The sequence below is a fragment of the Enterococcus sp. BWB1-3 genome (assembly GCF_016745275.1).
GTDB lineage: Bacteria > Bacillota > Bacilli > Lactobacillales > Enterococcaceae > Enterococcus_L.
The window spans coordinates 1-115343 of the sequence record NZ_JADOEP010000005.1; the positions used below are offsets into that span (position 1 = coordinate 1).

At 39.5% G+C, this 115343-nt stretch carries 100 protein-coding genes and 3 pseudogenes (1 of these 103 running past the window's edge); 64 read left to right on the plus strand and 39 right to left on the minus strand.

All coding sequences use genetic code 11. The features are described 5' to 3' along the window. The 4 genes and pseudogenes from IW492_RS05095 to IW492_RS05110 all read right to left on the minus strand — a co-directional run. A partial coding sequence (locus IW492_RS05095) for a transposase family protein (RefSeq protein ID WP_202066207.1) occupies positions 1-457 on the minus strand: 457 nt, incomplete at its 3' end. Positions 458-1221: 764 nt separating this feature from the next. Next, positions 1222-2604 carry a glycoside hydrolase family 32 protein gene (locus IW492_RS05100; RefSeq protein ID WP_202066209.1) on the minus strand — a complete coding sequence of 461 codons (1383 nt, stop codon included), beginning with the start codon at positions 2602-2604 and terminating at the stop codon, positions 1222-1224. A 23-nt stretch (positions 2605-2627) separates the two neighbouring features. Continuing rightward, a pseudogene (locus tag IW492_RS05105) lies at positions 2628-4013 on the minus strand (sucrose-specific PTS transporter subunit IIBC); the annotation flags it as partial. Between the two features lie 163 nt (positions 4014-4176). Next, positions 4177-5166 (minus strand): LacI family DNA-binding transcriptional regulator, encoded by a 990-nt coding sequence (locus tag IW492_RS05110; protein WP_202066213.1) that lies wholly within the window; start codon positions 5164-5166, stop codon positions 4177-4179. 550 nt (positions 5167-5716) lie between these two features. Here IW492_RS05110 and IW492_RS05115 point away from each other — a divergent pair. Beyond that, positions 5717-5902, plus strand: a complete 186-nt coding sequence (locus tag IW492_RS05115; RefSeq protein ID WP_202066215.1) for a hypothetical protein — start codon at positions 5717-5719, stop codon at positions 5900-5902. A gap of 716 nt (positions 5903-6618) precedes the next feature. Here the strand turns inward: IW492_RS05115 and IW492_RS05120 are convergent. Both IW492_RS05120 and IW492_RS05125 read right to left on the minus strand, forming a co-directional pair. Then, positions 6619-7290 carry an MBL fold metallo-hydrolase gene (locus tag IW492_RS05120; RefSeq protein ID WP_202066217.1) on the minus strand — a complete coding sequence of 224 codons (672 nt, stop codon included), beginning with the start codon at positions 7288-7290 and terminating at the stop codon, positions 6619-6621. Next, a complete protein-coding gene (locus IW492_RS05125) occupies positions 7277-7741 on the minus strand; it encodes a MerR family transcriptional regulator (RefSeq protein ID WP_202066219.1) in 465 nt (154 codons plus the stop codon). Before IW492_RS05125 ends, IW492_RS05120 begins: the two co-directional genes overlap by 14 nt. Positions 7742-7915: 174 nt before the next feature. On the opposite strand from IW492_RS05125, the gene IW492_RS05130 reads away from it, so the two are divergent. The 5 genes from IW492_RS05130 to gor all read left to right on the plus strand — a co-directional run bounded on the left by IW492_RS05130 (position 7916) and on the right by gor (position 15552). Continuing rightward, a complete protein-coding gene (locus tag IW492_RS05130) occupies positions 7916-8383 on the plus strand; it encodes a CtsR family transcriptional regulator (RefSeq protein WP_202066221.1) in 468 nt (155 codons plus the stop codon). A 3-nt stretch (positions 8384-8386) separates the two neighbouring features. After that, entirely contained in the window at positions 8387-10876 is a 2490-nt protein-coding gene (locus tag IW492_RS05135) for an ATP-dependent Clp protease ATP-binding subunit (protein WP_202066223.1), read from the plus strand. A 276-nt stretch (positions 10877-11152) separates the two neighbouring features. Further along, positions 11153-12073 carry a peptidase U32 family protein gene (locus IW492_RS05140; RefSeq protein ID WP_202066225.1) on the plus strand — a complete coding sequence of 307 codons (921 nt, stop codon included), beginning with the start codon at positions 11153-11155 and terminating at the stop codon, positions 12071-12073. Between the two features lie 132 nt (positions 12074-12205). Continuing rightward, the gene (locus IW492_RS05145; protein WP_202066227.1) at positions 12206-13447 is read left to right on the plus strand and encodes a peptidase U32 family protein; all 1242 of its coding nucleotides are present in this window, start codon (positions 12206-12208) and stop codon (positions 13445-13447) included. A 752-nt stretch (positions 13448-14199) separates the two neighbouring features. Then, entirely contained in the window at positions 14200-15552 is a 1353-nt protein-coding gene (gene gor, locus IW492_RS05150; protein ID WP_202066230.1) for a glutathione-disulfide reductase, read from the plus strand. 287 nt (positions 15553-15839) lie between these two features. Here the strand turns inward: gor and IW492_RS05155 are convergent, their stop codons facing one another. The 4 genes from IW492_RS05155 to IW492_RS05170 form a co-directional block, all read right to left on the minus strand. Continuing rightward, complete coding sequence (locus tag IW492_RS05155) at positions 15840-16826, minus strand: polyprenyl synthetase family protein (protein WP_202066232.1); 987 nt, start codon at positions 16824-16826, stop codon at positions 15840-15842. 22 nt (positions 16827-16848) lie between these two features. Beyond that, positions 16849-17403, minus strand: a complete 555-nt coding sequence (locus IW492_RS05160) for a Gx transporter family protein (RefSeq protein ID WP_202066234.1) — start codon at positions 17401-17403, stop codon at positions 16849-16851. A gap of 17 nt (positions 17404-17420) precedes the next feature. Further along, the gene (locus IW492_RS05165) at positions 17421-17837 is read right to left on the minus strand and encodes a NusG domain II-containing protein (RefSeq protein WP_202066244.1); all 417 of its coding nucleotides are present in this window, start codon (positions 17835-17837) and stop codon (positions 17421-17423) included. A gap of 717 nt (positions 17838-18554) precedes the next feature. Then, a complete protein-coding gene (locus tag IW492_RS05170; RefSeq protein WP_202066246.1) occupies positions 18555-20483 on the minus strand; it encodes an NAD(P)/FAD-dependent oxidoreductase in 1929 nt (642 codons plus the stop codon). Between the two features lie 293 nt (positions 20484-20776). On the opposite strand from IW492_RS05170, the gene pplA reads away from it, so the two are divergent. The 3 genes from pplA (at position 20777) to menA (ending at position 24334) form a co-directional block, all read left to right on the plus strand. Further along, positions 20777-21712 carry an extracellular electron transfer flavoprotein PplA gene (gene pplA / locus IW492_RS05175; RefSeq protein WP_202066247.1) on the plus strand — a complete coding sequence of 312 codons (936 nt, stop codon included), beginning with the start codon at positions 20777-20779 and terminating at the stop codon, positions 21710-21712. A 573-nt stretch (positions 21713-22285) separates the two neighbouring features. After that, positions 22286-23362 carry an FAD:protein FMN transferase gene (locus IW492_RS05180; protein ID WP_202066249.1) on the plus strand — a complete coding sequence of 359 codons (1077 nt, stop codon included), beginning with the start codon at positions 22286-22288 and terminating at the stop codon, positions 23360-23362. Positions 23363-23374: 12 nt separating this feature from the next. Beyond that, the gene (gene menA / locus IW492_RS05185; RefSeq protein WP_202066251.1) at positions 23375-24334 is read left to right on the plus strand and encodes a 1,4-dihydroxy-2-naphthoate polyprenyltransferase; all 960 of its coding nucleotides are present in this window, start codon (positions 23375-23377) and stop codon (positions 24332-24334) included. 4 nt (positions 24335-24338) lie between these two features. On the opposite strand, the gene IW492_RS05190 is transcribed toward menA, so the two are convergent. Beyond that, positions 24339-25316, minus strand: a complete 978-nt coding sequence (locus IW492_RS05190; protein ID WP_202066253.1) for a biotin--[acetyl-CoA-carboxylase] ligase — start codon at positions 25314-25316, stop codon at positions 24339-24341. Between the two features lie 194 nt (positions 25317-25510). On the opposite strand from IW492_RS05190, the gene IW492_RS05195 reads away from it, so the two are divergent. After that, positions 25511-25723, plus strand: a complete 213-nt coding sequence (locus IW492_RS05195; RefSeq protein WP_202066256.1) for a zinc ribbon domain-containing protein — start codon at positions 25511-25513, stop codon at positions 25721-25723. Positions 25724-25778: 55 nt separating this feature from the next. Here IW492_RS05195 and IW492_RS05200 read toward each other — a convergent pair whose 3' ends face one another. From IW492_RS05200 to IW492_RS05210, 3 genes are all read right to left on the minus strand, one after another. After that, the gene (locus IW492_RS05200; RefSeq protein ID WP_202066263.1) at positions 25779-26582 is read right to left on the minus strand and encodes an ABC transporter ATP-binding protein; all 804 of its coding nucleotides are present in this window, start codon (positions 26580-26582) and stop codon (positions 25779-25781) included. Further along, positions 26582-27529 carry an ABC transporter permease gene (locus IW492_RS05205; RefSeq protein WP_202066701.1) on the minus strand — a complete coding sequence of 316 codons (948 nt, stop codon included), beginning with the start codon at positions 27527-27529 and terminating at the stop codon, positions 26582-26584. Before IW492_RS05205 ends, IW492_RS05200 begins: the two co-directional genes overlap by 1 nt. Before the next feature lie 106 nt (positions 27530-27635). Next, entirely contained in the window at positions 27636-28622 is a 987-nt protein-coding gene (locus IW492_RS05210; RefSeq protein WP_202066265.1) for an ABC transporter substrate-binding protein, read from the minus strand. A 779-nt stretch (positions 28623-29401) separates the two neighbouring features. Between IW492_RS05210 and rpoB the strand changes: the two genes are divergently transcribed. The 3 genes from rpoB (at position 29402) to msrA (ending at position 38355) form a co-directional block, all read left to right on the plus strand. Next, the gene (rpoB, locus tag IW492_RS05215; protein ID WP_202066267.1) at positions 29402-33019 is read left to right on the plus strand and encodes a DNA-directed RNA polymerase subunit beta; all 3618 of its coding nucleotides are present in this window, start codon (positions 29402-29404) and stop codon (positions 33017-33019) included. A 666-nt stretch (positions 33020-33685) separates the two neighbouring features. Continuing rightward, positions 33686-37339, plus strand: a complete 3654-nt coding sequence (gene rpoC / locus IW492_RS05220; RefSeq protein WP_269160914.1) for a DNA-directed RNA polymerase subunit beta' — start codon at positions 33686-33688, stop codon at positions 37337-37339. Between the two features lie 488 nt (positions 37340-37827). Continuing rightward, positions 37828-38355 carry a peptide-methionine (S)-S-oxide reductase MsrA gene (msrA, locus tag IW492_RS05225; RefSeq protein ID WP_202066269.1) on the plus strand — a complete coding sequence of 176 codons (528 nt, stop codon included), beginning with the start codon at positions 37828-37830 and terminating at the stop codon, positions 38353-38355. Positions 38356-38447: 92 nt separating this feature from the next. On the opposite strand, the gene IW492_RS05230 is transcribed toward msrA, so the two are convergent. After that, positions 38448-39158 carry a prepilin peptidase gene (locus IW492_RS05230; RefSeq protein WP_202066271.1) on the minus strand — a complete coding sequence of 237 codons (711 nt, stop codon included), beginning with the start codon at positions 39156-39158 and terminating at the stop codon, positions 38448-38450. A gap of 434 nt (positions 39159-39592) precedes the next feature. Here IW492_RS05230 and IW492_RS05235 point away from each other — a divergent pair, with 434 nt between their 5' ends. Together IW492_RS05235 and IW492_RS05240 are read left to right on the plus strand one after the other, a co-directional pair. Beyond that, the gene (locus IW492_RS05235; protein WP_202066273.1) at positions 39593-40417 is read left to right on the plus strand and encodes a DUF5105 domain-containing protein; all 825 of its coding nucleotides are present in this window, start codon (positions 39593-39595) and stop codon (positions 40415-40417) included. Positions 40418-40531: 114 nt separating this feature from the next. Then, complete coding sequence (locus IW492_RS05240) at positions 40532-41020, plus strand: Dps family protein (protein WP_202066275.1); 489 nt, start codon at positions 40532-40534, stop codon at positions 41018-41020. A 109-nt stretch (positions 41021-41129) separates the two neighbouring features. Here IW492_RS05240 and argH read toward each other — a convergent pair whose 3' ends face one another. Continuing rightward, on the minus strand, positions 41130-42515 hold the full coding sequence (argH, locus tag IW492_RS05245; RefSeq protein ID WP_202066277.1) for an argininosuccinate lyase: 1386 nt from the start codon (positions 42513-42515) through the stop codon (positions 41130-41132). Between the two features lie 322 nt (positions 42516-42837). Further along, positions 42838-44043, minus strand: coding sequence for an argininosuccinate synthase (locus tag IW492_RS05250; RefSeq protein WP_202066279.1), 1206 nt, complete (start codon positions 44041-44043; stop codon positions 42838-42840). A 386-nt stretch (positions 44044-44429) separates the two neighbouring features. Between IW492_RS05250 and IW492_RS05255 the strand changes: the two genes are divergently transcribed. Next, positions 44430-45209 carry a helix-turn-helix domain-containing protein gene (locus tag IW492_RS05255; RefSeq protein WP_202066281.1) on the plus strand — a complete coding sequence of 260 codons (780 nt, stop codon included), beginning with the start codon at positions 44430-44432 and terminating at the stop codon, positions 45207-45209. A gap of 382 nt (positions 45210-45591) precedes the next feature. Continuing rightward, the gene (locus IW492_RS05260; protein WP_202066283.1) at positions 45592-46206 is read left to right on the plus strand and encodes a DUF1054 domain-containing protein; all 615 of its coding nucleotides are present in this window, start codon (positions 45592-45594) and stop codon (positions 46204-46206) included. Between the two features lie 227 nt (positions 46207-46433). On the opposite strand, the gene lepB is transcribed toward IW492_RS05260, so the two are convergent. Continuing rightward, a complete protein-coding gene (gene lepB / locus IW492_RS05265) occupies positions 46434-46976 on the minus strand; it encodes a signal peptidase I (protein WP_202066285.1) in 543 nt (180 codons plus the stop codon). Positions 46977-47021: 45 nt separating this feature from the next. Then, positions 47022-47579: a biotin transporter BioY gene (locus tag IW492_RS05270; RefSeq protein ID WP_202066300.1), complete on the minus strand. Its 558-nt coding sequence runs from the start codon at positions 47577-47579 to the stop codon at positions 47022-47024. Positions 47580-47757: 178 nt separating this feature from the next. On the opposite strand from IW492_RS05270, the gene IW492_RS17970 reads away from it, so the two are divergent. Both IW492_RS17970 and IW492_RS18505 read left to right on the plus strand, forming a co-directional pair. Continuing rightward, positions 47758-47889, plus strand: a complete 132-nt coding sequence (locus IW492_RS17970) for a hypothetical protein (protein ID WP_442896302.1) — start codon at positions 47758-47760, stop codon at positions 47887-47889. 22 nt (positions 47890-47911) lie between these two features. Further along, positions 47912-48043 (plus strand): hypothetical protein, encoded by a 132-nt coding sequence (locus IW492_RS18505; RefSeq protein ID WP_330927519.1) that lies wholly within the window; start codon positions 47912-47914, stop codon positions 48041-48043. A gap of 736 nt (positions 48044-48779) precedes the next feature. On the opposite strand, the gene IW492_RS05280 is transcribed toward IW492_RS18505, so the two are convergent. Then, entirely contained in the window at positions 48780-49106 is a 327-nt protein-coding gene (locus IW492_RS05280) for a hypothetical protein (protein ID WP_202066302.1), read from the minus strand. Between the two features lie 233 nt (positions 49107-49339). On the opposite strand from IW492_RS05280, the gene IW492_RS05285 reads away from it, so the two are divergent. After that, on the plus strand, positions 49340-49525 hold the full coding sequence (locus tag IW492_RS05285) for a hypothetical protein (RefSeq protein WP_202066304.1): 186 nt from the start codon (positions 49340-49342) through the stop codon (positions 49523-49525). Between the two features lie 143 nt (positions 49526-49668). On the opposite strand, the gene rpsD is transcribed toward IW492_RS05285, so the two are convergent. Further along, the gene (rpsD, locus tag IW492_RS05290) at positions 49669-50280 is read right to left on the minus strand and encodes a 30S ribosomal protein S4 (RefSeq protein ID WP_202066311.1); all 612 of its coding nucleotides are present in this window, start codon (positions 50278-50280) and stop codon (positions 49669-49671) included. Between the two features lie 399 nt (positions 50281-50679). Between rpsD and IW492_RS05295 the strand changes: the two genes are divergently transcribed. The 3 genes from IW492_RS05295 (at position 50680) to IW492_RS05305 (ending at position 53366) form a co-directional block, all read left to right on the plus strand. Next, positions 50680-51477, plus strand: a complete 798-nt coding sequence (locus IW492_RS05295) for a formate/nitrite transporter family protein (RefSeq protein ID WP_202066313.1) — start codon at positions 50680-50682, stop codon at positions 51475-51477. Positions 51478-51695: 218 nt separating this feature from the next. Continuing rightward, positions 51696-52472 carry a Cof-type HAD-IIB family hydrolase gene (locus tag IW492_RS05300; protein ID WP_202066315.1) on the plus strand — a complete coding sequence of 259 codons (777 nt, stop codon included), beginning with the start codon at positions 51696-51698 and terminating at the stop codon, positions 52470-52472. A gap of 750 nt (positions 52473-53222) precedes the next feature. Beyond that, positions 53223-53366, plus strand: a complete 144-nt coding sequence (locus IW492_RS05305) for a hypothetical protein (protein WP_202066317.1) — start codon at positions 53223-53225, stop codon at positions 53364-53366. Positions 53367-53519: 153 nt separating this feature from the next. Here IW492_RS05305 and def read toward each other — a convergent pair whose 3' ends face one another. Then, positions 53520-54083 (minus strand): peptide deformylase, encoded by a 564-nt coding sequence (gene def / locus IW492_RS05310; RefSeq protein WP_202066319.1) that lies wholly within the window; start codon positions 54081-54083, stop codon positions 53520-53522. Positions 54084-54521: 438 nt separating this feature from the next. On the opposite strand from def, the gene rpsO reads away from it, so the two are divergent. The 6 genes from rpsO (at position 54522) to IW492_RS05340 (ending at position 62372) form a co-directional block, all read left to right on the plus strand. Continuing rightward, the gene (gene rpsO / locus IW492_RS05315; RefSeq protein WP_202066327.1) at positions 54522-54791 is read left to right on the plus strand and encodes a 30S ribosomal protein S15; all 270 of its coding nucleotides are present in this window, start codon (positions 54522-54524) and stop codon (positions 54789-54791) included. A 694-nt stretch (positions 54792-55485) separates the two neighbouring features. Beyond that, on the plus strand, positions 55486-57600 hold the full coding sequence (pnp, locus tag IW492_RS05320; protein WP_202066329.1) for a polyribonucleotide nucleotidyltransferase: 2115 nt from the start codon (positions 55486-55488) through the stop codon (positions 57598-57600). Between the two features lie 370 nt (positions 57601-57970). Then, positions 57971-58831 (plus strand): rod shape-determining protein MreC, encoded by an 861-nt coding sequence (gene mreC, locus IW492_RS05325; RefSeq protein WP_202066332.1) that lies wholly within the window; start codon positions 57971-57973, stop codon positions 58829-58831. Further along, complete coding sequence (mreD, locus tag IW492_RS05330; protein WP_202066334.1) at positions 58828-59337, plus strand: rod shape-determining protein MreD; 510 nt, start codon at positions 58828-58830, stop codon at positions 59335-59337. The genes mreC and mreD overlap by 4 nt, the downstream gene beginning before the upstream one ends. Positions 59338-59528: 191 nt before the next feature. Then, positions 59529-60812: a coiled-coil domain-containing protein gene (locus IW492_RS05335; protein WP_202066336.1), complete on the plus strand. Its 1284-nt coding sequence runs from the start codon at positions 59529-59531 to the stop codon at positions 60810-60812. A 246-nt stretch (positions 60813-61058) separates the two neighbouring features. After that, positions 61059-62372, plus strand: coding sequence for a C40 family peptidase (locus IW492_RS05340; RefSeq protein WP_202066337.1), 1314 nt, complete (start codon positions 61059-61061; stop codon positions 62370-62372). A 150-nt stretch (positions 62373-62522) separates the two neighbouring features. On the opposite strand, the gene IW492_RS05345 is transcribed toward IW492_RS05340, so the two are convergent. Then, positions 62523-64328: a M3 family oligoendopeptidase gene (locus IW492_RS05345; protein ID WP_202066339.1), complete on the minus strand. Its 1806-nt coding sequence runs from the start codon at positions 64326-64328 to the stop codon at positions 62523-62525. Positions 64329-64432: 104 nt separating this feature from the next. Between IW492_RS05345 and IW492_RS05350 the strand changes: the two genes are divergently transcribed. The 4 genes from IW492_RS05350 to IW492_RS05365 all read left to right on the plus strand — a co-directional run bounded on the left by IW492_RS05350 (position 64433) and on the right by IW492_RS05365 (position 67591). Then, entirely contained in the window at positions 64433-64945 is a 513-nt protein-coding gene (locus tag IW492_RS05350) for a VanZ family protein (RefSeq protein WP_202066341.1), read from the plus strand. Between the two features lie 168 nt (positions 64946-65113). Further along, positions 65114-65839 carry a YebC/PmpR family DNA-binding transcriptional regulator gene (locus IW492_RS05355; protein WP_202066343.1) on the plus strand — a complete coding sequence of 242 codons (726 nt, stop codon included), beginning with the start codon at positions 65114-65116 and terminating at the stop codon, positions 65837-65839. A gap of 199 nt (positions 65840-66038) precedes the next feature. Then, positions 66039-66548 (plus strand): sigma-70 family RNA polymerase sigma factor, encoded by a 510-nt coding sequence (locus IW492_RS05360; RefSeq protein WP_202066345.1) that lies wholly within the window; start codon positions 66039-66041, stop codon positions 66546-66548. Then, positions 66548-67591 (plus strand): DUF4349 domain-containing protein, encoded by a 1044-nt coding sequence (locus tag IW492_RS05365; protein ID WP_202066347.1) that lies wholly within the window; start codon positions 66548-66550, stop codon positions 67589-67591. Before IW492_RS05360 ends, IW492_RS05365 begins: the two co-directional genes overlap by 1 nt. 187 nt (positions 67592-67778) lie before the next feature. Here the strand turns inward: IW492_RS05365 and IW492_RS05370 are convergent, their stop codons facing one another. Beyond that, positions 67779-67931 carry a hypothetical protein gene (locus IW492_RS05370; protein ID WP_202066349.1) on the minus strand — a complete coding sequence of 51 codons (153 nt, stop codon included), beginning with the start codon at positions 67929-67931 and terminating at the stop codon, positions 67779-67781. Between the two features lie 157 nt (positions 67932-68088). Between IW492_RS05370 and lacD (IW492_RS05375) the strand changes: the two genes are divergently transcribed. The 6 genes from lacD (IW492_RS05375) to IW492_RS05400 all read left to right on the plus strand — a co-directional run bounded on the left by lacD (IW492_RS05375) (position 68089) and on the right by IW492_RS05400 (position 72628). After that, positions 68089-69072 carry a tagatose-bisphosphate aldolase gene (lacD, locus tag IW492_RS05375; protein ID WP_202066351.1) on the plus strand — a complete coding sequence of 328 codons (984 nt, stop codon included), beginning with the start codon at positions 68089-68091 and terminating at the stop codon, positions 69070-69072. A gap of 341 nt (positions 69073-69413) precedes the next feature. Beyond that, the gene (agaF, locus tag IW492_RS05380; protein WP_202066353.1) at positions 69414-69854 is read left to right on the plus strand and encodes a PTS galactosamine/N-acetylgalactosamine transporter subunit IIA; all 441 of its coding nucleotides are present in this window, start codon (positions 69414-69416) and stop codon (positions 69852-69854) included. A gap of 2 nt (positions 69855-69856) precedes the next feature. After that, a complete protein-coding gene (locus IW492_RS05385; protein WP_202066355.1) occupies positions 69857-70132 on the plus strand; it encodes a preprotein translocase subunit YajC in 276 nt (91 codons plus the stop codon). Positions 70133-70293: 161 nt separating this feature from the next. After that, positions 70294-70770, plus strand: coding sequence for a PTS N-acetylgalactosamine transporter subunit IIB (gene agaV, locus IW492_RS05390; RefSeq protein ID WP_202066357.1), 477 nt, complete (start codon positions 70294-70296; stop codon positions 70768-70770). Positions 70771-70791: 21 nt separating this feature from the next. Beyond that, entirely contained in the window at positions 70792-71595 is an 804-nt protein-coding gene (locus tag IW492_RS05395; protein WP_202066360.1) for a PTS mannose/fructose/sorbose/N-acetylgalactosamine transporter subunit IIC, read from the plus strand. Then, positions 71585-72628, plus strand: coding sequence for a PTS system mannose/fructose/sorbose family transporter subunit IID (locus IW492_RS05400; RefSeq protein ID WP_202066362.1), 1044 nt, complete (start codon positions 71585-71587; stop codon positions 72626-72628). The genes IW492_RS05395 and IW492_RS05400 overlap by 11 nt, the downstream gene beginning before the upstream one ends. A 218-nt stretch (positions 72629-72846) precedes the next feature. Here the strand turns inward: IW492_RS05400 and IW492_RS05405 are convergent, their stop codons facing one another. Continuing rightward, the gene (locus tag IW492_RS05405; RefSeq protein WP_202066365.1) at positions 72847-73071 is read right to left on the minus strand and encodes a hypothetical protein; all 225 of its coding nucleotides are present in this window, start codon (positions 73069-73071) and stop codon (positions 72847-72849) included. A gap of 59 nt (positions 73072-73130) precedes the next feature. Here IW492_RS05405 and IW492_RS05410 point away from each other — a divergent pair, with 59 nt between their 5' ends. The 6 genes from IW492_RS05410 (at position 73131) to ald (ending at position 79819) form a co-directional block, all read left to right on the plus strand. Continuing rightward, positions 73131-73853 carry a GntR family transcriptional regulator gene (locus IW492_RS05410; protein ID WP_236671791.1) on the plus strand — a complete coding sequence of 241 codons (723 nt, stop codon included), beginning with the start codon at positions 73131-73133 and terminating at the stop codon, positions 73851-73853. A gap of 25 nt (positions 73854-73878) precedes the next feature. Beyond that, positions 73879-75051: an SIS domain-containing protein gene (locus IW492_RS05415; RefSeq protein WP_202066375.1), complete on the plus strand. Its 1173-nt coding sequence runs from the start codon at positions 73879-73881 to the stop codon at positions 75049-75051. Positions 75052-75221: 170 nt separating this feature from the next. Beyond that, entirely contained in the window at positions 75222-76385 is a 1164-nt protein-coding gene (nagA, locus tag IW492_RS05420; protein ID WP_202066385.1) for an N-acetylglucosamine-6-phosphate deacetylase, read from the plus strand. Positions 76386-76468: 83 nt separating this feature from the next. Continuing rightward, a complete protein-coding gene (lacD, locus tag IW492_RS05425; protein WP_202066388.1) occupies positions 76469-77464 on the plus strand; it encodes a tagatose-bisphosphate aldolase in 996 nt (331 codons plus the stop codon). Between the two features lie 169 nt (positions 77465-77633). Continuing rightward, positions 77634-78566: a hexose kinase gene (locus tag IW492_RS05430; protein WP_202066389.1), complete on the plus strand. Its 933-nt coding sequence runs from the start codon at positions 77634-77636 to the stop codon at positions 78564-78566. Between the two features lie 137 nt (positions 78567-78703). Continuing rightward, positions 78704-79819: an alanine dehydrogenase gene (gene ald / locus IW492_RS05435; RefSeq protein ID WP_202066391.1), complete on the plus strand. Its 1116-nt coding sequence runs from the start codon at positions 78704-78706 to the stop codon at positions 79817-79819. A gap of 421 nt (positions 79820-80240) precedes the next feature. On the opposite strand, the gene IW492_RS05440 is transcribed toward ald, so the two are convergent. The 3 genes from IW492_RS05440 to IW492_RS05450 all read right to left on the minus strand — a co-directional run bounded on the left by IW492_RS05440 (position 80241) and on the right by IW492_RS05450 (position 83032). Further along, on the minus strand, positions 80241-80558 hold the full coding sequence (locus IW492_RS05440; RefSeq protein ID WP_202066393.1) for a hypothetical protein: 318 nt from the start codon (positions 80556-80558) through the stop codon (positions 80241-80243). 93 nt (positions 80559-80651) lie between these two features. After that, positions 80652-82175 carry a UDP-N-acetylmuramoyl-L-alanyl-D-glutamate--L-lysine ligase gene (locus tag IW492_RS05445; RefSeq protein WP_202066401.1) on the minus strand — a complete coding sequence of 508 codons (1524 nt, stop codon included), beginning with the start codon at positions 82173-82175 and terminating at the stop codon, positions 80652-80654. Between the two features lie 167 nt (positions 82176-82342). After that, entirely contained in the window at positions 82343-83032 is a 690-nt protein-coding gene (locus tag IW492_RS05450; protein WP_202066403.1) for a DUF3862 domain-containing protein, read from the minus strand. 1754 nt (positions 83033-84786) lie between these two features. On the opposite strand from IW492_RS05450, the gene IW492_RS05455 reads away from it, so the two are divergent. Both IW492_RS05455 and IW492_RS05460 read left to right on the plus strand, forming a co-directional pair. Further along, positions 84787-86436: a putative polysaccharide biosynthesis protein gene (locus IW492_RS05455; protein ID WP_202066405.1), complete on the plus strand. Its 1650-nt coding sequence runs from the start codon at positions 84787-84789 to the stop codon at positions 86434-86436. Positions 86437-86600: 164 nt separating this feature from the next. Beyond that, complete coding sequence (locus IW492_RS05460; RefSeq protein ID WP_202066407.1) at positions 86601-87335, plus strand: pseudouridine synthase; 735 nt, start codon at positions 86601-86603, stop codon at positions 87333-87335. Positions 87336-87547: 212 nt separating this feature from the next. Here IW492_RS05460 and IW492_RS05465 read toward each other — a convergent pair whose 3' ends face one another. From IW492_RS05465 to IW492_RS18320, 3 genes and pseudogenes are all read right to left on the minus strand, one after another. Continuing rightward, positions 87548-88378, minus strand: coding sequence for an NAD(P)H-hydrate dehydratase (locus IW492_RS05465; RefSeq protein ID WP_202066409.1), 831 nt, complete (start codon positions 88376-88378; stop codon positions 87548-87550). Positions 88379-88442: 64 nt separating this feature from the next. After that, positions 88443-89231: pseudogene (locus IW492_RS05470) on the minus strand (IS30 family transposase); the annotation flags it as partial. Positions 89232-89728: 497 nt separating this feature from the next. Next, positions 89729-90196 carry a DUF5626 family protein gene (locus IW492_RS18320; protein ID WP_202066411.1) on the minus strand — a complete coding sequence of 156 codons (468 nt, stop codon included), beginning with the start codon at positions 90194-90196 and terminating at the stop codon, positions 89729-89731. A gap of 775 nt (positions 90197-90971) precedes the next feature. On the opposite strand from IW492_RS18320, the gene IW492_RS05480 reads away from it, so the two are divergent. The 5 genes from IW492_RS05480 (at position 90972) to IW492_RS05495 (ending at position 92930) form a co-directional block, all read left to right on the plus strand. Then, positions 90972-91139, plus strand: a complete 168-nt coding sequence (locus tag IW492_RS05480; protein ID WP_202066413.1) for a hypothetical protein — start codon at positions 90972-90974, stop codon at positions 91137-91139. Positions 91140-91180: 41 nt separating this feature from the next. After that, positions 91181-91291 carry a hypothetical protein gene (locus IW492_RS05485; protein WP_236671792.1) on the plus strand — a complete coding sequence of 37 codons (111 nt, stop codon included), beginning with the start codon at positions 91181-91183 and terminating at the stop codon, positions 91289-91291. Between the two features lie 154 nt (positions 91292-91445). Further along, positions 91446-91517, plus strand: a complete 72-nt coding sequence (locus IW492_RS17975; RefSeq protein ID WP_229442314.1) for a hypothetical protein — start codon at positions 91446-91448, stop codon at positions 91515-91517. Between the two features lie 169 nt (positions 91518-91686). Beyond that, positions 91687-91809 carry a hypothetical protein gene (locus tag IW492_RS18325; RefSeq protein ID WP_269160916.1) on the plus strand — a complete coding sequence of 41 codons (123 nt, stop codon included), beginning with the start codon at positions 91687-91689 and terminating at the stop codon, positions 91807-91809. A 56-nt stretch (positions 91810-91865) separates the two neighbouring features. After that, positions 91866-92930: a trypsin-like serine peptidase gene (locus IW492_RS05495; protein ID WP_202066415.1), complete on the plus strand. Its 1065-nt coding sequence runs from the start codon at positions 91866-91868 to the stop codon at positions 92928-92930. 100 nt (positions 92931-93030) lie between these two features. Here the strand turns inward: IW492_RS05495 and IW492_RS05500 are convergent, their stop codons facing one another. Further along, the gene (locus tag IW492_RS05500; RefSeq protein WP_236671793.1) at positions 93031-93477 is read right to left on the minus strand and encodes a hypothetical protein; all 447 of its coding nucleotides are present in this window, start codon (positions 93475-93477) and stop codon (positions 93031-93033) included. A 270-nt stretch (positions 93478-93747) separates the two neighbouring features. Next, positions 93748-95925, minus strand: coding sequence for an AAA family ATPase (locus IW492_RS05505; RefSeq protein ID WP_202066423.1), 2178 nt, complete (start codon positions 95923-95925; stop codon positions 93748-93750). A 298-nt stretch (positions 95926-96223) separates the two neighbouring features. On the opposite strand from IW492_RS05505, the gene IW492_RS05510 reads away from it, so the two are divergent. Next, a complete protein-coding gene (locus IW492_RS05510) occupies positions 96224-96532 on the plus strand; it encodes a recombinase family protein (protein ID WP_229442296.1) in 309 nt (102 codons plus the stop codon). 138 nt (positions 96533-96670) lie between these two features. Here IW492_RS05510 and IW492_RS05515 read toward each other — a convergent pair. Then, positions 96671-96928, minus strand: a pseudogene (locus IW492_RS05515) (IS6 family transposase); the annotation flags it as partial. A gap of 216 nt (positions 96929-97144) precedes the next feature. On the opposite strand from IW492_RS05515, the gene pepV reads away from it, so the two are divergent. Then, entirely contained in the window at positions 97145-98557 is a 1413-nt protein-coding gene (gene pepV / locus IW492_RS05520) for a dipeptidase PepV (protein ID WP_202066706.1), read from the plus strand. Positions 98558-98711: 154 nt separating this feature from the next. On the opposite strand, the gene IW492_RS18615 is transcribed toward pepV, so the two are convergent. Then, complete coding sequence (locus tag IW492_RS18615; protein WP_202066425.1) at positions 98712-98963, minus strand: tyrosine-type recombinase/integrase; 252 nt, start codon at positions 98961-98963, stop codon at positions 98712-98714. Between IW492_RS18615 and IW492_RS05530 the strand changes: the two genes are divergently transcribed. Next, on the plus strand, positions 98962-99099 hold the full coding sequence (locus IW492_RS05530) for a hypothetical protein (protein WP_202066428.1): 138 nt from the start codon (positions 98962-98964) through the stop codon (positions 99097-99099). The two genes, IW492_RS18615 and IW492_RS05530, sit on opposite strands and share 2 nt — an antisense overlap. 673 nt (positions 99100-99772) lie before the next feature. On the opposite strand, the gene IW492_RS05535 is transcribed toward IW492_RS05530, so the two are convergent. From IW492_RS05535 to IW492_RS05545, 3 genes are read right to left on the minus strand one after another with little or no spacing between them, the layout of a single operon-like run. Further along, complete coding sequence (locus IW492_RS05535) at positions 99773-100147, minus strand: P-II family nitrogen regulator (RefSeq protein WP_202066430.1); 375 nt, start codon at positions 100145-100147, stop codon at positions 99773-99775. Between the two features lies 1 nt (position 100148). Continuing rightward, entirely contained in the window at positions 100149-100934 is a 786-nt protein-coding gene (locus IW492_RS05540) for a DUF1538 domain-containing protein (RefSeq protein ID WP_202066432.1), read from the minus strand. Then, positions 100931-101614: a DUF1538 domain-containing protein gene (locus IW492_RS05545; RefSeq protein ID WP_202066434.1), complete on the minus strand. Its 684-nt coding sequence runs from the start codon at positions 101612-101614 to the stop codon at positions 100931-100933. Before IW492_RS05545 ends, IW492_RS05540 begins: the two co-directional genes overlap by 4 nt. Before the next feature lie 72 nt (positions 101615-101686). Here IW492_RS05545 and IW492_RS18330 point away from each other — a divergent pair, with 72 nt between their 5' ends. From IW492_RS18330 to IW492_RS05565, 5 genes are all read left to right on the plus strand, one after another. Beyond that, positions 101687-101818, plus strand: a complete 132-nt coding sequence (locus IW492_RS18330) for a hypothetical protein (protein ID WP_269160917.1) — start codon at positions 101687-101689, stop codon at positions 101816-101818. Between the two features lie 86 nt (positions 101819-101904). Next, positions 101905-102867 (plus strand): ABC transporter ATP-binding protein, encoded by a 963-nt coding sequence (locus IW492_RS05550; RefSeq protein WP_202066442.1) that lies wholly within the window; start codon positions 101905-101907, stop codon positions 102865-102867. Next, a complete protein-coding gene (locus IW492_RS05555; protein ID WP_202066444.1) occupies positions 102860-104377 on the plus strand; it encodes an ABC transporter permease/substrate-binding protein in 1518 nt (505 codons plus the stop codon). The genes IW492_RS05550 and IW492_RS05555 overlap by 8 nt, the downstream gene beginning before the upstream one ends. A gap of 512 nt (positions 104378-104889) precedes the next feature. After that, positions 104890-105351, plus strand: a complete 462-nt coding sequence (argR, locus tag IW492_RS05560; protein WP_202066445.1) for an arginine repressor — start codon at positions 104890-104892, stop codon at positions 105349-105351. Positions 105352-105386: 35 nt separating this feature from the next. Continuing rightward, positions 105387-106904, plus strand: a complete 1518-nt coding sequence (locus IW492_RS05565) for a phosphomannomutase/phosphoglucomutase (RefSeq protein WP_202066446.1) — start codon at positions 105387-105389, stop codon at positions 106902-106904. 441 nt (positions 106905-107345) lie between these two features. Here the strand turns inward: IW492_RS05565 and IW492_RS05570 are convergent, their stop codons facing one another. Continuing rightward, positions 107346-108209, minus strand: coding sequence for an RluA family pseudouridine synthase (locus IW492_RS05570; protein ID WP_202066447.1), 864 nt, complete (start codon positions 108207-108209; stop codon positions 107346-107348). A gap of 1147 nt (positions 108210-109356) precedes the next feature. Here IW492_RS05570 and IW492_RS05575 point away from each other — a divergent pair. The 4 genes from IW492_RS05575 to IW492_RS05590 form a co-directional block, all read left to right on the plus strand. Further along, positions 109357-111519, plus strand: a complete 2163-nt coding sequence (locus tag IW492_RS05575) for a PBP1A family penicillin-binding protein (protein ID WP_202066448.1) — start codon at positions 109357-109359, stop codon at positions 111517-111519. Between the two features lie 68 nt (positions 111520-111587). Beyond that, on the plus strand, positions 111588-111929 hold the full coding sequence (locus tag IW492_RS05580; protein WP_202066450.1) for a YlbF family regulator: 342 nt from the start codon (positions 111588-111590) through the stop codon (positions 111927-111929). Positions 111930-112151: 222 nt separating this feature from the next. Continuing rightward, on the plus strand, positions 112152-113378 hold the full coding sequence (locus IW492_RS05585) for a metallophosphoesterase family protein (protein ID WP_202066452.1): 1227 nt from the start codon (positions 112152-112154) through the stop codon (positions 113376-113378). Then, positions 113378-115343: the 5' portion of an ATP-binding protein gene (locus IW492_RS05590; RefSeq protein WP_202066454.1), read on the plus strand. Its footprint extends 749 nt past the window's final position; only the first 1966 of its 2715 coding nucleotides appear in the window; its start codon is at positions 113378-113380; its stop codon lies beyond the right edge, outside the window. The genes IW492_RS05585 and IW492_RS05590 overlap by 1 nt, the downstream gene beginning before the upstream one ends.

The following is a 115343-nucleotide window of genomic DNA, read 5'->3' on the forward strand; positions in this document are numbered from 1 at the left end:
TTTTGGTTTCAAGCGTGAGCGCCGACAAGGTGCGCTGCACCGTCGTCACTGACACACGGCAATGATTCGCAATGCTCTTCATTGATTGGTGTTCTGTCAATTCTTCAAGAACACGATAATGTACTTGCTTAGAGATAAAACAATGACGATTCACCAAATAGGTAGAAGCAGTGAAATATTTATGACAGGAACGGCAATGGTATCGTTGTTTTTTCAAGCGCAAATACGTTTGCTTATTGGCACAGCGGTTTAAGAGAATCATAGAGACCTTCTTCCCATTCTTTACAAAAGCATTACTAGGTGCTTTGCATAAAGGGCAACGGTGAAAAGCACGAACAAGCGCTGCTTCTGCGAGGATTACTTTCTTCCCTTTATAATCTGCTTCCTGACAACTTAGAATGTCAATATTTTTATCTTTCACTCCAAGGATTTGTTTGATAGAATCAAGTGTAGACATACATTCATTTTCCTTTCTAGTTGGTTTTGTGGTGATTCTATTCTAGCGGAAATGTTGTGTGTCTTCCTTGTTTTTTAATGAGAAAATAGGACCGATAGATTTTTTTCTATCAGTCCAATAAATTATAGAGCCCCAATTATATAAAAATATTTTTCGCCTCAATCTTACCATTTGAATAATGGGACTGTGGGACTGATGAATCATCTCTGGTATGCGCTACCTCTCTAGGACAATAAATGGTCGTTACCAGCGAAAATTACAAGTGTTGACACCAATAGAATACCATAACCAGTACTACAAAGCAGCTTAAGTTCTTGTATAAGTTTTATCTGATAAATAAGTTCAGTTTATCAGATAAAACTTATACAACAGTCAAATGATAGTGCGACAGTTGTTTCTTCAAAGACGGGTAGTTCACCACTCTGGCTCATCAGTTCCATAAATTATAGAGCCGAAAAAAAGAGTGTTCAGCCATACCTTGGCTTAAACACTTCTTTTCTCTCTTCTCTTTTTCTGGGAAACATTTGTTGTTTTATACGGTACTAGTGATTTAATATAGAGCTAAACCAATGACAGTTATTTTCTTCATCTCAAAACAAGTGTAGATGATTTTTTTCATAAACTGACTGAGATGGATTCTGTACTGGTAGTTGTCGGAAAACCAATCCTTTCCAGTAGCTTAAATTTTTCATCGTTAACCATGAAAAATAATTTAGTAGTACCAGCTTCTATTAAACCATACATATGCTATCACTTTCATATTTTCACATTACTTTTGCCAACTCATAAATCAAGATTTCATTTATCTTTTCACTGGAGAAGGTAATAGTTGCTGCTGATGTTTTTGGAAAAAAGCGGGCACTAGCAACATGCTTTCCTTCATTCAAAAACAATTCACTGGAAGTAGATTCTAAATACCATTGATACTGGTATAGAGGCTCATCCAGAATTAGTTCCCTAACTTCAATCTCTCCATTGAACCAATTTAAACGGTTTAACTGTACCTTTTTTTCGGATGCATCATAGTTAAAATATAGATTGTCATTTATACAATAAGAAAAGTTTGAGAACCCCTGATAATTTTCTGAAAGTAGCTCTAATCGGCAATTTGGAAATGTAAAGATTTCATTTTGAACATTAAATTTTGTTTCTGCAGTTCTTAGCTGCTGCAACTCTGCAACTGGTCGCTGAATCAAGTGATCGTCTTTAACCGTCAGCTCTCTGGGAATTGTCAGCATATGCAGCCACCCCTCTTCTATCGTAGGTACCGTTGTCTCCTGTTCAGGAAACATTGAGCCCATCCAGCCCAAAGAAAGTACTCGCCCATCTGCTTTAAAGCTTTGAGGAGCATAATAATCAAATCCCCAGTCAATCTCGCGCATGTCCATGTCTGTTGAAAATATGCCGTTTTCAAATTTTCCACTACGATAAACAGTCTGATTCAAATTTTTATAGTGTATGTCATCTTCTTCAATTCCTTGAGGTGAATAAATAAAGATATCCTGCTCCTCAAAGTGAAGCAAATCAGGACATTCCCACATATACCCGTTTTGTTCAAGGATACGTTCATCACCGGCTCTCAGAAATAGTCTAGGTCCCTCCCACTCAATTAAGTCTTTGGAAAAGTAGACTAATGCTTCTCCTTGTTTTTCATTGGTTTGAGCACCCAATAACAGGTACCAGCCCTGTTGTTCAGGATCGTACCAAACCTTCGGATCACGAACATGACGTGTGTAGCCTTTAGGGTGAGGGAAAATCGGGCCAATTTTTCTAAATGTAAAACCATCCTCTGATACAGCCATACATTGATAACTGAGATTTATTCCGGCAGCATCAATCACATTTCCTGTATAAAACACATATAATTTTTCCTGATATTCAACTGCACTTCCCGAATAAACACCATCTTTATCAAACCATTTGTCAGGGAACAGAGCGATTTCCGCTTGTTGCCAATGAATTAAATCAACTGAATAAGCATGCCCCCAGCATTTATTTTCATGTGTTGTATTTTGAGGGTTTAGCTGATAAAACACATGGTAGAATCCTTTAAATTTGATTAAACCATTTGGATCATTTAATAATCCTTTCTTTGGGAAAATATGATAGCCTAATGAATAGTCTATTTTTTCAGTTTGTTCATCCAAAAATTCAACACCCCCAACTTTTCTTCTCTTAATTTATCACTATATCCAAACATGTAAGTTAATACAAAGGCAACTCCTATTGAAACCAAATTAGCCAATACATACTGAATTAATTGACCATTTAAATAAAGCAATGTTCCCGGAATTACAGTTATTGACATGCCTGTTCCGGCTAAGCTCATTAAGCTTGCTGTAAAACCACCTGCTGCCCCTCCTATCAGTCCCATGATAAACGGTTTTACATAACGAAGATTCACACCAAAAATAGCTGGCTCAGTAATCCCCAAAAATGCAGATAAAGCGGATGGAAACGCCAAAGCTTTTAATTTAGAAGAGTTGGTTTTAACAGCTACAGCCAGAGTTGCTCCCCCCTGTGCTGCTATTGCACAGGTTATAATCGCATTAAATGGATTAGCACCTGTATTTGCCAACAGCTGTACTTCTAAGAAATTAAAAATATGATGGATTCCTGTTACTACAATTAGCTGGTGGGAGAATCCGATTATTAATCCTGCCAAACCAAATGGCAAATCTAAAATCCACTCAGTAGCATTCAAAACCACTGTTTCCATTGAATGGAAAATCGGTCCTATAATCATTAAAGACAGCAGACTCATTACTAGTAATGTAAGAACTGGTGTTACTAAAAGATCCAATGTATCAGGAATTACTTTTCTTAACGATTTTTCAAATTTAGCGCCCAGAACACCGGCAATAAATGCAGGTAAAACAGTCCCCTGATAACCCACAATTGGAATAAAGCCTGCTATTATGAGAGGGGCAGCTGATCCGTCGGCGATTGCATATGCGTTAGGCAGAACCGGATTTACCAGCATCAGACCCAAAACAATCCCAATAACAGGACTTCCTCCAAATACCTTAAATGTTGACCAGGCAATTAATGCTGGTAAAAAGGCAAAAGCTGTATCTGTCAAAATTTGTGTATATAATAAAAAATTTGGATTAATTGCTTCAGGTGTTGTACCCAAAACAGCCAGTACCTGGGGTTGTGTCAATAACCCTCTCAAGCCCATAAACAAACCGGTTGCAACTAAAACAGGAATAATCGGTACAAAAACATCCCCAAAAGTTCTTAACATTTGCTGGAACCAATTTCTGGATTCAACAGCTTCATCTTTTATTTCAATCTTTGATGATTCATTGCCCCCTAATTTAGTTATTTCATCATAAATTTTATTTACCGTTCCTGTTCCAAAAATAATTTGATACTGTCCCGAATTAAAAAATGCTCCCTTTACCTTGTCAATTGACTCCACCTTTTCTTTATTAATCAACGATTCATCATTCACCATAAGCCTTAAACGTGTCGCACAATGAGCGGTGCTCCTGATATTTCCAGCCCCTCCTATTGCTTCAATAACTGCTTTTGCAATCTCACGATTTTCCATCTTTCTTCCTCCTCGATACGGAACCGTTCCCACATTTAGTTCAAACGTGTGGAACCGTTCCCTTTTTCATCAGAATAACTGCTTTTCATTAATATGTCAATCAAAATTTTTAAGCGATAAGCAACGCAGTTTCTCCTGCAGTTGCTTATCGCTTCTGATCCATCTATTTATTTTTAAAATAACCGACACTATCCCGATACAACAAGTCTATAGGAATTTCAGGAATAGAGTCTATTGTTTCTCGATAAATCAGCTTTTCCATACAATCTGAAGCAAGTGCCCCCAACCTCTCATGATGTAAGTCAATGGTAGTTAAAGATGGATAAACATAGTCTCCAATAGAATATCCCCCAAAGCCGGCAACTGAAACGGTTTCTCCTATAGTTATTCCCAGCCTGTGTGCCGCTTTCATCAAACCAATGGCTATATTATCTGTAGCCGCAATATAAAGACTTCCCTGTGGAGCTTGAAGCTCTTCATATCCCAGATGAAATGCATCTTCCACTTCAAAACCTGTCTCCAGAAAAGTGAGCTGTGTTCCCTTTAGTTGAGAGAACCCGGCAATTACTCCTGCTTTTCTTTTCACACCAACCTCGATATCCTGTTCAGTAACTCCCACGTAAACAATCTTCTGATGTCCAAATTGAAGTAAGCCTTCAGCTAAATATATACCCGCCTGATAATTATTATGAGTTAAAGAAGTAATTCGTTCATCTTCTTGCCCTAAAACCAAAACTGGTACTTTTAAAGTCTTAATTGTTTCTATATGCCTTTCAGTAATAGCTGTTGCCATTAAGATAATACCGGCAACTTTATTCTGCTCCAGATTATGTAAACTCTCAATTTCCCGATTTATATTTAACTCTGTATTAACCATCAACAGCTGGCGGCCATACTCACGCTCTTTCCGCTCAAGACCAACTAAAGTGCTGATAGCTGATGGGGAATTAATTCGTGGTAAGATGACACCTGTAAAATTACTTTTCTGTGATTTTAGATTACGGGCGAATTCGTTTGGACTATAATTATGTTTTTGTATAATTTTTTCAATTTTTTCAGCAGTTTCTTTACTTACATAGCCGTTATTGAGATAGCGGGAAACTGTACTTTTTGAAACTCCGGCTTCTTTTGCAATTCCTTTAATAGTAATCATAAATTACCTCCATAAAAGTACCTTATCTCTACAATAATTCAAAAGTCTGGGTAAATCAATAAGAATACAATTTTGAATTTACCTATTTTTCACTAAAACCTTTATTATATCAATAGTTATAGAAGCTGTCTTCTAAACAAATGAAATACACTTCTAAACACTGTTAGTTCAATGATTTTCTGTATTAGTTTCAAAAATCAGTGAACGTTTTGTTTTACAGATCGAGGAGGAGATCAGTGGTTACTGTTACGTATTTACGTTTGAGGACAATGAAATGGGTGAGCCTGAACTGGCAAAGGTTTTTGAAGTGAATATGGGAAGAATGATTAATATGATTCCAATTCCATTGGAAAATGGTTAAATGAATGCATTTATGACTAATCTTCCAGCAACAATCATGAGAGAATAAATTCTTGAACTCTATAATAAGTACTGGGAAATCGAGAAACTCTGGCAGATAATAAAAAACAAATTAAAAATGGAACAGGTTTCGGGCAGAGGCTTAACTTGTGTCTATCAAAATTTTTTAGCCTGAGGGTTTGTTTACAACATGGTTCAGGATATGATGAGTCATTTAAATCAGAGTCAGAAAGAGACAAAAAAGAAAATCAATGAAAATATAATGATTGGGTTGTGGAAAGATCAGTTGATTGACATTATCTTTGAAAATGACAGCAAGGAAAAAAGGTTTCGGTTCAAAAAGTTGGCAGAAGACATTCTGCTATGCTTCGAGTAACTGGAGAAGCCCTTGTACTATGACTTGAATTGAAATGAGTGTTCCACGATAAAGCACCTATTTTTTATAAAATAGTAATTATCAAAAATTTCATCTTATTGTCAAAGAAATTTCTTTGACGGTTATTTGAGACATACAAACATTGCTCCTGAGATTACTCGTTGCACTGGAAGGTTCTAAAATGTACCCAATACCCGCAGGTAACAAAAAGCTTGTTGCTTCTATGTCTATATTTTTCACTGCACTATACTTCGTTTCGATCTCATCACTTTCTAAATGGCAAAGCCATTAAGAATTGAAGGACTTCGTTCCGATCCTCGAAGCATGTCTGGGGGGCATGTATGAACTTGCTCCTACGCTTCTTCGAATGCTCGAATCATACAAAGACTGGAACACCGTTTATTCGGTTTTAAGGATCTCAGACATACTTTTGTCACAGTCCCTTGAAGGATTCCGTTCTGATCCTCGAAGCAGTTATTGTTCGCCTCAAGTTGTCAGTTCCACTTTTGTCAGATTTTTTAGTAGAAGGATATACGTATGATAGTCAAATGAATTAGCGAGTATTCATTCCAGAAAGAGAAGCCATTAATATAAAGACTGGAAGACTGTTTATTCGCTCTTAAGGGTTCAGGACATATGAATGCCACAATCTCTCCTTATATTTTTCTTGTTCAGAGGCTAAATCCTTTCATATTGTTAGTTTAAAAAAAGCCAAATTACAGGTTGTTTTCTGCCCGCTGAATAATCGATTCGAATATCGCTTCATTATAAGTAACCGCTGCTCCGTGTCCGCAAAAAATTTGTTTCAGCTGAGTCTGTTGGGTTAATTTTTTTACAGATTGAATTGCTTCCTTTCTATTGTTCGTTGCCAACGCAGGGAATGGAAAGAGCCAGCGTGTATCACCTGAAATTGCCAGTCCTCCCCTTGTCTGAAGAAGGTCCCCAACATAGGCAGAATCATTTCGTCTATCAATTAAAGAGATAGAACCGTTAGTATGACCGGGTGTTTCATATATTGACAAAGAGCCGATGCTGCTGCATTCATCCAGCAGAAGATCTGGCTGAACCGGCATATTTATATTTTTTACATGATTAGAACTATCCTCAAATTCTTTTCTGCCAATACATATTTTTGCTTGGGGGAAATGATCTTTTATTTTGGTGAGGTCCCCCGTATGATCCGAGTGAGCATGGGTAATGACGATGTATTTTAATGGCAAATTGGTTTCTTCAATGGCTTTAATGATGGACTTCGCTTGTCCGTTTTTGCTGCAGTCAATCAGTGTGCAGAAATCGTTTTCCAGGATAATATAACAGTTTATTGGAAATATCCTGGGCATAGTAATCAGTTGAAGTGAGTATGTCTGCGGGTACCTAATAATTTTCATCAGCTTCCTCCTTAATCTCTTCAAAAACAACCTCAATAAAATGATCTAAAAAATGAACAGCATTGTTCTTTTGCCAATACTTGAGTAGCTCCTGAAAATTTTCCGGATAAGGAATCTGTTTTAAAAGATCCAGAATTGACTGATAATGTACAATGGTTTTTTCCAGATCAGTGATTTTCTTTTTTAGAAGCTTCTGACCTTCCAAGTTGCATGCTTCTGATAGCTCCTGATCAAAAAGAATTAGAAAGGCTTTGATTTCTTTTAGTGAGAAATGAGCGTATTTCATAACAACAATGTATTTTAATTTTAACAAATCATTTTGGGAGTAGAATCTGTAATTATTATCTTTTCTTTCAGGAAAAATCAGTTTTTCTTTTTCGTAGTAACGGATTGTGTCCTTTGATAAATGAGTCATTTTAGCCGCTTCATTAATTGTCCACATAGTCTTCATAGTAAATCCTCCTTGCATTTATCATAACATTGAAGTAAACTCCACAGTCAACAGAGAAAATAATTTGTCAGGAAAAGCTTTATTTTCAGTAAAGTATAAGCTTTCTTCTTTATTTACTGTTTCAAATTCGATATAATTATGGTCAGTAATAGTCAAGGGAGAAGGATGGATATGATGAATAATCAGAACACTTCTGATTTGATTGAGGCGTATTTGAAAAAGATTTTAGAGGAAAGCAATAAAATTGAAATTCGTCGTGCAGAAATGGCTAACTTGTTTAACTGTGTTCCCTCCCAGATAAATTATGTAATAAACACTCGTTTTACGATTCAGCGTGGTTATGCGGTTGAAAGTAAGCGGGGCGGAGGCGGATATATTCGGATTGCTAAGGTTCATTTGTCAGACAGTACACAACTGTTGGATCAGATTGAAAAATTTATCGGTGATCAGCTGTCAGAGAAAGATGCACTGACTTTTGTGCAGAAATTATATGAGGAAGAAGTTATTACAAAACGGGAAGGAAATATTATGCTTGCCGCTTTAGGAAAAAATGTGCTGGGAAAATTTGGTGCAAATGAAGAATTTTTACGGGCTCAGTTAATGTGTTCTTTTTTAGAACGTCTGAGCTATGAGGAGGAATAAACTATGGATGAGTTATTTACAGAAAGTGCCAAGGCTGTTTTAGCTATTGCACAGGAAGAAGCAAAATATTTTCGGCATCAGTCGGTAGGTTCAGAGCATTTGCTGTTGGCGTTGATCATTGAATCGAATGGAATTGCAGGAAAAACACTGCGCCAGTTAAATGTTGATAAAAATGAAGTGAGAGAAGAAATTGAACATCTGGTAGGTTATGGGGTTGTAAAATCTTATCCCAAAGGTATCTATTTACCTTATTCTCCTCGTTCAAAACAAATTTTTGCTTACTCAGGTGAAGAAGCAAAGCGGTTGGGTGCTCCCAATATTGGTACGGAGCATTTACTACTGGGTTTGTTAAGAGATGAAGATATTCTAGCTTCACGAATTCTGGTAAATCTAGGCTTAAGTCTGGTTAAAATTCGCCAGCTGCTGATGAAAAAAATCGGAATCAATGATCCGCAGATGGCCATGTCCGGCAACAAGCGAAAAAATCAAAAAGGCGGATCGGTTCAAAAAGGCGGAACTCCGACTCTTGATTCATTGGCGAGAGATTTAACGAAGCTGGCGAGAGAAAACACTCTTGATCCAGTTGTTGGGCGATCAAGTGAAGTGAGAAGGCTTATTCAGATTTTGAGTCGACGTACAAAAAACAATCCAGTGCTGGTCGGTGAGCCCGGAGTTGGTAAAACGGCAATTGCAGAAGGATTAGCTCAAAAAATTGTGAACGGGGAAGTTCCTCAGACGATGCAGGATAAACGGCTGATGATGCTTGATATGGGCGCACTGGTAGCTGGAACAAAATATCGCGGTGAATTTGAAGATCGACTGAAAAAAGTAATTGATGAAATCTATCAGGATGGTCAGGTTATTCTATTTATTGATGAGCTGCATACCTTGATTGGTGCCGGAGGAGCAGAAGGAGCAATTGATGCATCTAACATCTTAAAACCTGCTTTAGCTCGTGGAGAATTACAGACAATTGGGGCAACAACATTAGATGAGTATCAGAAGTATATTGAAAAAGACTCTGCTTTGGAAAGACGGTTTGCCCGTGTTCTTGTTGATGAACCCACACCGGAAGAAGCAGTTGAAATCTTAAAGGGACTGCGTTCCAGATATGAAGCACATCATGGCGTGGAAATTACAGATGGTGCACTGCATGCAGCAGTTCAATTATCTGTTCGTTATATTAATTCGCGTCAATTACCGGATAAGGCAATTGATTTGATGGATGAATCTGCTGCCAAAGTCCGTTTGGATTTGACAGATGAACCATCCGCAGTCAATGCACTTCGCAGTGAGATTCAGGAGCTGGCAGATGAAAAGGAAGAAGCCATTCAGGAGCAATCCTTTGAAAGTGCAGCCCGTCTGCGCCAAAAAGAGAAAAAACTGATGCAAAAACTGGAAAACCTGCTGCTTCTTGAACAAAAAGAAGCATCCGGCTATACGAATAAGGTGACGGAAGAAGATGTTGCTTCGGTAGTTTCTCAATGGACAGGGGTACCTTTACAGCAGCTGGAGAAAAAGGAAAGCGAGCGGCTAATGGAGTTGGAAGCTATTCTTCATAATCGGGTTGTGGGACAGGATGATGCAGTGCGTGCTGTTTCAAGGGCAATTAGAAGAGCAAGAAGCGGGTTAAAAGATCCAAACCGTCCAATTGGTTCATTCATGTTTTTAGGCCCAACTGGAGTTGGTAAGACTGAGCTGGCAAAAGCTCTGGCTGAGACAATGTTCGGCAGTGAGGATGCCCTAATTCGAGTAGATATGTCCGAGTTCATGGAAAAATACAGTACCAGTCGTTTAATCGGTTCGCCTCCAGGCTATGTAGGTTATGAAGAGGGCGGCCAGCTGACAGAAAAAATTCGCCAGAAACCTTACTCAGTAATTCTTCTGGATGAAGTGGAAAAGGCCCATCCTGATGTTTTCAACATTTTGCTTCAGGTCCTGGATGATGGGCACTTGACTGATTCAAAAGGCAGAAAAGTTGATTTTAGAAATACCATTTTGATTATGACATCAAATATTGGTGCAACAGCTATCCGTGAAGAAAAAAATGTAGGTTTTAATGTAGCTGATTTGACAAAAGACCACAATGCTATGCAGAAACGAATTTTGGAAGAGCTTAAGAAAGCATTCCGTCCGGAATTCCTGAATCGGATTGACGAAACAATTGTTTTCCGTTCGCTGGATCAGGAGGAGATTCACAAAATCGTTAAAATTATGAGTAAGGCGATTATTACCCGAATGGCTGAGCAGGATGTTTATCTGAAGATTACTGCTGCTGCAATCGATGCCATCGGAAAAGTCGGCTTTGATCCTGAATATGGTGCAAGACCTATCCGTCGGGCACTGCAGAAAGAAGTGGAAGATCGCTTAAGTGAAGCGTTGCTGTCTGGTCAGGTGCACTTGGGTGATAAAGTAACGATTGGTGCAAGCAAAGGAAAAATTACGTTAAGTGTGAAAGCCCCGAAAGAAAAGAAAGAATTACAAACAATTTAAGAATAAAAACAGATGGAGCAGAAGTTAACTGTTCTATCTGGAGAAATAAGCTGGATTAAGGGGCACAATCTCTTATTTCGGCTTTTTTCTGAGCGGATAGAATCAATACCAGTATTTAAAGGCTGGAAAGTTTTCAGGGAAATATAGAGGATTTATGTATATACGTTTTTCCGGCAATTTAAAATTCTTTGTGAAAAGAGGAAGAAAACGCCGAGCTCTATTGGAAAGTTTGTGAACCTGTGATACTATGAAACAGTCGTTGAAGGAGGCAGCAAAATGATTGAAATTATAGCAACAGCAGAGTCTGTTGAACAGGCGGAGTTACTGTTGAAAGCAGGCGTGGATACATTATATATTGGTGAGGAGACATTCGGGTTGAGACTGCCGGCTTCGTTTTCACGGGAGGAACAAAAAGAAATTACAGAATTGGCACATACCGCTGGAAAGCGCCTGATAGCAGCAGTTAATGGAATTATGCATCCGGATAAGATGAAGCATGTTCCTGAGTATTTGCACTTTCTGGCAGAAATAGGGGTTGACCAGCTGACTGCCGGTGATCCGGGTGTGATTTACACGCTGCAGAAAGAAAAAATCGATATTCCATTTATTTATGATGGAGAAACAATGGTTACCAGCTCGAGACAGATTAATTTCTGGGCAAAAAGAGGAGCTGCAGGTGCAGTTCTGGCTCGTGAAGTTCCTTTTGAAGAGATGATGAATATGTCGGAACAGTTATTGGTTCCTGCGGAGGTTTTGGTATATGGTGCAACTTGTATCCACCAATCTAAACGGCCTCTTTTGCAGAACTATTACAATTATATTCAGGCTTCAGAAGAAAAAGGGAAAGAGCGGGGCTTGTTTTTATCCGAACCTAAAAAAGAAGAAACCCACTATTCGATTTATGAAGATAGTCATGGTACGCATATTTTTGCAGATAATGACATCAGTATGATATTAGAGCTGGATAAATTATATGACTATGGATACAAAACATGGAAGCTGGATGGAATTTATGCCCCGGGAGAAAATTTTGTTAAGGTTGCAAAGCTGTTTGTAGAGGCGAAAGAAGGTTTAGAAAGCGGAAACTGGACAATAGAGAAGGCTGAACAGATACAGGAACAAATTCAGCAACTTCATCCTGAAAACAGGGGACTTGATGAAGGCTTTTTCCACTTAGATCCGGATGCTATCAGATAAAACAATTGCAGTCAGCGTAATTAAAGGATTCACAATAAAGCACATAGCTAACTGACCATTCACAGAGCGATCAGCAGAAACACAGCGGTCAAATTAATTATTAAGATTAAGAGAAATGAGGAACAGAGGAAGATGGAAAAAGAACGAACATTGAAGCGTCCCGAGGTGCTGGCACCAGCCGGGACGCTGGAAAAATTAAAAGTTGCAATCCGTTATGGAGCGGATGCTGTATATATCGGTGGAAATGCGTATGGGCTCAGAAGCCGTGCCGGTAATTTCACCTATGAAGAGATGCAGGAGGGTGTGGCTTTTGCCGGAGAATACAATGCCAAAGTGTATGTGGCAGCAAACATGGTCACCCACGAAGGAAATGAAGAAGGAGCTGGAGAGTTTTTCCGTGAGCTTAGAGACTTGGGAATCTCTGCGGTAATTGTTTCCGATCCGGCATTAATTGAGATATGTGCAGAAGAGGCTCCCGGATTGCCGATCCATCTTTCAACACAGGCTTCCGCTACAAATTATGAGACACTAGAATTTTGGAAAAATGAAGGGCTGGAGCGTGTAGTTCTGGCTCGGGAAGTATCCATGGCAGAAGTTGCTGAAATTCGTAAAAATACAGATGTGGAAATTGAAGCATTTATTCATGGAGCGATGTGCATTTCTTATTCAGGACGCTGCACTCTGTCGAATCATATGTCAATGAGAGACGCAAACAGAGGCGGCTGTTCACAGTCTTGCCGCTGGAAATATGATTTGTATGATATGCCCTTTGGCACAGAACGTCGAAGTCTGACCAAGAGCGGTGCAGTTGAAGAAGAATTTTCAATGAGTGCGGTGGATATGACCATGATTGAGCATATTCCAGAGCTGATTGAGAATGGTGTAGACAGTTTTAAAATCGAAGGACGCATGAAGTCTATTCATTATGTGTCTACTGTTGCGAATGTATATAAAAAGGCGGTGGATTCCTATATGGAAGACCCCGAAAATTATGAATGCAAACAGGAATGGGTGGATGAGCTATGGAAAGTTGCACAAAGGGAGCTTTCCACAGGATTTTATTATCATACCCCCAGTGAAGAAGAGCAGTTGTTTGGCCCGCGCCGAAAAATTCCTGAATATAAGTTTATTGGTGAAGTAATGGGCTATGATTCCGAAACAAAAACAGCGACAATTCGACAACGTAATCACTTCAGTGTAGGAGATGAGATCGAATTTTATGGCCCGGGGTTCAATCATTTCTATCAAACGGTGGAAGTAATGTACAATGAAGATGGTGAGTCAATTGACAGGGCACCGAATCCAATGATGCTTGTTACGATGCCTGTTGCTCAGCCGGTTTCAGTTGGAGATATGATTCGGAAAAAGAAATAAGAGAATATGCTGGGATCAGCGGACATAATTATTGTATTTTAGGTGAATTATGAGGAGATTGTCCCAAAGCTTCTCCATGTGACGAGTAATCGCAGAAGCAGTTATGGTAAGAATTTTTGTAAATTCTTACCCACAAGAGCTTGCTTCTACACTTTTTCGAATGCTCGTCATATATCCTATGGTCATTGTAAGATATACTGACGCTTTTCCAAATAGACGCGTTTATATTGAAAATCAAACATGGTCCTTCGATTCTTAGTGGCTTTGCCATTTAGAAATTGATGAGATCGAAACGAAGTGTAGTGAGACTTGTAGATACAAGAATTTTTCCGTAATAGAAAGTCGGTTATCAGAATGGTATGCAGTGCTCCGATGGGAAATTTTGTCAGAATTTATTCCATATACAAAGAGATAGATAACCGCAGAGGCATATAAAGACTGGAAGACCGATTATTCGGTATCAAGAGGTTGTGACAGAAGTGTTCTGTCTCAAGAACCAGGTAGGTAACATGCATCATCTACTCTGACGAGTCAATCGTAGTGATTTATGACAATAAGTCGGACTATACGAAAATTGTCAAGGAACACTAGTCATAATATGACTAGCTGTGAATTGATACCTCCCTGGAGCTACTCATATTTTCAGTATAGTCCGACTTATTTCCGAAGAGACAACTTCTGGAACACCGTTTATTCGGTTTTAGGGATCTCAGACATACAGACCCTTTTTCTTAAGCAGAGGAGGATAAAAAATGGTTAAAGAATATGATTATATTGTGATTGGCGGCGGAAGCGGCGGTATTGCTTCTGCAAATCGCGCCGGTATGCACGGAGCAAAGGTACTGCTGCTGGAAGGCGGAGCGATTGGCGGAACTTGTGTAAATGTCGGCTGCGTACCGAAAAAAGTGATGTGGCAGGCCAGCAGCATGATGGAAATGATGACTCGGGATGCAGCGGGCTACGGTTTTGATGTAGCCTTGCGTTCATTTGATTTTTATCAGCTGGTTCAGCATCGTGAAAAATATATTGAATTTCTGCACACCGCTTATCAACGTGGATTGGACAGTAATCATGTAGAGCGTATAAAAGAATATGGCATCTTTGTTGATAAGCAAATAATTAAAGCAGGTGGTGAAAGATATACAGCACCCAATATTTTGATCGCAACAGGCGGACGTCCGAGTAAATTAGGAATTCCCGGAGAAGAATATGCCATTGATTCCAATGGATTTTTCGCTTTGGAAGAATTACCTAGACATATAGTGGTGGTGGGTGCAGGATATATTGCCGCTGAACTTGCTGGAACAGTACTTGGCTTGGGCAGCGAGGTTCACTGGGCATTCAGAAAAGATCACCCTTTACGCAGTTTTGATGAAATGCTTTCTTCAAAAGTGGTTGAGCACTATGAAGCAGATGGGATGAAGCTGTATCCTAATTCTGTACCTAAATTTATTGAAAAGAAAGATTCAGGAGAGCTGGAAATAGCTTTTGAAAATGGGCAGACGATTATAACTGACTGTGTTCTTTTTGGAACAGGCAGAGAGCCCAATACGGATCAATTGGGATTAGAAAATACTTCTATTGAACTGGACGAAAAAGGGTACGTTAAAGTAGATAAATATCAGAATACAACTCAGAAGGGGATCTATGCTGTTGGAGATGTGATTGGCAAAATTGATCTGACTCCGGTTGCAATCGCTGCGGGCAGACGGTTGTCAGAGCGTATTTTTAACGGTAAGACAGATGAACACCTGGACTATGAGACCATTCCTACTGTGGTATTTACACATCCAACTATTGGAACAGTAGGACTTACTGAGCGAGAAGCAGTAGAAAAATATGGTCAGGACCAAATAAAACTTTATACATCCAGCTTTACTCCAATGTATTTTGCTTTGGGTGAATACCGTCAAAAATCTGATATAAAAATGATCTGTGTCGGCAACGACGAAAAGATTGTCGGTCTGCATGCAATTGGCCTGGGTGTTGATGAGATGCTGCAGGGCTTTGCGGTTGCAATAAAAATGGGGGCAACAAAGAAGGATTTTGACAATACAGTTGCTATTCATCCAACAGGAGCAGAAGAATTTGTTACGATGAGATAATTGTTGTCTCAATAAAAAACAAAGTAATGCAGTATCCAAGATAATTCTGGATGGTGACATTTACTATGGTACGAGTATTAGAATTGTCAATCCTGAAACCTTTCATATTCAAATATTCGTACCAATACTGGAATATGAAAGTTGTACTGACATAGAACCAATGAATGTTAACTAAAAAAGGCTCAATCGAAAGTTATATGAAGTGACCCCAAAAAGTCTAACTTTTTGGGGTCACTTCAATATCTAAACTTCCAATTGGGTCTCTTTCAGTTATAAAAGTATTTTTCTTATGATGTCCGCACCAAGATTTTCTCCGTAATTTCCAGTAGTATTCTTTTTGTCTGTTTTTCTGTATCAGGTAGTTTCTGAATGCTTTTCAGTGCTTTTTTTGTATAGGCGTCAGCAAGCTGTTGTGCTTTCTTTACACCGCCAGACGTATGTACAAGCTGATACACGGCTTGTGTATCTTCTGCGGATAATTGATCTTTTTTCTTCAAGTATGGCAGCAGTTCTTTTTTGTTTTTCTTCAGTGCATAGAGCAGCGGTAGTGAATAAACACCTTGTTTCATGTCTTCCAGAACAGGTTTTCCTATATGTGAAGAAGACTGTGTGTAGTCAAGGATGTCATCAATAATTTGAAATGCCAACCCAATATTTTTGCCAATCTCTTTGCATTTATTGGCAAACTGAAGTGAACAGCCGCTTTCATAGGCACCAATAAAGCAGCTTAGGGCAAAAAGTTCGGCAGTTTTTCCAGAGATATTTTCAATGTATTGATCAACAGTCATTTCTGTGTCATATCGAGTATCCATCTGTCCCAATTCTCCTGACAGAATTTTATCGATACTTAAGGAGTTCAACTGAATACTTTTCAGTGAAGAGGAGTAGTCAGCTAAAAGCTTAAAACAGCAAATCAGAAGATAGTCTCCAGCATAAACAGCAGTTTGATTACCGAATTGTGAGCGTATTGTCGGCAGGTTTCTGCGGATATCCGCTTCGTCAACAATATCATCGTGAATCAGTGTCGCAGTATGCAGCATTTCAAGGGACGCAGCCAAGGCGACTGCCCGTTCTTGATTTTCTTCTTTTCCGAATTGAGAAAACAGCAGCTGATATGCCGGTCTTAGCAGCTTTCCCCCCGAACGAATCATAGATAAGATCGCCTGCTCGATCTCTTCATTTTTTATTTGAATATTCCTCTCCATTAAAGACAGCGTAGTTTCCAGTTCTTTAGCTAAAGAGGGATAGGGTTCCCACATTTGATGGATCTTCATAGAATAGCTCCTTCAGTTCGTTTTAAAAAATCTCCCATTTTTGTTTCGTGCTCTGTTCGTAATCCAATTGAAATTTGCGAAGAGTCTGCACATGTTTTAATAAGTAATTTGCTGCGATGCCAATGGCGATCCCTGACAGTAATCCAAAAAATGACAGAAATGGCAGATAGAGCATTGGAGCCCATGACTGAGCAAAAAATGACGTTGTAAAAAGTTGTCCGACATTATGCAGGAAACCGCCAACAGCACTGATTCCGATGATGCTGACGCGTTTAGGACCAAGCTGCTTGACCAGAATCATTCCCAAGTAGCTGAGTAAAGCTCCGCTTGCACTGTAAAAGAACGTGGAAAGCGTTCCACCTAGAAGCGTGGATAAAACAAGGCGCATACAAATTAAAAACAATACCTGATTTCTCTTCATCGTAAAAATCGCAATAATTGTGATTAGGTTCGCCAGCCCCAGCTTTGCTCCGGGAGCAAAAGAAAAAGGGTAGGGGATCATGTTTTCCAATAGAGAAATAATCACACCTTGCGCAACCAGCATGGAAATATAAATTTCTTTTTGTAATTTCGTCATATATTTTTCCGGCAATCTTAGTAAATCAGACTGCCGTCCTCATTTCCGTCTGAAGCTTCGACTGTAATAAATAAATTATGCGGCAGGCAGGCGATTGGTGTTTCTCCAGGTTTTGAAATCCAGCCACGGCGGACACAAGCCAAATCACCGCAGTTTGCTTCTTTTATTCGTATCCTGCTGCCGTCCACTTCTATCAGGTTATAATCCCCGTCAGGATCTTCGTATTTATATGTATAAGAAGGAGTTCCTTCCTTCAAATCAAATGTTTTGACTATTTTGCCATCAACTTTTAAAACAGCCTGCAAGGTAACGTCTTCATTGCTTTGTATACCGAATACAACCAGAGGGAGAAAAGAACTGACTGCTAAAATAATAATAATAATAACATCCCAGGGACGTAAGTAGCTTTTTTTGATGAAGTCTTTTACGTTCATAATTCTCCTCCTTAGATATACAGTCTCTGTCTCTTTTATTAATGATAATCTAAATCTTATTTTTTCAATAGGAATAAACTTAAAGTTAGTGTGCTAATTCTTCAATTAGCCAGTTAAAAGGTTGATAAAAATCAGTCCTCATTATTCGAGGTTGTGACAGAAGTGTTCTGTCTCAAGAAATAAGTCGGAATATACGAAAATAGCTACTCATATTTTCAGTATAGTTCTACTTATTTCCGAAGAGGCAGCTTCTGCGTCTACGGTTCTCACTTCGTTCCGATCCTCGAAGCATGGAGGGGCTTTGGAACACCGTTTATTCGGTTTTAGGGATCTCAGACATACTTTTGTCACAGTCCCAATTTTCTGCAGTTAAATCATCGTAAGCTGACTTTTTTGCTTCAACTGTCATCCGATCAGTAAAATAAGCTTAGATATCCCAGCCTGTTTTAGCTTCTTCGGCTTTTTCAGCTACATAATAAAAATACTTATTCATTCGTTTCAGGCAGCGGATAAAGAGATTAAAGACTGCTCGCTGCGGTGAATGACGGGTTTGTAAACAGAATCCAGTTTTAGGTGCGAGAATCCGAGGTTCTTAGCACCTAGGTATTGTATGCGGCTTTCTTTATTTTTATTGAAAGAAGAATGTATGCAGTAAATTGTATAAGTGAAAAGAAAGTTCTAGGCTGATCCCCTAGAACTTTCAATCGTTACCATCCTCTATTTGGTGCCGTATCTTGATTTCGGTGTACCGTACCACCATTTACCTAGTTTACGCTGCAGCCAAGGAATTACCCAGCGGTCCAGCCCAATTGCCCGACCGGAACCGTTCATCAAAGCAAGAGCAACGAAAATAAACCAGATGTTTACCCAGTAAAACATTCCTGATAGACAGAAAGCTCCAACTAAACCAATTGTAACTGCACTTGATAACCAAGTGAATAAACCTGCAATTAGTGCCAAAGCAATTAATACTTCAACAATTGTCATGAATTTTTGGAAGAACAATGCCACTTCCTGATTCGGCATCATGAATTTCATTACGCTTTCGAACCATTTTGGCATGTGCTCAAAGACCATCATTGGTTCTTCACCATATGCATAGCTCAGACCAAAATGAGCGGTTTGAGTCACTGCTTCCGCAGCTGTATCAGCTGCTCCGCTGGCTGCCGTTGTTGCTTCAGCTACTTCTGAAGCTCCGGATGTTACTTGTTCCTGAAGCCAAGGGAATGGGAAGACAACTTTGTCAGTGAACCATGATCCTTCACCAAACCAAGTACTTGGGTTAAGATAATCGCCGGTACCGACAATTTTTTTCATTGATTCCACCAGCCACATCATTCCGTAGAAAATACGCAGGGGAACACTCCATAAGACATTTCCATAACGTGAAGAATGTCCTCTGGTAACATTTCGATCATCTTTAATGTGGAAGAATTCATGCATCATATACTGGAACATGTAGTATCCTGAACGAATATCAAAGAAATACTTCAAGTTGACAATATGTTTCATGATGATAGCAAGGAAGCCGCTTAGATGAATCTTGTCAAAAAGATTCGCCACACCCCATTTTGCACCAATTGAAACCATGAAGCCTTGATAATTCCCTTTAAATTTATGTTTTTCTCCGCCTTTAATGCTTGCTACAATGTTTGCAGCAGCAGTATGACCAGTTTGTTCAGCAGCCTGAACGATTTGCGGTGTCGGAGTATCAGGGAATTCTTCGTAATACACCAAATCCCCAATGATATAAATATTTTTATCTTCGTATCCTTTTGCCTGCATGTATTCGTTAGCGATCAAACGATTTCCGCGGGCAGCTTCCAAACCGAAATCAGCAGCATCAGAAGTTGCTTTTACACCTGCTGTCCAAATCAGTGTGTGTGTTGGTACTTCTGAGCCGTCTTCTAATTTAATGTGATCTGCTGCAACTTCAACGATAGGAGAGCTTTTCAGTAGTTTTACCTGTTTTTTCTCCATGTAGCGTTCTGCCTTGGCTGCATCATTACGAGTCAGCATATTAAGGATAGTCGGCATTGCTTCAACTACCATTAAAGTAAATTCACTTGGATCAAGTTTTGAATCTTTTGCCAGACGATCTTTCCAGTCAATCAGCTCGCCAATCATTTCAATTCCTGTAAATCCTGAACCGCAGACAACAAAGGTCAGCATTGCTTTACGAACTTCAGAATCTGGTTCGATGGCAGCTTTTTCTACTGTTGCTTCAATATGTTCACGAATTTTCAAAGAGTCCTCAAATGACCACAGAGTAAAGCCGTTTTCTTTAACACCGGGAGTGCCAAAATCGTTTGGTTCTCCTCCCATACCGATAATCAGTTGATCGAACTCGTAAGATCCTAATTTTGTTTTGACAATTTTGTTGTCTTTATCAATTCCAGTGACTGTATCTGTAACTAGATGAACATTCTTTTTACGTGAGAATAACCGCTGCAAGTCGTATTGAATAGCTGTTGGTTCTACACGTCCTCCTGCTACTTCGTGCAATTCTGTCATCATAGTGTGGTAAGAATGACGATCGATCAATGTGATCTCAACATCGTCCTTTTTCAATTTTTTTGCTAAAAATTTAGTTGCTGAAACTCCAGCATAACCCGCACCTACAACGACAATTTTTTGCTTTGTCATTGATAATCCGCTCCTTAACCATAATAAAAGTATAATATTGATCATAATTTCGCAATCGTGTTTAATTATATAGCGACTTTAGTCATTTGTCTAATAACAATTCACAGATTTTGAGAAATAAGCGAATTTACATTAGAAACTTGTGAAAAACTGATAAATATTTGCTTTTATTTCGTCCGGATATTGACATAGATGGGGAATTAGTTAGAATGTTAATTAAATCACAATCTTTTGTTGTGACTAGTTTTTACAACTAGGAAAGTAGTATAAAAAATGAAAAGGTGGACCAAAAAATGAGAACAGCAAAATTTGTAAAAGGCTTTACAGCTATTGCATTGTCAACATTAGTATTGGCAGCTTGCGGATCAGACAATAAAGATACTGGAGCTTCATCATCAAGTACTGCAACATCAGAAACTTCGGCTGCAACTGAAGAATCCTCAACTGAAGCAGTGAAAGAGGCAGGAGCTGATTTACAGGATGGCACGTATAAATTAGAAGAAAAGAATTACTCTAATGGTTACCGTGTGTCTTTTGAAATTACTGTAAAAGATGGAAAAATTACAGAGTCTAACTATGACAACGTGAATGAAGACGGCAAATCAAAAGTTGATGATGCTGACTACAACAAAAATATGAAAGATAAAGCAGGTACAAACCCTGAAGAGTTTATTCCTAAATTTAATGAAGAGCTGGTTGCCAAACAATCTCCATCAAGTATTGATGTAGTATCAGGTGCAACGCATTCATTTGATTCATTCCAAAACTATGCACAACAATTGATTCAAGCAGCTCAGGCTGGAAATACAGATACAATTGAAATCGATAATGGTGCTGACCTTAAAGACGGCACATATACGTTGAAAGAAAAAAATAACTCTAATGGATACCATACAGAATTCTCTATGGTTGTAAAAGATGGGAAAATTACAGAGTCAAATTATGACAACGTAAATGACGATGGCGAATCTAAAAAAGATAATGCTGACTACAATGAAAGCATGAAAGAAAAAGCTGGTACTAATCCAGAAGCATTCATTCCTGCATTCAATGAGGCGTTTGTTAAAGCTATGGGTGAAGAAGATGGAACTCCTGCTGATATGGATGTAGTATCAGGCGCAACTCACAGCTATCACAGCTTTGTAATTTATGCTGAACAATTAATCAATGCTGCTGAAAAAGGCGACACTGCTGAAATCATCGTTGACAACATTGTAATGAAAAAATAATTTCTAAATGAGCAGCATACGATTCTGGCAGCCAGAGAGAATCTATCTCTTTGGCTGCCTTTCTTAACGGGAAAAGTCTGTTATAAAAAATGAACATAAAGTTTTATCGGATTCTTGATTACAAGATTCACATATAAATAGGAAGACTTTGGAAAAATGAAGACGGTGTGTTGTGATACAAGCTGTCTGCATGTGTTTGGTATACATATAAATAAAATAGAAAACTTTAGGTGGCTTCAATTTTGCTTTATGATTATATACTGCTGAACAGAAAATAGCAGTATTTTGTTGTTTTTGAAAAACGTGCAAAAATTAATATGATCAGCAGAGATAAATCAAACTGATTTTAGTAAGTATTACAAAGAAGATGAAACTGGAGCTGACAAAATAGGTAGTTGGGGGATATAGTTCAGAAACGGCTTCAGCTTGGAGGGGATCTCTCATATCAGTGCAAGGTGAAAAAACATTTTTGTCAAAAAAATTATTTTACTAGTTAAATCAGAAACACTGCATTATACTTGAAGATGGTTTTAGTGTTAACTTATAGACAGTGTTATACAGGAGGCAGAGTGTATGAGAAACAAAAGATTATGGGCTGGTGTTGCTCTTGTTTTTTTATTAGTGATCGTTACAGGCTGTGGTACCGGTAAAAAAGAAGAAGCCAAGGTGAATAAAGAGCCTTATTCACAGAAGGAATTACTATTGGGCACCTATGTAGAGTTGAGAATTTATGATGATGGAAAAGAAGCTGTACTTGATGAGGCTTTTGATCGAATTAAGGAGCTTGGTGATAAAATTACAGTAAATGAGGAAGGTTCAGAGATTGATGAAGTCAATAAGAATGCAGGCGTTAAGCCGGTAAAAGTCTCTGATGATGTTTACAGTTTGTTAAAACGTGCGTATGAATACAGTGAAGATTCACAAGGCGGCTTTGACATGGCAATCGGTCCGATTACAGAACTGTGGCATATTGGCTTTGATGATGCCCGTAAACCCTCCCAGGATGAGATTGATGAGGCACTGAAATTTGTCGACTACCATAAAGTAATTTTGGATGATGAAGAAAAAACTGTTTATTTGGAAGAAAAAGGGATGGCACTTGATCTGGGTGCGATTGCTAAAGGATATATTACAGACGAAGTGGTTAAAGTCATGGAAGATAATGGTGTGACTACAGCTATTGTTGATTTAGGCGGAAATGTTTATGTTCTTGGGCACAGCCCAAGAGGTGAAGACGAGGATTGGACGGTTGGGATACAAGACCCGAATAAAGCTAGAAACACGGTAATTGGCACTGTAAAAGAGCGGAATATGACGTTAGTTACTTCCGGTATTTATGAAAGATATTTAAAAGTCAACGGAGAAACCTATCATCATTTATTTGATTCTGAAACAGGCTACCCCTTTGATAATGATATTGCAGGAGTCACTATTATCACTAAAAAATCAATTGATGGTGACGGTCTTTCTACAGCGGTCTTTTCAATGGGTGTGAAAAAGGGCTTGGAATACGTTGAAAGTTTGGAAGATGTAGATGCTGTTTTTGTTACGAAGGATGATAAGGTTTATATCAGCGAAGATATTGAAGGAAACTTTGAACTGGGAGAAGACTCAGGTTATACTATGGGGAACAATTCAGAACTAGAATAAGGAGCAGAAAAAATGTCGCTAAAAGTGTTTTTAGAAGTTGTGGAGATTCGCACAAAATTGGCCAGCTTATTTCCATTTGTAGTAGGTGTGTTGTTCTCAATTACTTATTTTCACCAGTTTTCGCTTATGCATACACTACTGTTTTTTGTAGGTATGATTGTTTTTGATATGGCTACAACAGCAATCAATAACTATATGGATTATCAGAAGGCAAAATCTGAGACTTATAAATACAAGCAAAATATTATCGGCAGATCAGGTATTTCTCCAACGCTGGTACGGAACATGATTTTCGGTATGATAGGCTTTGCAGCAGTTATTGGAGTGACACTGGCTGTTCAGACCGGCTGGATGCTTCTGATTATGGGCGGAATCTGCTGCTTAATAGGAATTTTCTATACTTTTGGACCTGTTCCATTATCTCGAATGCCGTTGGGGGAAATTTTCAGCGGCATAACAATGGGGTTAGGTATTTTTGCAATAGTAGTCTATTTAAACACAACGGAACATCCGCCTTTTTATCTGGCTGTGGATTTCGATAAAGGAACGTTTTCTCTGGACGGAAATTTCTGGCAGGTTCTGGCAATTGTTTGGGCCTCTTTGCCGTTAGTATTGACAATTGCGAATATTATGCTGGCAAATAATTTGAGGGATCTTGATACAGATATTGAAAATCATCGCTATACGCTGGTTTATTATATTGGCAGAAAGCAGGGAGCTTTATTGTTTCAGCTGCTGATGCTGTCCTGCTACGCAGTGATCTTGCTGGGGTTTGTTTTCGGAATTTTCCGTTGGCCGATTTTAATTGTTCTTGCCGCATTTCCAAAAATCCGCAAGAATCTGCTGCAGTTTCGAAAAGAACTGCCGGAGCCAAAAAGCTTCCGGCATTCCATCAATAATTTAATTATTTTTAACGGCAGCTATATCTTAGGATTGTTGTTGACAATTATACTTGAAAAAATCCAGAGCTGATTAATCAGCTCTGGATTTTTTTTAAACTTATTTCACCGGAAGAAAGAATTTTTTCAGAGCCGTCATGCAGCTGCACAATTAGTTCTCCTCGATTATTAATGGTTGCTGCATATCCCTGATATTCCTGATTGTTCTGAACAAACGTGACTTCCTTGCCAAGGACAAATGATTTTTTTCGGTAACGTTCCATATACTCAAGATTATCTTCGTTGAGTATGGTATAGAAATGGTTCCAGATTGCTGAAATTAGTTCATTTCTGGTAATTGTTGGCAGAGAACTGCTGAAGAGAGAGGTTGCTTTCTGTTGAATCTCTTCAGGGAATTCCTCCTGTCTGATGGAGAAATTAATACCCATTCCAATGATTATAGTAGTGATTTGACCAGATTCAACGTCACTAATTGCTTCGGAAAGAATGCCGCAGACTTTTTTTCCATTAATATATAGATCATTCACCCACTTTATTTCAGTGATCTGATCGGTCAGTTCCTCAATTGCTTCGGCAATGGCAACCGCCATAATTGTCGTATATTGAGCCATCTCTTCGAACACTTGATTTGGACGGAGAAGAATACTCATATAGATACCGCCGCCTTTTTTAGCGAAAAACGGTCGTCCGAACCGTCCTTTTGGTGCTTCCTGAGTGTCTGCGACGACCAAAGTATTGGCAGGTTCTCCCAGTATCGCTGATAGCTTGGCATCATCCATGGTGGAGGCTGATCCCTCCAGAATTTTGATGGAAAGCTTTGGCAGATCTGGTGCTAGATGAAGTTGAATTCCTTCAGCTGATAGAATATCAGAAGGCTGATACTGATAGCCTTTATTGGTACCGCTGTTGATGAGATGTCCTTCCTTTTTTAATTCATTTACGGCTTTCCATATAGCAGTTCTTGAAACAGACAGCTGCTGTGCCATCTCTTCTCCGGAGATGAAGTTAGGGGCTTTTTCCATCAGTAGTGTTAAAACATTGCTTCTTGTTGACATGGGTTTACCTCTCTATTCGATAAATGTATAGTTTATGCTTACAGATTATTTGAAATGTTCTTCCTGTTAATAATAGCATAGAAAACAATTGGAGATGGAGAAAAAAGAAGTAAAAATTCATTCCTTAGATGTATGTATCAGCTGTGCGGATTTGATATAATTTGGGCATGGATAAAAGAAATGAGGAAGAAGAAATGGAAAAAAAGCAATACATCTGTGAGAAATGCGGACACACACATTATGTTTCAGATCAGTTTCAGGCAACGGGAGGAAATTTTGCCAAGATTTTTGATGTTCAGAACAAGAAGTTTATCACAATCAGTTGTGCACAGTGCGGCTATACAGAACTATACAGAGGAGCAGCATCCAGCGGTTGGGATATTTTGGATTTCCTGACGAATGGATGATAAAAGAAGAAGCAAAACCTGAAAAAAAGGCTTTGCTTCTTTTTTAATATGTTTATCAAACCAACAGCAGCTGATCATCCTTTAATTCTGTTCCGCTGTTTTTATGGAACATGTCCATCAGCTCATTGACGGTCAAATCTTTTTTCTTTTCTTCGTCAATATCGACAACAATAGAACCCTGATGAAGCATAATTAGACGGTTACCGTAACGAATAGCATCTTCCATGTTATGGGTAACCATGAAAGCAGTCAGCTGCTGTTCTTTAATCAATTTGTCAGTCAGCTCCATAACAGTAATCGAGGTTTTTGGATCTAGAGCTGCTGTGTGTTCATCCAGTAAAATCAATTCAGGACGAATAAGTGTAGCCATCAGCAAGGTAATTGCCTGACGCTGTCCGCCTGAAAGCAGTCCAATTTCAGCAGTCAGTCGATTTTCCAAATTAAGATTTAATTTAGCCAGCTGCTCCTTAAAGAAATCTCTGTTGCTTTTACGAACGCCGCTGCCAAGTCCGCGCTTTTGTCCACGTTTCATTGCCAAAGCCATATTTTCTTCTACAGTTAACCGCACCGCTGTTCCCATCTTGGGATCTTGGAAGACTCGGCTGATTTCTCTGGAACGTACTACAACTTTTTGTTTGGTAATATTTTTTCCGTTCATTTCCATTCTTCCTTCTTCAATGGGAAGTGTTCCTGCAATGCTGTTAAGCAAGGTGGATTTTCCGGCGCCGTTTCCGCCAATAATCGTAATGAATTCGCCTTTGTTAATGGTTAAGTTAATCCCTTTCAGTACATGATTTTCATTGACAGTTCCCCGTTCAAAATACTGATGAAGGTTCTCGATGGTCAATACAGCTGACATTAGCGGACCCCTCTTTTCTTAGGTAATTTCAGTTTTTTCTGAATAAGCGGTGAAGATAGACAGATGACCAGAATAATAGCCGAAAACAGTTTAAGATCTGCTGCATCTACATTCAGTTCCAGCACGCAGGCTAGGATAAATCGGTACACAACTGCACCAATTACAATCGTAATCATGCGGAACATCAGCGGTTTGTTTTTGAATAACACTTCAGCAATAATAATTGAAGCCAGACCAATAACAATTGTACCGATTCCTGAGTTTAAGTCAGCAAAGTTGTTATTTTGCACTAGAAGAGCACCTGACATGGCAATACAGCCATTGGAAAGCATATAGCCGATAGTTTTCATCCGGTCCGTATTGATGCCGTTCGCCTGACTCATTTCAATATTGTCGCCAGTTGACCGTGTCGCCAATCCAATTTCAGTTTTAAAGAATAATGTCAGTAATGCTATAACCAGAATAACCACGATCAGTCCAACAAAAATGACACTGTAAACTTTATTCATGCCCATTGCCTGAGCCTGAGTGAAAATGGTCTGTGTACCCAGCAGTGAAATATTAGGCGCACCCATGATGCGGGAGTTAATACTGTAAAGTCCTGTCATCGTAATAATTCCGGCAAGCAATGCAGGAATTTTTAGTTTTGTATGGAGAATGCCTGAAACCAAACCGGCTAATGCTCCTGAAATAAAAGCAAAGATAAGAGCTGTAACAGGGAGTACCAGCGGATGGCTCTCAAATACAGGCTGCAGGAAAGCAGGCCAAGAGTCCATGTCTTTTGTTAAGGTGACAGCGGCTGCTGCACCACCTAAAGGAAAGCTTCCTTCCGTTGTTAAATCAGCGATGTCTAAAATACGGTAAGTAAGAAAAACACCGATTGCCAACAAAGACCACAAGAGTCCCTGAGCTGAGGAAGAAAGGAAAATAGTTATCAGATTGGATATCAAAAAAAATCAGCTTCTTTCAAGTAAATTGTGTAGGTGTATCGTCTGGGACCTGCAGAGGCTGCTTCATGTATATTACAGACGCTGCAGGCTTCCGATTTTGTTATTATTTAGGTGCCTTAATACTGTCAGGGTCAATTCCCAGAGCTTTTGCCATCTCTTCGTTAATGACTAATTCCAGCTCAGATGCGCTTTCCACAGGCATGCTTGCAGGTTCAGCTTCGCCCTTTAGGATTTTAGCAGCCATTTCCCCTGTTTGTTTCCCGAGAGAACGGTAATCAATACCGATTGTTGCCAATCCGCCTTCAGTTACCTGGTCAGTAGATGCAGGAACGATCGGCACTTTTAATTCTTTTGCCACATCTCCGATTACTGCAGAAGCAGAGGCAAAGGTGTTATCTGTCGGGATATAAATGCCGTCAACATCTTTTGCCAGACTTGTTGTTACCTGCTGCACATCATTTGTAGAATTGGCAGTCAGAACTTTTGTTTTTACGCCGGCTTTAGTTAATGCTTCTTCGGCTAAATCTGCCTGAATTTTAGAGTTTGGTTCTCCCGCGTTATACATAATACCGATTGTTTCAGCATCAGGTACGATACTTAATAATAATTCGATCTGCTTATCGATAGAAACCATATCAGTTGTTCCAGTAACGTTGCCGCCGGGTTCTTCAAGTGAAGCGACTAATTTTGCATCCACTGGATCAGTAACAGCGGTGATGACCATTGGAATCTCTGTTGTTTCGTTTAATAATGATTGAGCTGCCGGAGTACCGATTCCCAATAATAAATCTGGGTTTCCTTTTACCAGTTTTTCACTCATGCTTTTCAGCTGAGCCTGATCATTTTGAGCATTGCTGTACTCAAATGTGATGTTTTCTCCTTCTGTATAACCGTTTTCCGCCAGCCCCTCCTTGAAGCCTTCATAAGCAGCATCTAAAGAGCCATGTTCTACGGGCTGCAAAACACCAACAGTAACAGTATCTTTATTTTCGCTGCTGCCTGATCCGGAATCTGTCGCACCGCTTCCGCAGGCTCCCAAGGTAAATGCCGCAGCTGTTAGTATACTTAAACCAATTAATTTCTTTTTCATTATTGTTCTCCTCCATTTTCTTTTATCTATCTGATAGAACAAAAAAATCCATTCAGACAACATTGCCTAAATGGATATAGATGATAAGAGTAAAAAGATACTTTTATAGTCTAGCCACTTAGAAATATCGTCTACGCGGCTGTTTGTTCAATACAAAGCGCTCTAGCCATCATAGATACAAAAACGAGTTTGCCGTTTGTATCCATGAAAGTATGAATACAAACCTATCTAAAATAGCTAAAGTAGTAACTATTCAATTGTGCGTGAACGGATAATTTATTCATAAAAAAGCTCCTTCGCAAGATTGAATTGTTTTTAGTATAAATAGAGATAAGGAAAAAGTCAACCGGTATTTAGAATTTTCTGACGATTGAGACAATTTTTTCCAAGACTTTTTAGCAAAGAAAAGAATAGTTTTGGATAAATGAGAAGTGACCGTTACAGACGAATGATTTCGTCTTATTATTCAAGGAACTATTCTAAGAAAATTACCATCCAGCTCTTGACTTTTACTATAGAAAGAAGTAGAATATGTAGATGCAAAAACTATCTATAAAAATGATAAGGCAGAAACGAAATATTGTCCGTTTCGGTTTTAAATAGGGAAACAAAAGTAGAAACACTTGATTTTTTTAATTATGTGTATGTTCTATTTTTGGTTTTTTTTTGCCTAAAAACCGCAAAAAATGCTTTTTGTTACGTAAAAACAATATTTGTAACGTAAATGAAATCATTTTGGGTAGAGTTTTGACAGACTTATATCTAGAGGGGTGAAGAGCTTGGCTGGACACGTAGTAAAATACGGAAAGCATCGCGAACGTAGAAGTTTCGCGCGTATCAGTGAAGTGTTGGAGTTACCAAATTTAATCGAGATCCAAACAGACTCTTATCAGTGGTTTTTAGATGAAGGGTTACGTGAAATGTTTGAGGATATTCTGCCAATTGAAGATTTTCAAGGAAATCTGTCTCTGGAATTTGTAGACTATGAATTGAAAGAACCTAAGTATACGGTAGAAGAAGCCCGTGCACATGATGCGAATTATTCTGCTCCGATACATGTTACACTGCGTTTGACAAATCGTGAGACTGGAGAAATTAAATCTCAGGAAGTTTTCTTTGGTGATTTTCCACTGATGACTGAGATGGGAACATTTATTATCAATGGTGCGGAACGAGTTATCGTTTCTCAGCTTGTGCGTTCTCCTGGTGTTTATTTCCATGGGAAAGTAGATAAGAACGGAAAAGAAGGCTTCGGTTCAACCGTTATTCCGAACCGCGGTGCATGGCTGGAAATGGAAACTGATGCGAAAGATATTTCGTATGTCCGAATCGACCGTACCCGTAAAATTCCTTTGACTGTTCTAGTTCGTGCGCTGGGCTTTGGTTCAGATGATACAATTTTTGAAATTTTTGGCGAAAGCGAAGGACTTAGAAATACAATTGAAAAAGATCTGCATAAAAATGCAAGTGATTCTCGTACAGAAGAAGGATTGAAAGATATCTACGAGCGTCTGCGTCCGGGCGAGCCTAAAACGGCTGACAGCTCACGTAATTTACTGACAGCTCGTTTCTTTGATCCAAAACGTTATGATCTTGCAAACGTGGGTCGTTACAAAGTAAATAAAAAACTGGATTTGAAAACACGTCTGCTGAATTTAACACTGGCAGAAACGCTGATTGATGCAGAAACTGGTGAAATCCTTGTTGAAAAAGGAACAGTTTTAACGCATCAGGTGATGGATACATTGGGTGAGCATATCGACAATGGGTTAAACAGTGTTACGTATTATCCAAGTGAAGATGGTGTTGTGACTGAGCCAATGACTGTTCAGGTAGTTAAGGTGCAGTCACCAAAAGATCCTGAGCGCATTGTAAATGTTATTGGCAACGGCTATCCGGGCGATAAAGTGAAAACCGTGCGTCCTGCTGATATCGTAGCATCTATGAGCTATTTCTTTAATTTGATGGAAGACATCGGTAATGTGGATGATATTGACCATTTGGGAAATCGTCGTATCCGTTCAGTCGGTGAGCTGTTACAGAATCAGTTCCGTATTGGTTTGGCTCGTATGGAGCGTGTGGTTCGAGAAAGAATGTCCATTCAGGATACAGAAACTCTGACACCGCAGCAGTTGATTAATATTCGTCCGGTAGTGGCAAGCATTAAAGAATTTTTCGGTTCTTCTCAGTTGTCGCAGTTTATGGATCAAACGAATCCATTAGGTGAGCTGACACATAAACGTCGTCTTTCTGCGTTGGGACCTGGCGGACTGACCCGGGATCGTGCCGGTTATGAAGTTCGGGACGTTCACTATTCCCACTATGGTCGTATGTGTCCGATTGAAACGCCGGAAGGTCCGAACATTGGCTTGATCAACAGTTTGTCAAGTTATGCCAAAGTGAACAAATTTGGTTTTATTGAAACACCCTATCGTCGTGTGGACCGGGCAACCAGTAAAGTAACCAGCGAAGTAGATTACTTAACTGCCGACACGGAAGACCATTACATTGTTGCTCAGGCAAACTCAAAACTGAATGATGACGGTACTTTTGCTGAAGAGCTGGTTATGGCTCGTCTGCAAAGTGAAAACCTGGAAGTTTCAGTTGACAAGGTCGATTACATGGATGTATCACCGAAACAGGTGGTTGCAGTAGCGACCGCATGTATTCCCTTCTTGGAAAATGATGACTCCAACCGTGCATTGATGGGTGCGAACATGCAGCGTCAGGCTGTTCCGCTGATTCAGCCTCGTTCTCCTTTTGTGGGAACCGGGATGGAATATAAAGCGGCTCATGACTCAGGTGCTGCGCTTCTGTGCAAACATGATGGCGTCGTTGAATATGTTGATGCTTCTGAAGTCCGTGTCCGTCGCGACAATGGTGCTTTGGATAAATATATGGTAACAAAATTCCGTCGTTCAAACTCTGGAACAAGCTACAACCAACGTCCAATTGTTACATTAGGTGAAAAGGTTGAGCAGGGGGATGTACTGGCAGATGGACCTTCAATGGAAGAAGGAGAAATGGCTCTAGGACAAAATGTACTGGTCGGCTTCATGACTTGGGAAGGATACAACTATGAAGATGCGATCATTATGAGTCGTCGTCTAGTGAAAGATGATGTCTATACCTCCATCCATATTGAAGAGTATGAATCAGAAGCCCGTGACACAAAACTAGGACCTGAAGAAATTACACGTGAGATTCCAAACGTCGGCGAGGATGCTTTAAAAGATCTTGATGAGATGGGAATTATCCGTATTGGTGCAGAAGTAAAAGATGGTGATCTGCTGGTTGGTAAAGTAACTCCTAAGGGTGTGACAGAGCTTTCTGCCGAAGAACGCCTGCTGCATGCCATCTTTGGAGAAAAAGCTCGTGAAGTTCGTGATACTTCATTACGTGTACCTCACGGCGGAGGCGGTATCGTTCATGATGTGAAAATCTTTACCCGCGAAGGCGGTGATGAGCTGTCTCCAGGTGTAAATATGCTGGTTCGTGTATATATCGTTCAAAAGCGTAAAATTCACGAAGGGGATAAAATGGCCGGACGTCACGGAAATAAAGGGGTTGTTTCCCGAATTATGCCGGAAGAAGATATGCCGTTCTTACCAGATGGGACCCCAATTGATATCATGCTGAATCCATTAGGAGTTCCGTCACGGATGAATATCGGACAGGTTCTTGAACTTCACTTAGGTATGGCAGCCCGTCAATTAGGTATTCATGTTGCGACACCGGTATTTGATGGCGCAGATGATGATGATGTTTGGGACACTGTTCGTGAAGCCGGTATGGCGAGTGATGCAAAAACAATTCTTTACGATGGACGTACAGGTGAACCGTTTGATAACCGTATTTCTGTTGGGGTTATGTACATGATTAAATTGGCCCACATGGTTGATGACAAACTGCATGCTCGTTCAATTGGACCTTATTCACTGGTTACACAGCAGCCTCTTGGAGGAAAAGCTCAGTTTGGCGGACAGCGTTTCGGGGAAATGGAAGTATGGGCACTGGAAGCTTACGGTGCTGCTTATACACTTCAGGAAATACTGACATACAAATCAGATGATGTTGTAGGTCGTGTGAAAACATACGAAGCAATTGTTAAGGGTGAACCAATTCCAAAACCAGGCGTGCCGGAATCATTCCGTGTGCTTGTAAAAGAATTGCAGTCCCTTGGTCTGGATATGCGTGTTCTGGATATTGAAGAGCAGGAAATTGAATTGCGTGATATGGATGATGATGATGACGATTTGATCACTGTTGATGCACTGACCAAATTTGCTGAACAGCAGTCTGCAAAGCAATTGGAAAAAGAAGCAGCGGAAGCCAAAGCAGCCGCAGAAGCTGATGTTGTTCAGAGTATTGAAACAGCAGAAGACAGACAAGACTAAGAAGTCGGCAGAATTGCCGTGTGCTATCGGTAATGTCTGTTAGAGCTGTTTGATAAAAATAGTAGTAATAACCATTTGTTTGAGTAGTTTTTCAACTCAGACAATTAGCAGATAAATTTGGCATCCAGCTTTATAAACTGATTTTATGACAGTAATGATTCTGTCTAGTCTGGCTTTGTGAACAGGTTTCGTGATGACAGCCAACGGTTTCTACTGATAAAGATATCAGAGGAAGCGGTTGGACTGTCTCGGGAACTGAATGTGTCCGCTAAGCTTTTCATTGTCTAGCTTCACGAGTCAACTCAATCGACGATAATTCAAACAAACCTCATGATAAAGAGCATCATGTGTTTCATTTGTTCTTATCGCTCATGAGTTAGACGACTCGTTCAGCTTTTCGTTGTCTAGCTTCACGAGTCAACTCAATCGACGATAATTCAAACAAACCTCATGATAAAGAGCATCATGTGTTCCGTTTGTCCTTATCGCTCATGAGTTAGGCGACTCGTTCAGCTTTTCGTTGTCTAGCTTCACGAGTCAACTCAATCGACGATAATTCAAATAAACCTCATGATAAAGAGCATCATGTGTTCCGTTTGTTCTTATCGCTCATGAGTTAGACGACTCGTTCAGCTTTTCTTAATTAAGAAATGGAGGGAACCCCTTTTGATCGATGTAAATAAATTCGAGAGTATGCAGATCGGTTTAGCTTCACCTGAGAAGATCAGAAGCTGGTCGTATGGGGAAGTAAAGAAACCGGAAACGATTAACTATCGTACCCTGAAGCCTGAACGTGAAGGCTTGTTCTGTGAGCGTATTTTTGGTCCTACAAAAGACTGGGAATGTGCATGTGGTAAATATAAACGTATTCGTTACAAAGGAATTGTATGTGACCGATGCGGAGTAGAAGTAACCCGTTCTAAAGTTCGTCGTGAACGTATGGGACATATTGAATTAGCTGCACCTGTATCTCATATCTGGTATTTCAAAGGCATTCCTTCTCGTATGGGACTGGTTTTGGATATGAGTCCCCGGGCGTTGGAAGAAATTATTTATTTTGCTTCCTATGTTGTGATTGATGCCGGCGATACAGGTCTGGAAAAGAAACAGCTGCTGACTGAACGTGAATATCGTGAAAAACGCGATCAGTACGGACAGGGCTTTTCAGCTGCAATGGGTGCTGAAGCAATTAAACAACTACTTGACAGCGTGGATCCTGATGGCGAAGTAGCTAGTTTGAAAGAAGATTTGAAAACTGCACAGGGTCAAAAGAGAACTCGTGCTATTCGTCGCCTGGATATTTTGGAAGCTTTCCGTTCTTCAGGCAATCAGCCGAGTTGGATGGTAATGGATGTTATTCCAGTTATTCCTCCGGATCTGCGCCCGATGGTTCAATTAGAAGGCGGACGTTTTGCGACAAGTGACTTAAATGATTTATACCGTCGTGTAATTAACCGTAACAACCGTCTGAAACGTTTGCTTGATTTAAATGCACCAAGTATTATTGTTCAAAATGAAAAACGTATGCTGCAGGAAGCTGTGGATGCGTTGATTGATAACGGTCGTCGCGGGCGTCCGGTAACCGGTCCTGGTAACCGTCCGTTGAAGTCTCTTTCTCACATGCTGAAAGGGAAACAAGGTCGTTTCCGTCAGAACCTGCTGGGTAAACGTGTGGATTACTCTGGTCGTTCCGTTATCGTAGTAGGACCAAACTTGAAAATGTATCAGTGCGGTCTTCCGAAGGAAATGGCTATTGAGCTGTTCAAACCATTTGTGATGCGTGTTCTGGTACAGCGTGAGATCGCAACAAACATCAAGAATGCTAAACGTAAAATTGAACGCGGTGAGGATGAAGTATGGGATATCTTGGAAGAGGTTATTCAGGAGCATCCAGTATTACTGAACCGGGCACCTACATTGCACAGACTGGGAATTCAGGCGTTTGAGCCTGTTCTTGTTGAAGGACGTGCAATCCGTCTGCATCCATTGGTGTGTGAAGCATACAATGCCGATTTCGATGGAGACCAAATGGCGGTCCATGTACCTTTGAATGAAGAAGCACAGGCGGAAGCACGTATGCTGATGCTGGCGGCTCAAAATATCCTGAATCCGAAAGATGGTAAACCAGTTGTTACGCCTTCTCAGGACATGGTCTTGGGTAACTACTATCTGACGATGGAAGAAGAAGACCGTGAAGGTGAAGGAATGATCTTCCGTGATATGAATGAGGCTGTATTGGCTTGGCGAAATGGCTATGTCCATTTACATTCACGTATCGGAGTTCAGACAACACTATTGGGTGACAAGCCATTTACAGGCTGGCAAAAAGAACGTATTTTAATTACAACAGTCGGCAAAATTATCTTTAATGAAATTATGCCTGTTGAGTTCCCTTATTTGAATGAACCAACAGACTATAACCTAACTGTTCAAACACCTGATAAATATTTTGTTGAAGCAGGAACAGATATTCCGGCTTATATTAAAGAGCAGGAATTGGTTTTGCCGTTCAAAAAGAAAAATCTTGGAAATATCATTGCAGAAGTCTTTAAGAGATTCCATATTACAGAAACTTCTAAAATGCTTGACCGTATGAAAGATCTTGGATATAAGCACTCGACTCATGCTGGTATTACCGTAGGGATCGCAGATATCATGGTTCTTCATGAGAAACAAGCGATTATTGATGCAGCCCACAAACAAGTAGACACGATTACAAAACAATTCCGTCGTGGTCTGATTACAGATGATGAACGTTATGAACGTGTTATCAGTGTTTGGAATGGTGCTAAGGATGAAATTCAATTGAAATTGATTGAAAGTATGGATGCAAAGAATCCGATCTTCATGATGTCTGATTCAGGAGCCCGTGGTAATATTTCCAACTTTACCCAGCTTGCCGGAATGCGTGGATTGATGGCTGCGCCAAATGGACGAATCATGGAATTGCCAATCATTTCCAACTTCCGTGAAGGACTTTCTGTTTTGGAAATGTTTATCTCTACCCATGGGGCTCGTAAAGGAATGACCGATACAGCCTTGAAAACAGCCGATTCAGGCTACCTGACTCGTCGTCTGGTTGATGTGGCACAGGACGTAATCATTCGTGAAGATGACTGTGGAACCGACCGTGGACTTGAAATCGCAGCGATTAAAGAGGGCAATGAAATTATTGAGTCTTTGGAAGAGCGTCTGATTGGGCGTTATACTCGTAAAGCAGTTCACCATCCTGAAACAGGTCAGGTTGTGATTGGTGCAGACGAGTTGATTTCAGAAGATACTGCAAAGGAAATTGTCGATGCAGGAATTGAGAAAGTAACTATTCGTTCCGTATTTACATGTAATACGAAACATGGTGTATGTAAACACTGCTATGGTCGTAACCTTGCGACTGGTTCAGATGTTGAGGTTGGGGAAGCAGTTGGTACAATTGCGGCTCAGTCTATCGGAGAACCAGGTACGCAGTTGACTATGCGTACGTTCCATACCGGCGGGGTTGCCGGAGACGATATCACTCAGGGTCTTCCTCGGGTTCAGGAAATCTTTGAAGCGCGTAATCCGAAAGGTCAGGCAGTGATCACAGAAGTAACCGGTGAAGTCATCGATATTTCAGAAGATCCTGCAACTCGCCAAAAAGAAGTGACAATTAAAGGGAAAACAGATACACGTACGTATACAGTTCCTTATACTGCCAGAATGAAAGTGGCAGAAGGAGATACGATTCATCGTGGCGGACCTTTAACAGAAGGATCGATTGATCCGAAACAATTGCTGCAGGTACGTGATGTTCTGTCAGTGGAAAATTATCTGCTGCGTGAAGTCCAACGTGTCTACCGTATGCAGGGGGTTGAAATTGGCGACAAGCATATTGAAGTAATGGTACGTCAAATGCTGCGTAAAATCCGTGTAATGGATCCGGGTGATACAGAAATTCTTCCGGGAACATTGCTGGATATTGCTGAGTTTAAAGACCGCAACTATGATACTTTGGTAGCCGGCGGGGTTCCTGCAACAAGTCGTCCAGTATTACTGGGTATCACAAAAGCTTCTCTGGAAACAAACAGCTTCTTGTCAGCTGCTTCCTTCCAGGAAACAACACGTGTGTTAACAGATGCTGCCATTCGTGGTAAGAAAGATCCGCTTCTTGGGTTAAAAGAAAATGTTATCATTGGTAAAATCATTCCTGCTGGTACAGGTATGGCTCGTTACCGTAACATGGAACCGAAAGAAGTCAAAGTAGCTAGTGAAAATGTGTACAGTATCTCTGATATTGAGGCACAGATGGCTGCGGAAGATGCATTAAATGAACTTAACAAATAAGCCGGCATTATTAATTAGTGCTGACAGCTAAAATAAACACTGGAAGCCAGACAACAATAATCCGTTGTCTGGCTTCTTGCAATCAAATCCTAAATTAATCCTGATTGTAATATGTTTAAAAGTCTGGGACAGAAATAATCCTCAGACTCTTAACTTTTGGAAAGTCCAAATAAACTTTGGGATAGAAGCAAGAGGCTCCTTTGTACCTGCGGTTACTCGGTGCATACAAAGACTGCACAAGTAATCGCAAGAGTAGTGTCTGTGTGCCTTAAGCAACCGCAGAGACAGCTTCTTCGACAATTTGAATGCTGCAATGAAATACTAGGGGAATTATACTTGATGAAAGATGAAACAGTTATCATATTAAGAGAAAGTACAAGCTCTTTGTTAGTGAAATTTTTCAAAACGGTATTTTATACTTAGAGAGCAAAACAGTGTCTTTCCTGATAAAAGACGATTATTATTAGGGGAAAAGGGGGAATAAAACAATGGAAGAGAAGTATGAAAAAGCGATTTTTGCCGGCGGCTGTTTCTGGTGTATGGTTCATCCGTTTGATGAGCAGCCGGGAGTCATTTCAGTTATCTCCGGTTATACTGGCGGGAATGTGGAGAATCCTACATACAGCCAGGTGACTACAGGAACTACAGGACATACAGAAGCTGTGGAAATTACATTTAATCCTTCTATTTTATCCTATAAAGAGCTGGTGGAAATTTATTGGAAGCAAACAGATCCGACTGATGCGCTGGGACAGTTTGCTGACCGTGGAGATTCTTACCGTCCGGTGATTTTCTATATGGATGATACACAGAAAGAGATTGCTGAAGCATCTAGAGCTGCTTTACAGGCAAGCGGTCGTTTTTCAAAGCCTATTGTAACGGAAATTGAACCTGCACAGCCCTTCTATCCGGCTGAAGACTATCATCAGGATTATTACAGAAAAAACCGTATGCACTATAATTTATATCGAAGAGGCTCTGGACGTTCAAAATTTATAGCAGATAACTGGAAATAAATATTAGGTAAATATGAGTGTTTGTCCTGCTGTTTATTCGGGGTTAGGCACGAAGAGAGTTTGGAATTTTATTTCTGTCTCACTCTCTATCTTTATGAGAGTTTCAGATTTGTAAGAATGATATGTAAAAGGAGACCCCAAAAAAGAAAGGGAACAAATGGGATTTGTTTTATTTTTTTGTGATAAAAAAGAGGATAGACGAGCGCATAAATCAGAGCAGAGCTGCTGGCGATAAAAACAATAAATAAAATGACATTCATCCCCAGAAGAAGCCCCCAGCAAGATAGAAGCAGAATATCTCCGCCTCCGATAGCTTGATTGAATAATCTTTTAAGGATAGTCAAAAGGATAAAAATTATCAAACCAGTAAAATAGTAAAGAGGAAGTGAAAAGCAGAGATGCCATATAAACAGAATGAATGTCAGGAAGAGCAGCAGTTTAGGTTCTACAATCAGATAAAAAATATCTGTCAAAGAAAGTAAGCCTCCCATACTCAGGAGTAAAAATGAATGAAAGGGAGCGGCATACACTCCCTCAAAAAAGCAGAGAACACAAATCATACCGCCTGCGAGTTCACTGAGTAAATAAATAAAAGGGATTTTTTTAGAGCAGTATCTGCACTGAAACCGTTGAAAAGTAATCGAAAGCAGCGGAACCATCTCAAAGAAACGCAGCTTTTGAAAACAATGAGAACAGTGAGACGTGGGAAAAAGAATGGACTCGCCTCTGGGAATACGTTCTGCGGCCAAACAATAGAATGATCCCAGACAAGTTCCAAGAATAAACAGCAGGATGGTTGACATGTTGTTCTCTCCTTTCAAAATAATATACGCAAAAATAAAGAAAGTTTTTATTTCAGCTAGACTTTTTTTGTTCTTTTAGGAATAATAGAACTAGGGCCTGTCTGAAAACTATGGAGGAAACGAGTTGCCAATGTTTTTCTAAGTAGATACAAGGATTTTCTGCTAATATAGGAACTTTTAGTAGGCTGGCATGTGAAAATTTGATGGAAAGAACAATATGCACAGTTTCAATAAGGATTTCTTAAAAAAATAATTCTGTTTACTTTGATGGAGATGTAGAAAGAAACGCTGTTATAGGCTGCCTAAGCGAAGCTTTATGACGTCAAACATCATAAAAATAACGAAAGTACTCGCCACTGGAGTTTTCAGACAGGCTCTAGAGTATAAAACATAAAAGTAAAGACGCATTCAATGCGATGATGGGGGAAGTACATATGAGAAAAGCAATGGTGATATTGCTGGTAGTAGTCGGTATTTTTCTAACTGGCTGTAATAAAGCGATTCCGGCCGAAGAAGCAGGAGAATTACTGATCGATCGATTAATTTATCAGGAGCGTGTTGATGAATTTGCTTCAGCTTTCAGAGATGGTGAGCAGTCAGGCAGGAAACTGGATGCAGTTAGTGATGATTTTGAAGACAATTTTATTTCAGGATTATCTGCAACAGGAGCAAGTGTACCTGAAGCCGAAGCAGGCGAGTTGACGCAGGAATTGCTGAATCAGATGAGGAATAAAACCAGTTATAAAATTGTAGGTATTGATGAAACAAAAAATGGTGCAACAATCAGTTACTTCATAACAGGTCTGGATTTAGTTAATGCAATGAAAGAAATGACCAGAACATTGGTTAAGGATTCTATAGAAAATGCAGAGAAGGAATTAACGGATCAGGAGATACTTGAGTCTACCATTACAATTTTAACTGAGCGGATTAAGGTTATAAAAATTGAAAATGAGACAATTGAACTGTCTATTAAACTGGAAAAAGAAAACGGGAAGTGGTTTATCCCAACGGATCAGGAAGAGGCTGTCTCTAATTTGTTTATGGCCTTTATTTCCGGAACACAGGATGATGAAGAACTAGATGAAGCGCTAAATGAAGTGGTCGATGAAGTGATGAATGAAATGCTGGATTCTTTATACAGTCAGCCTGCACTGGATGAAAATCTTACAGATGATGAGCTTCAGCAGGCAGTTGATGATCTGCTGAATGATATAGAAGGCAGCTCCACAGAACAAAATACTAGTGATTCTGAATAAAATATAATTATTATTAAAAAAGAAATATTCTAAAATTGAGAGATTTTATTGTACTTTTCTTTCATTTCATAATACAATCATAGTGTAGACTAAATTTTAGGAGGATGTATAATAATGAAATTTGAACAGACAAAAGAAGTTTTGAATCAGTTGGTAGCAGACTTGAGCCAGTTTTCAGTGGTTATCCATCAGGCACACTGGTATATGCGCGGACCTGAGTTCCTGACACTGCATCCATTAATGGACGATTACATGGATGAAATCAATGATCAGCTGGATGTTATCTCAGAGCGTTTAATCACATTGGATGGTTCTCCGTATTCAACATTAAGAGAATTTGCTGACCATACCGGTATTGAAGATGAAATCGGAAGTTATGATCGTACTATTCCGGAACGTATGGAAAAACTGGTGGAGGGCTACCGTTATTTAGCTGACCTGTACCAAAAAGGGATTGATGTTTCCGGTGATGAAGGTGATGACTCTACTCAGGATATCTTTATTGCCAATAAAACAGATATCGAAAAGAAAATCTGGATGCTGCAGGCTAAATTAGGCAAAGCACCTGGAATTGATGCCGATACACGTACAAAAACAAGATAATCAGCAGAATAATTAATCGTCCCGGAACGAACTGAGCAGCAGTTTTCGTTCCGGGACGATTTTTTAGAGATTCAGATTATTTAGCTAAGCAAAGCGAGATACTTTTATCCTACGTATTGCTGTCTGAGAGTTCTTTCAGAGCGTGATTTACAGCTTTCCGTACTTGTTCAAAGCCAGTTCCACCCAAAGAATTTCTACGTTTTACTGCTGTTCGGGAAGCTAAAGCATCATAAATGTCTGCCTCAATTAATGGGGTAACGTTCTGATACTCTTCTAGTGGTATGTCTTGTAAGTAGATGCCTTGTTTTGTGCATTGGAGAACCAGTTTGCCGACTATTTCATGTGCCTGACGGAAAGGCATTCCTTTGCCGGCAAGATAGTCAGCCAGCTCAGTGGCATTGGAAAAGTCTTTTTCAGTTGATTTCTCCATAATATCTGTATTGATTTTCATGTTTTGAATCATTCCGGCCATTATTTCCAGACTGGTTAAAATGGTATGAGCGGTATCAAACATTCCTTCTTTATCTTCCTGCAGATCTTTATTGTAAGCCAGAGGCAACCCCTTCAGGACGGTTAGCAGACCGAATAGATTTCCAAATACCCGCCCAGATTTTCCGCGGATTAATTCCGCCATATCCGGATTTTTCTTTTGAGGCATGATGGAACTTCCTGTAGAGAAAGTATCTGTCAGTTCGATAAATTGAAATTCATGACTGCACCATAAAATCAGCTCCTCGCAAAAACGTGAAAGATGCATCATCATAATCGAGCTGTTGCTTAAAAACTCCAAAATAAAATCCCGATCACTTACACCATCCAAGCTATTTTCATAGATGGCAGAAAAGCCTAGTTCTTTAGCTGAATACTCCCGATCAATCGGAAATGTTGTTCCAGCCAAAGCGGCACATCCTAATGGAGAAATGTCGATTCTTTTAAGGCTTTCTTCAAACCGTTCCTGATCCCGTTTTAACATGCCATAATAAGCCATTAGATGATGGGCAAAAGAAATAGGCTGTGCGTGTTGTAAGTGAGTATAACCAGGCATAATTGTCTCGATGTGCGCCTCTGCTGTTTTTGCCAGCACCTTTCGGAAAGTTCGGATTTTTTTGATGGTTTCCTGAACAATATCTTTTAAGTACAAATGCATATCTGTAGCAACTTGATCATTTCGACTTCTGCCTGTATGTAGTTTACCGGCAACTGCACCAATCTCCTCATGAAGAAAGGTTTCGATATTTAAATGAATGTCCTCGTTTTCAATACTGAATTGCAAGTCACCCTCTGTCAGTTTTTTTTGAACAGCAAGCAGCCCTGTTTGTATATCAGTTGTTTCCTGCTCGGTGAGAATTCCTGTATGGCCCAGCATCTTTACATGTGCCAGACTACCTAGGATATCCTGTTTTGCCAAAGCCTGATCAAAGGAGATGGATGCGCCGAATTCATCGATCCAATTTTCACTTTGACCTTCGAATCTTCCGCCCCATAATTTTGTCATAATGGTCACCTCTGTAGTTAATCAATTTTTTTCAATAAATGAAAGAAGCGGTTTATCTTCGGATTGTAGATAAACCGTCTGCTTATCCTGAAAGCAAAACTGGAGCATCATGCTTTAGTTTAAAGTATATAATCATGCTGCTGTTTGACACTAATGTAATCAGTCAAAAAAGCTGAACATGATTATGAATAAAACTTCTTGCAGGACTCATTATTTTTATTCCACAGAATGAAAAGGAGCCTCTCTGAATGCAAGTATCGAAAAGATATGTTGGATAACATTATTTACAGCGCACTGCAAAGGTTACCTCGCCGAATAAATCTTATTCTTCTTTTTGCAGTTTTGCCTGTACCTCTGCATTTACTTTTGTTGGCAGACCCCATAGCTTGATAAATCCTACAGCAGCATCCTGATCAAAAGTATCTGCGGAAGTATAGGTTGCCAATTCTTCGTTGTATAAGCTGTTTGCAGATTTTCTTCCCTCGACGATTGCATGTCCCTTGAAAAGCCTAATGCGGACAACACCATTAACATACGTTTGTGTCTCTTTTAGGAAAGCAATCAATGCATCTGTTAATGGATTGAACCAAAGACCATCATAAATAACTTGTGATAGTTGATTCTCGATGATTGGTTTAAAATGAGCAACCTCACGAACAAATGTCAGATCTTCCAATTCTTTATGAGCAGTCATTAAAGTAATTGCTGCAGGACATTCATATACTTCTCGGGATTTGATTCCTACCAGACGATTTTCCACGTGATCAATACGACCGATTCCATGTTTTCCGGCTAACTCATTCAAATGTAAAATCAGCTCTGATAAAAGCATATTTTCACCATTAATTGCTGTAGGTACACCTTTAGCGAAAGTAATTTCAATAATATCAGCCTGATCGGGTGCATTTTCCAGACTGGCAGTCAGCTCGTAGGCTCCTTCAGGCGGTGTTGCCCAGGGATCTTCCAGTATGCCGCATTCATTTGCCCGTCCCCAAAGATTTTGATCGACAGAATAGGGGTTGTCTAAATCAGCTGGAATAGGAACCCCTTTTTCTTTTGCATAATTAATTTCTTCTTCTCTTGACCATTTCCATTCCCGAACAGGAGCAATTACTTTTAGTTTGGGGTCCAGCGCATTGATTGCAACTTCAAAACGAACCTGATCATTTCCTTTTCCTGTACAACCGTGAGCAATAGTCGTTGCCCCTGTTTCATGAGCCAGCTCAACCAGTTTTTTTGCAATGAGCGGTCTGGACAGAGCGGATACCAATGGATAAGATTGTTCATAAAAAGTGTGTCCTTGTAACGCAACTAAAACAAACTCTTGAGAAAACTCTTCTTTTGCATCAATGGTATAGGAAGCAGAAGCCCCCAATTTTACTGCTTTATCTTTAATAAAGTCCAAATCCTTTTTTTCGCCTACATCCAGGCAGCAGGCAATGACATCATATCCTTCGTCCACCAACCATTTCACTGCAACGGAAGTATCCAATCCTCCAGAATATGCTAATATTACCTTTTCTTTCATCTAAAACGACTCCTTTATTAATATCAAAATGAATTGTTTTTATCATATCAGATTAAAATTCAAAAATCAACAATTTTATATAATAAATATGCAATAAAATGCTCGAAAACAATAAAATATGCATTTTATATCAGTGGTTGAAAAAATAAAGGATTTTTTCTCCGTAATGTTTAGAAATACCAAGACTTAAGTGGAGACAGATTTTATTTACATAGAATGAAGTGCATTTTTCTTGAAAATCAGCTGGATTACTCTTTTTCTATCCGCTGAAAATGTTGATATGTCAACATGCTTAGAAAGTTTGCGTGATGATCATCCATTTGCTTATTTTCTTTTCTTGTGAAAATGGTATGCTTTTTCTATAGTGAAAACAGAAGGAGAAAAGAATGGATTTAGGAAACCGATTAAAGGAAAAGAGAGCAGCATACAATTTTACACAGCAGGAACTGGCAGACAAAATGCATGTCTCCAGACAGACGATTTCTAACTGGGAAGTAGGTCGGAGTTATCCGGATATTGAAAGCCTGATTCAGCTGAGTGAATTGTTTTCTATCTCTTTGGATGCATTATTGAAGGGAGATAAAAAAATGGTTACTAGTTTAAAGAGAAAAAACATATGGGAAGTCCTGTATATGGTTGTAATCAGTTCATTGGCAATCAGCAGCATTATTTGTGCGGGGCTTGATTTTATTTATACTCAGGAACTGACATGGTCTCTCATTGTTTTCAGCGGATGCTTAATTGTCGGAGGAGTTGCAACGGTGCTAAGATATGCAGGAGAAAACCGACTGATTAAATGCGGCGGCATCGTAACTGTTTTGATTGTACCGCTGCTGCTGGCAATCGCAGGAATTAACCCTCATATAGATCTGACTCAATTATTTAGAGTCACAGCTGTTTGGGTAGTTTATGTATGGATACTGATTGCTTTGTGGAAATACACGTCCATAGGCTTTTGGTGGTTAATTAGTGCTGTACGGTTGTTAAGCTTTGCCGGAGAATACGGAATGCTTTTATTAATTAAGGACAGTTTGACACTTGTTGAATTTCTGATGAGTAATATCGTTGAAATTGCTTTATTTGGTCTTTGTGCTGTTTGCGGGCTGATAAAAGTTGATGGTGGAAGAATGGATAAAGCTTTGAGAGAATATAGATACCGGCATTAAATATACCAGCGGAAAATACGAGTTTTGTCTATCCAATTGCTTGAAAAGAAATCAACAGCTAGCTGAAAAATAGCATGTTGGTTTCTTTTTGTGCTGGATATACGCTTTGGTGAAAAGTTAACCTTCTTTGTATAGAAGAAACTTCAAGTGAAAAATACAAATGCCGAATAATAGTTTCTCTGCACTTTTTTTGCCTTCTAAGAATATGTTATACTTTTATACGAATGTGGTAAGAAATGATTGAATCCAAGATAAAAGCAACGGAATACTGTAAAAATGAGAATAAGTTTTGCTGCAGCATACATTTATTTGTTGATTAATCGCTGGTAAGGCTAGCTGTATTGAAGAATTGATTGCAGAAAAGAAATGGAGTGCAAGTTAAATGTTTATAAAAAAAGATTTTACTGTTTTTGAAGTTGAAGGTCTGGGTGAAAGAATGGTTGAGATTCGCAGTCGGATACAACCGAAATTCCAGAAGCTGGATGACTACTTTGCTGCTGAGCTGGGAAAAGATCTGGATACAACATTTTATGTTCATATTGCACAGCATCGTCGTCGGACGGCATATGCACCTGAAAATACATGGTCTGCGCTCAGCCGGAAAAAAAGAGGCTATAAAATGGAGCCGCATTTTCAGCTGGGTATATGGCCGGATTATTTATTTATGTGGTTGTCTCTGATTGACAATCCGAAAAATGAGCAACAGATTGCTCAGGCATTTTTAGATAGTTCGAAGTTGTTTGATCTGCTGCCGGATGATTTTTATATTTCATTGGACCATACACAGCCGAATGTCGAAAAGCTAGGAGAAGCTGATCTGGAAAAAGGGCTGGTTCGGTTTAGGGACGTAAAAAAGGGTGAATTTCAAATTGGGCGAATTATCAGGAAGGATGACCCTCTGTTGAAATCTCCAAAGGAAGCACAGAGGTACATGCTTGAGACCTATAAAAAGCTGCTGCCGTTGTACCAGCTTGCTATGGAACAACATTGCAAATGAAAAAGTACTTAAAGATGAGACAAGGTAACGAGTCTGTGAAAACCCAGGTTTAGATAGTTATAACGCAGACAAGTTATTGTTGATTCTAGTTAAACTGTTTTGTTGGAAAAACCAGTTTTTAGCTGAGCTGTCTTGTATCTTTACAAGGGGTTGACATGACATAAAAGAAGAAGCACAAAGAAATCTACTGTTTGATTTCTTTGTGCTTCTTCTGGATTAGTCACTGGTTATTGCAGCCCAATTTTATTTAATGGAAAGAAACGGAAGAAAATTACACCTTTAATATCACCCTGATTAACAAAGCCGAAATAACGGCTGTCGTCAGCGATCTGACGGTTGTCACCTAGAACAAAATATTTTCCTTCAGTAACAGTGCTTGTTTGGGTTGCTGTCAGAGTTTCCAAAGAAAAATCTGGAGTTAATGGTTCTCCGTCAGGCATATCTACCTTAAATTCGTCTAAATAATCTTCATCATAAGCTTTATCATTGATATATAACTGATCATTTTCATAACGAATTGTATCACCGGGAAGACCGATCACTCTTTTTACCAGCATTTTTCCATTTCTGGGACTGATGAATGTCACATTATCAAAACGGCTGGGCTCGACAAATGTCATCTGCCAAAGACGATCTGATTCATGATAAGTGGGCTCCATTGAATTTCCCAGCACTTCGACTGGATTAAAAATAAATATTCTTAAAAGGAAAACGAGACCGAATAGGACTACGAGTTCTATTATAGTACGCAATATTTTATGCTTCTTCACTACTATCCCTCCATGCTTTTCCTCTTAAGTATACCCTCTTTTTTACTATCTGTGAACCGATTTTTCAGAATTCAGCATGGCAGCCGGTAATCTGTTTCGTATTAAAATACCAAGATAGGCTGCAAGTACAGCTTTTATTATCCCTGGAATAATAAAAGGGATAAAGCCGCCTTGAAAGGCTGGAAGCCAGTCTGTTCCTCCATATATTTTCAGCCATAATGTACCGAAAATAAGTGTGACCATAGCCCCGATAATATTTCCTAAAACTGCCCACGTATAATTGAAGGACTTGCGTTCCATCACTGTTCCTGTAATAAGACCATTGAAAATAAAACCAATTAAATAGCCTCCTGTAGGACCAAGTAATGCTGCAACACCGGATTTCATTCCAGCAAAAACAGGCAAACCGATTAAGCCTAGGAGCAAATAGATTAAAATAGCGTAGGTGCCAACACGTCGACCTAAAACGGTTACTGCCAAACCTACTGCTAATGTTTGCCCTGTAAGAGGAATAAGACCTGTTGGAATAGTTAGTTGTGAAAATATAGCGATAATAGCAGCAAACTCTGCAGCCAGAATCATGGAACGTAAAGAAGAATTCATAATACACCTCATCGTCAACTTATTTTTTATATTGGTTAACGAGAATTATATAGGAAAGTTAGAATAATGTAAAGCCCAATCTTGTAAAAGAAATAAACTGGTTTTTTAAGGTGAATAATTATCTCATTATATTGAATAGACGATTTTAACGGAAGAGAAGGGGGAAAGAGGGAGCGACATGCGTTTAGCATGGAATGAAATTGTTCATTATAAACTAAGATGCAGCTTGATTGTTAAAGTGATATTTTTAATAGACTATCTGGTGTCCTTTTTAACCGGATCGGCTTATGGACTTACTCAGGACTATTGAATGGTACTTGATAAAAGGGTGAGTGAAGGCAATAGCGTTTAAACAAGCCGGAAAAAGCTTTTTAGATGGAGATGCTGCAGTTACAGCATTGAAAAAGACAGAGTTTTTTCTGGAAAAAAGGAAATTTACTGCAGTGATTGGTCCAAGCGGCTGAAGCCGGTTGATAAAGTAAAAAGGAAAGAGGCGGCAACAAGGAGATTCAGGAATTGCTGGATCAGCTGGGAGTAGGTAATTTGGGAAATGAATATCCTGACGAAATGAAATAGCTGGCGAAGGGCATCTACGGAGGACAATTGCAATAGCCCTTTATAACGTCCCTTTGATTGTTTTGGCGGATAAACCAACCGTCAATCTTGATTCTGAAAAGGTGCTTGAAATTATCAAAATTCTTGCAAAGGAAAAAATAAAGCAACAATTATAGTTACCCATGACGATCTGCTTGAACAGCGTGATCAATTCGTTGTAATAAAGGCTGGTGTCCTGTCAGCGTGCAATGAATAAACACTGAAAAAGAGATATAAAAAATAGACGTGTGCAGGGACAGCGGTAAATGGTTGTGGTCTTCTCTGCATGTGTCTATAAATTTTTTACTAAAAAATTATTCTCAGTACTTGCTTCCAACCGTCCATTTAAAAGAGCAGTATTGATGGCAGCTACGCTGAGTAAATGGATTGCTGAAAAAAGAATTTGGGTATCTGTCAGGCTGTTTACCTGAAGCAGTTGGGTCGCCTGACTCGTATCTTTCAGAGATCTTCAGAGAATTAAAATGACTGTATCTTCTAAATGTTTTAAATGCTGAACGTTTGCTTGAAGCAACTCATCTGTCAGTAGACCTGTTTGCTTTTTTGAAGCAATGCACAAATTTTTTTCATTCTGCAGCTCTTTATATATTAGGCGAAAATAAGCGATTTCAGCTTGGAAAACGGTAGCCAGCCGATTGTCCCGTGTTGATCTTTTACCAGCGCCCATTCATAAACAACTTCGATTAATTCGACGATACTGTTTTCTGTTGCTATCAGCTCTGTCGGGTTATATTCTCTGGTTAAAGTATCACCATCAATATAGTCCACAGGGAAATATGTATCATAGCCTTCAATTGTTCCACCTGTCCAATTATGATAATGCTCGCAGAGTGTAAGGTTTGTCACTATGGTTCCTTCCGAAAATGTCGGGAATACCCCTTCTCCCAAGTGCCTTTCAGTGACCACCAGTTTCATATAATCCTCTCCTGTCTGTTTTTACATTCATTACCATTATAGGAACATACGTTCTTTCTGTAAAGGTCTTTAGAATAAAAAATTCAAAAAATGAATAGAAAGTTATCTTAAATGGAAGAAGCTATCCTTTATTTTGGGATGTCTAAGGCTTTATGGAATATTTCTACTCGATATTTTAATATGTGTCCTTTCGGTGTGTAATGAATAAAAAAACAGAAATAGAGGATTTTGTAATGAAAATAAGTGTAACCATGCTGGCTGCTGGATTTGGTTTGATGGTATATGGCGGATCAGCGGAAGTGCAGGGACGGAATGTTCAGCTACCTAATTTAACTTTAAATAATTACCTGAATCATAAGCTGTTGGAAGCATTTGTACGGAAAATCCGGAAGAAGACGGACGATATGGCAAGGTTCTAAACGATCTTTTCAATCAAGAGCTTACATTATTTGAGGTGAATACAAGCATTTATGATTTTGCCGGTCTGGAAGGTATACAGTATCTTCAGACTAACAAGAAAAACCTTGCCAAAACGGCAAGGTTTTTTGAATATCGTAAGATATTATAGAACTTGGTTGTAGAATTCAACGACAAGTGCTTCGTCGATTTCAGGATAAAGCTCTTCACGTTCTGGTAAACGAGTTAGGCTTCCTTCTAATTTTTCAGTATCGAAGCTCACAAATGCCGGACGGCCAAGAGTTGCTTCTACTGCTTCTTTAATTGCTGTATTGTTTTGAGATTTTTCACGGATAGAAATCACTTGCCCCACTTCAACGTGGTAAGAAGGGATGTCTACACGTTTGCCATCCACTAAAACGTGACCATGATTTACTAACTGACGTGCTTGACGACGAGTAGTTGCAAGACCAAGACGGTAAACAACATTGTCTAAACGTTGTTCTAACAGGATCATGAAGTTAACCCCGTGCTTACCTTCTTTAATTTTGCTTGCTTTAACGAAAAGTGTACGGAATTGACGTTCGTTCATACCATACATATGACGCAGTTTTTGTTTTTCAGTTAATTGCATACCATATTCAGATACTTTTCCACGGCTGTTTGGTCCGTGTTGACCTGGTTTGTAAGGGCGGCGTGCCAATTCTTTACCAGTTCCTGATAGAGAAATACCTAAACGGCGAGAGATTTTCCAAGATGGTCCAGTATAACGTGACATTAAAAATTCCTCCAATAAATAATTTTTTTGGAGTAAAATAATCTTCTGAAAAATTCATATTCGTTCAGTTCATTCTTCAACCTTCACCTTTGCAGCCGCGGTTACGCAGTTGAACCCAGATCTACTGATCAAAATCATTAATGATGATTTGAGGCAACGAACTGTTGACGAACTATTATCCTTCTGCTGCATTATTTTACACGAATGATATTATACCTCAATAAAACCTGCTGCGTCAATGATTATCAACAGATTAGAAAGAAACTAGACAGAAAGAATGGCTAATTTATGAAATAAATCCACAAAAATCACTGGACAAATGGTTTCTATGTAATTAAAATGGGAGAGGATATTCTGAAAAGAATGATTGAAAATTATTTGAAAAGGAGCAGTAAATTGATGAAACCTGTATCTCCATTATTTGAACAGATCGATAAATCCATCAGTAAAAAAATGAACTTATTTGAAAACAGTTTCGTTCGTTATGCGTTTCGGGCAGTCCTTGCGTGTATGTTTTTATCTCTTGGAACAGCTGTAGCATTTGCTATCGCGATGAAAGGCGAGGATATTGCACACGGCTTGGGGAAAATTTTGTATGCATTTATGTTTAGCTGGTCTTTAGTAATGATACTTTATATGAATGCTGAACTTGGGACATCAAATATGCTGTATATGACTGTTGGTGTTTATCGTAAAAAAATCAATGTTTCATTTGCTGCAAAAATTTTATTTACTTGTATTTTCTTTAATTTAGTTGGAGGGGTAATTTTTGGTTTCTTAGTCTCTCAAACAGTTCCTTTTCAAGAGTTAGCGCCAGATAATTATATGCTGACTTCGATTTCCGGAAAATTAACTAAGGGTACAATGCAAATTTTAGTAGAAGGTATGTTTGCGAATATTGTGGTCAACACGGCAGTCTTGGTTAGCATGCGTATGAAAGATGATGCAGGTAAAATCGGCGCAATTATCTTCCTGATATTTATTTTTGCTTTCTTGGGATATGAACACGTTATCGCCAATTTCCCTGCGTTCACATTAGCGTACTTTGCTTCTCATGGAACGATGGCGGCGATGACTGTCGGAAATGTTGCGCATAATCTGTTTTTTGCCTTGATTGGGAATTTTATCGGCGGCGGTCTGGTTATGGGACTTGGCTATGCATGGCTGAACGATGTAGATACAAAATATTTAGATTAAAATAGAATGAAAGCTGGAGCTGAGATGAATTTTTGCTTCGGCTTTTTGTGTATTTTCTTGATATTTTGGGAATTTTAATGGTTAAAGGACAATCTGAATGAAATCCGTATAATTGATAAACAGTCTTTAATATGCTAAAAATGATGAGAGGCACCAGGCGAAATTGTTGGAGCTTTTAAGGATTAAAAATGAAAGAAAGCAGGCGGGACTAAAACTCCATGAAGAGAAAACTTTTTGCATTTGATATTGACGGGACGTTGTTGGGAACAGACAAGCAGGTGCTGGACAGTACAAGGGAGGCTTTGCACCAGCTTAGAAAACAGGGGCATTTAGTGACAATAGCCACTGGAAGAAGCCGATACATGGCACAGAAGGTTATTCTTGATTTAGAATTTCCTAACTATATTCTTTGTAATGGAGCAGCTGCTTTTTTAGATCATGAACAATACTATCAAAATCTGTTGGATGAAGAAGAACTGGTTCGTTTTTCGAAGGAACTGGAAGAGCAGGAATTAGGTTTAGCATATGTTGGGCTGGATGCAGTGAAAAAGACCAACAGTCATCGGCCGCAACAAGTTGTTGAAGCGATGCGCTCCATTGATTTTCATGATCTGGATTTTGATGAGCATTTTAATCAATCGGCAGATATTTATCAGGCGCTTGCATTTTATGATCAATCATTGGAAGGCTCGTTTGAAGAGCTGTTTCCAAAGTTTCGTTTTGTCCGCTGGCATCCTGAGAGTGTAGATATTCTTCCACAAAATGGCTCTAAAGCAGCAACAATTCTAAACCTTGCTGAACGGGTAGGGATCGAACGAGAAGATGTTATCGCATTTGGAGATGGCGATAATGATCGGGAAATGCTGCGGGAAGCGGGAATTGGTGTAGCAATGGGGAATGCTGAAGCGCATATACAGCAGGAAGCAAAAATGGTCACAGATACCAATGATCAGGACGGCATCTGGAAAGCCTTGAAAGAATTGAAATTTGTCTAGTGTATGTCTGAAAACTCAAGCAGCGAATATTTTGATGATTTTTATAGAACTCCTCGGTATAAATACTCGCTTATGAACCACATCACATAAGCTGTATTTTCTTTCTTGATTTCAACAAAAATCACTGGAAAATTCGAAGCCCACTAACTTTTCAGACACGCCCTAATAATTATTGAAATATAAAAGAATATTATGAATACAGATACTTTATCAGTTCCAGCTGATAAGGGATCTGTTTTTTTCAGCAGGCTGCAGCTGATTTAGATAAAGTGTTGTTTGATGATTTTATGAAAAATAAGGTGCTAATCCCTATTTTTATTATCAGTTTTGCAGATAGAAAGCATTAGTTTTGGAAAAACTTGCTGCAAAGTGAGGAATTTTCCTTTTTCGATTGTATTATAAGTAGCACATAAAAAAAAGAAGTGAGGGAATGAATGAGAAATGAAACTGGGCGTTCTGGTGTATGAAGAATATCTTTTTGGTATAAAAAATCTGAGTTGAAAGACTATAATATTAAACTTGAAGACAGCAGCTATGAAGTCTATGAGTGTGGGGAACGGGTAATTAAATTTACAGATACTTCTGAAATATCTGTCAGGGAATTAAAAAATCAAAAGGTAAGGCTTCAGGAAGTCTAAACTGAGATAAAAAATAGTAAACTATCTCCGTTGAGCTTTAGCTTTTCGTATGAAAGCAACAGTGGAAAAGACAGCCAGACTGATTCTCTGAAACTTGAGATAAAAATGAAAGATGGAAGTACGAAAATCTACATTTGAAGATATTTTTGCTTTCAGCTCGGTACAGGAAGATGGCTTGAATGATATTCGTGTTGAGGGCGAGTATTTAGAACTGAACGATGTAGACAATGACAGTAAATTATCTATACTTTGTTGAAGCTGGTAAAGAGATGAGGTGTCGGTATGTTTTCTTAGCAGTCTTTTTACAGGAGACAGGAGTAATGATTATTTTTGATAAAAAAATCTGATTGACAGACTGTGAGAAGCGTGTCAATCAGATTATAAGTAAACGTGTGAATTCGAATCGGAATTATTCGATAATCAATACGCCGTCTTTCAAATTGAAGGGACTGTTTTCATTGATATGATCATAGAACATAATCCCGTTTAAATGATCAATTTCATGTTGTACCACAATGGCTTCATAATTTTTTAGCCGTATTTTCTGTTTTTCACCATTTGCATCAAAATAAGTCAGCGTAATTTTGCTGTGGCGCACAACGTAACCGGGGACTTCCCGATCTACTGATAGACAGCCTTCGCCTTCCGCCAGACAAGCATCCTGAACAGAGTGGCTGATAATTTTTGGATTGTACATGACAGCACTAAGGACCGGCTCTGGATTTTCCATATCTGAACTGGGAACATGGACAGCAATAATTCTTTTAGAAATATCCAATTGGGGAGCTGCGAGACCGACGCCGCCTCTTAATTCCAGTTCTTCCGCTTTTTCAGGGTCCTGACTGTTTTGCAGAAAGGTCATCATTTCCTGTCCCAGCTTAATATCTTCTTCAGATAGAGGCAATGCTGTTTCTTCTGCGACTTTGCGCAGGGTAGGATGCCCCTCCCGAATAATGTCATTCATCAAAATCATTCAGATGATTCCTCCTTTTATCATTAAAACAGTAAAAAGATTTTACTGGCAGTTTGAACATTTTGCGTAATTAAGTGTATCACAAAACAGAAAAAAATGGGGACTTTTCTACAGAAAACAAGGGTTTTTGTTCAGGGGGCAGACAGCAGAGCAAAAGAATCAGAAGCGACCTGAAAGGTCAGACATTGAACAGAAGTATCTGAATAGCACAGGTTAGGAACAGCAGGTCGGGACAATTTTTCCGAGATTTGCTGTCTGTCGAAAAAAGAGAGAGCTTTTCACGTGTTTACGGTGTTTTTCCTTCGTTTTGTCTTGCATTTTGACATGCTATCCTGTAAAGTATAATCTGTGTGGAAACATACCGTCTTTTACTTGGTTGTACGAGTCACCAACGTACTACTCAGTATTTAGATGATTTTTTAGAAAGAGGTGGAAAATATGGTAATGTCAAAAGAACAGAAAAACCAAATCATTAGCGAATATGCTTTGCATGAAGGAGATACTGGTTCACCGGAAGTACAGATCGCTGTATTAACAGCTGATATCAATCACCTGAATGAGCATGCACGCGTTCACAAAAAAGATCACCATTCTTACCGTGGACTAATGAAAAAAATCGGTCACCGTCGTAACTTGTTAGCTTACCTGCGTAAGACTGACATCCAACGCTACCGTGAACTGATCCAACGTTTAGGCTTACGTCGTTAATCCAAAATATGAAAGTGGGATTCACCAGAATCTCACTTTTTTAGTCTGAGGTTGTGACAAAAGCGGCTAGTTCCGAGAACCAGATAGGCATGCCCAGCATCGAAGCGAAGCAATAAGAAGGGGTATCCGAAAATTGTCAAGGAGCACTATTTATGAAATGAATGGTTGTGGATTGATACGTAGTATTTCCGAGAGGTTGCCTGCGATTACTCATCGCACAAAAAGATTTGCTTCTGCGGTTCTCACTACGCTACACTACACTTCGTTTCGATCTCATCAATTTCTAAACGGCAAAGCCATTAAGAATTGAAGGACTTCGTTTCGATCTCATCAATTTCTAAACGGCAAAGCCATTAAGAATTGAAGGACTTCGTTTCAATCTCATCAATTTCTAAATGGCAAAGCTACTAAGAATTGAAGGGCTTTGTTCCGATCCTCGAAATATCCAAAGAATGGAACATCGTTTATAAATAGTTGGGACTTATCTCAGTTAATAAGCATAAGGGGCCTGCGATCAATTCTATCGCTGTATTCCCAACTGTTCAGAAATAAAGTATCAGGTGTACTTTAAATAAAACTGTACCTTGAAGAGCCGGTCAGAACTCTACTAACCAAATGAAAGGATCTAATCCATTGGGTTTTTCCATTTGTTTAGTAGTGTCCCGCTTTTCAAAGGACAAGAAGGAGATTCAACATGTCAGAGAAACAAATATTTAAAACAACATGGGGGGGACGTCCCCTGCAAATCGAGGTTGGTCAGTTGGCAAAACAGGCAAACGGTGCAGTATTGGTTCGCTATGGAGATACCGTTGTATTGAGCGCTGCTGTTGCTTCGAAAGAAGCAAAAGATGTAGACTTCTTTCCGTTGACAGTGAATTATGAAGAAAAAATGTATGCAGTCGGAAAAGTTCCCGGAGGCTTTATTAAACGGGAAGGTCGTCCAAGTGAACGCGCTACATTGACTGCACGCTTGATTGACCGTCCAATCCGTCCAATGTTTGCAGATGGATTCCGTAATGAAGTGCAAATTACGAATACTGTGATGAGTGTGGAACAGGACTGCACACCGGAAATGGCAGCTATGCTGGGTTCCTCTCTGGCATTGGCTATTTCAGATATTCCATTTGACGGACCGATTGCTGGTGTGAATGTTGGTCGTGTAGATGGAGAATATGTATTGAATCCAACGATTGAACAATCAGAAAAAACAGATATTGAATTAAGCGTTGCCGGAACAAAAAAAGCGATTAACATGGTTGAAAGCGGAGCAAAAGAAGTATCAGAAGAAGATATGCTGGGTGCACTGTTGTTTGGTTTTGATGCAATTAAAGAATTGGTGGCTTTTCAGGAAGAAGTTGTGGCAGCAGTCGGAAAACCTAAGATGGAAGTATCCCTTCTTCAGGTGGAAGCAGAACTTAAAAAAGAGATTTTTGACGGCTATTACCAAACAATGAAAGATGCTGTTATGACTGAAGAAAAACTTGCTCGTGAAGATAACATTGATGCAGTGAAGGATCAGGTGAAAGAAGCCTATGCAGAAAAATATGCAGATTCTGAAGAGCTCGGCCGTATTAACAAAGAAGTAAAGCAGATTGCTGAAGATTTGGAAAAGGATGTAGTGCGTGAACTAATTACGATTGATAAAATCCGCCCAGATGGCCGTAAGCTGGATGAAATCCGTCCGCTTGCCTCTGAAGTGGGAATTCTGCCTCGAGTACACGGCTCCGGTTTATTTACCAGAGGTCAGACTCAGGCATTGTCAGTTTGTACTCTTGCCCCATTAGGTGAGCATCAAATTATTGATGGATTGGGTGTGGAAGACAGCAAACGATTCATTCATCATTACAACTTCCCTCAGTTCTCTGTAGGGTCAACAGGTCGTGCTGGTTCTCCAGGACGTCGTGAAATCGGACATGGTGCTTTGGGTGAGCGTGCAATGGCACAGATTATCCCAAGTGAAGCAGATTTCCCTTACACAATCCGTATCGTTTCTGAAGTACTGGAATCAAATGGTTCTTCTTCTCAGGCAAGTATCTGTGCTGGGATTTTAGCTTTGATGGATGCTGGTGTGCCGATTAAAGCACCTGTTGCCGGAATCGCAATGGGCTTGGTCAGTGACGGAGAAAATTATACGATTCTAACAGACATTCAAGGATTGGAAGATCATCTTGGAGATATGGACTTTAAAGTTGCGGGAACAAAAGAAGGAATTACTGCATTGCAGATGGATATAAAGATTCAGGGGATTACGGAACAAATTCTGAAGGAAGCTTTGGAACAGGCGAAGAAAGCCCGTATGGAAATCTTGGCAGAACTGACATCAACCTTGAGCGGTCCTCGTGAAGAGCTTAGTCAATATGCTCCGAAGATTGAAATGATTCAAATCAAACCAGCTAAAATCAAAGATGTCATTGGTAAAGGCGGAGAAACAATCAATGGAATTATTGATGAGACCGGTGTTAAAATTGATATTGATCAAGAGGGTAATGTAAGTATTGCCTCGGCAGATGCTGATATGATTAAGAAAGCAATTAAGATTATTGAAGAACTGACAAAAGAAGTGGAAGTAGGTCAGGTTTATCTGGGGAAAGTAGTGAGGATTGAAAAATTCGGTGCGTTCATTAACTTAATCAAAGGAAAAGATGGACTGGTTCACATTTCTCAGCTGGCCAATGAACGTGTGGAAAAAGTTGAAGATGTTGTAAAGCTTGGGGATGAAATCCTTGTTAAAGTAACGGAAATTGACAAAATGGGACGCGTGAACGTTTCAAGAAAAGCGTTGCTGAATGAAGAGAAAAAAGACAAATAGTATGGTTGAATAGATGAGGGGTGACAAAGCCCTTCGTTCCGATCCTCGAAGAATGGAGGGGCTTTGCTTCTACGCTTCTTATGGGTGCTTGAATCATACAAAGCCTGGAACACCGTTTATTCGGCTTTAGGGAACTCAGACATACTAATGTCACGATCCCTTCTGCAGCTGGCTGATTGTTTGTCTTATACGAAGAATACATCAGCTTCAATCTTTTTTTGGAAAGCGAATGGGTCGGTTTAATCAACCTGTTCGTTTTTCATCTATTAATTGATAAAAAAAGTTAAAGAGCATCTTTGCGGCTCTTTTGTTCGCAGCTAAAAAGTGGTAAAATTAGTGCCACAGTTTGAAGACTATCTGAGGTGTCGGTGTGAAGAAATTTAATCCAAATAAAAATATAATTATTACTTTGATTTTAGTAATCATTGTGGTCACTGTAATCAGCTTGACTGCGGCGCAAAGAGCAAACAATGGAAAGGCAAATATTGTTCAATCTGCAGTAAACGATGGTGTCGGTATTGTTGACAAGATGTTTTCAGCACCTGCAAAAGCGGTAGCCAGCAGTTTGGCTTCATTAACAAATCTATTTAATACATATGATGAAAACCAGCAGTTGAAAGAAAAAATAGACAGTTATAATGAACTGGCAATTCAAAATGAGAATTATCAAAAAGAAATTGATTCGCTGAAAGAAGAAATCGGCTTAAATGAAACCTTGACGACTTATGAAAAAGTCACAGCTAATGTAATCAGCCGTTCGCCGGATACTTGGCAGGATATCATGATTGTGGATAAAGGCAGCAACGCCGGTATTGAAGTGAATATGGCTGTCCTTTCTCAAAAGGGGTTGATTGGGCGGGTAATTGAGGTGAACGGTTTTTCTTCCAAAGTGGAACTGTTGACTACCAAAAATCAAAATTCCAATCATTTTCCAATACGTGTCAGTACTGACAGCGGGGATTCTTATGGGCTGCTGAAGGAATACGATGATAAAGAAAAAGCTTTGGTTGCAACACAATTGACAGGTGATTCAGAGATAAAGGTTGGCGCAGTTGTCCAGACTTCCGGGTTAGGAGGAAACTCTCCAGCTGATCTTCCGGTGGGAATTGTGGAGAAGGTAGAACCGGATAAATACGGACTTGACAGAGAAGTGTATGTTAAACCCTATGCAGATATGTATGATATTAAATTTGTGACGATCATTCAAAGAGCGGCAGGTGGAAATGAATGATTCCAAAAGATAAGGTAAAGTACTATGCGCCTTTCATTCTTTTTTTCCTGATGCTGACGGATGGTCAGTTGACAATGTGGGCAGAGAATCTGGTGGATAATGTTTATTTTCCGAGTGCTCATTTTCTGTTGTTAGCTTACGTAACGATGATTCCAAATTTAACGAAACGATATGTCATTATCAGTTCAGTCATTCTTGGTTTGATTTGTGACAGCTACTATATCGGTGTTTTGGGAATTTATACGGTAGCCTTAACGGTTACTGTTGTGCTGATGTATACTTTTCAAAAAGTTTTGGACACAAATATTCCGACTGCCTTTTTTGGAATGGTAATTTTTGTTACCTGCTATGAATTGATTTCGGTTGTACTGCAAATGATTTTCCGATTGTCAAATGTTGGACCCATCATTTTCATTACCAGAACGCTCGGGCCGACCTTGTTATTTAATATGCTGTTATTTGTACTATTTTATTATCCGTTGAAGAAGCTATTCTCTACAGCATAGTTTCTTTTTTTGTTTTCGGAAGAATCTTATGATGGATAACGCGTTATTTAATGTACCCTTGGAAACATTTTTGTAATATTCATTTTATATATATGACATATATTTGTGTTACAATTATATTGATACTAAAAAAAAGTAAGCGAAATAATTGATTTTAATTAATAGATAGACATATTCGGAGGAGTACATTCGTGAAAAATAATCTGATATCAACTTTATTGGTCTGTTCGTTGGCTCTGACCGCAGTCTCTTTGCCTGCAGTTGCTACAGCAACGGATGTTCAAATTACAGAACAGAATCAAAAAATTGATGCATTAAAAACAAAAGAAGCAGAAGCAGAACAGGCGTTGGCTGAGATTGAGACTGAAATGCTGGCAACAGCAGAAAAAGTGGATAAGCTCAGCGAAACCAAAGAACTGCTTACAGAAGAAATCAAAAACCTTTACAATGAAATTTCTGATTTAAATGTGCGTATTCAAAAAAGAGATGTTCAAATGCAGAAGCAAGCCAGAGATGTGCAAGTCAGCGGAAATGGTACAAGCTATCTTGAAGTTATTCTGAATTCAGAATCTCTTTCTGATGCCTTGACTCGCGTTCAAAGCCTGACTGCATTAGTTAACGCCAATAATGACTTACTGGATCAGCAAACAGAAGATAAGGCTGAAGTAGATGATAAGACAAAAACAGTTGAAAGTCAGATTTCTGTTTTGGAAACAGCTGTTAAAGAGTTGGATAAAAAGACAGCATCACTGGAAACTTTGAAAATTCAGCAGGAGATTGCCAAAAATGAGTTGGAAGCAGAACGGACAACGGAAGAAAGTAAAAAGGCTGAATATACTGCCCAAAAAACAGCTGCCGAGCAAAAACTGGCAGAGCAGGAGGCTGAGCAGAAGCGGATAGAAGAAGAGAAGGAAAAGCTGGCCCAGGAAATTCTTGCTCAAACTGAAAGTATGAATGTTATCGAAGAAGATGGTACAACTTCTGCTATACAGAAGCCTGCCCAATCAACATCAAAGTATGATGACACAGACACAGCAATGCCTGGAAGTGCCAAAAATGTTTCCGCTGCAAAACAGGCGGTAGTAAGTGCTGCACTGGCAGATTGCGGCAACAGCTATCCAACTGGCTGGGGTGCCCAGGGCGAGTGCCTTGTTTCAGTTCGACGCTGGTTATCTGCAGGGAATATTGGTTTTGCTGTCGGTGGTCCTCACAGCGGATATGTGGCTTCAGGGGCGGTTCAGATCTCGTGGGCCGATGTACAGCCCGGAGATGTTGTTCAATATGAAAATATCTATAGTCCGGAAGGCTGGATTGGCGGAGTTCATACTGTATTGATTGTAGGTGTGGAAAATGGAATCGTCCAAATTGTAGAAGCTAATAATCCTGGCGGTTCTGGCTATGTTTCGACAAATAAAAACTGGAGACCTGCGCCTCCAGCTAATTTTAGAGCAGTTGTATGGCGTTTTCCGGGATAACGGGATAAGGAATAAAATTAAATAGGATAAAGCAAAGGGTATTGTGATAAACACTGTATGAGGGCTTTTGACCTCATACAGTGTTTATCACAACCTCTTTCTTATTTCGATATTTGAAACAATTTTGTAATGTTTCTATTATCTGTATGACATAGGAGTATGTTAAACTGATAAAGTCAATAATTGAGAAAAGAAAATTATAACTTTAGAGTTTAACTTTAAATAATTTGCCCGGAGGAATGAATAGTGAAGAAACGCGTAATCCCAATGTTAGTATTAAGTTCATTAGTACTTTCAACAGTAGGACCTTCTGCAACTGCATTCGCAGATGATGTTGATTCAAAAATTCAACAACAGGAACAAAAAATCAGTGGACTTAAAGCCCAGGAAGCATCAGTACAAACACAAATCGCTTCTTTACAAAATGAAATTGCTGAAATCGTAACACAAGCAGATCAACTGCAATTAGAACAAACTGAATTAAGAGAACAGACAGCAGCATTGGCAGCTGAAATTGCTGAATTAACTAAACGGATTGAAAAACGTGAAGTTGCTATTCAGGAACAAGCGCGTGACGTTCAAGTGAACGGAAGTGCAACTAGTTATATGGATACTGTTTTAGCAGCGGAATCATTTTCTGATGCTATTACTCGTGTTCAGGCCCTGACAACAATTGTCAGAGCAAACAATGATTTAGTACAGCAGCAAAAAGATGATCAGCAAGCAGTAGAAGCTAAAAAAGCTGAAACTCAAGAAAAAAGTGCTAAAATAGAAGAAAACCAAGTAGCATTAGAAGCTCAAAAAGGTGAAATTATTAAGTCACAGCTTGATTTGGAAGTATTACAAGCAGGCTTGTCTGCTGAACGTGCAACTGCAGAAGATCAAAAAGCTGCGTTTGTTCAACAAAAGGCAGAAGCAGAAGCACAACGTGCACTGGTAGCCCAACAGGAGGCAGCAGCTAGAGAAGCAGCTGAAGCTGCCGCGGCGACTGCTGCAGCAGAACAGTCAACTGTTGAAGAAAATAATAGTACAACGGCTGCAACTGAAGATGTTGGGAATACAACATCAGGTAATTCAGGAAGCAATAATAATACTAATAGCGGTGGGAACAATACGAATTCAGGTAATGGAGGTGTTACACCGACACCAACGCCAACACCAGATCCTGTACCGACACCAACGCCCGATCCTACACCTGCTCCTGCACCGTCAGGCGGTTCAGCAGTTTCTGTAGCGATGGCACAAAAAGGAAAATCTTACGTATGGGGTTCTAAAGGACCAAACAGCTTTGACTGTTCAGGGCTTGTCTATTACGCATTTATGACTGCTCAAGGTCGTAATGTGGGTGGCTATACAGTGGCTCAAGAGGGTGCCGGAACACGTATCGCAGTTTCAGAAGCTCAAGCAGGAGACTTGTACTTCTGGGGAGCACCGGGCGCTTCTTATCACGTAGCAATTGCATTAGGCGGAGGTTCATTCGTTCATGCAGCTAACCCTTCTCAAGGGGTATGTGTAAATTCAGTAAGCGAATGGGCGCCAAGCTTTGCAGTACGTATGTAATTCAAATTAATTAGTCAAAAAGATCTGGAATTTTTCCAGATCTTTTTTTGTCCAATAATTTGTATTTTGTTGTTATTTACCTACAAATATATGATTCAAAAAAGATGGAGAATAATTTTGGCTTCTCCATCTTAAGTTGATCCTTTGTGATTAAACATACGGTTCAGTCAATTCGAGGAATTCTTTGATGTCTGCGTTGACTAGATCGACACCCGCCTTCCAGAATTCAGGTTTTGTCAGATCAACATTTAGATGCTTTTCAGCCAAGTCTTCTGATGTCATTGAAGCAGTATCTCTAAGAAGATCAATATAGCTGTCTTCAAAGTCAGTACCGCTTTTTTGCGCAGTTGCATAAATTCCTTGACTGAACAGATACCCAAATGTATATGGGAAGTTGTAAAAAGGAATATCATCAATAAAGAAATGAAGCTTGCTTGCCCAGAAATGAGGATGGTAGTTATCCAGACAATTTTGATAACTTTCTTTTTGTGCTTCAAGCATCATTTCTGTTATCTGTTCTTCTGACAGTAAACCTGATTTTCTAGCTTCATAGAAGTTTGTTTCAAATAGAAAACGTGCATGAATGTTCATAAACATTGCATTGGCATTTTGAAGTTTTGCATCCAGCAGATTGATTCGTTCTTCATTAGTTTCAGCTGTTTTTAACGACGCATCAGCGACAATCAGCTCAGCAAATGTACTGGCAGTTTCTGCAACGTTCATCGCATAGTCCCGATTCAATGTGGGCAGCTCCCAGAGAACACTGCTGTGAAATGCATGTCCCAACTCGTGGGCTAAGGTGGCTACTTCATTGATGGAACCGCCATAGGTCATAAATATTCGTGATTCTTTTGTTTCAGGCAGCTCCGTACAATAGCCTCCCGGACGTTTGCCAGGTCGGTCCTCTGCTTCAATCCAGCTTTTTTCAAATACAGACTGAGCGAATTCAGCCATTTTGGGACTGAATTTTTTGAAGTTCGTTAAAATGAATGCAGCAGCTTCGTCAAAACTGAATACTTTTTCCTTCAGATTTCCTAAAATAACAGGAGCGTCCTGGTCCTGCCAATCCATCTTTTCTTTGCCGAACAGCTGGGCTTTTCGTGTAAGATAATCAACCATGTGTTGTTTGTTTTCACTGATTACCTGCCACATTGCGTTTAGTGTGTCTTCCTTCATACGATTATAGGTTAACGGCTTTTCGAGAAAGTTTTTAATTCCGTGAAGCTGATAGTCGCTGAGTCTGAATCCGTCTAAATGATTCAGAGTATCGGCAAGCAGGGGGGATTTTTCTGTCCAGACGGCTTCCCACAAATCGAATAATGTCTGTCTGATTTCGGCATCGGGATCACTCGTCATTCGGTTAAACGCCTGTCCGGCAGATAACTGACTGACTGATCCATCTTTTTCAGTAAATGGAAGGGTTAGTGTTGAGACAATTGTATCATAATGAGCACTCCATGCAGCTAGACCATCCAGTGAAAGTGTATTGATAATATTTTCTTCATTTTCTGATAGTTGAGCGCGTCCTTCTGTCCGCAGTTCCGTTAATCGGAATGCCAGCTCCTTCCAGTCATTATGCTCAATAAATTTGGACCACTGTTCATCAGATATTTTCGTCAGCTTTGTTTTCAGCAATGTGTCGCCAAGCTGGGCAGCCGGCATCAGCTTGCTAAGGTTGCCTAATAATATTTTTGCTTTGCTGTCATTGGTATTTGCTGCTAAAAGCGCATTAATAAAACTGCTGCATTGCATAAAACCATCGCTGAGACTGCTTTGCAGCTTTAGGATTTCTTTGAATAGTTGATTTGTTTTTGGATTGCTGATGTCCCATTCCCGAACCAGTGTTTGGTAGGTTTTGCTGTCCGTTTTCAGCTTATTCATTCTGGTGATCAATTCCTCTGATGAACTTCCTCCTGGGAAAATACTGTCTAAATCCCAATTGAGAGAATATGTCATAACACAACCTGCTTTCTTTTATAAACTTTTCTTTATTATTATAGCTTAAAATGCATTGTTTCTTGTAGTGAAAAAAGCTAATATTAGTAAGAAGAGGTGATAAAGTGAAAAACTTTTTTAGAAACAGTAACGTATATCTGATTTGCGCATTTATCATTATGGGTATATTATTTTATAGTTCTTCTCAAACCTATGAACAGCAGTCTCAAATTGGGTTTTTGCAGAAATATTTTTCAAATGAACCATTTAAAGAACAGCTGAGCAGGATCTCTTTTGTGTATGCATCTGATGAAGTCAGTATTCAGGCAAATGGATATTTTAAATTTGTTGAATTTTTTATTCGTAAAGGGGCCCATATTCTGACTTACTTTTTGCTGGGAGGAAGCTGGTTCCTTGGCTTACGTCCGAGAATCAATCAATCAGTACTTACAGCTGTAGTTGCCTGGCTTACGGCTACCGGTTACGCTGCATTGGATGAAATTCATCAAATGATCACCGGAGGTCGAACCCCCTTGTTTCAGGATATTGCGCTGGATTCGGCCGGAGCGCTGCTGGCTGTGCTGTTCTGCCTGTTGTTTGCAGGATTAAAAGGCAGGAAAAGCCGCGTACAGCTGTGAAATGATTGTTATTTTTATGAGGTTTGATTTGAGGAAGGGAGGACGAGCTTGAGAGAGTTTTCCTTCCTCTTTTTTTATTTTCAGTCATCACGTATATTGGGGCAGTTGCAACAGAAGAAAAGAATAGTACAATGATAGATAGGATAATACAAGTCAGGGGGAAGAAAAATGGCAGGTCACAGTAAATGGAAAAATATTCAAGGCAGAAAAAATGCACAGGACGCAAAACGAGGAAAAATCTTTCAAAAGCTTTCCCGGGAAATTTATATGGCTGCGAAATCCGGTGGAGGAGATCCGGCAATGAATCCTGCGCTGCGGCTGGTTATAGACAAAGCAAAAGCAGCCAATATGCCAAATGACAATATTGATCGGGCGATCAAAAAGGCAGATAGTTCAGGAAGTGGCGAACATTATGATGAAGTGATTTATGAAGGATATGGTCCCGGCGGTTCGGCAGTACTGGTTTATGCTTTGACTGACAACCGGAATAGAACCGGAACGAATGTCCGGACTGCTTTTAATCGTAATGGCGGTTCTTTGGGGGAAACTGGCTCAGTCAGCTACATGTTTGATCGTAAAGGGTATATAGCAATTGAACGGGCAGCTTTGTCTGTTGATGAGGATACCATGCTGGAGCAGGTTTTGGATGTTGGCGGAGAAGATTTGGAGGTATCTGAAGAAGTCTTTGAGATCTATACGGTTCCTGAAGCTTTTCCTGCTGTTCGAGAGGGTCTGCAGAAGCTGGACTATTCATTAGCTCAAGCTGAGTTGACCATGGTCCCTCAAACGCTGATAGAGCTTACTGAAGCTCAAAATGAACAGCTGCAGAAGCTGATTGATAAGCTGGAAGACGATGATGATGTGTCGGAAGTATTTACTTCAGCAGATCTGTGATTATTGAAGAATATAATATGAGAACTCAAAAGAGCTTTTTGTACTGCCGCCTTTAATGGAAGCAGTACAGTTTTTTTATTTTCGTTCAGTCTGTATTTTACCGGAAAACTCCTGTATGATCGATATGACAGAAAAAAAATAAAAAAAGTTCCAACCTTTTATAATTTACAGACGTCTAATAAGAAAAGAAGGTGAAAAAATGAAGAAAGTATCGGTTGAAGAAGCTGTCAATGGCAGTCAGGAAGCTTTAGAGCTGTTGTTGAAGGAGCATTATCAGCAACTATACAAAACAGCATTTCTTTATGTTAAAAATGAGCCTGATGCGTTGGATATTGTTCAGGATGCAGTGATTAAAATTATTAATAAAATCAGCTGTCTTCAGTTTCCCGAATATTTTACCACCTGGGCTGTCCGCATTGTCATCTATACTGCACTGGATCATTTGAAAAAGAATAAGGCTTATACAGATGAAGTAGACGAACAGATTGCAGACCCAGAAAAAAATTTATCGAAAGAAGAACAGCTGGATATTTATGATGGAATCAGGAGGCTGCCCCAACATCTTCAGGAAGTAACTATTCTTCATTATTTTTATGGCAGAAAGCTCAAAGAAATCAGTCTCGTATTGAATGAACCTCTTGGAACAACAAAGTACAAGCTTCATGAGGCCAGAATGCAACTAAAAAAATATCTTGAGGAGGGTGAATGATGAAACTGAATCAAGAATGGAAACAGCAGTGGGAAAATATCGAAGTCCCTCAGGAAAAAATCGATCGAATGATTGAATACAATGTTAGAGAGCAAACAAAACCTCAATCATTTTTTGTGAGTACAAAATCAGTTGGTAGAAAAATTTTCAGCAGATTCAGTCGTAAGACCTGGCTGATCACTACAATTGGTTTAGCTGTACTGTTCATTATCGTAGTTGCTGTAAATCAGGCTCAAACCAGTAAAACTAATTATATGAGCAGTGGTACAGCAAGTGATGCGGGCTATACACAGGAGGCCGCCTTGGAGAAAGAGGAGGCGACGGCACAAAAATCAGAATCTCAGACAGCTGAGCCTTCTGAAAAAACTGCGCAATTTTATGTTTACTCCAAACAGTCCACAGGTTTTGATAAGGATATTGAAGCACTGGAATCACTGGTGAAGGAAAGCAACAGCTATATTGAGAGCTCAAACAAAGGTCAATGGGTTGGAGGACTGCAGCAGGCCTACTACGTTATCCGCATACCAAAATCGGGAAGTCAGGATGTTCTGGATAAGCTGAGCAAGATTGGTGAAACAATAGATGAAAGTGTTCGGACAGAAAACTATGCTGCAACCTACTTAGACAATGAGAGCAGGATCGAGGCGCTGGAAGCAGAAGAAACAGCATTGCTGGAGCTGCTTAAAAAAAGTGAAAAAATGGATGATATGCTGAAAATTCAGGAACGTCTGTCCGTTGTTCGTTCAGAAAGAGAATCGCTGGTTCGTTCCAATAAAGGAATCGACAATAAGGTGGACTATTTAACGGTTGAAGTAACTATTGATGAAGTAGATAAAACAAAAAAGAAACAGGAAAGTCCTTCATTGACACAGCGAATTCAAGGAAACTTTGAGAAGCAAAAGCAGTACTGGCAGGAGCTTGGCGGGAATATTCTTGTCTTTATTGCCAGCAATATCCTCTACATTGTTCTGGTAATAGTTGTTATTCTGTTTTTGGGATATAAATATAAAAAGAGAAAACAAAAGAAAACAGCAGTTGAATAAAGTCAGCTGCTGTTTTCTTTAATCAATTATTGTTACAGCGGGGGGCGTTTAAAAGGTTATTTCCAAATGATTGGAATCACTGCCCTTATATCAGCATTAATCCATATAAATTCTAAATAGGATATTTTTTTACAAAATCTAATGAGCCAAACGGAGGATTTCTAAATTGTTTTTCTCATAGACCAAGTCAAATAATCGAGTTAAGGCTTATTGTCTGTTCAAAGGGTTTACAAAGGCTGTTTAAGCAGATCAGTGTTAATTGAAAATCAGTGATGGAAATATCAGCAAAATAATCATTTTTTCCAAGCAGATCACCCAATGCTACAATTGCATGAATCATGATTGCTCCTCTTTTTTTCTTTACTATACAAGATGAAACGAATAACAGGTCAAGAGGAAAAAGGGAAAGAGCCGTCTCTTTTGTAAATTCTGTTTGAACGACCTATACTCAAGACAGTTAAGGATCAAGCAGGTTGAAAGGAAGGAGAGAATCATGAATGTTGAAATTGAGTGAAGGGAAGAAGGAAGCGCTGGAACGACTATCTACTGAAGAAGGAATTATTGAAGTACTGGCGATTGACCAAAGAGGGTCTCTGAAAAAAATGATGGCTGCTTTTGGAGAATCAAATGTAGAAAAAGAGATTATTAATTTTAAGATAGTTGCTTCAGAAGAACTGACAAAATATGCTTCTGCTATTTTGCTGGATCCCGAATACGGACTGCCTGCAGCAAAAAGACGTTCAGCCGGCTCAGGTCTGCTTCTGGCTTATGAAAAAACTGGGTATGATGTCTCGACTCCTGGAAGAATGCCGGATATTTTGGAAGATTGGTCAGTTCGCCGTTTGAAGGAGGAGGGGGCAGATGCGATTAAGTTCCTTTTGTATTATAACCCGGATGATGATAAGCGAATCAATCATTTAAAACATGTGTTTGTTGAACGGCTGGGCAGCGAGTGTCTGGGCGAGGATATTCCGTTTTTCCTTGAGCTTGTTACGTATGATACGGAAATTGACAGTACACATCCAGCAGACTATGCCCGAATCAAACCGAGAAAAGTGATTGAATCAACGAAAGAATTTGCAAAACCCCAGTATCATGCAGATGTTCTAAAACTGGAAGTTCCGGTAGATATGAACTATGTAGAAGGATTTTCAGATGAGGAAATGATTTATTCAAGAAAAGAAGCTCTGAGCTATTTTGAAGATCAGAGTGATGCAGCCAATCAACCGTTTATCTTCCTGAGTGCAGGAGTGACAATGCAGTTGTTCCAGGAAACGATTAAGTTTGCCAAGGAAGCCGGTTCAACCTTCAGCGGTGTTCTCTGTGGTCGTGCAACATGGCGTGACGGTGTCAAACCGTATATAACACAAGGAAAAACAGCAGGTTTGGACTGGTTTGCGACCCAAGGCAGAAACAATATAGAAACGCTGAATGAGGTAGTGGAGCAAAGTGCTGTTTCTTGGCGTGATAGAGTAGAGTAAGTAAAGAGGTGAAATTTTCGAGATCCAGATAGTAAAAGAAGAAACCTGAGAGGTAAACTGATTTTTGGTTTAACTCTCAGGTTTTTCATACTATTTTCGTTAAATATAATAAATTTTGGTTGTTTTATGCGTTAGATTGAGCCTTAAAAAACGGCTGCTTTAAAAGATAACAACTGGTATTAATAAGATAACCTGTTTTACGTATTTTTCTCAAAGTAAAACAGAAATTTCATTTTTTTCACATATTTTAGGAAATCAGTTGACTTTGTAAGCGGTTGTACTTTATACTGATATCGTGGTTACTACCAGTTGGTATTTTTTAAGTGGAAGGATGTGAGTGGATGATTGGCTGTATTTTAACGGGTCACGGCAGTTTCGCCCCTGGGATGATGGGAGCAGTGGAGATGATTGCAGGACCTCAGGAATTATTTGAAGTGGTATCTTTTCAGGAAGAGGAAGCACTGGAAGTTTTTGAGGAGAAGATGGAAAAGGCAATAAAAAAATTATTGGACTCATCAGACGGGGTGGTGATTTTTTCAGATCTTTTGGGAGGAACTCCTTTTCGAACGGCTATGCTGGCGGCCTCTGAAAGAGAGAATGCAGAGGTTCTTGCAGGCACGAATCTGCCGTTATTAATTGAAGGAAGCGGATTGCGCTGTGGAGCCGATTCTGCAAAAGAATTTGTTAGCATGATTCTTGAGGTTGGGCGTTCAGGACTGGTACATGCACAGTTGGAGTTATCGGAGGAAACTGACAATGAATTTGAGGAAGAAGGGATCTGACTATGTGGCATAGTATACTGGCAGTCTCAATTATAATGATCGCCTTTTTAGTGGGAATGGCACTTGTTTGTTATGTCTTCAACTTTAAAAATGTAAAACGACAGAAGGATTATTATCGAAAACTGCACCAGGAGCTGGCAGTAGGGCAACAGGTGATTTTTTTAAACGGCGTTCACGGTACCTTAACCAGAATCGGACATGAAACAGTGGATGTAAAGACTAAGTCTGATGCAGTGATGGAAATATCAAGGTTTGCTATTACGGAGATCGTTGGCTGAGACTTGACGGACTCTATTAATAAATAAGATGAGAAAGGAGAACCGCAGTCCTTGTCGCAGATGCGGCTTAGGAATGGGGCTATCGGATCAAAGAAGAGAGAGCAATTGATTCTTGTTAAGCACGAGGAAATCAATTGGTACCAAAGAAAGGAGAATGACAGATGCCGAATATTTTATTAACACGTATTGACAATCGACTGATTCATGGACAAGTAGCAACGCAGTGGAATGGTTCACTTGGCTCTAATTTGATTTTAGTGGCAAATGACAAAGTAGCAGGGGACAAGGTCAGACAGGGATTAATGGATATGGCAGCACCGAATGGAGTAGCAACGCGCTATTTTACTTTACAGAAAACGATTGAAATTATTCACAAGGCTTCTCCGAATCAAAAAATCTTTATTATTGCGGAAAACCCAAAAGACGTGCTGACATTAGTTGAAGGCGGTGTACCGATTAAGAAAGTAAACATCGGGAATATGCATATGGCTGAAGGAAAACGTCAGGTTGCTACAACTGTTGCTGTTAATGACCAGGATGTCGCAGCTTTCCGAAAGCTGCAGGAACTGGGTGTTGAACTGGAAATTCGCCGTGTGCCGACAACACCGATAGAAGACAGTAAGAAGCTTTTTAGCTGAAACTAGGAAGGAGATAAAAAAATGGATTACAGTATTTTACAGATAGTATTAGTGTTTTTAGTAACGTTTATTGCTGCCATTGATCAATTCAGTTTTCTGGAATCTCTTTATCAGCCTATTGTAACAGGTATGGTTATTGGCTTGATATTGGGGGATCTGCAGACCGGGCTGATTGTTGGAGGAACATACCAGCTGATGACCATTGGAAACATGCCGGTTGGCGGAGCACAGCCGCCGAATGCAGTAATTGGAGGAATTATGGCTGCCATTTTGGCGATTACACTGAAATTAGAGCCGACAGTGGCTGTTGCCACAGCAATTCCATTCTCCTTGCTGGGTCAATATGGTGTGACTTTGCTGTTCTCTTTGATGTCACCGGCAATGACTGTAGCAGATAACTATGCTCATGAAGGAAACACCAAAGGAATTGATTGGATTAATTATTTGGCAATGCTGGGGTTGGGAAGTATTTTCGGTATTATCGTTGTTTTATTCTTTATCGGCGGTCAGGCATTTGGACAAACTGTAGTGGATGCCATTCCTGGATGGCTGATGGGCGGCTTAAGCGCAGCCGGCGGAATGATGCGTTATGTCGGTTTTGCGATTTTGCTTAAGGTAATGGTCTCTCGGGATATGTGGGGCTTTTACTTCTTTGGATTTGCTTTGGCTGTTATCGTAATGGCAGCACCAAGCTTGGGCGGTCCTGCTTTAATTATTTTGGCATTTATCGGATTTGCGCTGGCATTCTGGGATTATCAGGTTCAGACAAAATTCAAACAGACTGCATCAGTGAATAACTTCGGAGGTGACGAAGATGGCATATAATATTCCAGACACGTATAAAAATACCAATCCGGCTCCTCAGCTGGATAAAAAGACATTAAATAAAATGGTATGGCGCTCTCTGTTTTTGCAGGCATCCTTTAACTATGAACGGATGCAGGCTGGCGGCTGGCTGTATTCCATTCTTCCGGGGTTGAAAAAAATTCACGGAGATGAAAAAGATGATTTATCTGCATCCATGAGTCATAATCTGGAATTTTTTAATACTCATCCGTTTTTGGTAACGTTTGTTATGGGGATTGTCCTTTCTCTTGAACAAAACAAAGCAGATATTCCAACGATTCGTGCAGTACGTGTGGCAGCTATGGGACCTTTGGGCGGAATCGGCGATGCATTGTTCTGGTTTACACTGGTTCCAATTACTGCCGGTATTACCTCCAATATGGCGATTGACGGCAATATTGCTGCTCCGTTTGTTTTTTTACTGGTATTTAACGTTGCACAGTTTGCACTGCGTTACTTCCTGATGAACTGGTCCTACAAGCTGGGGACAGATGCAATTGGGGTGCTGACAGAAAATGCAAAAGAATTCACTAGAGCAGCAAGTATCTTGGGTATATTCGTTGTTGGCGCATTGACATGTGTTTATGGAGCGACAAAGCTGGATGTTCAAATTCCTAATGGTACAACAAATGTTGTTCATTCTGTTACAACAGTTGTTTCTGCAGCTGATCAGCACAAATACGATGAGTTTATTTATAAAACAGATGAAGATGGAAATCTGACAGAAGACGTTCAGGATGCAGCAGACGGAGAAAAGGCACTGGGTGTTAGAAAACTGGATTCAGGGGAATACGAAGTTACGTTTAACCAAAATGAAACACAGGATGTGACGATTGACATTCAGGGAATTCTTGATGGTATTTTACCGCAGATGATTCCGTTGGCACTAACGCTGATTCTGTACTTCTTCCTGGCAAAACGAAGCTGGACACCGCTGAAATGTATTGGTCTGGTACTGGTGATTGGTCTGGTTGGTTCAGGGTTCGGCTTATGGCCGTCTATCTGGCCATAGAAGCTTGACTGACAGCTCTCAGATACGTACTCTGTCAAACAATGAAGACCGCAGTGAATGGGAAGTGTCTGGGTTAGTAATTAGAATAAACAATTAACTGCCGGACTTTCCCATTATAAAGAGTAGTCAAAATTCAAAGATTAAAGACTGGTCTTTCAAAACGTTCTCTTTACCGGACGAACCTCAGCTGAAAAACTATGATGAAAAATCATTGAAATTCAATGGAAGAATGATAGACTTAACATGTGGTAGTTACCACTTGTCCAGAGCTGTTTCGGGACACTGGCTGTTCCGGGGTGACAAGCTGCAGCATTGCTCAATAGTAGTTGTCTCGGCAATTTATTCAGCTCTGCAGTCAAAGTGGTCAGCTTAGAAACAGTAAACAAGCCAAGCTGTTTTTCAGGAAGGGATGCAATAATTCCTGTTGGCAGTTTGCTAAACATGAAATAGCTTGATTAATCATTCAAGACATTGCACCACTAAATTTCAGGAGGGGAATATATTGGAAAGAAAGAGAAGACAGCCGTTGTATGATCAGCTGGTTGATTTGCTGAAAGAACAGATTGAAACAGAGCTGGAGCCGCATGCGATGCTGCCATCCGAGCGTGAGTTGTCGGATAAGTACGGATTGAGTCGTACAACAGTACGTTTGGCGCTGCAGGAACTGGAGAAGATGGGGTACATTTATCGTCAGCATGGAAAAGGAACCTTTGTTTCTTCCATCAGTCAGGAAGTAACGAATCTGACTGGCGGCTACAGTTTTACTGAACAAATGAGATCGCTTGGAAAAACACCTAAAACAACGATTCTGGATTATCGTATTGTAGAAGCCAATAAGTTTTTTGCAGAGCATTTGAACCTCTCTTTAGGCGAAAAAATTATTAAAATTAAACGTTTGAGAAGTGCCGATGAACTGCCGATGATGGTTGAGCGGTCCTATTTACCCTATAAAAAGTTTATGAAAATGAAAAAGGAAGATATGGAGAAAAAACCGCTGTATGATCTGTTTTCCGAGGATTACGGTGAAACTATTAAGCTGGCTGAAGAAGAGTTTTATGCAAGTATTGTAAGTGATAATGATGCGAAACAGCTGGAAGTACCTTATAGCGCACCTAGCCTTAACTTGGTTCGAACAACGTATAATTTAAAGAATGAAGTAATTGAGTTTACGTTAAGCGTTGCACGTGCAGATAAGTTTCGTTATAAGGTACGCCATGTTCGCTGATTAAAAGCAAGGAGGCGTAGGCTAGATGTTTGAAAAAAAAGCAGATATTTTAGAAAAAATGGGTGCGGAGATCACAACACGTGAGATCAAACAGCAACCTGACTTATGGAAGGAAGCTCTACAAATATATAAAGAGAATAAGGAAGCAATTGCTGCTTTTTTTGAACGGGCAGAAAAGGAAACAAAGAAAAAAATTCGGGTAATCTTTACTGGAGCCGGCACTTCACAATATGTGGGAGACACACTGGTTCCTTATCTAACTAAAAAGGGTAATACAAAGGTGTTTACATTTGAAAGTATTGGGACGACAGATATTGTAGCTGCTCCATATGATTATCTGCTTTCAGACGAAGTGACGATTCTAGTGTCGTTTGCGCGAAGCGGGAATTCTCCTGAAAGTTTGGCAGCAGTAGAGATTGCTAATGCAATTGTGGAAAATATATTTCATATAACGATTACTTGTGCACCTGATGGACAGCTGGCACAGTTTGCCGAAGGCGATGACCGAGTTCTGTTGCTGCTGATGCCTGAAAAATCAAACGATAAGGGTTTTGCGATGACCGGAAGCTTTACCTGCATGACGTTATCTGCATTATTGATTTTTGATCAGACAGAATTAAAAAAGAAAGAAGTCTACGTAACTGCGATGAGTGAAATGGGTCGGGAGGTTATATGCCGCGAAGAAGAGATTCAGTCTTTGCTGAAAGATGAGTATCACCGGATTGTCTATTTAGGTTCAGGTTCATTGTCCGGGTTGACACGGGAAGCACAGTTGAAGGTACTGGAGCTGACTGCTGGAAAAATTGCGACGGTTTTTGACTCTTCTCTGGGATTCAGGCACGGTCCTAAATCATTTGTTGATTCTAAAACGCTGCTCTTTGTGTTTATTAATAACGATGTGTACACTAGAAAGTACGATCTGGATATTTTGACAGAAGTACACAGAGATCAGATCGCTGCACAGGTTGTGGGAATCGGTCAAAAAGATTCGGCAGAGGTTGCCGGGACACCATTCCTGTTTTCTGAGGAAGAAGTGATTCTTCCGGAAGCTTATCAGGTATTTCCAGATATCCTGTTTGCTCAGACTGTTGCTTTAAACAGTTCCATTAAAGTCAGCAATACACCTGATACTCCTTCTCCGACAGGTACTGTGAATCGGGTAGTTGAAGGAGTAACAATTTACGAACTGAAAAAATGATATTGATTATAGAAGCTTTGGCTGAAATGGGGGTCGGAACAGAACAAACTGTCATCTGACCCTTTATTTTGAGATGTCTTCAGCTTTAATTGCTTGCTATTTTAGCCATGACAAAAGGAAGATTTCAGCAGTTTCTGAAAAGAATGCTTTGGCAGGAAAGGAAGAGAAGCATGAATAATTATTATTTGAAGGCAGATCGTTTCTTTTTAAAAAGCGGGAGGGCATCTGCCGGATATCTGGAAGTTTCGAATGGGAAGTTTGGAAATTTTACCAAAGAAAAGCCGGAAGGCGAGATTCTGGATTACAGCGGAAAATGGATTGCTCCCGGACTGGTCGACACACATATTCATGGCTTTATGGGATATGACGTAATGGATAATAATTTTGAAGGAATCAAAAAAATGTCCAAAGGATTGCTTAGCTGTGGTGTTACTTCATTTTTACCGACAACTCTGACTGCAGATATTGATACGTTGAATGAAGTTGCTGCATCCATTGGTTCACGTTATCAAGAGGTGGAAGGAGCAAAAATTCAGGGGATTTTCTTTGAAGGACCATTTTTTACAGAAGAACATAAAGGGGCGCAAAATCCTGACTATTTTTCCGATCCGAATATTGACGTATTCAATCATTGGCAAAAATTAAGTAATGGTTTGATTCGAAAAATTGCTCTTGCACCGGAACGAAGGGGGGCTGCGGACTTTATCCGTGAAGTGACAAAACAAGGCGTAACTGTAGCTTTGGCGCATAGTGCGGCAACCTATAATCAAGCGAAAGAAGCTGTCTATGCGGGTGCTTCAATGTTTGTACACACATACAATGGAATGAGCGGCTTGAGCCATCGCGATCCGGGAATGGTAGGTGCGGCAATGACATCAGAAGCGGTGATCGCCGAATTGATTTGTGATGGGCATCATGTTCATCCAGGAGCGGCTGACGTACTGATGAAGGTGAAAACGTCGGGGAAAATTGCACTGATTACTGACTGTATGCGTGCTGGTGGAATGCCTGCTGGAGAATATACGCTTGGGGAATTCCCAGTAATTGTCAAAGATGGGGCAGCACGATTGCAGTCAAATGACAGTTTGGCTGGCAGTGTGCTGCAGCTGTTTGATGGGGTGAAGAATGTTGTTGACTGGGATCTTGCTACTGTGGAGGAAGCAATCAAAATGGCTTCACTGGTACCAGCACAAAGTGTCCATATTGATGACCAGTGTGGAAGTATTGAAGCAGGTCTGCCGGCAGATTTTCTAATTATCGGTCCGGATATGAGTCTGCTTGAAACATACTTGGAAGGTCAGTCTGTTTATATGTGTTCGAAAGAACAAGAATAAACTGCTGCATAAAAGAACGACAAGAGACGATACAAGGTTGAACAGGTAATAAAAATAGAGTGGAAAGAAACAGGAGGAGAATGATGTTAAAGATAAGCAAAGCAAAGAAAGAGTCAATGGATCGATTATCAACGAAAGATGGCTTGATTGAAGCGTTAGCCATTGATCAGCGGGGAGCACTTAAGAAAATGATCAGTGCACTGGGCTTAGAGGCGGCAGAAGAAAGCATCAGCGACTTTAAAAAGCTGGTTTCTGAGCAGTTAACACCGTTTGCTTCATCTATTTTGCTGGATCCTGAATATGGTCTGTCGGCAGCGGAAGCCCGAGACAGTGAAGCCGGACTGCTGCTGGCCTATGAAAAAACAGGCTATGATGCATCAACACCCGGGCGGCTTCCGGATTTGCTGGAAGACTGGTCTGTTAAAAGACTGAAAGAAAAAGGGGCGGACGCCATTAAATTTCTGCTTTACTATGATGTGGATGAAGCGGCAGAAATCAATCATTTAAAGCATGTCTTTATTGAACGTCTGGGCAGCGAGTGTCTGGGTGAGGACATCCCGTTTTATCTGGAGCTGGTTTCTTATGATGCTCAAATTGCAGATGCAGGATCAACAGAATATGCGAAAAGAAAACCGCATAAGGTGATCGAAATGATGAAAGAATTCTCCAAGACGCAATATAAGGTAGATGTACTGAAAGTAGAAGTTCCTGTGAACATGAATTATGTTGAAGGATTTGCTGAAGACGAAGCTGAGGCAGTCTATTCTCAAGAAGAAGCTCTTGCCTGTTTTAAAGAACAAAGTGATGCAACGCATCTGCCGTTTATTTTTCTAAGTGCGGGAGTATCCGCAGAGCTGTTTCAAAAAACACTGGAATTCGCCAAACAGGCAGGCTCTACCTTTAATGGTGTTCTTTGCGGTAGGGCAACATGGAAAAATGGTGTGGCGCCATTTGTAAAAGCCGGTGATGCTGCAGCAATAGACTGGTTGACAGGTGAAGGTAAAAAGAATATTGAATCACTGAATGAAGTTGTAAATCGAACAGCTTCTTCCTGGCATGACAAGATCATGGTGGAATAGTCCGCAGTAAGGGGCAGTTGTTCTCCTAATAAAGTTAGAAAAATTGAAAAAGTGAAATAATTTGTAAAAACGGATGATCTTAGATGTCCAGTCGGGAAGTGTTGAAAATAATGGGAGATTCTAATTGTTCAGACATTTCCCGGAAGTAAAAAAGAATGGAGGCTTACCTATGATTTTAACTGTAACGATGAATCCTTCTGTTGATATGTCGTACTCATTGGAACATTTCAAACTGGATGATGTTAATCGTGTCAGCGAGGTATCGAAAACTGCCGGTGGGAAGGGCTTGAACGTTTCCAGAGTCCTTCATCAATTGGATAGGGAGCTGCTGGCAACTGGTGTATTAGGCGGATTTTTAGGTGCATATATTGAATTGGAGCTTGAAAAAGAAGGTATCCTTCACGACTTCACTAAAATAAAGGAAGAATCAAGGAACTCGATTGCTGTTTTGCATGATCAGGGACAGCAGACAGAGATTTTAGAAAAAGGACCCACTGTAACAAAGCAGGAGGAGCAGACATTTATTGAACATTTCAAAGTTCTGGTAAAGAAAAGCAGATTGGTAACCATCTCAGGAAGCTTAGCTGCTGGTTTATCTCAGAATCTTTATGATACGCTGATTGGTTTAGCTAAGGAAGCGAAGGTTTCTGTATTATTGGATACCTCAGGTAACGCACTGAAGCAGGCAGTGATTTCAGAGAATAAGCCTTTTTTAATTAAGCCGAACGAAACAGAAATTGCAGAGCTGCTGTCTGTTGAAAAAGCTGAGGGTGAAGAGCTTTTAGAGCAACTAAAGCATCCAATGTTTGACGGCATTGACTGGATTGTTGTTTCGCTGGGAGCAGCAGGGGCGATAGCGAAGCATAAAGAAAAATTCTACAAGGTCAGGATTCCTGCTCTTGAAGCAGTAAATCCAGTAGGTTCAGGGGATGCGACCTTAGCAGGGTTAGCATACGCTGTTGCTGCAGAAAATACAGACGAAGATGTTCTGAAATGGGGTATGACAACGGGAATGCTGAATGCACTGGAAATAAAGACAGGCTGGATTGACCCGAATAAAATCGATGATTATTTCGGTCAGATTGTTGTTACTCAGCTGTAAAGAATGGACAACAGTTGTTCGTTAAATAACTCACAAATATGCCGAACACCCTTGCGAATCGTTTTTTCTTACTTTATACTTTTTATATGACATAGATAAGATGGATAAGAATTTAAACGAAAGAGAAGGTAATGTATATGAAAATTGGTATTCCCAAGGAAATCAAAATTGGTGAAAACAGGGTAGCCTTACCGGCAGCCGGTGTTCTTGATTTAATCAAGGCAGGACATGAAGTTTTTGTTGAAACCGGTGCGGGATCAGGTGCTTCAATCAAAGATGAAGAGTATATTGCTGTAGGAGCTGCTATTACGGCGACAGCTGAAGAAGCGTGGAATCAGGAAATGGTATTAAAGGTGAAAGAGCCTCTGGCAGAGGAATATCAGTTTTTAAGAGAAGATCTGGTTCTGTTTACGTATCTCCATCTAGCAGCTAATAAACCGCTGGCAGAAGAGTTGATGAAGAGTAAAATTAATACGATCGCATATGAAAGTGTTCAGCTGGAAAATGGCAGCTTGCCTTTATTGTCGCCTATGAGCGAAGTCGCGGGCCGATTGGCAACGCAGATTGGTGCGCACTGTCTGGAAAAAATTCCTGAAGGAAAAGGGATATTACTTGGCGGAGTTCCCGGTGTTCGTAAAGCAAATGTTACTATTATCGGCGGTGGAATTTCAGGAACGAATGCTGCACAAATCGCTCTGGGTCTTGGCGCAGATGTGACAATTCTGGATGTGAATACAAAACGTCTGCAGGAACTGGATAACCAGTTTAACGGAACGATCAAAACACTGATGTCCAACCAGTTTAATATTCAGGAATCCTTAAAGACAGCAGATTTAGTGATCGGTGCTGTACTGCTTCCAGGACACAAAGCACCTGTATTGGTAACAGAGGAGATGGTCAAATCTATGCCTGAACATTCAGTGATTGTCGATATTGCGATTGATCAGGGCGGGATTTTTGAAACGATTGATCATGTTACAACACATGAGCAGCCAACATATGTCAAACACGGCGTAATCCATTATGCTGTGGCAAATATGCCGGGAGCTGTTCCTCAGACATCTGCCTATGCTTTGGCAAATGCAACATTGCCTTATGTACTGGAGCTTGCCAATAAAGGCTTTGAAGAAGCCGTGAAGCAGAATGAAGCATTAGCCAGAGGTGTTAATACGTTGAATGGTGCCATGACAAATCCGGCAGTTGCAGCGGACCTGGAACTGCCTTATACAGATATCGCTGAATTCTTAAAATAGAATCTGACAGTTCGGAATTGAATGAGGGACGGCAATAGATTGGACTTGTCGACTGAATCTTCTATAGGGAATCTGTCGGACCTCGACCGTTATTTTCTGCAGTTTACAGTTTTGAAAACTGATTAAAGTCTCTGTATAACGGATGAACAGAATGAAAAGAACCTGAACTTTTCCTTAAAAGCCTAAGTATCATCGGCTTTGTAAAGGGAAAGATTCAGGTTTTTGTTATTGTTCCTGCTACTCTCTTCTAAGTATGGAGCAATAGAGGCACTCAACATACTCTTTATACATGTAGAAAAATTTTCTGAGCACTTCCTCGATAGTTTTCAGATAGATCCTGCGTCATTCTAAAGAAGAATGGACTAGAGAAATGGTTCTTACACCTATTGCGAAGTATTCGGCACTAGAAAATACTTGGTTATCAGAATAAAAAGTTCTCCAACTCTGATTGCTCATGTTTTGTCGGAAGTTGATTCTTTTCAAGAAGCTGTTCCAGCCGTTCTTGAGAGAGTCCTGTTTTTTCGGACAGCCGTTCCTTGTTCAGTCCCAGTTGATCTGCTTTATTCTGTACCTGAATAGCAAGAAGGATCGCTTCAATTTCTTCGTCAGTCAGTTTGCTGTTTTCGTTTTGTTCAAGGTTGATAATTTCCTTTACTGAGTTCAGCGTGAGCATCATACCTAAACCCTCAGCCAGTTTTTTTATCTGCCGCATAAAATAGTCTTTTTCTTCGTAGCTCATCATTTTTCCTCCTGATTTTATTAATAAATTAAAAACTGCACAGTAAAAGCGATTGACGTTTACTGCACAGCTATTTGTGAATGAATTCAGCATTTACTTTTTATTATGAATGATCCGCTCAGCAATAGCGAAATCTCCTTCATAAGGCAGATCTCTCCCGCCGATTTTCTGATATAAATCAGCCCCTTTGCCAGCTAAAACCACAGCATCTTCCGGTCTGCTTAAGCACAAGGCAGCATTAATTGCCTGCTCCCGATCAATAATAATTTGGGATTCAACCGATGAAGCAAGATGAGCAGCAATTTCTTCTGCAATTTTCTGAGGATCCTCAGAAGCCGGATCATCGGTTGTCAGGATGGCATAATCAGCAAGTTCAGACAAAACTGTTCCGAAATCTTGTCTTCTGGAAATTGCCTTGTCTCCTGTACTGCCAATGACAACAATTAAACGGCCGTCTGGATGTTCTTCTTTTATGTAACTTAGAAGGTTTTTCAGACTATCGTAATTGTGTGCGTAGTCAACATAAACAGCTGAGCCATTTGTATTAGACAGCTGCTCCATTCGACCAGGCACAGTTGTTTCCTGAATACCTGAATGGCAGTCCTGTTTTGATGCGCCAACCAGTGTGCAGGCGATAGCAGCACTCAACGCATTGCCCATATTAAAGTCTCCGCCCAGCCGTAAAGAATATTCTCCTGACAGGGAAAGAGTATCAGGAGCAGCTGAAACGTTAAAGACCAGCGAATTTTTCGGATCTTTTGTATAGAGGTAATCTACATCTTCTGATTTTTGGCTGCCATAAACAACGACAGGTGTATGATACAAATCAGCAGTTTCTTTCAGCAGATTGAAGTAATCAGAGTCATGATTCAGAATGATTTTTTTGGAATTTACAATTAATTGCCGTTTGCAATAGAAATAATCATCAAATGTAGGATGTTCAATCGGACTGATATGGTCAGGAGTAATGTTTAAAAAGATTCCGACATCAAATGTCAGACCGTATACCCGATTTGTCTTATAGGCCTGGGATGAGACTTCCATCACAAAATGTGTCATCTGATTTGCTGCTGCTTCTGCCATCATTCGATAGAGATCCGCAGATTCGGGCGTTGTCAGCTGAGATTTAAAAAAGGTTTTTCCATCCAGCGTTGAATTCATCGTTGAAAGCATGGCCGTCTTTTTATTTGTTGAGCGATCCAAAATAAATTTCGTGAAATAAGCAGCAGTTGTTTTTCCTTTCGTCCCAGTAAACGCAACCAACGTCAGTTTATTTTGAGGATAATCATAAAACAGCATGCTGAGAACCGACATCGCTTTTTTTATATCTGTTACAATGAAGCCCAGTTCGGCAGCTGTGTCATAAGGGGTTTCAGAAACATAAAATTTTAATCCTGCGGCTGCAGCATTCACCAAATATTCTTCTTTAAAATTCAGTCCTTTACAGAAAAACAAGGTATCCTCAGAGACAGTTCTTGAATCATAGGATACAGCGGTAATCAGCCGATCGGACAGATGCTGCGGAATAATGAGAGTCCAGTCAGAACCGGCAACCATTTCTTTTAAAAGCTGTTCTTTTATTAAACACTCTTTAATTTCTGTCAATGAGATACTCATATAATAAGCCTCCAAATATAAATGAGCTGGAAAGGAGTTCCCGCTCTGATTGTTGTCATCTTTAACATTTATCATACAATTTCAAAACAAAAACATCAAGGCAGCGTATTTCAGAGAAAAAGCAGCTTCCGGTTCTTATCCGAAAACTGCCTGTCTTTGTTCTATTATTAAGAAACTTGTTCTTTTGTAACTGCCTGATCATTATCAAAATGAATAGTGAAGCCCTGTTCCACATTTGTCGTCCAAAATGCAGTGGTTGCGTGTACATTATCAATAAGTGAATCACTGAGTGAATCTGGAGCACCAAATTCTTCAATCGCCTGTTCATAGGTGTAAGAACCATCTGTAGGAACGGCTTCAAACTGAGCTGTAGTAGTTTTATCATCTGCTTCACTGACTAGCTTTGCGACACTTTTTCCAATGGCAAAATCATCGCTGAAGTTCACACTGATCGTTGTTTTTCCATTGAAGGTATTCCAGATAGCCATCTTGGTTTTTGTTTCGCCAATTTCGGAATCAACATTGGAGCTTGGTTCTCCCAACAGTGCTACGACGTCATCATAGCTGGAGCCCTTAACATCTTCCGCTATTGAATCGCTTAGATTGATTGAACGATACAGTTCCAGTATTTCCACAATATCTTCTTCAGTATTTGTATTCTCAGTTGTTGTTTTGGATTCTTCGGTTGTCGAATCTTTAGATGCAGAATTGCCAAACGGCAGGTCAAAATCAAAAGGGATAAACTGTGAAGCAGCAAAGCCTCCGCCACCCAATATCAAGAAAACCAATAACCAAAACCATCCTCTTTTTGCGATCGGTTTTTTGGCTGTTGCCATTCTGTCTTCTTTTCTTCCCATAGTTCATCCTCTTTTCCATTAGTTTGATTCAGCATTTCAATCATACAAATGTTTATTTGGAAATACAAGCTTAATTTAGTTGATTTTGCAAAAAAATAAAAAGAATAGTATTAAGTAAAGGAATTCGCAGATGTATTGCCAAAAACATATATAAGTATTGGAATGAAAAAGCAAGGCACAAAAAAGCAGAATACAGGGCGGCTGTATGAGAAGAAGTAGAGAATCGGTTTGAAAGCAGTTGTGCTAACCGGTCTTTTAAGAAATTAGAATAGCAGTCATTGAAAAAGGCTCATGTTGAAAATGAGATTTTATCGGCAGTCAATATAATAGAGTATATTTGTAGAAAAATAATTGCTCGTCGTTGGGTCTTCGAATATAGAAAGGATGTCAATTTTTTGTTAAATGAATGTTAATTTTAAGAGCTGAAACATTTTTAGCCTTATAAATTAAATCCTATCAAATGATGAAAAGTAATAGAAATAAGATAATTTAGCTTGATTTAAAAAAATACATCATTACTATACTATTCTCAAAATTTATGCTTACAGATATTTTTTTGGAGTTTGTGCTATCATTTAATAAAAAATAGGCAAAAAAACTATGAATACTGTAGGAATGTTAAATTTTATCAGAAAAACAAAGCAACTTATTCAAAAGGAATAAAATCTACAGTACGGTTGATGAATTCTATTATGAGTTCCCGAGATATCGTTGAGCAACTGGCTGGAAGAAGTTGAACTTGATAAGGATTTGGTTTGCATTCAGACAATTCCCTGATCTTTAAGAAATTCATTCAGAAATATAAAAACTAAAATGAATCGGAAAAGCAATGCTTTTATCCTGCGTTTTGATAGGGAAGTGTTGTACAAACGTGCCCTTAATATGGAGCTTGAAGCAGACAGCGAAAATATTATTGACTATTTAAGGAAGATAGAGGATTGGTGAGGTTATGAATTCTTTTTAGGAACCTATCTTATTCAGCTTTTTAAGCAGATGAGCTGTTTGTGATTGCGGAACAGACACAGAGCTTTAGCAGAAAGCTTTATAACCAGGTTGTTGATCATCAGGTGGCCGAGTTCTTATTGCATATATGTTATCGATTCATTCAGCTGAGGCTATGCAGGAAAACTGTAACGACAAGGCAAAAATCGGAGAACCTAGCTTGAAATAGTTGTCTATGATACCTATGCTGTTTTTTAGGAGCTGATACTCATTGACAGGAATAATCTAAAAGGAACGGAGCTGTGCCGGCTGACTATTTTTTATCTAAATTAGGTGGTCCATCACAGATACTATACCAATCGGATGAATATTCTTTATGAAATGTTTTTAAGCAAGCCGGAATTGACAGTTCAGCTTTTAAAATGAAATCCGGTACTAATGAAAAGTTGCTTATGCATGCAGTTGAAGGATACTGTTTATCGAACGGAGACAGAAAAAGCTGCTAAAAGTCAGGAAGAATAACTATTGTCTTTGGTTAAAATCCTCCTTTCAAAGGCTTTTTTCTTTCTGTCGAATGCAAAGTGTTTGAATTTTACAGGCAGCAGAAAAATAAATCGTGCATTATGGGAGCATATTCGGGTATAATAAAGGAGTTTGACAGGAAAATGCAGTAGTTTCCGCAAATAAATAGAGGACTTCATTAAGAGTAGAAGGAATTCTGAAGCATTGCATAATTATTTTATAAATGGATTGCATATCAAGGATTTTACAATTAAAATAGAAGAAGTATGTTTAAGAAAGTTGGGGAGTAAATGATCAATCAACCCGGGACTGCTGAACAGCCGATATTGACTAATCAGGAAAAGATGGTCAAAGGTTCAGCGTGGATGACAGCCAGTAATATCATTTCCCGCTTATTAGGAGCGGTTTATATTATTCCATGGTACGCCTGGATGGGGGAACATGCTGACGAGGCGAATAGTCTGTTTTCTATGGGGTATACAGTCTATTCACTGTTTTTGTTAATCTCTACAGCCGGTATTCCTGCTGCAATAGCGAAACAAACGGCACATTACAATTCTATGAATGAATACAAGATCAGCAGACAGCTGTTTTACAAAGCGCTGCAGATGATGGCCGTTCTGGGAGCAGTTTTTGCTTTGGTTATGTATATTTCAGCACCTGCACTGGCCAGTTGGTCAGGAGGCGGAGAAGAGCTGGTTCCAACGATGAAATCGTTAAGTCTGGCCGTGCTGGTTTTTCCGTGTATGAGTGTTATCAGAGGGTATTTCCAAGGAAATCAGGATATGATGCCCTTTGCCCTGTCACAGATTGTTGAACAAGTTGCACGTGTTTTCTATATGCTGCTGACTGCTTTCATTATTATGAAAGTCTTTAATGGCGATTATGTAGATGCCGTGACTCAGTCAACTTTTGCGGCATTTATCGGAATGATTGTCAGCTTTGTTGTGCTGTACTTTTATCTGCATAAACAAAAACCAATGTTTGATTACCTTGAAGCGCACAGCGCAAACAAGCACCAGGTTTCTCCTCAGGGCCTTTTAATAGAAACGTTTAAAGAAGCAATTCCGTTTATTATTGTTGGTTCTGGTGTAACAGTATTTAAATTAGTCGATCAATTTACGTTTTCTAATTTCATGCGGACATTTACGAGTTATTCGGATAGTCAACTCCGTGAACTTTTTGGGGTTTTTAATGCCAATCCGGATAAATTGACGATGGTCGTTATTGCACTGGCCACATCTATTGCCATGGCTGGATTGCCGCTTATTACAGAAGCTGTGACTCAAAAAAAATATCGTGATCTGTCTAAATTGATCAGCAACAATCTGCAGCTTTTTGCGTTTGTTATGCTGCCGTCAACATTTGGTATGATTGTATTGGCCAGACCGCTTTATACGTTGTTTTATCGTCCGGATGGATTAGGGACAAGTCTGCTTATTCAAGCGTGTTATGCAGGGTTGTTTATGGGATTGTATATGCTTATTTCCAACATGCTGATGGGGATGTACGGAAACCGGGCAGCAATCCGCTATTTTGCGATTGGATTAGCTGTAAAACTGATTGTTCAATACCCAAGTATTCGATTTTTGGAAGCATATGGTCCTCTAGTGGCAACCATGATTGGATTCAGTGTTTCATGCTTCCTGCTGATGCGTAAAATCAAAGAAATTTCCAAATTCAATTTGAGCCTGACGCTGCGCCGCAGTTTACTGATTTTTGTTATTACACTGATTATGATTGTTTTTGCCTTCCTGACAAAACAGTTTCTATATCTGTTTTTGAACCCGGATCGTAAAGGGCAGGCGTTTCTGATTGTTCTGATAGTAGCTGCAGTTGGAATTGCTGTTTATGGCTACATGACATTGAAGATTCGACTGGCAGACCGTTTGCTTGGGAAAGACGTGGATGGACTGCGTGCAAAGGTTAAGATTAAGTAGATAGAATACTTTGAGGCGTGGGGAAAGTCCTGCGCCTTTGTTTTATATAATGAATGTTAAAGCATGACGATAAGAAAATGGAAATCTTTTATGTGAAGTCAATCTATTTAACGGTGGCATTTTAAAATAGTGACTGAAGAATTAGAAGTAAGGAGCGGAAGACAATGCGACTGGATAAGTTTTTGGCAGATACCGGATGCGGAAGCCGTAAAGAAGTAAAAAAACTGTTGAAACAGGGAGTCATCACCGTGAATGACTTAGTAAAAAAGGATGGTAAAACGCAAGTTGACGAGAATAGCGATCGAGTTGCGTACGCTGGGGAAATACTTCATTATCAGAAATATTTTTATTATATGCTTCATAAGCCTCAGGGTGTGATTTCTGCAACAGAAGATAAGTATGATGAAACAGTGCTTGATTTACTGTCAGATGAGGATTTTCGTGAAGATCTTTTCCCGGTTGGCAGGCTGGACAAAGACACAGAAGGGTTGTTGGTTCTGACAAATGACGGGCAGCTGGCTCATCGTCTGCTTTCTCCAAAGAAGCATGTAGACAAGGAATACTTTGCACGAATTTCGGGGGTTGTAACAGAAGAGGATATTCAGCTGTTCAAAGAGGGCTTTGCGTTGAAGAACGGTGAAACAGTAAAAAGCAGCCAGCTGTTCATTGATTCTATAGATGATTCTGAAAAGCTTTCAGAGATTCGTTTGGTCATTCAGGAAGGAAAATTTCATCAGGTAAAAAGAATGTTTGAAGCAGTGGATAAAAAGGTTGTTTATCTCAAGAGGCTGCGCATGGGTGCACTATATTTAGATGAAGCATTGGCATTGGGCGAATATCGTCCACTGACAGAGAATGAATTGATCCTGTTGGAAACTAGGGTGTGTCTGAAAAGGTAGCGGCATTCGAATTTTTCAGTGATTTTTATTGAAATCAAGGAAGAAAACACAGGTTATATGGTTCATAAGCGAGTATTTATGACGAGGCGTTCGATAAAAATCATCAAACTATTCGCCGCTTGAGTTTTTAGACATGTCCTAGAGTTAAATAGTAGAAAAGAAGCGGCTGAAAGGACACTGAATGGGTTCTGCAGCCGCTTTTTCTATTCAATTTATTTTTCTTCAAATTGTTTCATGTAAATTGGCAGATGCTCGGATATGCTGGTTGGCAGTACGACATACTGGGTTTTACTGAGGTCTTCTCCAATTAGGCTGTGAAGGTAGACTGCTGCGCAAAGGGCTTCTTCTTTCGCTGGGAATTGAGCAATGAAGCCAGTGATTATTCCTGCCAGTGTATCTCCCATGCCGCCGGTTGCCATTGCTGCTGTACCGATGGGGGTCTTATAAATAGTTTTGGAAGTGTAAATTTTGGTACGGTGACTTTTCAGCACGACCGAAGCCTTCAGCATTTCTCTGGCAGTTTGATTTGCTTTGTCCGTTTGCTGTTCAAGAGGTAAACCGCTTAATGTCTCCCATTCTCTCTGATGCGGAGTAAATATGGTTTGTTCTGGATTGTTTAACGGATAATCTTTCTCTGCGAACAAAGTGATTGCTGAGCCGTCAATAATCAGCCATTGCTTGTCTGTCTGACTTTCCAGTACATGGATCAGAAGATGCTGACTGATAAGACCTAACCCCAGTCCCGGTCCAATCAAAATGACATCCGCTGATTTTAAAACACTGTCAATCAATTCTGTATCCAGCCAGTCAACAGCCATTGCTTCGGGGAGTCTGGCATGAAGCGGTGCGTGGTTCTTCCTGTCAGTTATGACTGTGACCAGCCCTGTCCCGGCGTAAATGGCTGCCAGCGCACTCAGGATAATGGCGCCGCCGTACTGTTCGTTGCCGCCGATCAGAACCGCTCGTCCAAAGGTTCCTTTATGACTGTTTTCTGGACGTTTTGCAATCACTTTCTTTAAATTGTTTACAGATAATGCTTTCATGATTGTTCCTCCTCTCAATTCCTCAATCAGCTTTGAGATTCCGCATTTTTATTTATTTGATTTGTCAAATTAAGCTAGACAATTGTTCATCATTTAGGTAACTCAAAAATACTTCTAATGGTGTCTGATAGTTTAATGATTTTCTTGGTATGTGATTTCTTTTGGAGGCAACGGCTGAAATAAAGGCTAAGTCAACTTGATTAAAATCCATCGTTTTAGGAAGCCCATCTTTGCGCAATAAGCCGTTAGAATGCTTATTCAATCCACGTTGTGACGGTGTTCCAGAATCTGCAAAATAGATCGAACTATCCTTGTTATTACTCATATCTTTCCAATTTGAGAACTCTTTTCCACAATCAAAGGTAATGGATTTAAATAAGTTCTTGGGAATATTTTGTAACTATTTAGTGGTTGCTTTTTCGATATCTACTACTTTGCGATCGTCTGGTTTCAGCGTAATAATCACTTTTGACAGGCACTCAACCAGCGTGATGACGGTACTTTTATAATGAACGCCAACAATTGTGTCGCCGTCCAAATGACCAAATTCCCGGTTAAATTCAGGATAGTCAGTAATTCTTTCTGAAATAGTACGTTTAAACGCTTGCTTTCCACGACGCTCGTTGTACCCTTTGGGTTTTCTTTTTCCCTTCATTGGTAATTTTGCACAATCAAATTGATTGGCTTTGAACTTACGATAGAGTGTCCTGACAGAGCATGAAATAGGAAACGCTGCTCGACCGATAATCACATCTGGGATCCAACCAGCAACCATGGTTTGAATGTACTTCTGTTGATCTGCGGCTAAAATAATTGGACGTCTCCCACAACGTGCTTTATTTTCTTTATATTGAATGTTTACAGCGTTATTTACTCAGTATTATTATTTTTAGAAAATAATAATACTAGTAGAGCACCTAAAATCGTCGCTGTTACAGCTATTATAAATGATTTTATAAAATCTCCATTTTCAACAAATATATAAACTCCTGCTAATATGATAATAAAATATAATAAATAACGTATTCCTTTTTTCCGCATAATAATTAAGCAACTCCCGACGATAAAAATTTAAAGTATAGTTAATTTTACTATATTTGCTTTAAAATGCATAGACTTGGGTTGTTTTCATAGTATAAGTCTTTGAACCTAACTTAGATTTACTCTTTCCTTTAACTCTGTAAGTAGTTACAACTTTCTTATTTTCATAATTTCCAAGTCGCAATCCTGTATTTTTATCTACGCGACTGGGCCCTAATTCTCTAAAAGAGTATTTTACTTCAATTTTATTATGATTGGTGACTATCTTTTGTGGGATCAAAAAATTGAAGTAAATTATATGCCGGATTCCTAAGTGAGAACCGAAACATTCAAGTTAGAGCTATTGATTGTTGCACGAAATTTGATATTTGTTGTAGATGTTCCTACCTTTCTTTTTAAATAGTAGGTTGCTTGTTTTGAATGATCAATTCGCAAAGATTTACGAGTAAATGAACCGGAGATAGCAGTAGCGCTTGCGTTTTTTGTTGAAGTAATTGAGTTATTTTTTACAATCACCTGATAACTGGCTTTCCAGGAGCCCTTCCTTGCTGTTGAAACGGTATACGTACCATTTCCCAACGCTCGAAAAAGGGAGGGTTCTTTTTCTATAGTAATAATTAGCATTTCTCCTTTTTCCGTGACAATGCTGGAAATCTGCTTTTGTGTGTTGTATAGCGAATAGGTAACTGATTCTTGCTCTTTTCCAGCATGGGAAGCTGAGCTGTTACCAACAATGCAAAAAAATACTGAAACGCCTAAAATTAACACTTTTTTCACTATTATCACTCCTCGTTCTTTATAATTTAACAGTACAAAAGAAGGGATATAAAGGAAAGCACCGTTCTGTTTACAGTGTGTCAACGCATAGTTGCTTATCAGTATTGGCAAGAATATTAGGGGAGATGTAGATTCTTAAAAACGAGTGTTTTTAAGATGAATGATTCTACTTTATTAGCATACATGCACACTAGTTGTTTACTAAAGTATAGGAAAAATTTTCAGCCAGATGCTTTTTATCTGAAGGAGATCTGGATGTTAAATTAAAGGGTAAAAAATGAGGCTTTGGGTTAGAGAAAATTCAAGAACTATCTCTATATAAGGTTTTTGTTTTTATGCATTATAGAAAATGTAACCTGATTAACAGGAAAATAGATGTTCTTAAAATTAATTAAAGATTGACTTATGTAATTTTTTTGGTACTTAAAGATAAAAGAAATCGTTTTCTTGCTTTGGAGTATTCTTGAGAAATGACTTTTTTATGAAAACGTGTATTTTGTTAAAAATATTGGATGTTGTTGCGACTGGGAAAATTGATCAGTATTTGATGAAAGTATCTGTTTAACGTGAGGAGGAAAGTAAAGAAAGTCCGTTTATTTTAGAGGTTTGCAACAGAATCAAAATTTGTTCCTTTGAGAGAGAGATACAGAAATATTCTAGAAGGGGGGCGCCAATTGATTTTATAAAAGATAGATCGATCCTGAATTTTGTGTGAACATCTAAGTTCATATGAATTTCAAATGATGGAAATTATGATGTAGGGGAGAGGAATGATTTGAAAAAGTTCAACCGAATTTTAATTAGCCTAGTTGCTGCTATTTTATTGAGTGCAGCAGGTGAAGTTACGTCCATAAATGTACTATTTAGGGAACCTGGAAAGAAGGTTCTTTACTTGGCCGGCTTCTTCAAAAATATGATGATGGGGATCGTAGCATTATTTTAACGACAGCTGCTAACTCTTCAGTTGACCAGATACACAATAGAATGCCGGTGATCCTAGAAAAAAATCAGATTGATTCCTGGTTAAGTGATGAAGGGTTTGCTGAAGATTATCTAAAAGAACAAATGCCGGACTTGGTTAGTACAGCCGGTTGATCCTGTGATATAATAATAGGGCAGAAAAGTTTATGACGGTGGTGGCTTCTTCCTGAAAGGTGGTGGTGCTTATGTATGTAAGTACTGAAATCTATGAAAGGAGAAAGCTATTTTGTCAGCATTAGAGACAATTCAGTTATTATTAAGCTTTAGCATGTTTGTTATTGCTTTAGTAAAACTGATTGTTGACTTGCATAAAAACGACAAAAAAAACAACCGTCGATAAACTTGGCAGTTTATGGTTGTCTTAACAACTAAGAATTCTAGCGATTGCTGTCTTAAACAGTGATCTGCTGTTAAAGGGGATATGTTAGCGCATATCTCCTTTTTCATTGACATTATAGCATAATTTATTAACTGAAACTACTTTTTTATTATCGAAAGAAGTGAAAGTATTGAGAGCGACAGATCTGTTAACTATTTTACAAGTTGACTTCAGCTATTTGGATATCTCAGAAGTATTTCTGGAGTTTGATAATCAATTTTTCCATGCAGCAATCATTCTAAAAGTAAAATAAGCATTTTGCTGTGAAGTAATATGTGTTATTATTAATGCCTAAGAAATATTTACAGAATGGAAGGGATTTATACGAAAAAGTCTGGTTTGTTTTTTGGAGTAGTGGTTAGTTTTATATGTTTTATGCCGGATTCAGCTTTAGCTGAGGCAACTGATGATACTTTACAAGAGGAAATTATTGAAAGAGAGATAGAAGTTATTGATCCGTCAACTTATACTCATGAAATTCCTTCATTGACTAATATCGGAGAGACACAAGTTGTAATTGATATTGATAAATGGGAAGAAGAGATAAAGAAGGAGTATTCTGCTGATAGTGATGTTCCGGAAGAGGATATTAGTATCTTATCCCTAGAAGAGTACAATAACGGAACACTACCAGAACAAGTTGAAAATCGAAGTTTAGAAGATCTTATAAGTGTCAACGAACAAAACAAAAAGCTGACTCGCGGTTCAGCGTATACTGGACCAAACTTAGTAAATAATTCCATTGCAAAAATATATGTGTTCTTTGATGATGGGAGTGGTAATCTGATTATGGGGGAAGCCAGTGGATTTAAAGCTTCCAATGCGAAAGTTGGGACAGCTGGACACGTAGTTTATGATAAAGAAAGCGGCCTTGGTTGGGCAAAAATGGCGACAGTAAATTTTGGCTTTTATAATGATCCTAGGATTGGTTGGATTGCTTCTTCGATCTATACAGTCAGTAAAATGAATACAAATCAAGATTGGCTTAACGCAAGTAGCCATTCTCAAGGAATCAGATCTGATTTCGGTTCTTTATATGTTACAAAAACATCCGGTACAATACCGTCTAATTTAAACATGTTAGCAACGCCACCAAGTAGTTTGAGTGGTGCTGTATCATGGGGATTCAGTTATCAATCAAGATATTTAACTCGTTCTGTTGTCGATGTTAAGACAAGTGTTATTAGGAGTGATTGGTTTGACTGGGTATATGGAGATCCTAATGGTATTATGCATGAGTCAATGAGTGGTGGTCCATTATTGAATTCTGCCGGACAAGTAATAGGAATTAATTCTTCTTCTATGAACGATGTTAATCAAACTGTTGTATATCCCAAAATTAATTCTAGTTCGTACAACTTGATAATGAAGTAACTAAAAACAATAGACAAGCTTTCGTGAAGATAGTTTGTCTATTGTTTCCTATTCTTAGAAACTTGAAAAATGCGGCACTCAGATTCAAATTTACCTTTTTTTAGATTGTACAGTATATGTTTATTGGATCAGTTTTAGGAATTCGTTCTTTATAAAATTTATAGTGTAATCTATAATTTTCATTTTTGTCTAGATAACTAATGTCAATTTTTGTCTTAGAAGAATAAGAAGTATTTGCCGGAATATCAATGGTTAATCCTAGAGACGATTTACCTGTATAGTTATTATGTGCTGTTACCCATTTTTTATTTTCCAGTATTTCAACAGTATAATTATTAGGATCGAATTGAATCGTGTAGTCCGAATTGTTGGTAATTACAGGCAAAATTGTATTTTCGTCCTGAATTTCATAAGCTAGTTTAATTTCGTTTGTATCGTTTTCATTTACTAATTTCTTTTTTAAAGATTGGTCTTGTTGTTTTGTACAACCGGAAATTATACAAGTTAGGAAGATGAGTAAGATAAAGGATTTTTTTTTCATATCCACCTGGCCTCTCAGTAGTATGGTGTTCTTCAAGTGAAGTATACCATAATAATTGTTTTCTGTATGTTTAAATTTAGTAAGGTTCATTGATACTATTCTGATGACCAGATACACAATAGAATTTTGATTAGTACTGCAGTTTGAGACTATGCTATAATAAACAACTTCCATAAAACAAGTTTTAATAATAAAATTTGAACTCAGTGAATATGATCTTTTACAAATACAAAAGAAGACTTGTAAAATCCATAAGTCTTTTTTTTGCCGAGTAGTCTATGTTTTGCTTGTATTTTTCCAATGCTTAGTAAAATGATTTTCTGCACCATTATCCTTAAAGCATTTTTTCATCATAGTCTTTATATCTTCTGGACTTTTCCCATTCAAATCAGCTTCTAAATCTGGGAAATAATGGGAATTTGTATTAAATAGGTTCTTAGCATCTTTATTGTCTTTATAGAAGTCTTCTTTTCCATTAAAAATAATGAAAGTCTCTATAATTCTTCTAATAGGGTTTAGCATCATTTCCGGTTTGTCTTCTGTATATAAAAAGACAAGTTCATGCCACAATGCCTCATAGTTGGTTTTAAAATCTTGCTGCTTATTTTCAATTTTACTAATTTTTGTTTGAGTATTACATCGTTGGAGTTTATAAAAATTATTCTCTTCAAAAGCGTTCTTTCCATCTCTTCTATTTTTTATGTCAAACGAACAATTAAGATAGAAAAAAATATTGTGTGTTAGTAGAATAAATTTATCAGAATTCGATTTTTTATCGCATTTTTTAATTATTTTCTGAAGTTCATCAATTATCAAATACTGCATAGTATCATCATTTGACGTCATAGGGTCATCAAAAATAATAACTCTATCAGCATCTCTAGGAGTGTCTGGAACTTCTTCAAGTTTCTCGATGAAATACAAAAAAGCGATAATATTCTTTTCTCCTGTCGACAATTCTGTGATAGGTCTAGTCTCTCCGTAAGGGTCCTGAATTTCGTAGAACTCTTGATTTTCAACTTTTTTTCTAACTAGTTCAAATGAAACTAAATATCTCAGCCTATCATTTATATTATTTGCTAACTTCTCTGTATTTTTGGTTTTTTTCTTTAGTCGTGTAATATCATCATTTATTGAGTCAATTTTCTTTTTCTCGATCTTGATTTTTGATACCTCATCGTCAAAATCATTTTGTGCTTCTTCTTGTTTTTTAATTAATTCTTCAAGTCTAACTAACTCAGAATCTAATTTGTATTCATCAACTATTCTATTTACTTCATGTAGTCTTAAGGCTTGCATCGCTTCTTTTTGTTTTAACTCTAGATTATCGGCGAACTCATTATTTAACTTAATCAAACTATTGTACTCAGAAGCAATATCATCAAATGTTTTAGGGATAGCTAAACTTAATGCCTCATCTTCTTTAAATAAATTTTTATCTTTCTCATTGAGTGCTATTACGAGGTCATCTAGAAAAGAAACTTGAGATTCAACCAAACTCTTAGCATCTTCTCTTATACTTTCTGCTTTTTCAAAAAAATCAGGGTAAAAATCTTCACTTTTTATTGTCATGGATAAAAGAGATTTTTTTAGAACATCAATTTTATCTCTTCCGTTTGAAATTCTTTTTTTTAAAAGTTCTACTTCGTCAGCAGAAAAGTACCTTTTTAATAAATCCATTCTCTCTGAGGTGATTAAATTACCACAAAAGGAACATTCTTCTCCTGGTTTATGGATATGCATACCACTTTGAGCAAAATTAGTTTTCTTAGAATTATTATCTAATTCTCTCAAAACAATTTTGCTTTCTACTTTTGCTAAAAGTATTTCATTTACCGACTCTTGGTATTTTGAAAAATTAATCGCAGGGAAACTAATAGCTTTTGCTGTCTTTTTATTAGACCCTAAAATCTTTCTGTTCTTTTCTAGTTCATCCTTTTCGAGAAACTTAGAAATTCCTATCTCTTTTTTGAAAGAGTTCTTTCTATACGTGCGAGCGTTTTCAACTAGTTGGCTATTTTTAGATATCATGGTCGCAGAGTTAGTGTAGAATGTTTCAATCGTTCTCTCTTTATCTACTTTTTCTTTTTTACTTTTTTCAAGTTTTGAATATGTGTTTTCTTTACTTTTGTCTTCAGGCTCATTAATTTCTTTCGACATTTTTTCTATCTCAAGTGAAATAGTCTCTTTTTCATATTCTTTAGCAGTAATTTGTTGATTTATGGAAGTGTTCTCCTCACCTAATATCACAGCATTCAACCTATTATCTTCGCCGATTATAGAATCAAACCCTTGAAACGTATGAATATCCAGATTATTTTCAAATTGTTCTTTTACAAGATAAGTAATTGTTGATTTTCCGGTCCCATTTTTTCCAAAAACAAAATTAACTTTCTTGTCAAAAACAATTTCATTACTGGAAAATACATTAGTTTTATTAAAGTTTAACTTCATAGATAATCCCCATTTCTGTTTCTCCAAAAAGCCTTAGTCTGTCTTTCTGACAATTTTCATTTCTCCAATTACTATTTCTTTCTTAATTAATTATATCAAATAGTAAACAATATCACTAGCTAGACTATTGATTTAAAAAGTAATGTAGATATTTTAAAATCACTTCAATAAGGCATCTATATAAGTCTGTAGTTTTGAGGACTACAGGATTTTTATCTATATCTTCTTTTACCCATTCCCGCCATTCCGTTTTACCATATATATGTAATACAAAATAATATATATGGAGGTTTCCAATATGGAAAAACAGCAGAAAAAGAAAGTAAAGGAACTGGAGAAATTAGAAAAGGTAAAAATCGGCTACGCTCGTGTTTCATCTCAGGACGATCGGCAAAAATTAGGTTTGGAAGTTCAGACGGAAGCACTAAAGAATTGCGATATTATTTTCAGTGAGAAACAGTCTGGAGATAACGACAACCGCCCCGAACTGACAAATGCTATATCCCTTGTTAAACAACTAGCTAAGCAGAACAAACTTGTTACGCTACAGATTTACAAGCTAGACCGCCTCACTCGTAAAATGCTGGGTTCTGTTGCAAAGTTCTAAAATGAATATATTTTCCTTACGTTGATCCGGATCTTAAACTGGCATTTCCAATAAACCATTGATTTCTATGCAGACTGAAAAGCCGAAGAGAGTTCCCTCTTTTCGGCTTTTCTTGTAGATTCCGCGAATGGCTTCCATGCCCTTAATCTTGATGTAAGTTTCATCCATTTTCTGCGAATAAAAGGACTGTTTCTTTTTCCTTTTCCAGAGCTGGTATAATAGCTTACCATATTCCTGTACCCACCGATAAATCGTTGTGTGACTAACATGAATCCCACGATCATAAAGGATTTCTTGGACTTCTCGATAACTGAGGTTGTAACGAAGGTAGTAGCCAACGGCTACAATAATCACGTCTCTTTGAAATTGTTTTCCTTTAAAATGATTCCTGACTATTCCTCCGGCTATCTTTTGTACCTAGTGTAACCTAAAATCAGCTTATGGAAAACTTTACAACAGAACCGTTTAGCTGTCTAGCTTAATTTTACTATCGGCGTTATCATAACAGAATAGTCGAGATTCTTTGAATAGAAAAGTATTTCTCTTTTTTATTTTTCCTATAGTTAGTGGTATGATGGGAAAGAAGAATAATTTATGGGAGTGAAGAAACGGATGACAATCAACTGGCAAAAAGAAGTGGAAGATCGCAAAGAAGATCTCCTTGAAGATTTAAAAAACCTGTTGCGTATCAACAGTGAACGGGAAGATGATAAAGCAACAAAAGAAGCCCCGTTTGGACCAGGACCGAAAGCTGCATTGGAACACATGCTGTCCTATGGTGAACGTGATGGATTTACTGTTAAAAATGTTGATAACTATGCCGGTCATATTGAATATGGCGAAGGAACTGAAACATTAGGTGTCTTTGGACATATGGATGTAGTTCCTGCCGGTGATGGCTGGGATACGGACCCTTATGAGCCGGTAATTAAAGATGGAAAAATCTTTGCACGCGGTTCAAGCGATGATAAAGGACCAAGCATAGCTGCGTATTACGGCTTAAAAATCATTAAAGAGCTGGGCTTGCCGTTATCTAAGAAAATCCGTTTTGTTGTGGGTAGTGATGAAGAAAGCGGCTGGGCAGATATGGATTATTACTTCCAGCACGAAGAAGCGCCTGATTTCGGTTTTTCACCAGATGCTGAGTTTCCGATCATTAATGGAGAAAAAGGAAATGTGACAATTTTCGCTCAGTTTAAAGGAACAAACGGCGGGACATTTGAACTGCAGAGATTCCATTCCGGACTGAGAGTCAATATGGTTCCGGGAACAGCAGAAGCGATCTTTACAATTCCATCAGACTTGTCAACAGAAGCGTTCATTCTTTCCTTTAATGCTTTTCTTGCTGATTTACCGGTAGAAGGAGAAATCAGCATTGAGGATAATATTGTGACATTGAAAATTACTGGTAAAGGTGCACATGGTGCCAGCCCTCAGTCAGGAATTAATGCAGCCACATTCTTAGCAGACTTTATCAAGGACTATGATTTTGGCGGAGCTGCCAAAGCCTTCATCCACACAGCTGCTTTTATTCACGAAGATTTTTATGGAGAAAATCTGGGTGTTGCTTATGAAGATGAAAAGATGGGACGTTTAACAATGAATGCCGGCTTATTCAACTTTAATAAGGATGCTGAAGAAGGAAATTTGATCAGCCTGAACTTCCGCTACCCTAAAGGAATAACTGCAGATGAGCTGGAAGCTGGTGTTCGTCGGGCAATCGGCGGTCTGGAAACCGTGATTATTCAGGATGAGCGCAACCAGAAACCGCATTATGTTCCTACGGATGATCCATTGGTTAAAACTTTGCTGCAGGTTTATGAAGACCATACTGGAGAAAAAGGGGAAGAAAAAATTATCGGCGGCGGTACATACGGACGCTTGCTGAAACGTGGTGTTGCCTATGGTGCGATGTTCCCCGGTTATGTAGACACGATGCATCAGGCGAATGAATTTATGGAGCTGGATGATCTATTCCGGGCAGCGGTGATCTATGCGGATGCTATTTATCGTTTGGCGAAGTAAAGACTGTTTAAAATCATGTTTATTCAGTCTATAACCTAGATTCAAGGGGTGTCTTTGGCAAAAGGGCAGTTGAAAAACTGAATAAAAATGATGTTGAATCGGGAACTTGGCGGGATATAACTACTAAATATAGTAGAAAATCCCGCCAGTTTTTTTACCCAATTTCTTTGTTAGTTGATAGTCTAGCTTCCATAATATCAATTACATTTGAAGTTGTTTCGTCTTTAATATGTGTGTAATACTCTATCACAGTAATGTTCTTATATCCGAGACAACTTGTGGTGTGTTCTGCTGCTACACCAGCAATTATTGTTTGAGTAGCAAAGTTGTGTCTCATTACGTGAGGTATTACTTTAATGTTTGTTTCTGTAGAGACTAATTGAAAGTAACGGTTTAATTGAGACATGTTGAAGGGAAAAGTTGAAGCGACTTGTACGGTTGTCTATAAAGACAATGATACACAGTTGATCCATGAAATGTTTTATGAATTGACCCTTGAAACGATTGAAGATAATAAATCTTCGATTAAGGAGCTAAGGTGATGAAAAAAAGCATTTTTTTATTTTTGCAGCTCTTCTTCTCTCTGGTTGTTCTTCAAATAATAAGAATGATCAAACTGATAAAATCAGAGAACAGGAAAGACAAATTGAATGTTTGACTTCTGAAAAAAGAGAGCTTGAAAGGTTGCTTGAAAGTGAAAAGCGAGGTCAGGATAAAAGCGATCAGCTCCAAAAATTAAGAAGGAGTATCCGAAAATTGTCAAGGAATCTATTCATAGAATGACTAGCTGAGAATTGATACACTGCGCTTCGCTTTGATCACATCAACTTCTATGTATGAAACATACGAGAATTGACAGGCTTCACTAGGATTGCTTTAGCAGAGTAGATGAAGTCCTGCTACCTAGTCGGTGAAGAACCTGGAGCGCCTTATATTTTCAGGATCGTTTGGCTTATTTCTGAAGGAGTTGCTCCTGCGGTTACTCGTCGCAAAAAGAATTTTTGCTTTTGTTCCGCCGTGTATTCGGGGGTAGACACGAAGAGAATTTGGAATTTTATTTCTGTCTCACCGTCACCCTATTTCTACCCATCAGTCCTACTTGGCAAAGAGCCGCAAAAAATCGGCAGTAGGACTCTTTAAAAAGAGCTTCTGCCGATAAATAATTTGTTGAAAAGCTGAATAAACAGGGGGACAAGAAAAGAGCAGCCCCCGACCTTATCTTCCGTTCATCAAGTCGTCCAATTCAACAACTTTGCTGTACTCATCAATTTTTGATATACCAATCACTTTATCCAGATCGATGACAAAGGCAATGCCGTTGCCGGGCTTGAAAATTTTCATCTCGATACTTAAAGCATTTAACACAGTATTGGTCAGAGATTCAGGGACGATAGTGAGAACGATATCCTTTTCAGGCTCAATATCTATACCTAAAAAACGGCCTGCATCATGAACTCCGGAACCCCGTCCGTGAAGAATTGTACCGCCGGGGGCTCCTGCTTCTTTTGTGATTTCAATAACATCGGAACCGGTACCGCCGTCAACAATTGTTACGATTAATTCCAAATTTAAAGCCACTAATTTTTTCATATTACCCTTCGTCCTCCGCTAATTTTTGTAGTTCTAATTTATTTTTCTGATCCCGTTCATCGTTTAATTTATAAATATATCCCAAAACAAGTGTTGATAAAATTGGTGCCAGTGCAATCATTGCCACTACGCCAAAACCGTCAATTAAAGGATCTCGACCTTCCAGCTGACCTGCAATCGCCACACACATAGATAAAATAAATGTGGAGCACATGGGACCGGTTGCTACGCCGCCATTATCGAATGCCATTGCCAAAAACATTTTATCGACCTTTCTGCCTAAAAGAAAGACTAAGATGTAACCTGGAATTAAAAAGTAATAGAGAGAGAATCCTGCCAGAAGCCGCCACATGGATAAGCTGACTGCTGCTCCCACTCCGATTGAAACAAACAGCAGCATGATTTTTCCTCGAATACGACCTTCACTGATGTTCTCAATTTCTTTAACCATCACATGAATTGCTGGTTCGGCATAGCCGACCAAGAAGCCCATCAGAAAGCCTAAGGGAATTAAAATATAGTTATAGTCCAGTGAGGCCAGTGAAGCTCCCAAGTGTTTTCCTACAGGGACATAGGCAATATTTACGCCATGAAGAAATAGAATAAGACCGATAATTGTGATTAGAAATCCAATCATAATTTTAGCAAACCGTCGTTTTCTAAGTTTGAAGCTGATAAAATTCAGGACGACAAAAATAATAATAATAGGTGCCACAGCCATCAGGACTTCTTTGGTAACTTCCCCTAAGCCGCTAAACAGTCGAGTAGCAATTGTATCCACATTCATCGGAAGATAACCCCCAATGTCATAACTGCCAGGATAGGTCCCAGTGATGCTATTCCCACCATACCAAAGCTGTCGTTCTCACGTGGTTTTTGTTTGATCATTGATGTGACGCCGATAGCCAGCGATAGAATAAATGGAACGGTGATAGGTCCGGTGGTAACGCCGCCTGAATCAAAAGCGATAGGCATAAATTCCGGACTGGTGAAAAATGAAGCAATCAGCACAAAAACATAGCCGATCAGCATCATTTTGTAATAAGAAAATTTGAACATGATCCGCATTAATGCAAATGCCAGAAATATACCGGTGCCTACACTGACAACACCGAGAATCAGCAGCCGGGAAATTTCTCCGTCAGAGATCTCATTGACCTGCTGCCCCAGAACCTGTACAGATGGTTCTGCAATCGTAATAACAATTCCAATAAGGAATCCTAAACCAAGAATAATACTTAAGCTTTTCTTTTTGACCATAAATTTACCAACCAGGTCTCCCACTGCCATCATGGAATGGTCCGCCCCAAATAAAAACAGTGCCATTCCGATAATCATAATTCCTGCGCCGATTAAAAAAATAATCAGGTCTTCGGCTGGTAACGGTGCAAATGCAAAAGTTAAGATAATAATCAGCAAAGTCATTGGTGCAATAGCCATTAATACATCCTGAAATGATTTTCGCATGCATCCTCCTCCTTTGTATTTTTTTCGTACATTTTTAGTATAACCTAAAATAAATGTAATTTGGGGGTTGACGTGACATTGTTAAGTAATGTTAAAATAAAACTACCAAAGAACGTACGTTCTCTTTTGAAGGAAGGAGCAATTGCTGCTTTGAAGAAATTACTGAAAGAAGCAGGTTGTCTCAGAATGAAAAAAGGGACATAAAGACAAGATATTAGTAAGAAAAAGAAGGATAACGTATACTTAATTGGTGCAGCTTGAAGATTTCAAGGGGAAAAAGAGGTGGAGAGATGATAGAGTTTCAAGAGGTTTCAAAGAAATATGGGAATCAGACTGTCTTGACAGATAATAATCTGGCGATTCAAGATGGAGAATTTTTTGTTCTGGTTGGACCAAGCGGAAGCGGTAAGACGACTACACTTAAGATGATTAATCGTCTAATTGAACCGACTGAAGGGGATATTTATTTTGATCATAAGCGTATTATTGATTATGATCTGAAAGAGCTGCGGTTGAGAATCGGTTACGTTCTGCAGCAGATTGCCCTGTTTCCGAATATGACAGTAGCTGAAAATATTGAACTGATACCAGAAATGAAAAACTGGAAAAAAGATGAGCGCAGACAAAGAACCAGGGAACTTTTGGAAAAAGTCGGACTTTCCCCAGAAGAATATATGCAGAGAAAACCTTCAGAGTTGTCTGGCGGTGAACAGCAGCGTATTGGTATTCTGCGGGCAATCGCAGCAAAGCCTGATATTATTTTAATGGATGAGCCGTTCAGTGCACTGGACCCAATCTCCAAAAGCCAGCTGCAGCTGCTGATAAAAGAACTGCACAAAGAGCTGTCCGGCACAATCATTTTTGTTACCCATGATATGAATGAAGCCATGCTTTTAGGAGACCGCATTTGTATTATGAGAGACGGAGCAGTGATTCAGGTGGATAAACCGGATCAGATTAAAAAGCATCCGAAAAATGATTTTGTTGCACAGTTCTTCAAAAATGATTCACTCGGTCTGGCTGATTATCGTGTGGAGGATTTAGCAGCTATGGACTTGCTTGAAATAATAACGGGGACAGCAGGGCGATCAGTGACGATGGAAACAGGACTTGACGAAGTCGTCCGCCGGTTAGCTGCTAACGAAAAGTTGAACCTGCAGCTTGAGGAAAATCAGCAAGCGCAAGTTACTTCCCAGACAATTGTTGCATTTCTGCAACAGCAGTTAGAGGCAGGTGAACCGTTGGATGACTAATTTAATCGAAACATTTATGTCGAGGAAAGAAGATTATGCTCAGGCGCTGGTGGAGCATATTCAACTTTCTTTGCTGTCTCTGCTGATCGCCATTCTAATTGCTGTCCCTGTTGCTGTTTTATTAACACGCTACAAGAGAATTGCGGAAGCTGTTTTGCAGATTACAGGAATCTTTCAGACAATCCCATCACTGGCATTGCTGGGTCTTCTGATTCCATTGATTGGTATTGGCAGTCCACCGGCAATTATTGCACTGGTGATGTATGCCTTGTTTCCAATTCTGCAGAATACCTATACAGGTCTGACAGAGATTGATCCTTCACTGGAAGAGGCGGCAGAGGCATTTGGAATGTCCAAAAAAGAGAAGCTTGTGAAATTCGAGCTGCAGCTGGCATTGCCTTATGTCATTTCCGGTATACGGACAGCAGCAGTTATGATTATCGGGACAGCAACACTGGCAGCCTTGATTGGTGCCGGCGGATTGGGTTCGTTTATCCTTTTGGGGATTGATCGAAACAATGTTTCATTGATCTTAATCGGTGCGATTTCATCAGCCGTTCTGGCAGTGCTTTTCAATTATGGGATTCATCTGCTGGAAAAAGCAAGCGTGAAAAAGATTGTGACTGCCTTTGTTCTGTTGTTTGCTTTGCTGGTGGGTTCTTTTGTGTATACAACTTACGAAGGAGAACAAAAAAGACTGACTATTGCTGGAAAGCTTGGTGCTGAGCCGGATATTATCATTAATATGTACAGGGAACTGATTGAAGAAAATAGCGATGTTAAAGTAGAGCTGAAGCCGAACTTCGGTAAAACCACCTTCTTGTATAATGCGCTGAAATCAGGTGAGATTGACATTTATCCTGAATTCTCTGGAACGGTTTTGGAAACCTTTTTACCTGAAAATACCAATACATCCAATGATCCGGAGGAAGTGTATGAGTATGCAAGAGATGAGATTGCCAAACAAGACAATCTGGCTTATCTGGAACCAATGAGCTATCAAAATACTTATGCTGTGGCTGTGAAGAGAAGTTTTGCAGAAGAGTATAAGTTAAAAACAATTGAAGATTTGAAAGGAATCGCCAGTCAGCTGAAAGCCGGGTTTACTTTGGAATTTATTGATAGAGATGATGGCTATAAAGGAATAGAAAAGCTTTATGGTGTGACGATGAGTGTTCAATCTATGGAGCCGTCCCTGCGTTATCAGGCAATTGATAATGGGGATGTTAATGTGGTGGATGCCTACTCAACCGACAGTGAGCTGAAGCAGTATGATTTGGTTGTTCTGGAAGATAACAAGCAGCTGTTTCCGCCCTATCAGGGAGCTCCTCTGTTGAGAGAAGAAACGCTGGAAGAGTATCCAGAGCTGGAAGAATGGCTGTCTCCCCTAGTTGGAAAAATTACTGAGGAAGAAATGAGCGAAATGAATTATAAAGTGAATGTGGAAGGACAGGACCCGCAGGAAGTTGCTCATATGTATTTGGTTGAAAATGAGTTGATTAACGAATAAAAAAACAGGAACTATTCGTTTGACTTCTTATATAAGGAAATAGAATAGCCATTCTAATTTGAGAGCGGGACAAAAGCGATCAGCTCCGAGAATTAAGAAGAAATATCCGAAAATTGTCAAGGAATACTATTCATAGAATGAATAGCTGTGAATTGATACCTTCCTGGAGCTTCTCATACTTTCAGGATCGTTCGGCTTAATTCCGCAGGAGCTGCTCCTGCGGTTATTCGTCGCAAAAAGAATTTTTGCTTTTGTATCGCCGTTTATTCGGGGGTAGACACGAAGAGAGTTTGGAACTTTATTTCTGTCTCACTCTCAAAGCCGAATAAACGGTGTTCCAAACAAAGCTAAATTAAAATGTGTCCCTCCGGGTCTCGATTCACTCTGATCCTCGATACAAAGCTTTAAAGTCTTGCAAGCTTTGTTAAAAAGAGTAAAATTTACCATTAATAACTGATTTTTTTTACAAGTTTCGTTATAATGTAAGAAAATACTATACAGGAGCGTTGCAGATGAAAAAAGCAGACCGTCAGCGATTGATTCGGCAAATCATTACTGAAAATGAAATAGAGACACAGGAAGAATTAATTGCCCGTTTAGAAGCGGCAGGTGTAAAAGCAACTCAGGCCACTGTTTCTAGAGATGTAAGAGAAATGAGTATCGTGAAGACGCACGGTGCAGCTAATAAAGTAAAGTACGCTATTTTTTCTCAGCAGCAGACAGCAAGTCAAGAAGACAAGTTGAAAGAATCGGTAAAGGATTCCGTTATACGCATAGAAAAAGTTCAGTTCATGGTGATTGTACATACAGATATGGGCAGAGCGGATGTTGTAACAAATTTCCTTGATGAGGTAAATTATAGTGAGGTCGCAGGAACTGTAGCAGGAGTGGATACAATCATCATTATTGCACGATCAGAAGAGGATGCAGTAGCTATTGTCGAACGATTTGAAGCAATGATGAGGAATGAATAAAAAAAAGAGCTGAAATTGAAGGGAGAACTGACTACATGGATTTAAAAGCGTTGCAGAATGGCTCTGATTTTCGAGGAATCGCAGTAAGTACAGAAGAGTATACCGCAAACCTAACAGTGGAACAGGTGAAGAAAATCGGTATTGGCATGCTTCACTGGCTGATTGATCAAAAAGGACTCAAAGATAAATTTGAATCAGGAGTACTGAAAATCGGTATTGGTCACGACAGCAGAATTACAGCAGGAGAACTGAAACAGGCGTTGGTTGACAGCTTTACAACACATCAGGTTCAGGTGCTGGATTTTGGCTTGGCAACAACACCAGCGATGTTCATGGCAACACAATTTCCTCAATATGACTGCGATGCTGCAATCATGATTACGGCCAGTCACTTGCCTTACTATTTCAATGGGTTAAAACTGTTTACCAAATCAGGAGGGGCAGAGAAAGCAGATATTACATATATTGCTGATCATGCTGACAAAGAACTCCCTGAATCAACAGGAACAGTTGTAAAGAAAGACATTTTGACGGACTACGCAGCGGATATGGCGGCGAAAATTAAGAAGGGGATGAAAACAGAAGCAGACAAGCCGTTAGCCGGATTCCGTATTATTGTGGATGCAGGAAACGGCGCCGGTGGATTCTTTGCTGAAAAGGTACTGGGAGCATTAGGTGCGGATACAACAGGCTCACAATTTCTGGAGCCGGACGGCACATTTCCAAATCATATACCTAATCCGGACAATAAAGAAGCAATGGACAGTATTCGTCAGGCGGTGCTGGATAATCAGGCAGACTTGGGTGTTATTTTCGACACAGATGTTGACCGTTCGGCGGTTGTTGATCGGACAGGTGAAGTCATTAACCGCAACAATCTGATTGCTGTACTTGCTACCATTGTGCTGGAAGAGTATCCGGGCAGCAGTATTGTAACTAATTCACCGACTTCCAGCCATTTAAAAGCGTTTATTGAAGAAAAAGGCGGGAAACAGGTCCGCTATATCTCAGGCTACAGAAACGTTATCAATAAAATGATTGAACTGAATCAGCAGGGCATCGAAACACCTCTGGCAATTGAAACCAGCGGGCATGCAGCATTCAAAGAAAATTATGATTTAGACGATGGGGCGTATGTAATTGCTAAATTACTGATGCTTTTGCCCCGCTTGAAGGAAGAAGGAAAAACAGTCAGTGATTTGATTCTCAGCTTGAAACAACCTGTTGAAGTACAGGAGGTTCGTTTTAAAATTCTTGCTGAGCAGGTGCGAAAATATGGTGAACAAGTAATTGCTGATATGGCTGAGTTTGCGGAAAAGACACCAGGACTTTCCGTTGATCCTGAAAATGATGAAGGCATTAGAGTAGATGCAGCAGAACACTACGGCAGCGGCTGGTATCTTTTAAGAATGAGTCTTCATGAACCGCTGTTGGTACTTCAAGTGGAAAATGACGAGGCAGGTAAGAATCAGGTGGTTTTTGAAACGCTGCAGGGATTCTTTGAATCATATGATTTATTGGACAAGACAAAATTAGAGGATGTACTGAAATAGTACGCTTATAAAAAAGAGGTTGTGCCAAAGCTTCTCCATGCGACGAGTAATCACAGAGACATGGGGGAGCTTTGCTCCTACGCTTCTTCGAATGCTCGTCGCATGTCTGGGGGGCATGTAGGAACTTGCTCCTACGGTTTCTTCGAATGCTCGTCGCATGTCTGGGGGGCATGTAGGAACTTGCTCCTACGCTTCTTCGAATGCTCGTCGCATGTCTGGGGGGCATGTAGGAACTTGCTCCTACGGTTTCTTCGAATGCTCGTCGCATGTCTGGGGGGCACGTAGGAACTTGCTTCTACGCTTTTTCGAATGCTCGAATCATACAAAGACTGGAACACCGTGTATTCGGTTTTTAGGGGATATGACATATTTTTGTCACATCCCTTTTTGCATTAATTACGAATGGAAAATTTACTCAATAGATGGCGCAGTAAATAAGTTTTACCATAACCCCGGATTTGCCTGAACAAGAATCTCTTGGTTGGTAAACGGGTGAATCAGATGAAGTTCATAAGCGTGCAGCATTAATCGTCCTTCTGTAGACGGGGCATATAAAGGATCATTGATAATTGGATGACCTTCACTCGCCAGATGAACACGTATCTGATGTGTTCTGCCGGTTTCAAGTGAACAGAAAACCGCTGTTTGCCGCGCAACCGAATCATAAAAAGCTTTTTCAATATGAGTGACAGCCAAAGCGCCTTTTTGCTGATCAATGACGCGCTTTCTTCGATCATGCCGATGCCGGCCGATATTTTTTCGAATTGTCCATTTTTCTTTATCAATCTTTCCGGAAACAAGCGCCTGATAGTGCCGGGAAATTTGTTTTGTTTCCAGCATGCGGCTTAAAATCGGCAGTATGAAAGGATTTTTGGCAAAGACAATACAGCCACTAGTTTCTGTATCCAAACGATGAACAACATAGGGAAATTGATTTTTCGGCTCAAGATACGCAGCCAGCTGATTTAAAAAAGTATTTTGTTCATCAGGTTCGTTAGGATGTGTTTTAATTCCTGCAGGCTTATTTAAAATAATCAAATGTTCATCTTCAAAGAGAATATCCAATGGAACAGCTATGCCGATCTGTGCTTTTGGTGTCGAATAATCGCCGCCTTCAAAGGTTAGAATAATTTGGTCACCGGCTTTTACAGGAAAATGAAATGGAACGGGTTGTCCATTCACAGAAACATTTTTTCGTATACGCAGAAAATGCCGGACTTTTTTTGGAACCAGCCAGTTTTTTTCCAGCAGGCTGCTGACAGAACACTCCTGGAAATCTTCAGGTAAAGTGATGGAAATCTCCATATATAATTACTCCTCTGTTTATAGTAAAGGCTCAAATACTTATGTTTTCCAGTGTAGCAAATTAAGAGGGAAGGTCAATAGGGATTATGAATTTGTTTGCAGCTTGAAGTTGAGTTGATGGATGAAGAGGCAGTTCGCTTTTCTTAGTTAATCCATTATGAAAGCTGCATTTAGGAGAATTAGTAAAAAAGACAAAAAAGTACCCGCCCTTTGGGGGAGGGCGGGAAAAGGAGTTAAAAATGAAAAAGTGTTGTGTTAGGGTTTGTTTAATTGGTATGAATATATAATAGCTTGAAGATGTGAATTTTTTGTGTAGGAAACCTTTCGAAAGTGTAAAAGATTTACTAATGAATTATTAAATACTGAGAAATTTTGAAAAGCTGCAACAGAAATCTTATCAGGGAAAAAGTTCTTACCCGTGATTGAAGAGCGTATTCGCCATGTCATGGATTTTGAGAATTTAAAAAATGGGAAGATAAATGGGCACCTTAAAATAGCTTTCTATTTTTTGACTGTAAAAATATTTTTAGCAGAGCAATAGAAAAAAATAAAAAAGTACCCGCCCTTTGGGGGAGGGCGGGAAAGGAGTTAAAAATGAAAAAGTGTTGTGTTAGGGTTTGTTTTGGTATGTCTTTATATTACAAGGGAGATGTGAATTTTTTGTGTCTATTTTTTTGATAAATTTAAAAAAATGCATGATGAAACTTTAGCTTTTATTAACATCTTTTAAAAGTAAACTCTTTGAGAACAGATAGACGGGACCGTGATATAAGCATGTCTGAGATCCCTAAAACCGAATAAACGGTGTTCCAGTCTTTGTATGATTCGAGCATTCGAAGAAGCGTAGAAGCAAAGCTTCTTCATGCCTCTGTGATTACTTGTCGCATGGAGAAGCTTTGGCACAACCTCGTTCTAATAGGGTGGCTTGACTGTGGTCTCAATAGCAGGGGCGGCAGACTCTGGATGTAGACAGCGTGTACAAGTACACATCCTATTAAATTCTTAATATTTTCTACATAATTTCAAAAGGAAATCATGGTAAAATGTGGGAAACTGCGTCTTAGCAGGTTTAAAAATCATTCTCTAGGCTTATAGAACAGCCTGTCAATTATGTTAGAATAAGGAAAACATTAAAAGAGGAGCGTCTATGGATTTTAAAGAATTTATGAGAAAGACGGGCAGCGTTTTAAAACGATTTTGGCTTTGGCTGAAGCCTTATCTGATTCGTCTGCATCAGTGGCGAAAACGTCTTTGGAAAAAATATCAGATTAATAAAATCATTCTGCTGTTGGGAATGGTTACTGTATTGGTTATCAGCATTTATTTATTTACATTGGCAAAAGCCGCAAACGTAAAAACGCTGAAGGAAGGTCTTCAGCAGTCAACGATTATTTATGATGAAAATAATGACGAAGCCGGAAAGCTTTTTGGTCAGAAAGGAACGTATATTGAGCTGGCACAGATTTCTCCTTATATTCAGGATGCGGTAATTTCCACAGAAGACCGCAACTTTTATAATCACAGCGGATATGACATCAAAGGAATTGCACGTGCAGTTGTCGGCAAGCTGACCTTTGGCAAACTTGGTCACGGCGGTGGGAGTACCATTACACAGCAGCTGGCTAAAAACGCCTATTTAACGCAGGAACAAACCTTTGATCGTAAAGCCAAAGAACTATTTCTGGCAATTGAAATTGAGAAAAAGTATTCAAAAGAAGACATCCTGACCATGTATCTCAATAACTCGTATTTTGGCAACGGAGTTTGGGGTGTTGAAGATGCCGCCAAAAAATATTTTGGTGTCAGTGCTTCTGAAGTTACCGTTGGTGAAGCGGCAGCACTGGTTGGTATGCTGAAAGGACCGGGGATTTTCAATCCGATTGACTATCCTGAAAATGCGGCAAATCGACGAGATACTGTTCTTCAATTAATGGTCGAAAATGAAATGCTTGATCAGGAAACAGCGAATGCAGAAGCAGATGTGGATATTGCCGGCTTGTTATATGATGGATATGAAGGAACCGGAGCAGACTATCGTTATCCGTATTACTTTGATGCTGTAGTGGATGAAGCTGTACAGCGCTATAAAATATCAGAGGAGGATCTGCTGAATAAGGGCTATAAGATTTATACAGCATTAAATCAAAGCTATCAGCAGGCGATGGATCAGACTTACTTAAATGAGGTACTGTTTCCTCCAAATGCAGAAGATGGAGTACAGGTTGAAAGTGGCTCTGTGGCACTAAATCCTAAAACGGGCGGTGTTCAGGCGATAGTCGGCGGTCGTGGCGATCATGTGTATCGCGGCTTTAACTTTGCTACACAGACAAAGCGTTCACCAGGTTCTTCTTTAAAGCCTATTTCTGTTTATACGCCAGCCTTGGAGGCAGGATACAAGCCTGACAGCATTTTACAGGATCAGCTGCAGGATTACTATCCGGCACAGAACTTCAGCCGTACATTTAGCGGAGAAGTTCCGATGTATCAGGCACTCGGCGATAGTCTGAATGCCCCGGCAATCTGGCTGTTGAATCAGATAGGCCTGGACAAAGGTTATGATAAAACCAAGCAATTTGGTATTCCGCTAAATGAAGCCGATAAACGTTATCCGCTAGCTTTGGGAAGTATTGAAACAGGTGTTTCTCCGTTGGATATGGCAGCAGCCTATACAGCGTTTGCAAATGGCGGACAGCTGATGGAAGCCCATCTGATTACCAAAATTGTAGATTCGACTGGAGCAGTTGTGGTAGATAACAGTGAGCCAAGTGGTTCACAGATCATCTCTCAGGAAACGGCAGATGAAATTACCAGTATGCTTTTAGGTGTATTCAGTTCAGGAAGCGGAATAAATGCAGACCCTTATGGGTATGTGATGGCCGGAAAAACCGGAACAACGGAAACGGGATTTGACAGTACGAAAACAAATGATCAGTGGGTTATTGGTTATACACCGGACGTTGTGATTGCCACTTGGCTGGGCTATGAACATACAGATGAAACCCATTATTTGGAAGGGACCAGTGCTACATTTGCTTCCAACGTCTTTAGCAGTCAGGCAGGCGGGATTTTGGCTAATATAGCTTCTCCGTCTTCGTTCACAGTAGCAGATGCCTATGCAACCGGCGGACAGGTAGTTGCTTCAGGTGAAGCGGCTTCTGATGCTGGAACCAGCGGCTGGAAGGACAGTGTGAAGGATATTGGTGATCAGGTACAGGAAGGTGCCAAGAACATCGGGGATCAGATCAAAGAAGGCTGGGAAAATACAAAAGAGGGCGTAAAAGATTTCTTTGGCGGACTGATGGGTGAATAAGATTTTTAAAAAGACATGAAACAATGTTACAATAAAAGAAACTATCTAGAAGAAATGAGGACGAACCTGTGACGAATATCTATGATACAGCAAACCAGCTAGAACGTGAATTGAGAACATTAACTGAATTTGAAGCCCTGGAGCAGGCTTACAAGGCTGTGCAGGCAGATGAACCAGCATTTAAATTGTTTAAAGAATTCCAGTCTTTCCAACAGGAATTACAGGAAAAACAAATGCGCGGAGAAGATTTTTCAGAAGAAGATGCGCAAAAAGCCCAAAGTCTGGCAACGGAAGTTCAGGGGACGGAATTAATCAATAAAATGATGGAAAAAGAACAGGCCTTCAGCATGATTGTAAACGATTTGAATCGTATTATCATGACACCTATTCGGGATTTATACGAAAACTAAGAAACGAAACAGCAGAAAAAATAGAGAGAACCGCCGCTGAATGCTTCAGCTGCGGTTTTTCTTTTTTAGAATAGAAAAAGCAAACCTTCATAAAAACCATCAACTTTATTAAAAGAGGGTTGAAAAAATGAAAACCGAACGAATTTTCGTATATTTTTACTGACCGATTTTCCATAAAATGATATGATAAAGAAAAGCTTGAAGGATGGAGAAGCATTTAAAATGAAATTATTGCATATAGCAGATTTACATATGGATCGATCATTTGAAGGGTTGCCGGATTTGCCGGAAGCACTGGCAGAAAAACTTCGAACAGCCAATCGGCAGGTACTGCATCAACTTGTTGATGCTGCCTTGACCAATCAAGTGGATGCGGTGATTTTTTCCGGGGATACGTTTCATCAAAGCAGGACGTCTATTCAGACTCAGGCTTATTTCTTTGAGGAGCTCCAGAGGCTTACCAGTGAAGAAATTCATGTGATCATCAGCTTCGGCAATCATGATTATTTTGATCCGGAACGCTATTGGTTCAATTTTCCGGAAAATGTTTATTTATTCGAAAAAGAAGAGGTTGAAACCCACTATTTTATAACAAAACAGAATGAGCGGGTGGCAGTTTCGGGATTTAGTTACCTGCAGCCGTGGATTGAGGAAAGCAAACTGCCCGAGTATCCCGCTCGATCAGCAGATTCAGATATTCATATTGGCGTATACCATGGGGATGTATCTATGGGGGATCAGTCCAGATATGCACCGTTTTCTCTGGGAGAAATGAAAGCTTTTGGCTATGATTACTGGGCGTTGGGGCATATTCATCAGCCGCAGATTCTAAGTGCAGACCCGTTGATTGTCTATCCGGGAACGCCTCAGGGGCATACAAAAAAAGAGCAGGGGATTCAAGGAGCCGGATTAGTGACACTGGGAGATCACCATGCCGCTACACAGTTTATTTCTGTTGAAGAAGTTCGCTGGGAATATTCTGAATATTCTCTGGCAGACTGCCAAACGAAGAAAGAGGCACTGGCATATTTAGAAGCAGAGCTGCTGAGGCAGGCACATCAGTACAACACGTTTATATTGAATGAAATTCAATTAAACGACACACATCAATTGGGTGAAGAGTTTGTGATGTCCTGTGAAAATGGGGAAATCCTAGCTTATCTCCAACAGGCTTTGGCAAATCAGGTACAGAACCTGTTTGTCTTTCAGCTGTCAGTTAAAGAAAGCTCTGCATTTCAGAAAATTCTTGTTACTGCCGATCCAAGGCTGCTTGATCAGCTTGAAAAAAACTATCTGCAGCCTGAAATTTTCATGGAAGCAACAAAAGAGCTGCAGCAGCATCCGGTAATTTCTCATCTGGGGCTGACAGATGAGGCTTGGCGGAAAAACTGTGTGAAGCTAGCAGATCAGCGAATAAAAGAACGTTTTAGAATTCAGGAGGATCAATAATGAAAATCCTTTCAATAGAGATTGTCGGCTTTGGGAAATGGAATCAGAAAACCATTGATTTTTCAGGAAGCAATCAGCTTGTCTATGGCAGTAATGAAGCTGGAAAATCCACGATTTATCAGTTTATCCAAGCTCTTCTATTTGGGTTTCCTGCTAAAGGGAAAAAAAGAAAGAGTTATCTTCCGAAAAATGGCGGCAGCTATGGTGGACGCTTATGGTTGAAGCATCCGGTTTATGGAAAGGTTCAAATTGAGCGTTTTAAAGAAATGAATAAAGGGCAGGCCAAAGTCTATATAGGGGAACAGGTCGGGGATGAAGAACTCCTGAAAAAGGTTCTTCATCCGTTAACGAAAGAGCTTTTTCAATCCGTTTTTACCTTTCAACAGGAACAGCTGTCTCAGCTGGGAAATCTTGAGGAAGAAGAGTTGCAGACAGCTTTGCTGGCTCTGGGGATTTCCGGAAGCGATCAGCTGTTGAAGACACGAGAGGCTTATTTCAAACAGGCACAGGAAATCTATAAGAGTAAAGGAGCCCGACCGCCGCTGAACAGTTTGTTGACAGCTTACCAGAAACTGTCTGAAAAAATCAGAAATAAAGAGCAGGAAGAGCAGACATTTGGTTCTGTGGTGGCCCAGCTCAAGCAAACAAGTGAAGCTATTGCAGAGCAGCGCTTACGAGTTAGTGAAAGAAAAGAACAATTGAGTCTAGTGGAAAAGCAACTGATTAACTATCCGCTTTTTGAAGAGCTGCAGAAACTCCAAAAACAAATACATCCGAATAAAATAACCGTAGAACCTCAAGAAAGCGAGCATCTGCTGGCTCTTTATCAGGAACACAAATTTTTGAAGCAGGAAACAGAGCGTCTAAATAGAACTTTGCAGGAATCGTTTGATGGAGAAGAGCTGTTGCCAGAGTATTTATTTTACCTGAGGGAAGAAGAAAATTTGAAGTCTTTTCTGGCTCAGCGTTATACCATCAGCAAGCTGCTGTCTGAAATCGGCTGGATGAGAGAATCCGCTACTCAGAACAAGCAGGAACTGTTCGCTCTTGAACAAAAATGGGACTGGACCGAAGAACAGCCTCCGCATCTTTTTTTTGAAGATCAGCAGCTGAAGGAGCTTCGTGAAAAATTTATCACGCAAAGGGTTCAAATGCAGACGGAGGAAGAAAATCAGCGCTCTCTTATTGAGAGTCTGGATAGTCAGGAAAAAAACTTGGAAGCTTTTGAGTCAGCCAATCAAAAGATTTTCCAACGAAATCAAAGAAAAAGGAAGCACCAAACCAATACAGCATTGTTGTTAGGCTTGCTTCTGGCAGCACTCATGGGTGTGGTCGGCGGCCTGCTGCTGAGCTCTCCAGTTTGCTGGCTGTCATGGATTTTCGCCCTGATTTGCGGAGGAACAGCCGGAGCTGTATTCTTTCTTCCGCAGAGAAGTACAGAGGATGAAGTGAAGCAGCAATGGCAGCAGAAGCTGTCTAATTTAGACTATCTGAGTGCACAGTTGAATCAGACAGAAGAACGGATGGCTAGGATTGAAAAAGAAGAAGCTCAATTAAATAAGTATATTTTTGAGCAAGCCAGAGCAAATCATTTAGGGAAAATGAACCGCCTGGAGCTTTGGATGAACCATAAAGAAGATATCAAACGTTATCTTCTGCTGATGAACACAAACAAAGAACTGTTTCGTCAGATAGAAACAGAAAGTAAAACTGCCGGTGATTGGCTGAAGCAGACTGAGCGTTACGTGAACTGGCTGCCGATTGTTGGGAAAAATTTGGAAGAACGAGTAAAAATTATCAGTAATTTTACTGACCAGATGGAGCAGCATCGTCTGCTGCAGGAGAGTCGGACAGATAGTTACACAAAACAGTCGATCAAGGAAGTAAAAGAGAAACAGCATAGAGTATTTGAAGAAGCACAGCCGCTCCTTTATAAATATCAGATTTTAGCTATTGATGATGTAC

Coding starts and splice junctions, on each gene's coding strand:
- IW492_RS05110 (WP_202066213.1), bottom strand. CDS start 5,166: ATGATTACTATTAAAGGAATTGCAAAAGAAGCCGGAGTTTCAAAAAGT.
- IW492_RS05115 (WP_202066215.1), top strand. CDS start 5,717: ATGGTTCAGGATATGATGAGTCATTTAAATCAGAGTCAGAAAGAGACA.
- IW492_RS05120 (WP_202066217.1), bottom strand. CDS start 7,290: ATGAAAATTATTAGGTACCCGCAGACATACTCACTTCAACTGATTACT.
- IW492_RS05125 (WP_202066219.1), bottom strand. CDS start 7,741: ATGAAGACTATGTGGACAATTAATGAAGCGGCTAAAATGACTCATTTA.
- IW492_RS05130 (WP_202066221.1), top strand. CDS start 7,916: ATGAATAATCAGAACACTTCTGATTTGATTGAGGCGTATTTGAAAAAG.
- IW492_RS05135 (WP_202066223.1), top strand. CDS start 8,387: ATGGATGAGTTATTTACAGAAAGTGCCAAGGCTGTTTTAGCTATTGCA.
- IW492_RS05140 (WP_202066225.1), top strand. CDS start 11,153: ATGATTGAAATTATAGCAACAGCAGAGTCTGTTGAACAGGCGGAGTTA.
- IW492_RS05145 (WP_202066227.1), top strand. CDS start 12,206: ATGGAAAAAGAACGAACATTGAAGCGTCCCGAGGTGCTGGCACCAGCC.
- gor (WP_202066230.1), top strand. CDS start 14,200: ATGGTTAAAGAATATGATTATATTGTGATTGGCGGCGGAAGCGGCGGT.
- IW492_RS05155 (WP_202066232.1), bottom strand. CDS start 16,826: ATGAAGATCCATCAAATGTGGGAACCCTATCCCTCTTTAGCTAAAGAA.
- IW492_RS05160 (WP_202066234.1), bottom strand. CDS start 17,403: ATGACGAAATTACAAAAAGAAATTTATATTTCCATGCTGGTTGCGCAA.
- IW492_RS05165 (WP_202066244.1), bottom strand. CDS start 17,837: ATGAACGTAAAAGACTTCATCAAAAAAAGCTACTTACGTCCCTGGGAT.
- IW492_RS05170 (WP_202066246.1), bottom strand. CDS start 20,483: ATGACAAAGCAAAAAATTGTCGTTGTAGGTGCGGGTTATGCTGGAGTT.
- pplA (WP_202066247.1), top strand. CDS start 20,777: ATGAGAACAGCAAAATTTGTAAAAGGCTTTACAGCTATTGCATTGTCA.
- IW492_RS05180 (WP_202066249.1), top strand. CDS start 22,286: ATGAGAAACAAAAGATTATGGGCTGGTGTTGCTCTTGTTTTTTTATTA.
- menA (WP_202066251.1), top strand. CDS start 23,375: ATGTCGCTAAAAGTGTTTTTAGAAGTTGTGGAGATTCGCACAAAATTG.
- IW492_RS05190 (WP_202066253.1), bottom strand. CDS start 25,316: ATGTCAACAAGAAGCAATGTTTTAACACTACTGATGGAAAAAGCCCCT.
- IW492_RS05195 (WP_202066256.1), top strand. CDS start 25,511: ATGGAAAAAAAGCAATACATCTGTGAGAAATGCGGACACACACATTAT.
- IW492_RS05200 (WP_202066263.1), bottom strand. CDS start 26,582: ATGTCAGCTGTATTGACCATCGAGAACCTTCATCAGTATTTTGAACGG.
- IW492_RS05210 (WP_202066265.1), bottom strand. CDS start 28,622: ATGAAAAAGAAATTAATTGGTTTAAGTATACTAACAGCTGCGGCATTT.
- msrA (WP_202066269.1), top strand. CDS start 37,828: ATGGAAGAGAAGTATGAAAAAGCGATTTTTGCCGGCGGCTGTTTCTGG.
- IW492_RS05230 (WP_202066271.1), bottom strand. CDS start 39,158: ATGTCAACCATCCTGCTGTTTATTCTTGGAACTTGTCTGGGATCATTC.
- IW492_RS05235 (WP_202066273.1), top strand. CDS start 39,593: ATGAGAAAAGCAATGGTGATATTGCTGGTAGTAGTCGGTATTTTTCTA.
- IW492_RS05240 (WP_202066275.1), top strand. CDS start 40,532: ATGAAATTTGAACAGACAAAAGAAGTTTTGAATCAGTTGGTAGCAGAC.
- argH (WP_202066277.1), bottom strand. CDS start 42,515: ATGACAAAATTATGGGGCGGAAGATTCGAAGGTCAAAGTGAAAATTGG.
- IW492_RS05250 (WP_202066279.1), bottom strand. CDS start 44,043: ATGAAAGAAAAGGTAATATTAGCATATTCTGGAGGATTGGATACTTCC.
- IW492_RS05255 (WP_202066281.1), top strand. CDS start 44,430: ATGGATTTAGGAAACCGATTAAAGGAAAAGAGAGCAGCATACAATTTT.
- IW492_RS05260 (WP_202066283.1), top strand. CDS start 45,592: ATGTTTATAAAAAAAGATTTTACTGTTTTTGAAGTTGAAGGTCTGGGT.
- IW492_RS05270 (WP_202066300.1), bottom strand. CDS start 47,579: ATGAATTCTTCTTTACGTTCCATGATTCTGGCTGCAGAGTTTGCTGCT.
- IW492_RS17970 (WP_442896302.1), top strand. CDS start 47,758: ATGCGTTTAGCATGGAATGAAATTGTTCATTATAAACTAAGATGCAGC.
- IW492_RS05280 (WP_202066302.1), bottom strand. CDS start 49,106: ATGAAACTGGTGGTCACTGAAAGGCACTTGGGAGAAGGGGTATTCCCG.
- IW492_RS05285 (WP_202066304.1), top strand. CDS start 49,340: ATGAAAATAAGTGTAACCATGCTGGCTGCTGGATTTGGTTTGATGGTA.
- rpsD (WP_202066311.1), bottom strand. CDS start 50,280: ATGTCACGTTATACTGGACCATCTTGGAAAATCTCTCGCCGTTTAGGT.
- IW492_RS05295 (WP_202066313.1), top strand. CDS start 50,680: ATGAAACCTGTATCTCCATTATTTGAACAGATCGATAAATCCATCAGT.
- IW492_RS05300 (WP_202066315.1), top strand. CDS start 51,696: ATGAAGAGAAAACTTTTTGCATTTGATATTGACGGGACGTTGTTGGGA.
- IW492_RS05305 (WP_202066317.1), top strand. CDS start 53,223: ATGGAAGTACGAAAATCTACATTTGAAGATATTTTTGCTTTCAGCTCG.
- def (WP_202066319.1), bottom strand. CDS start 54,083: ATGATTTTGATGAATGACATTATTCGGGAGGGGCATCCTACCCTGCGC.
- rpsO (WP_202066327.1), top strand. CDS start 54,522: ATGGTAATGTCAAAAGAACAGAAAAACCAAATCATTAGCGAATATGCT.
- pnp (WP_202066329.1), top strand. CDS start 55,486: ATGTCAGAGAAACAAATATTTAAAACAACATGGGGGGGACGTCCCCTG.
- mreD (WP_202066334.1), top strand. CDS start 58,828: ATGATTCCAAAAGATAAGGTAAAGTACTATGCGCCTTTCATTCTTTTT.
- IW492_RS05345 (WP_202066339.1), bottom strand. CDS start 64,328: ATGACATATTCTCTCAATTGGGATTTAGACAGTATTTTCCCAGGAGGA.
- IW492_RS05355 (WP_202066343.1), top strand. CDS start 65,114: ATGGCAGGTCACAGTAAATGGAAAAATATTCAAGGCAGAAAAAATGCA.
- IW492_RS05360 (WP_202066345.1), top strand. CDS start 66,039: ATGAAGAAAGTATCGGTTGAAGAAGCTGTCAATGGCAGTCAGGAAGCT.
- IW492_RS05365 (WP_202066347.1), top strand. CDS start 66,548: ATGAAACTGAATCAAGAATGGAAACAGCAGTGGGAAAATATCGAAGTC.
- IW492_RS05370 (WP_202066349.1), bottom strand. CDS start 67,931: ATGATTCATGCAATTGTAGCATTGGGTGATCTGCTTGGAAAAAATGAT.
- lacD (WP_202066351.1), top strand. CDS start 68,089: ATGTTGAAATTGAGTGAAGGGAAGAAGGAAGCGCTGGAACGACTATCT.
- agaF (WP_202066353.1), top strand. CDS start 69,414: ATGATTGGCTGTATTTTAACGGGTCACGGCAGTTTCGCCCCTGGGATG.
- IW492_RS05385 (WP_202066355.1), top strand. CDS start 69,857: ATGTGGCATAGTATACTGGCAGTCTCAATTATAATGATCGCCTTTTTA.
- agaV (WP_202066357.1), top strand. CDS start 70,294: ATGCCGAATATTTTATTAACACGTATTGACAATCGACTGATTCATGGA.
- IW492_RS05395 (WP_202066360.1), top strand. CDS start 70,792: ATGGATTACAGTATTTTACAGATAGTATTAGTGTTTTTAGTAACGTTT.
- IW492_RS05400 (WP_202066362.1), top strand. CDS start 71,585: ATGGCATATAATATTCCAGACACGTATAAAAATACCAATCCGGCTCCT.
- IW492_RS05405 (WP_202066365.1), bottom strand. CDS start 73,071: ATGTTTAGCAAACTGCCAACAGGAATTATTGCATCCCTTCCTGAAAAA.
- IW492_RS05415 (WP_202066375.1), top strand. CDS start 73,879: ATGTTTGAAAAAAAAGCAGATATTTTAGAAAAAATGGGTGCGGAGATC.
- nagA (WP_202066385.1), top strand. CDS start 75,222: ATGAATAATTATTATTTGAAGGCAGATCGTTTCTTTTTAAAAAGCGGG.
- lacD (WP_202066388.1), top strand. CDS start 76,469: ATGTTAAAGATAAGCAAAGCAAAGAAAGAGTCAATGGATCGATTATCA.
- IW492_RS05430 (WP_202066389.1), top strand. CDS start 77,634: ATGATTTTAACTGTAACGATGAATCCTTCTGTTGATATGTCGTACTCA.
- ald (WP_202066391.1), top strand. CDS start 78,704: ATGAAAATTGGTATTCCCAAGGAAATCAAAATTGGTGAAAACAGGGTA.
- IW492_RS05440 (WP_202066393.1), bottom strand. CDS start 80,558: ATGAGCTACGAAGAAAAAGACTATTTTATGCGGCAGATAAAAAAACTG.
- IW492_RS05445 (WP_202066401.1), bottom strand. CDS start 82,175: ATGAGTATCTCATTGACAGAAATTAAAGAGTGTTTAATAAAAGAACAG.
- IW492_RS05450 (WP_202066403.1), bottom strand. CDS start 83,032: ATGGGAAGAAAAGAAGACAGAATGGCAACAGCCAAAAAACCGATCGCA.
- IW492_RS05455 (WP_202066405.1), top strand. CDS start 84,787: ATGATCAATCAACCCGGGACTGCTGAACAGCCGATATTGACTAATCAG.
- IW492_RS05460 (WP_202066407.1), top strand. CDS start 86,601: ATGCGACTGGATAAGTTTTTGGCAGATACCGGATGCGGAAGCCGTAAA.
- IW492_RS05465 (WP_202066409.1), bottom strand. CDS start 88,378: ATGAAAGCATTATCTGTAAACAATTTAAAGAAAGTGATTGCAAAACGT.
- IW492_RS05485 (WP_236671792.1), top strand. CDS start 91,181: ATGCCGGTGATCCTAGAAAAAAATCAGATTGATTCCTGGTTAAGTGAT.
- IW492_RS05495 (WP_202066415.1), top strand. CDS start 91,866: ATGGAAGGGATTTATACGAAAAAGTCTGGTTTGTTTTTTGGAGTAGTG.
- IW492_RS05505 (WP_202066423.1), bottom strand. CDS start 95,925: ATGAAGTTAAACTTTAATAAAACTAATGTATTTTCCAGTAATGAAATT.
- IW492_RS05510 (WP_229442296.1), top strand. CDS start 96,224: ATGGAAAAACAGCAGAAAAAGAAAGTAAAGGAACTGGAGAAATTAGAA.
- pepV (WP_202066706.1), top strand. CDS start 97,145: ATGACAATCAACTGGCAAAAAGAAGTGGAAGATCGCAAAGAAGATCTC.
- IW492_RS05530 (WP_202066428.1), top strand. CDS start 98,962: ATGTTGAAGGGAAAAGTTGAAGCGACTTGTACGGTTGTCTATAAAGAC.
- IW492_RS18615 (WP_202066425.1), bottom strand. CDS start 98,963: ATGTCTCAATTAAACCGTTACTTTCAATTAGTCTCTACAGAAACAAAC.
- IW492_RS05535 (WP_202066430.1), bottom strand. CDS start 100,147: ATGAAAAAATTAGTGGCTTTAAATTTGGAATTAATCGTAACAATTGTT.
- IW492_RS05540 (WP_202066432.1), bottom strand. CDS start 100,934: ATGAATGTGGATACAATTGCTACTCGACTGTTTAGCGGCTTAGGGGAA.
- IW492_RS05545 (WP_202066434.1), bottom strand. CDS start 101,614: ATGCGAAAATCATTTCAGGATGTATTAATGGCTATTGCACCAATGACT.
- IW492_RS05550 (WP_202066442.1), top strand. CDS start 101,905: ATGATAGAGTTTCAAGAGGTTTCAAAGAAATATGGGAATCAGACTGTC.
- IW492_RS05555 (WP_202066444.1), top strand. CDS start 102,860: ATGACTAATTTAATCGAAACATTTATGTCGAGGAAAGAAGATTATGCT.
- argR (WP_202066445.1), top strand. CDS start 104,890: ATGAAAAAAGCAGACCGTCAGCGATTGATTCGGCAAATCATTACTGAA.
- IW492_RS05565 (WP_202066446.1), top strand. CDS start 105,387: ATGGATTTAAAAGCGTTGCAGAATGGCTCTGATTTTCGAGGAATCGCA.
- IW492_RS05570 (WP_202066447.1), bottom strand. CDS start 108,209: ATGGAGATTTCCATCACTTTACCTGAAGATTTCCAGGAGTGTTCTGTC.
- IW492_RS05575 (WP_202066448.1), top strand. CDS start 109,357: ATGGATTTTAAAGAATTTATGAGAAAGACGGGCAGCGTTTTAAAACGA.
- IW492_RS05585 (WP_202066452.1), top strand. CDS start 112,152: ATGAAATTATTGCATATAGCAGATTTACATATGGATCGATCATTTGAA.